The following is a 114,920-nucleotide window of genomic DNA, read 5'->3' as shown; positions in this document are numbered from 1 at the left end:
GGAAGGACCTGACCCGCCGCCTGGAGCCGCGCTTCGTGCCCCCGGTCGCGTCCCTGCTGGCCATGGCCGCTTGGCGCTCAGGCGACAGCGTCCAGGCCACGGTCGCCCTCGAACGCGCCCTGACGACCGACCCCGGCTACTCGATGGCCAACCTTCTCATGCACGCCCTCCAAAACCTGCTCTCCCCGTCCATCCTCCGAGGCCGCCTCCCCACCCCCGAAGAACTGGACGCCACCATGGGCCCCGCCAACCCCGCCTGGCTCCTCCCCTTGATCAACCTCCTCGACGAAGAAGACCTCCACCCCACCCTGGAATAGGTCCACTACCGGCCGGCACCGAACCCTCCTCAGCCTGGCTGCGGGCGCGTGACACGACGAGAACCCCTCAACGCCGACCCACCCTTCAACACACAACCGGCCCATGCCACCAACCTGAAGACGAAGTTGGGGTCGCCGAGACGCGAGTGCGGGTCTCCAAGGTGGAGTTCGCGCCTCAGCGTGGGCCTTGCAGGTCAGTGTGGGGCCTGTGCCGCCGCGGTCGAGTTCGTACCGTCCTTGGCCTCGCGTCCCTGACGTTGGGGTCCAGGGGCCGCCGCTTTGAGGTCGCTGTGCTCGGCTGGGGTCTTGTGTTCCCGTTCGGGCATGGTGGGGGCAGGGGCGGTACCCGAGTGAGAAGGGGTTAGAGGGAGCCTTCTTCTCGCTTGCGGCGTTCGTTGTAGGCGCGCATGCGCGGCGGGTAGCCGGTCAGCTGCACGTCGTACACCGGCAAGGCAAGATCGCGGGCGACCTTGTGGATCACGGCGGGGGAGCCCACCCTGCGCCTGGTCCACTCGCCGTCGTCGGCCACCGCCACGGCGGTCGTGTCGGTGGCGAAAGTCTCAGGTTCGACGTAGAACTCGACGCCTCGCCGCGAACGGGCAAAGGCGATGAGCGCCTCGATGTCGGCGTCGGTCGCCTCTCGGTCGAACTTCGCGATCTTGCGGCCGCGCAGTCGACGAATGCCGTAGCGGTCTCGCCATCTCATGGATCCTTTTTATACCGTCTCGAGCCCGCGCGCGTCGGGGAAGATCTCGGGGACCTATCCGGGATTCTCCCGATGGCACGGTCGGTTCGGGGCGACGCAGTATGTGAGGTGTCAGCTCGATTCTCTGAGGGAGAGGCATGGCGATTATGGCTGGGGTACCGAAAACCCCCGGGCCGGGAGAGGTGCCGCCAGCTCATCTGCGCGTCACCAACCAGGACCGCGAACACGTCGTTGAGCACGTCAAAGCCGCTTACGCGGAGGGACGATTCGACAAGCTCGAGTTCGACGACCGTTTGGAACGTGCGATGACCGCGCGTACGCACGGTGACCTCGTGCCCATCATGAACGAGCTCTACGGTGCGAACGCGGTGCCTCAGCTCGCTTTCGTGCCGCCGGCACCGGTGCGCCAGGAGGCGCCGGCCGAGAGCAACGAACGCCTCGGCGGCGCGATCGCCCATCTGGTGCCGCTCATCGGGTTCCCGATCGTCGGTCCGCTGCTCCTGCTGCTCACCGGCGCGAAAACGTCGCCCTACATGCGCAAACACGCCCTCGAAGCGCTCAATTTCCAGATCACCGTGGTCGGGGCCACCGTATTGCTGCCGCTTACCTTCGTCGGGATCGTGCTCGTGCCGTTCATCTGGGTCGCGGCAGTCGTGCTTTCCGTCGTCGGTGGCATCTCGGCGCTGACGGAGGGGGATTTCCGTTATCCGCTGACGCTTCGTCTGGTGAAGTGATCGGGTCGTACTGGCCGTACGCGTCGTTTTCGAATTGTTACACCCGCCGGGGTTCATGCGCCTCGGCGGGGCGTGAGGTTTTGCGTGGTACGAGATGTGGCGGGCCTGCATCCCCATTTTGAGGGCGGGGGTGCATTGAGCTGAATGCGCTGCTGAGGCGGCTGTGGTGACGTCGGTCGTCCCGGGGGTGGGTTGTGCCGAGCGCTTTCGAGGCCAGGCGGCGGGGGTTCGCGCGGGTCGGGTGGTGGCGTGGCGCGGGTCAGCGGGCGAGGACCTCGTACCTGACGCGCATGACGCCGGCGCTGGTGTTGCCGATGGCGGCGAAGGCGGCTGTGGACAGGTCCAGGCAGCGGCCCCCGATGTACGGGCCCCGGTCGTTGATGCGGACCGTCACCGACTCGCCGGTCCTCGGGTTGGTGACGCGGACCCGGCTGCCCAGGGGGAGGGTCTTGTGAGCGGCCGTCATCGCGTGGGGGTTGAAGCGCTCGCCGCTGGCCGTCATCTGGGGCTCGCCGTAGTAGGAGGCGCCGCAGGTGCCGGAGGAGAGGACGCGGAGCTTCGGCCTGGTGGGCTGCGACTTCGCCGGGCGGCTCTTGGGCTGCTGCTCGGCGGAGGAGGATCGGTCGCCGGTGGAGCTGTCCCGGTCGGCCGAGGAGGGTCGGTCCGTGGAGGGTCGGTCCGTGGAGGATGGTCCTTGCGCCTGGGCCCGCGAGGACGTGGGCTTTGCGGAGGTTGCCGTCCCCGGGTGGTTGGGGGAGTTCCGGTGGGTGGGGGTGCTGCCGGCTGAGGTGGTGGGCTCCGGCTGGGTGGCGGACGCCGGTGGCTTCTCAGCGGTTCGCGCTGAGGCGGGCTCGGGTGAACGCGTGGTCTTCGCGCCGGGCGATGGCGGGGTGAGGGCCGCTGCCGGCTTTGCCGAGTCGTCGTTGCCCATCGTGGCCCACGCGGTGGTCGAGGCTGCTGCCGCTACGGCCACGCTGGCTGCGAGGGCGGCCCATCGGCGCCGGCTTGGGGAGAGCTTGCAGGTCTGCGGGGACGGCTTGCGGGAATGCTGGCCCAAGGTAAACCACGGTCCTGGATAGGGGATAGGGCAGGAAAAGGCCGGGCCGGCAGGGGGTGGGAGCATACGGCGGCCGATCCGTCGGCGGGGCTGGGGATCCGCGCGGACTGGACGAAGATATGCGACAAAGTTCAGGTAAAGGCAACTTAATGGGCCGTTCCGTGACTTATCTCACGAGGGTCAGCTTGTCGCCAAATGCGATCTTTGTGTGATGGGTCTCCCGAGGCGACGGGATCACCGTAAGGGTGACGTGGCATCCCTGGCGTGTGTGACGTGCGCGGGTGAGGGGGTCCCTCGCTCGGGGTGCTCGATGCCGCTGTGGGAGGTGGTGGCGAGGGGCGGATTAGAGCATCAGGGAGCGCACGGTGTCGACGGTGTCGGCGTCCTCGACTCGTTTGTCCGGGCGATAGCGGAGGACACGGGCGAAGCGGAGGGCCATGCCGCCTGGGTAGCGGGGTGAGCGCTGGACGCCGTCGAAGGCGATCTCCACGACCAGCTCGGGGCGCAGGCGGACGGTCCACGTGTCGGTGGGGCCGTCGGCGAGCTCCAGGAAGCGTTCGGTCTGCCAGGCCAGCAGTTCGTCCGTGAGGCCCTTGAACGTCTTACCGAGCATCACGAACCCGCCCTCCGGGTCGCGGGCCCCCAGGTGAAGGTTGGAGAGCTTGCCCTCGCGGCGGCCGTGGCCCCACTCGGCGGCCAGGACCACCAGGTCGAGCGTGTGGCGGGGCTTGACCTTGATCCAGCCCGCCCCGCGCCGGCCGGCCGCATAGGGCGAGGTGAGTGACTTGACCACCAGGCCCTCGTGGCCCGCCTTCACCACGTCCGTGAAGAACTTCTCCGCCTCCGCCACGTCACCCGTCACCAGGCGCGGGGTGAGCAGGGCGGGCGGGACCGTACGGGCCAGGGCCTCCTGGCGTTGCGAATAGGGCAGGTCGAGCAGGTCGGCGCCGTCGACGCGCAGGGCGTCGAAGAAGAACGCGCTCAGCGGCGTCTGCTCGCGCAACCGCTCGACGTTCGTCTTGGTGGAGACGCGGGCGGCGGTCACCTGGAACGGGTGCGGGCGGCCGTCGGGCCGCAGGGCGATGACCTCGCCGTCGAGGACGAGGTCGCCGGACGGCATCTCCAGCACCGCCTCGACCAGCTCGGGCACCTGAGGTGTGATGTCGTCGAGCGTACGGGTGAAGACCCGCACCTCGTCGCCGGAACGGTGGGCCTGGACGCGTATGCCGTCGAGCTTCCACTCCAGCGCGGCCGGGGTGCCCGCCTTGTCGAGCGCGGCGGCGATGTTGGGCGCGCTGCCCGCCAGCATCGGCGCGACCGCCTGCCCCACCTCCAGCCGGAACGCGCGCAGCGCGTCCACCCCGCCGGTCAGCGCCGCCGCCCCGACGGCGGGCAGTGAGCCGCGCAGGGTCAGCGCCCGGCGTACGTCGGCCGACGGCGCACCCGACGCCTTGGCCACCGCCTCGATCATGACGCCGTCGAGTGCCCCCTGGCGCAGCTCGCCGAACAGCAGCCGGCGCATGAACTGCTGCTCCTGGCTCGTCAGGCCCGCGAACAGCTCGGCCACCAGCGCCTTGCGTGCCGCCTGCGAGCCCTGGCCCGAAACGGCCTTGATGCGGCTCAGCAGCTCGTCGACCGAGGTCAGCGTGGCCGTGGCGGCCAGCTTGGGTTGTGGGACGTCCTCCAGCGTGCGCCAGCCCACCCCCACCTGGCGCTGGGGCAGCTCGCCCGACAGGTAGGAGATGGCGATCTCCGCCTCGTCCGGACCCACCCGGCCCAGCAGCTCCGCCAGATGGCCGATCTTGCCCAGCCGGGCGGACGTGCGCGTCACCGCCTCGGAAACCCGGACCACGTCGATCAGAAGCACACGCCTATGGTGCCTCACGGGGACGACATTTCCCCACCTGATATCGGCATATCTGCAGAGTGTGTCGGTAAAGCGGGCGAACGGCGCGGGATGGGCGATTCCCCGTCGAGTATCGGACTGGAGGGGGTCGCCGGAGATGGGACGGCCGCGCGGGGCGGACACCGGAGATGGGGCGGCCGCGCGGGGCGGGCAGTCTGGGCGGGATGAGCGCGCGGGGCGGGTGCCCAGGAGGCATGGGCGCGTCGGGCGAGGGCCCATTGGGGGAGCGGCGGCGCAAGGCGGTGTCCGAGGGCGAGCGGGTGCTCGGGAGGGGCAGGGAGGGGCCAGCGTGAAGGATGAGCGGGAAGGGGCAGGAAGGGGCCAGCGTGAAGGATGAGCGGGAGGGGTCGGCGTGAAGGATGAGCGGGACGGCGGAAAGGGGCGGGTGCTCGGGGCCGCACGCGTGCGTCGGCGGGAGCCCGCACGGGGCAGGTGGGTGTCCGGACGGGGCAGGTGGGTGCTTGGGCGGGGCAGGTGGGTGTCCGGACGGGGCAGGTGGGTGCTTGGGCGGGGCAGGTGGGTGCCCGGGAAAAGCGGGCGGGAGGTCGTAGGGAGCGGGCGTGGCGGATGCGCGGGGCGGGGAGGGGCCGGGGCGTCCTTTTGTCGGCGCCCCGGCTCAAACCGCCGTTAGTTCACGGCCAGCAGGTCGACGACGAAGATGAGCGTTTCGTTCGGCTTGATGCGGGGCGGGGCGCCGCGGGTGCCGTAGCCGAGGTGCGGCGGGATGACGAGCTTGCGCCGGCCGCCCACCTTCATGCCCACGACGCCCTTGTCCCAGCCGCCGATGACGCGACCGGCGCCCAGCGGGAACTCGAACGGCTGGCCGCGGTTCCACGACGCGTCGAACTCCTCCCCGGACGAGAACGACACGCCCACGTAGTGGACCTGTACCTGCTGGCCGGACTTGGCCTCCGGGCCGTCGCCGACGGTGATGTCCTCGATCTCGAGGTCGGCGGGCGGGTTGCCCCCCGGGAAGTCGATCTCGGGCTTCTCGAGTGCCACGAATGAGCTCCTGTTTGGTTGTTAACGGACCCGACGACTCTATGCCGTCGGGATATCGTCGTCGTTCATGGCCGCCCTTTCGCCCGACGCGTTCCTGCTCACCGGCCGCGTCGCCGTCGTCACGGGCGCGGCGCGGGGGATCGGGCGGGCGATCGCGGAGGCGTTCGCGGCTTTCGGGGCTCATGTGGCGGTCTGCGATCGGGACACGCCGCCCGCCTGTGACGGCTGGTCGCCGTCGATGACCCTCGACGTACGCGACCAGCCCGCCGTCGCGGTCTTCACCCAGGCCGTACGCGAACGCTGGGGCCGCGTCGACATCCTGGTCAACAACGCCGGCGGCACCTTCCACGCCGCCTTCGCCGACACCTCACCCCGGGGCGAGCAGACCCTCATCGCCGAGAACTTCACCCAGGTCACCAGCGTCATCAGGCACATGCTGCCGCTGATGCAGGAGGGCGCCTCGATCATCAACGTGACCTCCAGCGAGGCCCATCAGGCGGCGCCGGGGTTCGCGGTGTACGCGGCGATGAAGGCCGCCCTGGAGAGCCTGACGAAGTCGCTGGCGCTCGAACTCGCCCCCAAGGGGGTCAGGGTGAACACCATCGCCCCCGACGCGCTGCGTACCGAGGGGGAGTCGGGTGTGCGTGACCGCATGCTCGCCCGCCCCCTCCCGTACGACCCCGCCCGCATCCCGCCGCTCGGCCACTTAGGCGAGCCGGGTGACGCCGCGGGGGCGGCCGTGTTCCTGGCCGGTGACCTGGCGAGGTTCGTGACGGGGACGACGGTGCACGTGGACGGAGGCATCACCGCCGCCGGTGGCTGGCGTCGCACGTCCTGACGACACCGCTGGTGGCCGCCCCACAGGGAGAACAGGCGAACGCCCAATCCCGAAAAACGGGCCGCGAGGGGTCACCAGCTTTGGTGCAGGGGCATGCCTTCCGCGTAGCCCGACGTGCTCTGGATCCCCACGACGGCCTGCTCGTGGAACTCCTCCAGGTTCGAGGCCCCCGCATAGGTGCAGGCCGACCGCAGCCCGGCCACGATGGCGTCGATCTGGTCCTCGACGCTCGGCCGCTTGGGGTCGAGGTACATGCGCGACGTCGAGATCCCCTCCTCGAACAGCGCCTTCCTGGCCCGCTCGAACGCCGAGTCGTCCGCGGTCCGCAGCCGGACGGCACGGGCGGAGGCCATGCCGAAGTTCTCCTTGTACTTGCGCCCGTTCGCATCGGTGTGGGTGTCGCCGGGCGACTCGTAGGTGCCCGCGAACCAGGACCCGATCATCACGTTCGAGGCCCCGGCGGCCAGGGCCAGCGCCACGTCACGCGGGTGCCGCACACCGCCGTCGGCCCAGACGTGCCGCCCGAGCCGGCGCGCCTCGGCGGAGCATTCGAGCACGGCGGAGAACTGGGGACGTCCGACGCCGGTCATCATCCGGGTGGTGCACATGGCGCCGGGCCCGACGCCGACCTTGAGGATGTCGGCCCCGGCCTCGACCAGGTCCCGCACGCCGCCCGCGGTGACCACGTTGCCCGCCGCGACCGGCACGCCGGGGTCGAGCGCTTTGACGGCGCGCAGGGCGGCGATCATCTTGTCCTGGTGGCCGTGCGCGGTGTCGACGACCAGGCAGTCGATGCCCGCTTCGAGGAGCTCTTTGGCCCTGGCGGCCACGTCGCCGTTGACGCCGACGGCGGCGGCGATGCGCAGCCGGTTCTGGGCGTCGACGGCCGGCTGGTAGAGGGTGGCGCGCAGCGCGCCCGTACGGGTGAGGATGCCGACCAGGCGCCCGTCCTCGTCCACGATGGGCGCGAGGCGGTGACGGCCCTCGTGCAGCCGCTCGAAGGCGGCGCGCGGGTCGAGCCCGGCGGGCAGCGTGAGCAGCTCGCTCGACATGACCTGGGACAGCTGGGTGAACATGTCGACGCCCTGGCAGTCGGCCTCGGTCACGACGCCGACGGGACGGTTCTCCCAGTCGACCACGATGACCGCGTTGTGGGCGCGCTTGGGCAGCAGTTGCAGGGCCTCGCCGACGGTCTCGTGCGGGGTCAGGGTGAGCGGGGTGTCGTGGACGAGGTCGCGTTTCTTGACCCAGTCGACGACGTTGGCGACGACGTCGAGCGGAATGTCCTGCGGGATGACGACGATGCCGCCCCGCCGTGCCACGGTCTCGGCCATGCGCCGGCCGGCGACCGCGGTCATGTTGGCCACGACGACAGGAATGGTGGTGCCCGTGCCGTCGTTCGTCGAGAGGTCGACTGCGAGCCGCGAACCGACCGCAGAACGCGACGGCACCATGAACACGTCGCTATAGGTCAGGTCGTAATGGGGCTCGAGGTCGTTGAGAAATCTCACGTTCATCCATCTTATGTGCTGACAGGTCAACTAGGGATTTCCCCTTTCGGGGGGCCTTATGATCGGCGCGGACACTTTTGGGGGAGGGAGGGTCTGTGAACGTCACGGAAAGGGCCGAGCTGATCGTCGTCGGCTTCGTCGTCCGCACGACCAATGCCGACGAAATGGATCCGGCTCGCGCGAAACTACCGGGGCTGTGGCAGCGGGCGGGCGCGCCGGGCGCTTTCGCCCACGTGCCCGGTCGCGTCGATGAGAACCTCTACGCGGTGCTCACCGACTACGAGAGCGACCACCACGGAGCCTTCACGCAGATCGTCGGCACGGGCGTGCGCACGGTGCCGCGCGTGCCGGAGGGCATGGTGGCGGTGCGGGTGCCGGCCGGGCCGGCGATGAAGCTCGAAGTACGCGGCCAGATGCCGCAGGCGCTGATCGACACCTGGCAGCAGGTGTGGAAGCACACCGAGTCGGGCGGCGCCCCGGCGCGCGCCTTCACCACGGATCTGGAGGTGCATCACCCCGACGGCGTGGATCTGTACCTCGCTGTCTGAGCAGAGACCGTCTGATCAGGGACCGTCTGATAAGCGACCCTCTGATCAGAGACCGAGCACGTCTGACAGAGACCATCTGAGCAGGAACCGAGCAGTCTGATCAGAGACCGAGTACGGCGGCCGCCGCTTCGACGGCCGCCGGCTTGACCTCCTCCAGCGGCAGGTGCGCGTATTCGACCGCGCAGTCCGACAGCCCGCCCAGCGCCACCGTCGCCCTGATGTGCTGGGCCTGCGTGAGGTCCGCCCCCATCAGCATGACGATCAGCTCGCGCCGCCATTCGAACATGCGCGTGCCCAGGTCGAGCTGGCCGAGCGTGGCCAGCTCGCGGACCATCATCACGATGACGTCGCGGTGCCGCCAGACCATCGCGAAGTAGGCGTCGAGCAGCTCGCGCGGCGCGAGCCCGGGTGCCCGGTCGCGTACGAACCGCTCCATGTCCTCGATCATCGGCGCCACGATGCTCCGGACCAGGTCGTCGCGTGAGGAGAAGTGGTAATAGAGCGCGGGCTTGGTGATGCCCAGGCGTTCGGAGATCTGGCGCAGGCTGGTGTTCTGGACGCCCTGCTCGACGAACAGTTCGCGGGCCACCGCCTGGATGCGCGCCTTGGTGTCACTGGGCATGAACCAAGATTACCCTTACCTACCGTTAAGTCAGATGCTAGGCTCCTTACTTAACGATAGGTAAGGAGGCGTCATGAGGGTTCTCATCTCGGGGGCCAGCGTCGCGGGGCCCGTTCTCGCGTACTGGCTGGTCCGTCATGGTTTCGACGTGACGGTCGTCGAGCGCGCGCCCGCGCTGCGCAAGACGGGCGGTCACGCGGTCGACCTGTTCAGGCCCGCCATGGAGATCGTGGAACGGATGGGCGTGCTGGAGCGGGTGGTCGCGGCCAAGACCGGCACGGAACGGCTCACCATGCACGTCGAGGGCGGCCGCCGCCCCGTCGACGTGGAGGTCGGCCGCGTCATGGGCGCCTTCTCCGACCGGCACGTCGAGATCATGCGCGACGACCTCAGCGAGATCTTCTACGACGCCACCCGCCACGACGCCGAGTACGTCTTCGGCGACTCCATCACCGCGATCTCCGACAGCGGAGAGGTGACGTTCGAGCGCGGCGGACCGGCCAGGTACGACCTGGTGATCGGCGCCGACGGCCTGCACTCCAACGTGCGCCGCCTCGTCTTCGGCCCCGAGGAGCGCTACACGAGCTGGATCGGCGCGTACCTGGCCGTCGCCTCGATCCCCAACTACCTGGGGCTCGACGGGCGCATGGAGGGCCTCGCGGGCGTGGGCAGGATGGCCGCCGTGTACGGCGCCGCGCGCATGCCGGACGCGCGGGCGGTGTTCCTGTTCAGGACGCCGGAGCCGCTCGGCTACCACCACCGGGACGTCGCCCGGCAGAAGGAGCTGCTGCGGGCCCGCTTCGCCGGCGCGGGATGGGAGGTGCCGCGGCTGCTGGACGAGGCGGAGCGCGCGCCCGCCTTCTACTTCGACTCGATCACCCAGCTGCGGCTGGACACCTGGTCACGCGGGCGGGTGACGCTCGTGGGCGACGCCGGCTACTGCCCGGGGCCGGCCGTCGGGGGCAGCACCAGCCTGGCCGTCGTGGGGGCGTACGTGCTGGCGGGGGAGCTGGCCGCGTACGGGGGCGACCACACGCGGGCCTACCCCGCGTACGAGACCGAGATCGCCCCTTATGTGCTCCAGAGCCGCACGTTCGCCGTCGGTGCGGCCAAGCGGCTGGTCCCGGCCGGCCGCTTCGACCTGTGGACGCTCACCCGCGCCGCGAGCCTGATCAACCTGCTGCCCACGGCCGTCACCAGGGCCGCGGCCAAGCTGGGCGGCAAGAGCGCGCGGCTGCACGAGTCGGTCGCGCTCAAGGAGTACGCGCGCGCCGAAGGTCAGGCGAGCACCCCCTGATCGCGGAGCTTGGCCGCCTGCTCGGCTGACAGGCCCCAGTCCGACAGGTCCTCCAGCCGGGTGGCGGGGGAGAGGCCGGGAGCGGGGGCGCCGAGCAGGCGCGGGGCGGGCGCGGGCTGGGTGACGCCGCCGACCTCGACGAACGAGCCGCGCGCCACGTTGTGCGGATGCGTGGCGGCCTCGGTCATGGACAGGACCGGTGAGACGCAGGCGTCGGACCCGTCGAAGATCTCCTCCCACTCGGCGCGCGTGCGCGTGCGGAACACCCCGGCCAGCCGGGCCCGGAGCGCGGGCCACTGGGCGGGGTCGTTCCTGTCGGGGAGATCGGGGTCGCCGTCGAGGCCCATGAGGCGCAGCAGCTCGGCCCAGAACTTCGGCTCCAAGGCCCCCACGGCGACATATCGGCCGTCGGCGGTCTCGTACGTGTCGTACTGCGGCGCCCCGGTGTCGAGCAGATTGGTGCCGCGCGGTCCCCAGCCGCCGCTCTGGACGGCCTGGTAGAACATCGCGAACAGGGCGGCGGAGCCGTCCACCATGGCCGCGTCGATCACCCGGCCCTTACCGGTGCGCTCGCGCTCGTACAGGGCCAGCAGCACGCCGTAGGCCAGCATGAGCCCGCCGCCGGCGAAGTCGCCGAGTATGTTGATCGGCGGGGTCGGCTTGTCGCCCGCGCGGCCGAGCATCGACAGCACGCCGGAGATCGCGATGTAGTCGATGTCGTGCCCGGCGGTCGGGGCGAGCGGCCCGTCCTGCCCCCAGCCGGTCATCCGGCCGTAGACGAGCCGCTCGTTGACGGCGTGCAGGTCGTCGGGCCCGATGCCGAGCCGTTCGGCCACTCCGGGCCGGAACACCTCGATCACCACGTCGGCGTTCGCGACCAGCTCCTTGAACGCGGCCACGCCCTCGGGCGACTTGAGGTCGAGCCCGATCGTGTGCTTGCCGCGGTCCATGACGTCCCTGCGGGGGGCGTCGCGCACGGCGCCGACCCGGTCGACGCGCAGCACGTCGGCGCCATGGTCGGCGAGCATCATCCCGGCGAACGGCCCGGGCGCGAGCCCGGCGAGCTCCAGCACGCGCACGCCGGACAGCGGACCTCGGCTAGTCTCGGGCATCGGCCTCTCCTCGGTAGGGATCCCGCCCAAGTAGAACAACATTCGGTGATCTCGTGCAAGCGGCCTTGCCGACCTTCCCGCGAAGTCCGGGCAGGTATGGGAAACTTGCCCACTGTTCGGGTGGTCTACAGGCGGCCGTACGGCGGTCGTCTGCAGCAGGCGCACGCGCGCCGCTACAGGGGTAGGACATGGTTTCGGAGAGCAACCGGCTCATCGCAGGGCGCTACCAGTTGCTGCGCGAACTGGGCCGCGGCGGGATGGGCGTGGTGTGGGAAGGCCGCGACACACTGCTCAACCGGCAGGTCGCCATCAAAGAAGTGCTGCTGCCTGACAACCTGTCGGCGGGCGACAAAGAGCGCCAGCTCCTGCGGACCGCCCGCGAGGCCCGTACGGCGGCCAAGCTCAACCATCCCTCCGTCGTCGCGATCTACGACGTCGTCGAGGAGGGTGGCCGGCCCTGGATCGTGATGGAGCTGGTCAGCCACCCGTCGGTGGAGCAGGTCGTGCTCACCACGGGCGCGCTGCCGGTGCGCGAGGCGGCCGATCTGGGCCGGCAGGTGCTGTCGGCGCTGCGGGCCGCCCACGAGGCCGGCATCCTGCACCGCGACGTCAAGCCCAGCAACATCCTGCTGGCCGACGACGGCCGCGCGGTGCTGATGGACTTCGGCATCGCGACCGTCGAGGGCGACGTCTCGCTGACCAGCACCGGCATGGTGACGGGCTCACCGAGCTTCCTCGCCCCCGAGCGGGTGCGCGCCGAGAACGCGGGCCCCGCCTCCGACCTGTGGTCGCTGGGCGCCACGCTGTACGCCTGCATGGTCGGCCGCTCGCCGTTCGAGCGCGGCGACCCCATGGCCACGCTCAACGCGCTGCTCAGCGAGGAGCCCGACTACCGCCGCATCCCGCCGATCATGCATCCGATCCTGAAGGGCCTGCTGCGGAAGGAGCCCCAGGACCGGGTGGACGCCGAGGAGGCCGACCGGCTGCTCGCCGCCATCATCGCGGCCAAGCCGGCGACCGCGGACCTCGACCCGCCCGAGCGCAAGGGCCAGGGTCCAGGCCGGGCCCTGCTCGCCGCGGCGGCCACGGTGGTGCTGGTGCTGACGGGCGGCGCGGTCGCGTACTTCAGGACGGCCTCGCCCGCCGAGGGCACGCCCCGGGCCACCGCGCAGCCGGCCGCCGCGACCAAGCCCATCACGCCGACAGCCACGCCCACGGCGACGCCGAGCGCGACGCCGACCCCCACGCCCAGCGCGACCAGGCGGGCGCCGCTGGTGCGGGTGTGGAAGTCCCGTGACGGCTGGGCGATCCTGCGGCCGACCGGGTGGCGGGGCGCGCTCGGCGAGGCGTACACGGAGTGGACGCGCCGCGACCGCAACGCCCACCTCGGCGTGGAGGCGGTCTACGGGCAGCTCGACCCCCACCAGCTCATGCGCGACTCGCAGGAGACGTTCCGGCAGAACGCCCGCACGGTGGTCAACCGGGGGCAGCGCACGGTCAATCACAAGGGTGTCAAGGCCGTGGAGTGGGAGTTCACCTGGATCGCGGGGCAGGACAACGACGCCCCCTGGGTGCGACCGGGCGCCCGCTACCACGAGATCCGCCGGGCCGTGGCCACGGACGAGGCCGCGTACGTGCTGTCGTGGACGGTCGCCGAGGAGCAGTGGCTGCGTAACAGAGCACTGATGCGACAGGTGATCGGCAGCTTTACTGTGGGGGCATGACCGCCTGGAACCTGCTGGCCCTGCCGCCCCTTCCCGAAGAGTTCGTCCGCGGCCTGCTGGCGCCGCTCGGCGACCGGGTGACCGTCAGGGTGCCCGGCTCGCGCGACCGCGCGGGGCTGCTCGCGGCGCTGCCCGACGCGGAGATCGTGCTCGGCGACTGGACGGGCACGCTCGTCATGGACGCCGAGGCGGTCAGGGCCGCGCCCCGGCTGGCGTTCGTGCAGCAGCCGTCGGTCGGCGTCGACGGCCATGACCTCGACGCGCTGGCCGCGGCCGGGGTGCCGCTGGCCAACACGCCGGGCGTCAGCGCCGTGGCGGTCGCCGAGTGGTGCCTGGCCGCCACGCTGGCGTTGCTGCGCAGGCTGGCCGCGGCCGACGCCGCCGTACGCGCGGGCGAGTGGCCGCAGCAGAGCCTGCAGCCCCACGAGCTGCGCGGCCGCCGGGTCGGCGTGGTCGGCTACGGCCCGATCGGCGCCGGCTGCGCCGAGATGTTCCGCGCGCTCGGCTGCGAGGTGTCCTACTGGACCCGCACGCCGCGCTCCGACCCCGGCTTCACCGACCTCGACACGCTCGTGTCCACCTCCGACGTCGTGGTCGTCGTCATCGCGCTGTCCGCGCAGACCTGCGGCCTCATCGACCCCGGCCGCATGAAGCAGGGCGCGCTGCTGGTCAACGGCGCGAGGGGCGGCGTGGTCGACCAGAAGGCGCTGGTGGCCGCGCTGAGCGAGGGCCGGCTCGGGGGCGCCGCGCTCGACGTGTTCGACGTGGAGCCGCTGCCGGCCGGAGATCCGCTGCGTGACCTGCCGAACGTGCTGCTCTCGCCGCACGTCGCCGGCGTCACCGCCGAATCGACCGGGCGGCTGCTGACCGTCACCCTCGGCAACCTCGCCGCCGCTGTCGAGGGCCGTGAGGTGGACGGGGTGCTGAACGGCGTCGAACCGGTGATCTTCCGGAAATTTGCCCAATAACCTATCAAATAGGCGATCGACCTGGCACGATGAACAGTTTTCGTGTCTTTAACGACCCCGGTCTGTTCCGTTCGGTCGCATGGAGATAACGTGCTACGGACGATCTCTACCAGCTCAAGGGGGTGCTACGTGAACGAGCGACGCGTGCCCGAGGGGCACCAGGCGGTCACGGCACCGACGGAGGAGGGGCCGTGACGACGACGATGTCGACACACCGACGGGCAGTAGAGCAGATCCGGCAGTCCTACGCCGAGATCCCGGGTGACGCCGCTCCCCGGCTGGCCAAGGCCACGTCCAACCTGTTCAGGTTCCGCGACGGCGCCAAGACGGCCAAGCTCTCGGCCCGCGATCTCGACGAGGTCATCAGCGTCGATCCCGAGACGATGACCGCCGAGGTGCAGGGCATGACGACCTACGAGCACCTCGTGGACGCCACGCTGCCGTACGGGCTCATGCCGTACGTCGTGCCGCAGCTCAAGACCATCACGCTGGGCGGCGCCGTGACCGGGCTCGGCATCGAGTCCACCAGCTTCAGGGACGGCCTGCCGCACGAGTCGGTCGAGGAGCTCGAGATCCTCACCGGCGACGGCCGCGTCATCGTGGCCCGCGACGACAACGAGCACCACGAGCTGTTCCGCGCCTTCCCCAACTCCTACGGCACGCTCGGCTACGCGCTGCGCATCCGCATCAAGCTGCGCAAGGTCCAGCCGTACGTGCACCTGACCCACGTCAAGTTCACCGACGCGGGCAAGTGCATGCTGGCCATGCAGGAGATCTGCGACAGCATGGTGCACGAGGGCGAGAGCGTCGACTTCGTCGACGGCGTCTTCTTCGGCCCCGGCGAGATGTACATCACGCTCGGCCGCTTCGCCGAGCGCGCCCCCTACGTCTCCGACTACACCGGCATGCGGATCTACTACCAGTCGATCCAGCAGCGCAGCCGCGACTGGCTGACCATCCGCGACTACCTGTGGCGCTGGGACACCGACTGGTTCTGGTGCTCGCGGGCGTTCGGGGTGCAGCAGCCGGTGGTGCGCTCGCTCATGCCGCGCCGGTGGATGCGCTCCGACGTCTACCGCCGTCTGGTCGCGCTCGACCGGAAATACGGCCTGACCGCCCGCGTCGACCGGTGGCGCGGCCAACCCGTGAGCGAATCGGTCATCCAGGACGTCGAGACGCCCGTCGAGCGCGGGGCCGAATTCCTGGAGTTCTTCCACGAGAAGGTGGGCATGACTCCGGTGTGGATGTGCCCGCTGCGCGCAGAGACACGGTGGCCGCTCTACCCGCTCGAGCCGGGCAAGCTCTACGTCAACTTCGGATTCTGGGGAATGGTGCCGCTGCCGCGCGGCCAGTTCGACGGTTACTACAACCGGCTCATCGAGCGTTCCGTACACGATCTCGACGGCCACAAGTCGCTCTACTCGACCTCGTTCTACGTGCGTGAGCAGTTCTGGCAGCTCTACAACGGCGATGCCTATTGGCCGGTCAAGCAGGAATACGACCCCAACGGACGCCTGCTCGACCTGTACGAAAAGTGTGTACGGGGAAGGTGAGTTGATGGCTCTGGCATCCATCTTTGAAAAGATCGTCGGCTCCGATGCGAACATCGCGTTCATGGCCTACGACGGCAGCAAGGCGGGGCCCGACGGCGCCGACCTGGCCATCGAGGTCAAGTCCCCGATCGCGGTCGCGCACCTGGCCCACGCACCGGGCGAGCTGGGCCTGGCCCGGGCGTACATCTCGGGACACCTCGATGTCCACGGCGACATGTACACGCTGCTGGACCGGATGTGGAACATCACGACCAACGACCTGACGACGTCCGAGAAGATCGCCGCCGTCAAGTCGCTGGGCGTCAAGCCGCTGCTCATGCGGGTGCCGCCGCCCCCGCAGGAGATGCGCCAGAGCGCGCTGGCCAAGCTCGGCTCGCGGCACGCCAAGCAGCGTGACGCGGAGGCCATCCACCACCACTACGACGTCTCCAACCGCTTCTACGAGTGGGTGCTGGGCCCGTCGATGGCCTACACCTGCGCCTGCTTCCCCAGCGAGGACTCCTCGCTGGAAGAGGCGCAGTTCGCGAAGTTCGACCTGGTGGCGCGCAAGCTCGGGCTCCAGCCCGGCATGCGCCTGCTCGACGTCGGCTGCGGCTGGGGCGGCATGGTCATGCACGCCGCCAAGCACTACGGCGTCAAGGGGCTCGGCGTCACGCTGAGCCGCCAGCAGGCCGAGTGGGCCCAGAAGGCCATCGCCGACGCCGGGCTGCAGGACCTCGCCGAGGTCCGCTTCATGGACTACCGCGACGTCACGGAGTCGGGCTTCGACGCGGTCAGCTCGATCGGCCTGACCGAGCACATCGGCAAGGCCAACGTGCCCGGCTACTTCGAGTTCCTCTACAGCAAGCTCAAGACCGGCGGCCGCCTGCTCAACCACTGCATCACCCGGCCGACCGGCAAGGAGAAGACCTTCAACAAGGGCGGCTTCATCAACCGCTACGTCTTCCCCGACGGCGAGCTCGAGTCGGTGGGCTGGCTCATCAGGCAGATGGAGGACCTCGGCTTCGAGATCCGCCACCAGGAGAACCTGCGCGAGCACTACGCCAAGACGCTGCGCCACTGGTGCGACAACCTCGACGACAACTGGGAGGCCGCGGTCGAGGAGGTCGGCATGGGCACCGCCCGCGTGTGGGCCCTCTACATGGCCGGCTGCATCGTGGGCTTCGAGCGCAACAAGGTGCAGCTGCACCAGGTGCTCGGCGTCAAGCTCGACGAGAACGGCCGCTCCGGCGTGCCGCTGCGTCCGGCCCGCGACTGGCCCTGATAGCCGGCGCTGATCCCGTTCATGACACGGCTCCCGGGCCTGGAAGGCCCGGGAGCCGTGTCATGACCCCCGTGACGTCAGGAGGAGACGGCGGCCTGCTCGCCCGTCGTCGCCGTGCAGCGGTGCCTGTCCTTCGTGTGCTTCGCGTGCCGCCCCCGGCTCGGAGGATGCTCGTTCTGGGCGTCCTCCTGCGTCTCCTGCGGCTGCTCCTTCGACGGATTGTGGGGCTTCGCGTGCCTGCCCACGTGCTCGTTCTCCTTCGTTGTCCCCCAACTGCTTAAAGTGACCGTATGGCTACCCTCGGCGCTGGGGCAAGCGGTTACCCGGTAAAGGAGAAGTCGTTACCGACAAGCGACCGGTTGCTCAGGAGCAGGCGGCGCCGTTCAGGGTGAATGCGGGGGGTTTGCCGGTGTTGCCGTTGTGCGTGCCCTGGAAGCCGAACGACGCCGAGCCGCCCGGCGCGATCGTCCCGTTGTAGGAGACGTTGCGCGCGCTCACCTGGCCGCTGGTCGGCGTGATCGTGGCGTTCCACGCGGAGGTGACCGTCTGGCCGGCGGGCAGTGCGAAGCCGAGCGTCCACGACGACACCGGCGACTGGCTGGTGTTCGCGATCTTCACCTCGGCGGTGAAGCCGGTGTTCCAGGTGTTCATCGTGTACGTCACCTGGCAGGCGCCCGGCGGCGGGGGAGTGGGCGTGACGGTCGGGTCCGGGTCCTGGCCGCCGTCCGACAGGCCGAAGAAGTCGATGACCATGGCCGCCATCCCGCCCTGGGGCAGGCTGTGACCGACGCCCTGCAGGCTGATCGCCTCGACGGGGGCCTGCGTGCCGGTGCCGCCGTAGCGGGTCCTGGTCCAGCCGGAGCGCGGCTGGTCGGTCAGGCTCGGGGTCTGGCTCAGGCCGTGGACGTCGGTCCACTGCTTGATCTGCTCCTGGAAGTTGGGGTAGCGCAGCGTGCCGTCCTCGGTGCCGTGCCAGATCTGCATGCGCGGGCGGGGGCCGCTGTAGCCGGGGTAGGCCGCGCGTACGAGGTCGCCCCACTGCTGCGGAGTCCTGCTGATCTGGCCGTTGGCGCAGGCGCTGTTCCAGCTCGATCCGTCGGTGGTGGCGAAGCAGGCGAACGGCACGCCGCTGAACGCCGCCCCGGCCTTGAACACGTCGGGGTAGTCGCCGAGCAGGACGTTGGTCATCATGGCGCCGGACGAGGCGCCGGTGACGAACGTACGGTCGGGGTCGGTGTCGTAGCGCTGCTGGACGTACCTGACCATGGAGATGATCCCGACCGGGTCACTGCCGCCGTCGTGCCGCAGCGCCTGCGGCGATGAGACGTCGAAGCAGGAGCCGCTCCTGGTCGCCGACGGGTAGATGACGACGAACTTGTGCTGGTCGGCGAGCCGGGCGAACTCCGTGCCCGAGTAGAAGGCGGGGCCTGAGCCGGTGCAGTAGTGCACGGCCACCAGCAGCGCGGGGCGGGCGGGGACGCCGTCGGGGACGTACAGGTGCATGCGGAGGTTGGTGGGGTTCGTCCCGAACCCGGTCACCTCGGTGAGTTGCGCCGAGGAGGCCGGGGGCGCGGTGATGAGACCGGCGACCACGAGCGCCAGGGCGGCTATCACGGCTCCGGCCAGTCGAGCTTTCAGCTTCATCGAGATCCTCTCGCATCGGCAGCCGAAATATTGCGAGTGTCCAAAGAAAATTTCGGCACCGCAATGGGCCTGGTGCGTCCGTCCTGACCAGGAGGCCGTGAGCTGCCGCGAGAGCCCGGCCGAGCGCGGCAGGGCGTGAAACTTTCGACGCTCAGCCGTCGTGGGCGAGCTGCTCCAGCGTGCCGTGGAGCCCGCGCCAGGCCACCTCGGCGTGCGCGCGTGCGGGGCACGGAACCACTGCACGAACTCGGCCACGTCGGCTCGACGGCGGCGAGCACGTCCGCGACGACGTGATCGGCCGCGGCCGGGCGCGCCGCGCCGCCCCCGGGGGCGGCGCGGCGCTCACGCTCGGTCAGCGCAGTTCGCGCTTGAGGATCTTGCCGGTGGCGGTCATCGGCAGCGAGTCGCGGAACTCGATGACGCGGGGGTACTTGTACGCCGCCATGTTCTCCTTGCACCAGGCGATCAGCTCGTCCTCGGTGATCGTGGCGCCCGGGGTGCGGATGACGTACGCCTTGATCTCCTCGCCGTGCGACTCGTGCGGGACGCCGACGACGGCGGCCAGCGAGACGGCCTCATGCGTGACGAGCACCTCTTCGAGCTCGCGCGGATAGACGTTGAAGCCGCCCCGGATGATCATGTCCTTGGCGCGGTCGATGATCGAGTAGTAGCCGTCGGCGTCGCGGGTCGCGATGTCCCCCGTACGGAACCAGCCGTCCCGCATCACCTCGGCCGTCGCCTCGGCCCTGCCGTAGTAGCCCTTCATGATGTTGTGGCCGCGGATCGCGATCTCACCCGGCCCCTCGCCCTCGACCGTCTTCCAGTCACCGTCGACCAGCTTCATCTCCACGCCCCAGATGGGGGTGCCGATGGTGCCGGGCTTGGTGGGCCGGCCCGGCTGGTTGAAGCTCGCGACGGGGGCGGTCTCGGACAGGCCGTACCCCTCGAGGATGCCGACGCCGAACGTGCGCTCGAAGTCGTTGAGCACCTCGACCGGGGAGGCCGCGCCGCCCGCCACCGCGACCCGCAGCGAGCGCGGCACCTCCAGCCCCTCGGCGTGGACCTTCGTCAGCATGCCCCAGTACATCGTGGGCACGCCGGCGAAGAACGTCACGTTCTCCTTTACCATCAGCGCCAGCGCCTCGCCCGGCTCGAACCGCGGCATCAGCACGACGGTCGCGCCGCGCAGGAAGCCGGTGTTCATCACCACCGTCTGGCCGAAGGAGTGGAACAGCGGCAGCACCGCCAGGTAGGTGTCGTGGCCCTCCTCGGGGGCGGGGAACATCTTGTCGCTGACCATGGCGTTCATCAGCATGTTCTGGTGGCTGAGCTCGGCGCCCTTGGGCTGGCCGGTGGTGCCGGAGGTGTAGAGGATCACCGCCGTGTCGTCGGGGGCGGTCTGCACGGTCTCGAACTCGGAGGCCATCCCGCCGAGCGCGGCCCAGATCGACTCGCCGTACGGGGACTCCGTGGCGAGCGGGGTCGCGGGCAGCACGAAGAAGTGCTCGCACCCCTCGGACGCCTCGAACCCCGCCTTGCCGCGCTCGCCGAGCGGCAGCTCCGGCGTGCCCTCGAAGCAGAACAGCGCCTTGGCGTCGCTGTCGTCGAGGTGGTAGGCGATCTCGCGCGACTGCAGCAGCACGTTGAGCGGCACGACGGTCGCGCCGGCCTTCAGGATGCCGAAGTAGACGAACGGGAAGTACGGCAGGTTCGGGCAGGCCAGCGCGACCTTGTCGCCCTTGGTGATACCGCGCGCCACCAGCAGGTTCGCGACCTGGTTGGCCACTGTGTCGATCATGGAGTACGGCAGCCGCATGTCGCCGAAGACGATCGCGGTGCCGTCGGGGGTGTTCCTGGCGCTGTCCTCCAGGACGATCGACAGGTTGAGCATGACGCCTCCCTATAGAACGGCTTCGCGGTCATCTTCGCAGGGCCGCCATACCGGCTGGTAGGTAGAGCAGGTCACAAGTGGATATGGACGCGTTCCCGAGGCGTGGAGTAAGCAGGGAACAAGTTGTCCAGCCCCGTGGAGGAGACCAATGGAGTACGACTACGTCATCGTCGGGGCCGGCTCTGCGGGGTGCGTGCTGGCCAACCGGCTCTCGGAGGATCCGGGGCTGTCCGTGGCGCTGGTCGAGGCGGGGGGCAAGGACGACAAGCTGGAGATCCGCATGCCGGCGGGCTTTCCCAAGCTCTTCAGGACCGGCTACGACTGGAACTTCACCACCGCCAAGCAGAGTGAGATGTCGGGCCGTGAGCTCTATTGGCCGCGCGGCCGGGTGCTGGGCGGTTCGTCCTCGATGAACGCGCAGATGTGGGTGCGCGGCTGCCAGCAGGACTACGACCAGTGGGGCATCCCCGGCTGGGCGTACGACGACGTGCTGCCGTACTTCCACCGGGCCGAGCACCGCGTCGGCAGCAACCGCGGCGGCGTCTACGGCACCTCGGGCCCCCTCTACATCTCCGAGCTGCGCAGCCCCAACGTGACGACGGCGGCGTTCCTCGCGGCCTGCGAGGAGCTGGGCATGACCCGGCTCGCCGAGCTGAACGGCCGCTCCAACGAGGGCTACAGCCCGACCCCCGTCACCCAGAACAGGGGCAGGCGGTGGAGCTCGGCCGACGCCTACCTGCGCCCGGCCGCGAACCGGCCCAACCTGCACGTCGTCACCGACGCCACGGTGACGCGGGTGACGTTCGACGGCAGGCGGGCGACCGGCGTCGAGCACAGCGGCGGCGCCCACATCAAGGCCCGGCTGGAGGTGGTGCTGGCGGCCGGGGCCGTCGGCTCGCCTTACCTGCTGATGCGCTCGGGCATCGGGGCGGCCGGCGAGCTGCGCGACGCCGGGGTGCCGGTCGTGCACGAGCTGCCCGAGGTCGGCAAGAACCTCCAGGACCACCTCTCGACCGGCGTGTTCGTCGAGTGCCTGCAGCCGGTGACGCTGACCAAGGCCGAGTCGGTCCCCAACCTGCTGCGCTACATCGTGCTGCGCTCCGGCATGCTCACCACGAACGTGGGCGAGGCGGTCGCGTTCATCAGGACCTCGGAGGCGGAGCCCGCGCCGGACGTCGAGCTGGTGTTCGCGCCGGTGCCGTTCAAGGACCACGGGCTCACCCCGCCGACCGGGCACGGCCTGACCGTCGGCGTGGTGCTGCTGCAGCCGGAGAGCCGCGGCAGGATCGGGCTGAACGGCCGCGACGTCGTCATCGACCCGGCCTACCTGTCGGCGGAGGCAGACGTCAGGCGGCTGGTCGCGGGGCTGAAGCGGGCCAAGGAGGTGTTCGCGACGGCGGCGATGAAGCCGTACGCGGGCGGGCCGATGGAGCCATACTGGGGTCCGGAGACCGACGAGGAGCTGGCCCAGTGGGTACGCGAGCGCGGCGAGACCCTCTACCACCCGGTCGGCACCTGCCGGATGGGCGCCGACGACGCCTCGGTGGTGGACCCGGCGCTGCGCGTGCGCGGCGTGGAGGGCCTGCGGGTGGCGGACGTGTCGATCATGCCGACGCTCAACAGGGGCCACACCCACGCCCCCGCGATCATGATCGGGGAGAAGGCCGCTGACCTGATCAGGGGGCACAAGGCTTGACGTAAGTGGTCACTTGCGTAGGCTCGTCGGTATGACGCTGCCCGCGGAGCTTGACCTGTCACAGATCCCGTTCTGGGCACGCCCGCAGGCCGAGCGCATGGAGGCGTTCCGGCGGCTGCGCGAGCTCGACCGCCCGGTGTTCGTGCCCGAGCAGGCGGTGCCGTTCGTCGGCGGCGGGCCCGGCTACTACGCCCTGGTCCGCCACGCCGACGTGACCGCGGCCAGCCGCGACGCCGCCGTCTTCAGCAGCGAGCCGTGCTCCAACAGCATCCCCGACATGCCGCGCTGGCTGAGCGTCTACTTCGGCTCCATGATCAACATGGACGACCCGCGGCACGCCAGGCTGCGCCGCATCGTCTCGCGGGCGTTCACGCCGCGCGTGCTGGCCAAGATGGAAGAGGACCTCGCGCGGGCCGCCGCCGAGATCGTGGACCAGGCCGTCGCCGAAGGTCCTGGCGACTTCGTGGCGCAGGTGGCGGCCCGCCTTCCGGTACGCGTCATCTGCGACATGATGGGCATCCCCGCGAGCCATCACGACGCGGTGCTGCGGCGTACGAACGTCATCCTCGGCAACGCCGACCCCGAGTACACCGGCATCGACCCGGGCTTCAGCCGCGTCAAGGTGGCCCGTGGCCTGGCCAAGCTGCTGCGCGCCGGCCACGCGCTCAACAGGCTGGCCGCCCGCCTCGGCGACGAGCGGCGCAGGCGGCCCACGGGCGACCTGGTCAGCCTGCTGGTCAACGGAGACGAGCGGCTCAGCTCGCAGGAGCTGGGCTCGTTCTTCATCCTGCTCGTGGTGGCGGGCAGCGAGACGACCCGCAACGCCATCGCGTACGGGCTGAAGCTCTTCACCGACCACCCGGAGCAGCGCGAGCTGCTGCTGGCCGACTTCGACGGCCGCATCGCGGGTGCGTGCGACGAGATCGTCCGGTACGCGACGCCCGTGATCCAGTTCCGCCGCACGCTGACCCGCGACCATGAGCTGAACGGCGTCCCCTACCGCAAGGGCGACAAGGTGCTGCTCTTCTACACCTCGGCCAACCGCGACGAGAGGGTGTTCGAAGACCCCGACGCCTTCGACATCACCCGCGACCCCAACCCCCACGTCGGTTTCGGCGGCCCCGGCCCGCACTACTGCCTGGGCGCGCACCTCGCGCGCAGGGAGATGACCGTGATGTTCCGCGAGCTGTTCACCCGCCTGCCCGGGATCAAGGCGGTGGGCGAGCCCGACTTCCTGCTGTCCAACTTCATCAACGGGGTCAAGCACCTGCGCTACACGTTCTGAGTGAACCGGGGAACCCCGGTCGGGCGAGCGGCGGCGTGCTAGGTTTCGCAGTCATGGAGATCAGGACGATCCACGCCAACGGTGTGGAGTTCGCGTATCTGACACTGGGGGAGGGGCCGCTGGCGCTGTGCCTGCACGGCTTCCCCGACACCGCGCACACCTGGCGGCACCTGATGCCCGCGCTGGCCGAACGCGGCTACCGCGCGGTCGCCCCCTTCATGCGCGGCTACGCGCCCACCGAGGTCCCCGCCGACGCCGCGTACGAGACCGCCGCGCTGGTCGCCGACGTACGCGCGCTGCACGAGGAGCTCGGCGGCGGTGACGACGCCGTCGTCATCGGCCACGACTGGGGCGCCTTCCCCGCCTACGCCACCGCCGGCCGCTTCCGCCGCGCCGTCACGCTCGCCGTGCCGCCGCCCGGCGCGCTCGGCGCCGCCTTCCTGGAGTACGAGCAGCTCAAGCGCTCGTTCTACATCTTCCTCTTCCAGACGCCGCTGGCCGAGCCGGCCGCCGCCGCGCCCGGTTTCTTCGAGAACCTGTGGCACGACTGGTCGCCCGGCTACGACGCGAGCGAGGACCTCGCCTTCCTGCGGCGCAGCATCGGCGAGCCCGCCAACCTGTCGGCCGCCATCGGCTACTACCGCGCCATGCTCGGCACCGTGCCGCCGTCGGGCCGCTACCCGGAGGCCGACAACGGGGTCACCGGCCCCGTCCTCTACCTGCACGGCGCCCAGGACGGCTGCCTGGCCGCCCACCTCGCCAAGGACGCGATCAGCCGCCTGCCCGAAGGGTCGCGGGCCGAGCAGGTGGCCGGCGCGGGGCACTTCCTGCACCTCGAACGTCCGGCCGAGGTCAACCGCCTCATCCTCGACTGGCTCGGCCCCGCCACCTGACCCGGGCGCGTATCCGGCGGCCCTCGGGCGGGCCGCCGTACGTACGCCGTACGTAAGAACCATTGACGTAAGTGGCCGCTTTTCCCATGATTGCCACATGAGCGTCCTGGACTTCGACCTGTCGGACCGTGACTTCTGGGCCCGGCCCATGAGCGAGCGTGAGGAGGCGTTCGAGCGGCTGCGCCGCATGGAGGGCCCCGCCTTCTTCGAGGAGATGGAGATCTCCTACGCCCCCAAGGGCCCCGGGTACTACGCCCTGGTCAAGCATGCCGACATCCTGGAGGCCAGCCGCAACCCCGAGGTGTTCTGCTCGGGCGACGGAGGCGCGACGAACATCCCCGACATGCCGGCGGAGTTCGCCGAGTACTTCGGCTCGATGATCAACATGGACGACCCCCGTCACGCCCGCCTGCGCCGGATCGTCTCGCGCGCCTTCACCCCCAAGATGATCAAGCAGTTCGAGGCCGACGTGGAGGCCGCCGCCACGGGCATCGTGGACGACCTGCTGGCCAAGGGCCCCGGCTGCGACTTCGTCACCGAGGTGGCCGCCCGCCTGCCACTCAAGATCATCTGCGACATGATGGGCATCCCCGAGCGCGACTACCAGTACGTCTTCGACCGCTCCAACGTCATCCTCGGCGGCTTCGACCCCGAGTACACCGGCGGCGACCTCACCCAGATCGCCGAGCGGCTGCTCACCGCCGGCATGGAGCTGCAGCAGCTCGTCCAGGACCTCGCCGCCCACCGCGCCGAGCACCCGACGGGCGACCTCACCTCGTCACTGGTGAACGCCAACATCGACGGCGAGCGGCTCACCATGCAGGAGCTGGGCTCGTTCTTCATCCTGCTGGTCGTCGCGGGCAACGAGACCACCCGCAACGCCATCTCCCACGGCCTGCACCTGCTCACCACCAATCCCGGCCAGCGCGCCCTGTGGCTGGAGGACGTCGACGGCCGCGCGCCCGGCGCGGTCGAGGAGATCGTCCGGCTCGCCTCCCCGGTGAACTTCATGCGCCGCAAGCTCACCAGGGACTTCGAGATGAACGGCCATCTCTACGAGAAGGGCCGCAAGGTCGTGCTGTTCTACTGGTCGGCCAACCGCGACGCGTCCGTCTTCGACAACCCGCTGCGCTTCGACATCACCCGCCAGCCCAACCCGCACGTCGGCTTCGGCGGCCCTGGCCCGCACTTCTGCCTGGGGGCGCACCTGGCCCGGCGCGAGATCACGGTGATGTTCCGCGAGCTGCTGCGCCGGGTGCCCGGCATCGAGGGCGGCGAGCCCGACCGCCTGCACTCCAGCTTCATCAACGGCATCAAGCACATGGAGTGCCGGTTCTGACGGACGGTGCTAGCCGGCGTTGGTGAGCCTGATCTGGTTCATCACCGTACGCACGTCCGGCAGCAGCTGCTTCTTGTCCGCCGGGATCGACATGAAGACGATGGCCGGCACGTCGGCGCCGGTGTTCACGGCCATCGTCACGATCGTCGCCTTCTCCGTGTCGGAGGTCAGCGAGTACGCGATCAGCCGCCCGGTCTGGTCGCCCACCTTGATGGCCTGCTGGGCGACCTTGCGGACCTTGTTGCCGGTGGGGAAGAAACGCTTGCGCGCGTCCAGCACGACCTGCTTGATCACCGGCTCCAGGTTGTCCTGCTCGTAGTAGGACGCCATCTTCTCCTGCAGCGGGCCCGCCATGAGCACGGCGTACCGCTCGGGCGCGACCTGCACGTACTGGCGGTGCATGAAGTTGTACGTGCCCTTGATGGTGACGGCCGGGCGCTGGTCGAGTTGCCACTCGCCGCCCAGGCGCGGCACGGAGATGCCGGCGTTGGCGACCGGCAGCCGGCCGGTGACGGGGGAGGCCTTGCCCGGGTAGCGCGGCAGCGGGCCGATCGAGGTGGCGGTCTTGGTGGGCGGCGGCTCCTTCGGCTCGCCGGCCGTCGCCGCCGCCTCACCGGTGCTCGCCGCGTCGTCGGGGGCGAGCGGGCCCCACAGGAACGCCCACAGCAGCGCCGCGACCAGCGCCACCGCGACGGAGCCGCCGAGCGCGTAGACCCAGACCGGCTTGCCGGAGCCCTCGTCGAGGTCGTCCTGCTCGCCCATGGCCTGGTAGTTGTCGCCGAAGACGGTGTTCCAGAGCTCCTGCTGGCGCTCGGGCGGGGGCGTGCGCGAGCCGCTGATCTGGCCCGCGGTGACGAACCGGTGCTCCGGGTCGGACGGGTCGCGGCTCAGCTGGGAACCGGGGCGGTTGGACTGGTCTTCGGCGGGGGGTGTGCCGGTATGTGTGGAATCCATGGAGGTGGAGGGGACCGCGCGTTCGTTGAGGAGGTTCTCGGTGTGCTGGGCGTAGGTGACCGTACGCTCGTCGGCCGGGTGATTCTGGCTCTGTGGCTGAATCGGGGGCTGGTCGTGAGGGGGACTTTGCTGCTGCGGAGGTGGCGGCATGTCCTGTCGCGGGGTGCTCTGGTTGTCGTACATGACCGTGCGTTCCGCCGGCGGCGTGCTCGCCTGCGGGTCGGCGGGGGGCCACGGGGCGGGGTTGGACAGGTTGGACCAGGCGCCGGGCGTCGGGGTGGGCGGCAGCGCCCACGCGGGCACGGGGTCGGCGGGCTGGCCGGGCTGCCGGCCGGGCTGCCGGCCGTACGCTTGGTTGGGCGCTTGGTTGGGCGCTTGGTTGGGCGCTTGGTCAGGGGGCGGGGCACCCTTCGAGGAGACCTCGGGCCAGGCGCCGGGGCCCGCGGCGCTCTGCGGGGGCGGCGTCGCGTCGGGCCACGACATCGGCACGTCCTGCGAGTTCGACTCGGGCCAGGAGGAGATGGGCCCGTTCTGCGGGGACGACTCCGGCCATCCGGCGCCGCGCGGCTGCCCGGGCCGCGGCTGCTCCGGCCGGGACTGATCCGGCCGCGACGGCTCGGCGCCGTGCCGGCCGGCGTCGTGCGGGCCGCCGTTATAAGCGCCACTGTTGTGCGGGCCACTGTTGTAGGCGCCCGGGTCGCTGTTGTACGGGCCGGGGTCGCTGTTGTAGGAGCCCGCGTCGCGCGGGCCGCTGTTGTAGGCGGGGGCGTCGGGGCGGGCGGGGGTCTGGCGGGCGGCGCCGGGCGGCTCGGGCCACGAGGGGTCCTTGCGCGGCGGCTCGGGCCAGGACGGCTCGGGCGCCTGGCGTGGCGGCTCGGGCCAGGACGTGGGAGCGTCGGCGGCGGGCGCCTCGGGCCAGGAGTGGGGCGCGGGCGGCGTCTCGCGTCGTGGCGGTTCGGGCCAGGACGAGGGCATATGAGGTCCGGAGTTCTCCGTTGCCATTGCCGCCGGTCCTCCCGAGGTTGTGTCCGGATGTCCCGTTATATCCGGATTTGACGTTCCACGCATGATCTCATGGGATTTTCCAGGAGACCCAGGTGGTTCCGCAGCGAAACGCGCGAAGCCATGTGGATCGGTCGGCGGATCCTGCAGCGGCAGGTCGTCCTCCGGTCGATCTGGCTCAGCTGGGTACACCACGGCGTCAAGGCTATTCTTCTGGGACGAATGAGGTCACAACGGATACATCACCATCAGGTCTCACCGGACCTGAAGGATCCATTGTGCCCGCGGACCCCCTCCGAGTGCCTGCATTCAGCCGAAGAGGTGCGCTAGGCTTGACACATGCGTTCCGCGACCCTGCTTCTTAGCGGGCCGCGACGGCCCTGAAGATCTCGCCGTCGCGGCTCCACCCCTCGTTGTGTGCACGGGGGGTTTTCTTATGGGTCCGAATCAAGCCAGAAGGACAGTAGCCGTGAGTGAGTATGACCCGCAGGCGCTGCAGGCCAAGTGGCAGCAGCGATGGGAGGAGCAGGACACCTATCGGGCGAGCGAGGACCCCGCGGACACCCGCGAGCGCCGCTACATGCTCGACATGTTCCCCTACCCGTCGGGCGACCTCCACATGGGCCACGGTGAGGTGTTCGCCATCGGCGACGTCGTCGCCCGCTACTGGATGCAGAAGGGCTACAACGTCCTGCATCCCATCGGCTGGGACTCCTTCGGGCTGCCCGCCGAGAACGCCGCGATCAAGCGCAACGCCCACCCGGCGGAGTGGACCTACGCCAACATCGAGACGCAGGCCAACTCGTTCCGCCGCTACGGCATCTCCTTCGACTGGTCGCGCCGCCTGCACACGAGCGACCCCGACTACTACCGCTGGAACCAGTGGCTGTTCATCCGCTTCTTCGAGCGCGGCCTGGCCTACCGCAAGGGCGGCCTGGTCAACTGGTGCCCCAACGACCAGACCGTGCTGGCCAACGAGCAGGTCGTGGCCGGCAGGTGCGAGCGCTGCGGCGCCGACGTCATCAGGCGCGAGCTGACGCAGTGGTACTTCAAGATCACTGACTACGCCCAGCGCCTGCTGGACGACATGGAGCAGCTGACCGGCTGGCCCGAGCGGCTGCTGACCATGCAACGCAACTGGATCGGCCGCTCCGAGGGCGCCGACGTCCTGTTCGAGATCGAGGGCCGCGACGAGCCGGTCCAGGTCTACACCACGCGCCCCGACACCCTGTTCGGCGCCACGTTCTTCGTGGTCGCCGCCGACGCCGCGCTGGCCGACGAGATCGTCACCGACGAGCAGCGTCCGGCGTTCGAGGCCTACCGCGCCGAGGTCGCCCGGCTGAGCGACATCGAGCGCCTGGCCACCGACAAGGAGAAGACCGGCGTCTTCCTGGGCCGCCACGCGATCAACCCGGTCAACGGCGAGCGCATCCCGATCTGGGCGGCCGACTACGTGCTGTCCGACTACGGCCACGGCGCCATCATGGCGGTGCCCGCCCACGACCAGCGCGACCTCGACTTCGCCCGCAAGTTCGACCTGCCGGTCAAGGTCGTCGTGCACACCGGCCTGGCCGACCCCGGCGAGACCGGCGAGGCCACGCCGGGCGAGGGCACGCTGGTCAACTCCGGCCCGCTCGACGGCCTGACCAAGGCCGAGGGCATCAGGAAGATCATCGAGGTCCTGGAGTCCGAGGGCAGGGGCACCGGCGCGGTCAACTACCGGCTGCGCGACTGGCTGCTGTCGCGCCAGCGCTTCTGGGGCACGCCGATCCCGATCATCCACTGCCCCGACTGCGGCGAGGTGCCCGTCCCCGACGAGCAGCTGCCGGTCACGCTGCCCGACATGCGCGGCGAGGCGCTGGCGCCCAAGGGCGTCTCCCCGCTGGCCAGCGCCACCGAGTGGGTCAACGTCGAGTGCCCCAAGTGCTCGGGCCCGGCCAAGCGCGACACCGACACGATGGACACGTTCGTCGACTCGTCGTGGTACTTCCTGCGTTACTGCTCGCCCGGCTACACCGAGGGCCCGTTCGACCCCGAGCAGGTGCGCAAGTGGGGGCCGATCGACCAGTACGTCGGCGGCATCGAGCACGCGGTGCTGCACCTGCTGTACTCCCGCTTCTTCACCAAGGTCCTGCACGACATGGGCATGGTCGACTTCACCGAGCCGTTCCTGCGCATGCTCAACCAGGGCCAGGTGATCAACGGCGGCAAGGCCATGTCGAAGTCGCTGGGCAACGGCGTCGACCTGGGCCAGCAGATCGACGAGTTCGGCGTCGACGCCGTACGCCTGACGATGATCTTCGCCGGTCCGCCGGAGGACGACATCGACTGGGCCGACGTCTCCCCGGCGGCCTCCCAGAAGTTCCTGGCCCGCGCGCTGCGCGTGATGTCCGAGGTCACCAGCGAGCCCGGCGTCGCGTTCGACGGCGGTGACGCCGAGCTGCGCAAGGTCACCCACCACACGATCGACGAGGTCACCAAGCTCGTCGAGGGCCAGCGCTTCAACGTCGCGGTGGCGCGCATGATGGAGCTGACCTCGGCGGCCCGCAAGGCCATCGACTCCGGCCCCGGCGCCGCCGACCCGGCGGTGCGCGAGGCGGCCGAGGCGCTGGCGGTCATGCTGTCGCTGGTCGCCCCCTACACCGCGGAAGAGGGCTGGGAGCGGCTGGGCCGCACCGGGTCGGTGGCGTTCGCCGGGTGGCCGGTGGCCGACCCCGCGCTGCTGGTGCAGGAGTCGGTCACGTGCGTCGTGCAGGTGGCGGGCAAGGTGCGCGACCGGCTGGAGGTCTCGCCCGACATCACCGAGGCCGAGCTGCGCGAGCTGGCCCTGGCCTCCGGCAAGATCATCCCCTACCTGCAGGGGGCGCCGCGCAAGGTGATCGTCCGGGCGCCCAAGCTGGTCAACATCGTCCCCTAGGGGTTCACACCTCGCGCAGGGCCGGCAGCAGTTCCTTCTCGGCCCAGTCGAAGAACTGCTGCTGCCGGTCGTGCCCGATCTGCACGAGCGCCACGTGGGTGAACCCCGCGTCGGCGAACTTCCTGACGCTCTCCACCACGGCGTCCACGTCGTCGCCGCAGGGCACGCTCTTCGCCACGTCCTCGGGGCGTACGGTGCCGGCGGCGGCGGCGAAGTTCACCGGCCCTGGCAGCTCGGCCATCACCTTCCAGCCGCTGACACTCCAGCGCCACAGCTCGTGGGCCCGCTGCAGCGCGGCCTCGCGGTCGGTGTCGTAGGAGATGGCGAGCTGGCCGTAGACCGGCTTGCCCTGCCCGCCCGCCGCGTTGAACTGCTGCACGACCTCGGGCATCGGCTCGTTGATGACCAGCACGTCGCCGTACTCGGCGGCGAGCTCGGCCGACTGGCCGCCGGACGCGGCGATGCCGATGGGGACGGGCCGCTCCGGCAGGTCGTACAGCTTGGCCGAGTCCACGTCGTAGAACTCGCCCTGGTGGGTGATGTACTCGCCGCTGAACAGCTTCCTGATGATCTGCACGGCCTCGGCGAACATGCGGTGCCGGGTGTCCACGGGCGGCCAGCCCTCGCCGATGACGTGCTCGTTGAGGTTCTCGCCGGCGCCCAGGCCGAGGGTGAAGCGGCCCTTGCTCAGCACGCCCATCGTGGCCGCCTTCTGCGCGACGACGGCCGGGTGATAGCGCATGATGGGGCAGGTGACGTACGTCATGAGCGGCAGCCGCTCGGTCACCTGGGCGGCGGCGCCGAGCACCGACCAGCAGTAGGGCGAGTGCCCCATCTCCTCAAGCCATGGGAAATAGTGGTCGGAGATGACGGCGTAGTCGAAGCCGGTCCGTTCGGCCGCGGCGGCGTAGTCGACGAGCTCGCGGGCCGGGGTCTGCTCGGACATCAAGGTGTAGCCGATCTGTACCATGCGTCCCGGCTACCCCGCTTTGTGCACCTTAGTGGCCGCAGTACGGAGATCAATGATGGTCGCGGTCGCCCAGCTCCTCGATCACCAGGCTCAACCCGATGCCCAGCAGCCAGAGGTCCTTGGCGACGGCGATGCCGTTCTGGGTCGGGCGCAGGCTGCCCTCCTTGCGCATCCCCGGCGTCCGCAGATAGAGGCCGAGCAGGCCCGCCGCGAAGCCGGTGAGCGCCGCCCCGGCCAGCAGCGACGGCACGAACGGCGCGAGCAGCGCCGCGCCGAGCGCCATCTCCGAGCGGGACAGCAGCCGGACGAACGCCTTCGGCTCCATGCCCGCCAGGAACGGGTAGGTCCCCGACGCCATGCCGTGCAGGCCGGCCGCGGTCTGCTCGTCGGCGCCGGCCTTCTCGACGCCGGAGTTCAGGATGACGGCCGCGGCGGCCAGGCGGGTGGGGAGGTGGTGGGCGCGGGCGAAGATCCTCATCGGTGCCTCACAGACGTCGGGACAGCGGCCATCCCTCTGCCCGTGCGGGCCCGCGGCATCCCGGACTTGGGGTTTTCCATGGCCGGTCGCGTCCGCCGGTGGAAGAATTCTTGGGCTTGGCTTGACGTCGCCGATTAGTGTGCAGGGGTGACAAATGGCGCATACCTGAGATACCCGCACCTACACGGTGACCTGGTCACCTTCGTCGCCGACGACGACGTCTGGCTCGCGCCGCTGGAGGGAGGGCGGGCCTGGCGCTTCACCGCCGACCGCGTCCCGGTGAGCAATCCGCGTTTCTCCCCCGACGGCGGCCGCATCGCGTGGACCAGCACCAAGGAGGGCGCCGCCGAGGTGTTCGCCGCCGAGCTCGACGGGGCGGAGGGCGAGCGGCTGACCCACTGGGGCGGTAACGGCACCACCGTGCGCGGCTGGACGGCCGACGGTGACGTGCTGGCGGTCAGCGAGGCCGGGCAGAGCTCGCGCGTACGGCGCTGGGCGTACGCGGTGCCGCTCGACGGCGGGCAGGCCACGCGGTTGCCGTACGGGTGGATCAGCGAGGTGGCCGTCAACGGGCCGCGGGTCGCCACCGTGTCGTCGATCTGGCGTGAGCCGTCGCAGTGGAAGCGCTACCGGGGCGGCACCGCCGGCAAGATCTGGGTGGACGCCGAGGGGACCGGGGAGTTCGTCCGGCTGTTCGCCGACAGCACGGCGCAGTACTGGTCGGTGAGCTGGGTGGGGGACCGCCTGGTGTTCCTGTCCGACGCCGACGGCACCGGCAACGTCTACTCCGCCCTGCCCGACGGGTCCGACCTGCGCAAGCACACCTCCCACGAGGAGTTCTACGCCCGCCACGCCACCAGTGACGGCCGCCGGGTGATCTACTCCCACGCCGGTGACCTGTGGCTGCTGGAGAGCCTGGACGCCGAGCCGCGCCGGCTGGACGTGCGCCTCGGCGGGCCACGCCCAGGGCGGGCCAGGCGGCCGGCGCCGCTGCGGGTGGGCTCGTACGCGCCGGACGCCACCGGACGGGCGAGCACCGTCGAGATCCGCGGCACCGCCCACTGGGTGACCCACCGCGACGGCCCCGCGGGCGTGCTGCGCGCCGAGCCCGGCGTCCGCGTCCGGCTGCCGCGCGTGCTCGACGCCGACGGCAGAGCCGTGTGGGTCTCCGACGCCACCGGCGAGGACGCCCTGGAGATCGGCACGCCCGGCGGTGAGATCAGCACGCTGGCGGCCGGGCAGCTCGGGCGCGTGCTGGAGCTGGCCGCCGCCCCCGACGGCAAGCACGTGGCCGTCGCCTGCCACGACGGGCGGCTGCTCGTCGTGGACGTGGAGAGCGGGAACGTCAGGGAGCTGGACCGCACCGACCAGGGCGACGTCTCCGGGCTCACGTTCTCGCCCGACTCCGGCTGGCTGGCCTGGGAGTTCCCGCACGACGAGCGGCTGACGCAGATCAAGATGGGCCGCGTGGACGGCAGCGCGGTCATCGAGGTCACCCCTGCCAGGTTCGCCGACTACGACCCCGTCTTCACCAAGGACGGCAAGCACCTGGCGTTCCTGTCCGTGCGTACCTTCGACCCCGTCTACGACACGCACGTCTTCGACCTGTCCTTCCCGTACGGGTGCAAGCCGTACATCGTGCCCCTCCAGGCCACCACGCCATCGCCGTTCGACCCCTCCCTGCAGGGCCGCGGCTTCAACGGCGAGGACGACAAGCCCGCCAAGGGCGACAAGAAGGACGACGAGCCGCCGCGTACGGAGGTGGACACCGACGGCCTCTTCGACCGCGCGGTGCCCGTGCCCGTGCCGGCCGCCCGTTACGGCAACCTGCGCGCCGCCAAGGACGCGCTGCTCTGGCTGCGCCACCCGGTCACCGGCCGGCTCGGCGACGGCTCCGAGCAGAACCACGAGGTCGTGCTCGAACGCTACGACCTCAAGAAGCGCGCCAAGGCTGAGCTGACCAGGGAGGTGCGCTCGTTCGAGGTCAGCGGCGACGGCTCCCGGCTCGTCACCCACGGCAAGAACGGCCTGCAGACCCGTGCCGCGACCGAGGGTGACGACCCCGTCGCCATCGACCTCGACCGGATCAGCGTGCGGATCGACCCGGTCGCCGAGTGGCGGCAGAGCTTCCGCGAGGCCGGCCGGCTCATGCGCGACCACTTCTGGCGCGCCGACATGAACGGCGTGGACTGGCAGGGCGTGCTCGACCGCTACGAGCCGCTCGTCGAGCGCATCGGCTGCCACTCCGAGCTGATCGACCTGCTCTGGGAGACGCAGGGCGAGCTGGGCACCTCTCACGCCTACGCCATCGGCAACGGCGGCGGCGCCGACCCGCGCCGCCGCCAGGGCCTGCTCGGCGCCGACCTGGCCAGGGACGACGACGGCGTGTGGCGCGTCACCCGCATCCTGCCGGGCGAGTCGTCCGACCACGCCGCCCGCTCGCCGCTGCTCGCCCCCGGCGTCGCGGTCCGTCCGGGCGACGCGATCCTCGCCGTCGGCGGCCGTCCCGTCGATCCGGTACGCGGCCCGCTCGCGCTGCTGGCCGGCACCGCGAACCAGCCCGTCGAGCTGACCGTGCGGCCCGCGTCGGGCGGCGACGTCCGCCGGGTCGTGGTCAGCCCGATCGCCGACGAGACCGCGCTGCGCTACCACGACTGGGTCGCCGACCGGCGCGCCCACGTCAAGGAGGCGTCCGGTGGCCGGCTCGGCTACCTGCACGTGCCCGACATGGGAGCGCCGGGGTGGGCTCAGTTCCACCGCGACCTGCGCACCGAGATCGCCTGCGACGGGCTCATCGTGGACGTGCGGGAGAACGGCGGCGGACACCTGTCGGAGCTGGTCCTGGAGAAGCTGTCGCGCAGGGTCACCGGATGGTCGGTCTCCCGCGGCTACCGGCCGATGCGCTACCCCGACGACTCGCCGCGCGGGCCGGTCGTGGCCGTCGCCGACGAGTTCGCCGGGTCCGATGGCGACATCGTCAGCCAGGGCATCAAGAACCGCGGCATCGGGCCGCTCGTCGGCGTGCGGACCTGGGGCGGCGTCATCGGCATCGACCAGCGGTACTCGCTCGTGGACGGCACCGTGGTGACCCAGCCGCGGTACTCGTTCTGGCTGGAGGGGCCCGGCTGGGGCGTCGAGAACTACGGCGTCGACCCCGACGTCGAGGTCGTGATCACGCCGCAGGACCGGGTCGCCGGGCGGGATCCGCAGCTCGACAAGGCGATCGAACTGGCGCTCGCCGCGCTCGACGAGCACCCGCCGGCGACGCCGCCCGAGTTGCCGCCGCTGCCCGCCTGATGGTGGGCCCTGCTGATCGGCCGGGCCGCTCGCGGCGGCCCGGCCGTTCTCAGAGGACGGTCAGCCGGGTGAGGATCTCGGCCAGGATGGCCCGGTGGTGGCGAAGGTGAGCCGTACGTGGTGCTCGCCGCCGGGGCCGAAGCCGGCGCCGTCGTTCAGCCTGATCCTGGCCTCGTGCTCGATCACCTCCACCATGCCCGGCCGCCCCGCCTCCAGCCAGGCCAGGCACGTCGCCTCCGGCAGCCGGTGGCCGGACGTCTCCGGCAGCCGGGCGGCGATCGTGCGGCGGTTGCGGTCGAGCAGGGCCAGGGTCTCGGCCGGCCAGGCGTCCCCGTGCCGCCAGGCCGCGACCGTGGCCTCGGCGCCGAAGACGCTGGGGGAGCCGTACACGAAGGGGGTTGTGCCTCTAAGGCCGCGCGGACGCCCACTTAAGCCCATCGTGTGCTGATTTAAGGTCTATTGGGGGATATGCGTCCTCCACGTGGCCATTCTAGGATTTCTGAATGTGATGAGGCGGTGGCGCGGGTTATGGCAGGCTGGGCGGCCATGACGCCCCACCCGAAGATCGACGCGATCGTCGAGACGTACCTCTCCGTGGCGGACGCGGAGGCCCCAGGGCTGGTGGAGGGGCTCTACCTCGAGGGCTCGGCGGCGCTCGGCGACTACCGGCCCGACACCAGCGACATCGACTTCGTGGCCGTCACCACCGGGCCGCCGGCGCCCGGCGTGCTCGAACGCATCCACACCAGGCTCGGCGCCCACCCCTTCGAAGGCATCTACCTCACCTGGGACGACCTCGGCCACGACCCCGCCGAGCTGGGCGAGCGCCCCCAGGCGCAGGGCGCCAGGCTCAACCGGCGCGGCGAGCCGAACCCCGTCACCTGGCACACCCTCGCCCGCCACGGCCTGACCTGCCGGGGACCGAAGCCGGAAGAGCTGAAGATCTGGAACGATCCCGCCACGCTGGCCACGTGGACCGACGGCAACCTCGACCGTTACTGGCGCCGGCTGGTCCACCGCGCCTCCCGCCTTCTGTCCCCGTGGGGCGTGACCTCGCTCGGCGCGTACGGCACGGTGTGGGTGGTCACCGGGGTCTCCCGGCTCCACTACACGCTGGCCACCGGCGAGATCGCGTCCAAGACGGACGCCGCGCTGCACGCGCTGGAGACGTTCCCCGAGCGCTGGCACCGGGTGGTGAACGAGGCCCTGCGCCTGCGCCAGGACGACTCCGCGCAGCCGTCCTTCGCCGGGCTGGTGTCGTGCTTCGGCGATCACTTCGGCACGCCTCGCCGCTCGCTCTACGGCTCGCCGTTCGAGCGGCGGAGGGACGTCCTGGAGTTCGCCGGTCACGTGATCGTGGCCGGGCATCGGCTGTATCAGGCGCGGGGGGATTGACTGGGCGGCCGGTCCGGGGTACGAATGCGATCCCGTCGGCGCGGAGCCGGGTGGCGTGATGTTAGCGCTAACACTGGCTCCCCTCCGGAAAGGACGTTCATGATCGCCCTCCGCCGGACTGTGGCCTTCGTCCTCATGGCCACAATGCTGCTCGTGATCCTTCCACCGGGCGCCGCCCACGCCTCTCCGGCCGTGCAGTACACCAACCCGATCGCCGCCCGCCGTGCCGACCCGCACGTCTTCCGGCACACCGACGGCTACTACTACTTCACCGCCACCGTCCCCGAGTACGACCGCATCGTGCTGCGCCGCGCCACCACCATCCAGGGCCTCGCCAGCGCCCCCGAGACCGTCATCTGGCGCCGGCACACCAGCGGCGAGATGGGCGCCCACATCTGGGCCCCCGAGATCCACTTCATCAACGGCAAGTGGTATGTCTACTTCGCCGCCGGCCGGGCCGACGACGTGTGGCGCATCCGCATGTACGTCCTGGAGAACGCCGCCGCCAACCCGCTGACCGGCACCTGGACCGAGCGCGGCCGCATCACCACGCCCTGGGACACCTTCTCGCTCGACGCCACCACGTTCGTCGCGGGCGGCGTGCGCTATCTCCTCTGGGCGCAGCAGGAGCCCGGCATCGCGACCAACTCCAACCTTTACATCGCGCGGATGGGCGCCAACCCCTGGACGATCACCGGGACCGTCACCCGGCTGACCGTGCCCACGCTGACGTGGGAGACGCGCGGCTACAAGGTGGCCGAGGGGCCCGCCGTGCTGCAGCGTAACGGGCGGCTCTTCCTGACGTATTCGGCCAGTGCCACCGACGCCAACTATTGCGTCGGCCTGCTCACCGCCTCGGCCTCCGCCGACCCGCTGCAGGCCGCCTCGTGGACCAAGAGCCCGAACCCCGTCTTCGCGAGCAACGCCGCCACCAGTCAGTACGGCCCCGGGCACAACTCGTTCACGGTCTCCGAGGACGGGCAGAGCGACCTCATCGTCTACCACGATCGCAACTACCGGGACATCTCCGGCGACCCGCTGAACGACCCCAATCGGCGGACTCGCGTACAGAAGGTGTATTGGCGCACCGACGGCACCCCCGACTTCGGCATCCCGGTGGCCGACGGGGTCACGCCGGTGCGGCTCATGTCGTACGACGTGGCCGGCTCGGCCGTGCGGCACTGGGACTTCCGCGCCCGCCTGGAGAGCAACGTCACCCCGCTGGCCGACTCCCAGTTCAGGCTCGTGACCGGGCTGTCCGGCGCCGGCACCGTCTCCCTGGAATCAGCCAACTTCCCCGGCTATTACCTGCGCCACCGCAACCATGAGGGATGGGTCCACCAGCGGGACGGCTCGGCCCTCTTCGACGCCGACGCCTCCTTCACCCGGCGCACCGGCCTCGCCGGCAGCGGCACCGTGTCCTTCGAGTCGATCAACTTCCCCGGCTACTACCTGCGGCACCGCGCGGGAACGGTGTGGGTGGAGCGGGACGACGGAACGACCGCGTTCCGCGACAGCGCCAGCTTCATCCTGGAGTGATCAGGGGGCCGCTGGCCGGGGCAGGGGCCGGCGTCGCCACAGCACGCATCGTGAGCGACACCGAGAGCCGCCAGGAGCCGCCGGCCCTGCCACCCTCACCAAGACATTCAGGAACCTAGAGAGCACATCAACCCGCGGGACCAGGGACGGACGGGACGCGCGCGTCGTGCGCCCCGCATGGCGCTCGGACGTGTGCCCGAGCGCCACCCCGCGAGGAGTCGGAGGAAGATCAGGGGTCAGAGGCGGCGCAGGACCGCGACGACCTTGCCCAGCACACTGGCCTCATCGCCGGGGATAGGCTCGTAGTTGGGGTTGTGCGGGACGAGCCAGACGTGGCCGTCCTTGCGCTTGAAGGTCTTGACCGTGGCCTCGCCGTCGATCATCGCCGCCACGATGTCACCGCTCTCGGCGACGGGCTGCTGGCGTACGACCACCCAGTCGCCGTCGGCGATCGCGGCCTCGATCATCGAGTCACCGGTGACCTGCAGGAGGAACAGCGTGCCCTCACCGACGAGCTGCTTCGGCAGCGCGAAGACGTCTTCCACGCTCTCCTCGGCGAGGATCGGGCCACCGGCGGCGATGCGGCCCACGAGCGGGACGTAGGCGGCCGTCGGCCGGTTGACCGTGGGCTCCTCGGCGCCGGCGTCGGGGTCGACCCACAGCACCGGCTCGCCCGGCAGGCGCACCTCGAGCGCGCGCGGCCGATGCGGGTCACGCCGCAGGTAGCCCTTCCGCTGCAGGGCGGTGAGCTGGTGGGACACGCTGGACGTGCTGGTCAGCTGCACCGCCTCGCCGATCTCACGCATGGAGGGCGGATATCCGCGCTGCTGCACCGAGTCGCGGATCACTTCGAGGATCTTGCGCTGCCTGGGCGTCAGGCCCAGGGAGTCTCGTCGGCGCACCGCGAGGTCGCTGACCCCGTTCGCGTCGTCCCGCTCGGTCATGCTCTTCCTCCTCGCCTGGCGGCCCGCCTCACCGGCGGACCTCCCGGTCTGTGGTCCCGATGTCGCACACAGCGACCGTATCGCTGTTGAAGATCATCTTCAAACAATTGTTCGAGTCTTCCTCGAAATTGTCGCCAGTGTGGTGTACAACATCGTACGGGAGTTCGATCGACACCGTGTTCGATTTGCTGATCTTATTTGGCCTTTTCCTCAGGCCGCGCGGCAGGAGGTCATCCATGCGAACGCCCACAAACACGGACACGACCAGCGAAGACGTCAACCGGCTCACCTTGATCGCCGAAGCCACGCGGAGTAACGATCGACGGGGAGACAATACGCGGGCGGGGGGTGGCGTTCGCATGAATTCCGGCAAGAGGTTGGGGCCCCGCGCCCGCCACGGCGGAAGACCCCATTTGCACCTCGTCCCACCTCCACGCCCCGCCAACCCACCCGGCGCAGACACCCTCGGGAACACAGCCGCCACCGGGCCGACGGACCCTGGCCCGGCACCGGGCGGCCAGGGCATGGCGTCGCGCGCAGGTGTGGCGTCGGGCACGGGCGCGACGCCGGACGGTGCCGCGCCGGGCGATGAAGGGGCGCCGGGGAGGGACGGAGTCTGGCGCGGGGGCGCGTCGCTGGGCAAGGGCACGGCTCCGGGCGCCGACATGGCACCGGGCGCCGGCGCGGCACTGAGCAGGAGGCAGGCCGACGCCGGCGACGCTGGCGTGCTCAGCCGAGGCCCGTTGACGCTGATACGGGGCGAGGCGAATGCGCCCGCGCCGGGCGGGAGCGCCGGAGCCGGGCGACGTCCTGTGGGGATCGCCCCGGAACGCGGCGGCGCGTTCTCGCAGGGCCGGACCGGAGGTCCCGCACGGCGAGGGGAGCGCACGGCTACCGGGGAAAATACCACCGGGCGAAAGAAGACCGCCGGCCGGGAGACAGGAAGCGGGCGGGAGAAGGGAAGCGGGCGGGAGAAGGGAAGCGGGCGGGAGAAGGGAAGCGGGCGGGAGAAGGCGGCCAAGCGTAAGAAGGCGCCAGGGCGCGGGATCACCGCAGGACGGGCGGGCATGGCCGGACGGGACGGCGCGCCCGGGCGGCCACGCTTGGCGGGGCGGTCGAATCCAGGCGGGCGGCGAGGTGCGGTCGGGCGCGGAAGCGGAACTGGGCGGTGGGGAAGCGGAGCTGGGCGGGGAAGTGTGGTTCGGGCGGGGAGCGTTGGGTGGCGGGAGCGGGTCGGTGTGCCTGGGCTGGGGAGGGCCGGGGCGCGGCGGCAGGCGGCTCCTGTGCGGTTGACGCGACGGGGGCGGATCGTGGTGGTCGTCGCGATGGCGCTGCTGTCGCTGGGCGGCTTCTGGCTCGGCACTCGGGCGGCCGGTCATGCGGAGGTGCGGGTGGTGGTGGCCGGTCAGGCCGGGCTGCCATGGGTCGAGGTGCAGCAGGGGGACACGTTGTGGAAGATCGCTGATGCTCTTGCGGAGGGCGGGGACCCTGCCGCCCTGGTAGAGGAGATCAAGCGGCTCAACGGTCTGCCCGACTCTCTCATCCGGCCCGGCAGCCGCCTGTACGTACCGGGGGACACCGCCGCCTTACGGTGACGACCGGCCCGGCACCACTGGTCATGGTGCCGCTGCCCACGTCGGCCGCTCGGAGATGGTTTCGGGCTGCGATGGTCCTGTCCTGGCGCGGCTCGGGTCCGGGCTGTCGGTCCGCGGTTGCGGTGCCGCTGCCCGTGGCGGCCGGTGGAGGGCTGGTCTCGGGCTGCGAGGGTTTCGTCCTAACGTGGCTCAGTGATCGTGCGCTGTCGGTGAGTGGACCGAAACGGCGACGTCGTCCCCTGGTGACCTCAGGCGGGTGGGTGGGCATGGGGTGCGTGGGTTCTCTCGGGAGGGATGGAAGTGCAGGTGGGTGGGGTTGTACGAGGTGCCGCGCCGGGTGGGCGGTGAAGTGGGGGTGGGTCTCGCGTTGGAGGCCGGTTGCGGGAGGCGCTTTCGCTGAGAGGGGTTACAGGGGGTCGCGGCGGTGGGTGCGAGTGCAGGGATTGTCCGGTGGTAGGGGTGTGAGAGTTGTTCACGTGCGACCGCTTGAGTAACCGATGTGACGTCTCTACCTGCGTAAAGATCACCACCGATGGGCCGACACGCCCGGGGCGGATGAGGCGAGGGGGCTGATCAGCGACTTCGGCGGGAAGGGGTGGCTCAACTTGCGTTCATGGTCGCGCGCTTCTACGGTTGGACCACAACATCTAGTAGTTACACCGATGTAGTTCACCACACCTTGTGTTTCCGTGACCGCTCCATGGGTTCCCGTGGAGCGTGCGTCAGCGTCCCGTCAGGGCGGTTTCTGCGGTGTGTGGTGGCCGCAGGTCTTGGAGGCGAAAAGCGTGCACTGTCCGTTCTGTCGCCACCCTGACACCAGGGTCATCGACAGTCGCTCGACGGACGACGGTGCGGCCATCCGGCGTCGCAGGACCTGTCCCGAGTGCGGGCGCAGGTTCACCACGCAGGAGACCGTACTGCTCATGGTGAGCAAGCGCAGCGGAGTGACCGAGCCGTTCTCACGTGACAAGGTCGTCGCGGGCGTGCGGCGGGCCTGTCAGGGCAGGCCGGTCAGCGAGGATTCGCTGGCGCAGCTGGGGCAGCGGGTGGAAGAGGCCATCAGGGCGAAGGGCGCGGCCGAGATCCCGTCCAACGAAGTGGGCCTGGCCATCCTGGGGCCGCTGCGGGAGCTGGACGAGGTGGCGTACCTGCGGTTCGCATCGGTATATCGCGGTTTCGAGAGCCTGGCGGACTTCGAGGCCGAGATCAAACAGTTGAAGGCGGAGAAGGGGGAGTCATGACGGAGACGGCCAGCGGTTCAGTGGCGCGCGGGGGCAAGCGTCCGCGTAAGGGCCTGAAGATGAAGCGGATCTTCACCACGCCCGGTGTGCACCCGTATGACGAGATTCAGTGGGAGCGCCGCGACGTCGTCATGACGAACTGGCGCGACGGGTCGATCAACTTTGAGCAGCGGGGCGTCGAGTTCCCCGACTTCTGGTCGGTCAACGCGGCGAACATCGTGACGACCAAATACTTCCGCGGCGCCGTGGGCACGCCGCAGCGTGAGTGGAGCCTGAAGCAGCTCATCGACCGGGTCGTCGGCGTCTACACGAAGACGGGCATCGAGCACGGCTATTTCGCCAGCGACGAGGACGCCGAGATCTTCGACCACGAGTTGAAGCACGCGCTGGCGCACCAGGTGTTCGCGTTCAACTCGCCGGTGTGGTTCAACGTGGGCACGCAGTCGCCGCAGCAGGTGAGCGCCTGTTTCATCCTCTCCGTGGACGACACGATGGAGTCGATCCTGGAGTGGTACAAGGAAGAGGGCGTGATCTTCAAGGGCGGCTCGGGGTCGGGGGTCAACCTGTCCCGCATCCGTTCCTCCAAGGAGCTGCTGTCGAGCGGCGGCACGGCCAGCGGGCCGGTCTCGTTCATGCGCGGCGCCGACGCCTCGGCGGGGACGATCAAGTCCGGCGGCGCCACCCGCCGGGCCGCCAAGATGGTCGTGCTCGACGTCGACCACCCCGACATCGAGGAGTTCATCGAGACGAAGGCGCGCGAGGAGGACAAGATCCGCGCGCTGCGTGACGCCGGGTTCGACATGGACCTGGGCGGCAAGGACATCGTCTCCGTCCAGTACCAGAACGCCAACAACTCCGTCCGCGTCTCCGACGAGTTCATGCGCGCGGTGGAGAAGGGCGGCGACTTCGGGCTGCGGGCCCGCCTGACCGGCGAGGTCATCGAGAAGGTCGACGCCAAGGACCTCTTCCGCAAGATGGCCAAGGCCGCCTGGGAGTGCGCCGACCCCGGCCTGCAGTACGACGACACGATCAACGACTGGCACACCACCCCCGAGACGGGCCGCATCACCGCCAGCAACCCCTGCAGCGAGTACGTCCACCTCGACAACTCCTCCTGCAACCTGGCCAGCATCAACCTGCTGAAGTTCCTGAAGGACGACAACTCCTTCAACGTCGCCGACTTCGTCAAGCTGACCGAGCTGATCATCACCGCGATGGACATCTCGATCGTCTTCGCCGACTTCCCGACGGAGAAGATCGGCGAGACGACGCGGGCCTACCGGCAGCTCGGCATCGGCTACGCCAACCTCGGCGCGCTGCTGATGGCGACCGGCCACGCGTACGACTCTGACGGCGGCCGGGCCGTGGCGGGGGCGATCACGTCCCTGATGACCGGTGTGTCCTACCGCCGCAGCGCGGAGCTGGCGGGCGTCGTCGGCCCGTACGACGGGTATGCCCGTAACGCCGAGCCGCACAAGCGGGTCATGCGCAAGCACGCGGCGGCCAACGACGACCTGCGCACGGTCGGCACGATGGACGCCAAGATCCACGCCGAGGCGTCCCGCCAGTGGTCGGAGTGCCTGAAGCTGGGCGAGAAGAACGGCTACCGCAACGCCCAGGCCAGCCTGCTCGCGCCCACCGGCACGATCGGCCTCATGATGGACTGCGACACCACCGGCATCGAGCCCGACCTGGCACTGGTCAAGTTCAAGAAGCTCGTCGGCGGCGGCTCCATGCAGATCGTCAACCAGACGATCCCGCGGGCGCTCAAGCAGCTCGGCTACCAGCAGGAGCAGATCGAGGCCATCGTCGAGTACATCGCCGAGCACGGCCACGTCGTCGACGCCCCCGGCCTGCGCCAGGAGCACTACGAGGTGTTCGACTGCGCGATGGGCGAGCGGGCGATCGCGCCCATGGGCCACGTCCGCATGATGGCGGCCGCGCAGCCGTTCCTGTCCGGCGCCATCTCCAAGACGGTCAACCTGCCCGAGTCGGCCACGATCGACGACATCGAGCAGGTCTACCTCGAGGGCTGGCGGCTCGGGCTCAAGGCTCTGGCCGTCTACCGCGACAACTGCAAGGTCGGCCAGCCGCTGTCGGCCGGCGACGGCGCGAAGAAGCAGGAGCAGAAGGCTGAGCAGGCGGCGGAGCCCGAGGTCAAGGTCGTCGAGGTCAACCGGCCGACCCGGCGCCGCATGCCCAACCAGCGGCCCAGCATGACCACCCGGTTCACGGTGGGCGGCGCGAAGGGCTACATGACCGCCTCGTCCTACCCGGACGACGGGCTCGGCGAGGTCTTCCTCAAGATGTCCAAGCAGGGCTCGACGCTGGCGGGCGTCATGGACGCCTTCTCGGTGGCGATCTCCATCGGGCTCCAGTACGGCGTGCCGCTGGAGACGTACATGAGCAAGTTCGTCAACATGCGGTTCGAGCCGGCCGGGATGACCGACGACCCCGACATCCGCATGGCCACCTCGGTGATGGACTACATCTTCCGCCGGCTGGCCCTCGACCACCTGCCCTACGAGGAGCGGGCGGCGCTCGGCATCTTCTCGGCGGCCGAGCGGGCGGCGCAGCAGCGCGGCGAGGACCCGGCGGCGCTGCAGGAGACGGTCGATCGTGAGGCGCTGGCCCAGTCGGCGCCGATCGAGTCGGCCGCCGCCGCTCAGCCGAAGGCGGAGGAGGAGCTGCCGGTCGTCAAGCAGGAGCTGACGCTGGAGAGCCACCAGCGCTTCACGGCCGACGCGCCGCTCTGCATGACCTGCGGCACGAAGATGCGCCCCGCGGGCAGCTGCTACGTCTGCGAGGGCTGCGGCTCGACCAGCGGCTGCAGCTGAAAACAGGCCAAGGTGGAGCGAATGCAACGTTCGGCGTTGCCCGTCTAACGAGGTAGCTGCTGGTCAAGAGGGGCGGCGAGGTATGTTGCCTTGCCGCCCCTGGACCTCCCGGCCCCCCGGGCCGGGGAGTGCACGCCCCAGGTGGAACGGGCACCCACCACGTCACCTATGAGCTCGATCTTCCTGATGGCAGGATATTGAGGACTCGGATCTCTCATCCGGTCGATCGCAGCACCTATGGTCCAGGTATCTGGAGCCACATTCTCCGTGATCAGCTTCAGGTGGATGAGGCGACGTTCTGGGGATGCGTTCAGAATGGCGTGAAACCCGATCGAGGAGTGCCCGAACTGCCCTCGGAGGCGTTGCCCGCCGATCTCGTTTTCGTGTTGATCTCGAGGGTGGGTCTGGACGAGATGACCGTCGCGGCGATGAGCAAGGACGAGGCCATCGCCAGACTGCAGAAATACTGGATGGACGGCACCTGATTCGAGGGAATACCGCACTCTCCAGATCAGTGCACTGCCCTAGGATCACAGCGCTGCACCAGCGGTCGGAGCGGGGAGCCGGGAAGATTCCGGTTCCCCGCTCCTGTTTGTCGCCGTGCGGCTCTCAGGAGTCGAGTACGTCGCGCAGGACGTCAGGTTTGTTGCTGATGATGCCGTCCACCTGGTACGTCAGCATGCGCCGCATCGTGTCGGGGTCGTCCACCGTCCAGGTGAGGACGTCCATGCCGAGCTGGTGGACACGGCGCACGTACGCGGCCGTGAGCTCCCCGTACGGCGGGTTGATCTGGTCGGCGAACGAGGCCAGCCCCCGCAGCTCGCTCGTCGAAGGCGTGCCCAGCAGCCCGATCGGCACCTGCGGCAGCAGCCGCTCGAACCGGCGCATCGAGTCCCAGTCGAACGACTGCACGACCAGCCGCCCGGGAGCCAGCCACCACGAGTGGCGGCGCAGCTCGGCGGCGATGCGGGCCTCGATGCCGGGATAGAGGTGCGGCGACTTGACCTCGAGCAGCAGCCCGATGCCCGCGCCGCGCATCTCCTCCAGCGCCTCGGCCAGTGTGGGCACGGGCTCGCCGGTGTAGTCGCCGGACAGCCAGGAGCCGGCGTCGAGCTCGCGGATCTGGGCGAGGGTGAGGTCGCCGACGTTCCAGGGGGACAGGCCGGGGAAGCGGCGTTCGGCGTCGGTGGTGCGGGTCAGGGTGGTGTCGTGCATCAGGACCAGGTGGTGGTCCTTGGTCTCCTGGACGTCCACCTCGAACATGTCGGCGCCCAGGTCGGCGGCGAGGTGGAGGGCGGAGACGGTGTTCTCCGGCGCGTACGCCGACGCGCCCCGGTGGGCGACGGCGGTGACCGTCGCGGTGAAGGCGGCGCTCGCGGGAGCGGCGGGCGCGAGGAGGGCGAGGGACAGGGAGGTGATGGTCAGGACGGCGAGCCGCTGGAACATGAGTCTCCTCTGGTGGGAAGAGATGACGACTCGACGGTGACAAGGCCTTGTGACGGCGAGTTGAGGGCAGGGTAACCCGGCGGTGCCGCGCAGATGAGCAGAACGCGCGACACCGGTTCGCTTGATGGAAAGATCGGCGAGCCTTAAATGCACACGTCAGGTGATATGTCCGCACAAGGCAGCCGACCTGCGGGAAGAGGCGCCGGCGGGGTCAGCCGGTGGGAAGCGTCGTTCCGTAGAGGCGGTTCACCCGCAGCCTGATCACCAGGCGCTGGTCGGTCACCATCTGCTTCAGGAACGCCTCCTCGTCCCCGGGCTCCTGCGGCGCCATGGCCAGCAGTTCCCTGCCCACCTCGTCCCCGGGCTCGCTGCTCACCGGCGACAGCTCCGCCTGCCCCTCGGCGACCACGAAGGCCATGAAGTCGTCGCTGGCGACGTAGAGGGCGCAGCGCGGGTCGTTGCTGAGCTGGCGTACCTTGAGCCGGCCGGCGACGGTGGAGATGCGCGCGACGCGCTGCTCCGGGTCCCAGTGGTAGAGGACAGTGGACACGTGGGGGTGGCCGCTGCTCTTGGTGGTGGCCAGCGCGCCGAAGCGCTGTGAGGCCAGCAGGTCGGAGAGCTGCTCGTCCTGCAGGGAGCGAGGCGCGGGCCCGGCACCGGGACCGTAGGTTTCCGACATGCACCAACCCAATGGCTAGATAATGGGAAATATCACCCTATACCGAGCTGTCGGCCGAACGTCTGGACGTCGGAGATCACCCAGTACTCGGCGAACCTCCCGGAATGCGCCCGCAGAATGTCGTGCCCGCTGAAAGCGATCCTGGCGCCCGAAGGAGCCGTCGCCCCGGGCAGCCCGCCCCGGTAAGTCCCGGCGAACGTCCACCGTGCCGACACCAGATCACCGTCCACGATCGGCCCCACGTCGAGCGTGACGTCCACGTCCGCGAACGGCTCGTGCGCCTGCCGCAGCGCCTCGGCCAGCCCGGCGGGCCCTGAGACGTCCATCCCCGGCCAGTGTCCGGTGAAGTCGGAGGTGACCAGCTCGTCGGCCAGCCCGAAGTCGCCCTTCCACAGCTCCAGCAGCCATCGTCGGTAAAGGTCAGCCAGCATTGAGGCCACCTACCCGGCGAGCTGTAAGTTACAACGCATGAATCTCGCCATCACCAGTGGATACGTTGTGCCCGTCGACGGCGACCCCATCGACGGAGGAACCGTCCTCATCCAGGACGGCAAGATCACCGCGGTCGGCCGTGACGTCAGCATTCCGGAAGGCACCGAGGTCGTGGACGCCGCGGGCCGCTGGGTGCTGCCCGGCTTCGTGGAGGCCCACGGCCACCTCGGCGTGTACGAGGAGGCCGAGGGCTGGGCCGGCCAGGACACCAACGAGATGACCGACCCCAACGGCGCCCGCCTGCGCGCACTCGACGCCATCAACCCGGCCGACCTGGCCTTCGGCGACGCGCTGTCCGGCGGCGTGACCACCGCCGTGATCAAGCCCGGCTCCGGCAACCCGATCGGCGGCCAGACCGTCGCGATCAAGTGCTGGGGCAGGTCGGTGGACGAGATGCTGATCAAGGAGCCGGTGAGCGTCAAGAGCGCGCTCGGCGAGAACCCCAAGCGCGTCTACGGCGACCAGAAGAAGCTGCCCTCCACCCGCCAGGGCGTGGCCGCGGTCATCCGCGACGCGTTCATGAAGGCCCAGGACTACAAGGCGAGGAAGGCCGCGGCGGCGGACGAGGGTAAGCCGTTCGACCGCGACGGCACGCTGGAGACCCTCGTACGCGTGCTCGACGGCGAGCTGCCCTGGTGCCAGCACACCCACCGCGCCGACGACATCGCCACCGCGCTCCGGCTGGCCGACGAGTTCGGCTACCGCCTGGTGATCAACCACGGCACCGAGGGCCACCTGCTGGCCGACACCCTGGCCGAGCGCAACGTGCCGGTCATCATCGGTCCGCTGTTCACCTCCAGGTCGAAGGTGGAGCTGCGGGAGCGCTCACTGCGCAACCCCGGCATCCTCGACCGGGCCGGCGTGGAGGTGGCGATCACCACCGACCACCCCGTCGTGCCGATCCACTTCCTCGTCCACCAGGCCACGCTGGCGGTCAAGGAGGGCCTCGACAGGACCGCCGCGCTGCGCTCGATCACCGTCAACCCGGCCCGCATCATGGGCCTCGACGACCGGGTGGGCGCCCTGCGGCCGGGGCTCGACGGCGACGTCGTGATCTGGTCCGGTGACCCGCTCGACGTGATGAGCCGCGCACTGAGGGTTTTCATCTCGGGCCGGGACGTGTATTCGTACACAGACGGTGAGGCCGTGGTGGCGGATCCTTATTACCGGGAAACGAGCGACCGTTAGGCGTGCGTGACGGCCGGGGCGCATAGCCGGTCGTGGAGACGGGAAGAGAGGGCACCACCATGACTGCACCGCTGCTCGCCCAACGCCCGAGCAAGGCCCTGCTGATCGGGCTCGTCGCCTCCGGCCTCATCGCGCTGATCGTCCTCGCCCTGATGCTGTACGCGGGCGGCCCCGTCGGGTTCGGCCTGTCCGCGCTGCTGGGCCTCGCCCCCCTTCCCGTGCTGCTGGCCGCCGTGCTCTCGCTGGACAGGCTCGAGCCCGAGCCGAAGCTCAACCTCGCCTTCGCCTTCGTCTGGGGCGCGGGGGTGGCGATCGTGGCGGGCATCGCGCTGACCCTCGCCGGTCAGGCGCTGTTCAGCAGGGCCGGCTATGCCGCCGCGACCGTCAAGGACGTCGGCTCCGTCGTGCTGGCGCCGGTGATCGAGGAGGCGCTCAAGGGCTCGGCCCTGCTGCTGCTCCTGCGCAGGCGGGCCGAGATCGACGGGCTGACCGACGGCATCGTGTACGCCTCCATGACCGGCCTGGGTTTCGCCACCGTCGAGAACGTCGGCTACTACCTGCTGGCCTTCGGCGAGGACGGCCCCGGCGCCGCGGTCCAGCTCTTCGTGATGCGCGGCCTGATCGACCCGCTCGGCCACCCGATCTACACCTCGATGATCGGGCTCGGCATCGCGTACGCGCTCACCCGCGGCACTCCGGGCAGGTACACCGCCATCCCGCTCGGCTACCTGGGCGCGGTCGTCCTGCACGGCCTGTGGAACGGCGCCGCCACGACGGGCTCGCTGAACGTGCTCGGCGGCGCCTACCTGGTGATCATGGTGGCGCTGATCGCGCTGATCGTGGTGACCGTGAACGAGCGCCGCCACCTCATCGCCAGGATGGCCCACTACCTGCCCGCGTACCGGCAGACGGGGCTGATCAGCGACGCCGACCTGCGCATGCTCACCACGCTGTCCACGCGCAAGACGGCGCGCAGGTGGGCAAGGGGAGTGGGTCTCGGCCAGGCCATGAGCGACTACCAGCACGCGGCGACCGAGCTGACCATGCTGCACGTGCGGGCCGAGCGCAAGCCCATGGATCCGGCGCGGTTCGCGGCCGAGCGTGACGCGTACCTGGCGGCGATGGCGAGGTCGCGCCGCTGGTGAGGGTCAGGCCCTGACGAGCAGCGCGGCCGCCGCGGTGAGCCCGGTCAGCACGATGGCGGCGGCCACCGAGATCAGCGTCCCCTGCGACAACCCGGCGGCGCCGATCGTGGCCGCGATCCCGGCCGCGCCCAGGGACGAGCCGATGTACCTGGCGGTGTTGTTGGCCCCCGAGCCCATGCTGACCCGGTGGGCGGGCACGCTCTCGATCGCCAGGTGGGTGATGGAGGAGTTGATCAGGCCCGAGCCGGTGCCGCTCACCGCCAGCCCGGCGATGATCAGCGACAACGACAGCGTGGCGGCCAGGCTCAGCAGCCCGGTGTAGCCGGCCGCGCTGAGCCCGAGGCCGAGTGCCAGGCGGGCGGCGGCGCTCAGGCGTACGTGCCGTGACAGCAGCGACGTCACGAACGACAGCCCCGACCAGACCGCGAACAGCAGCGCCGTGTCCAGCGCGGTCAGCCCGTGCGCCTCCTGCAGCACGGTCGGCAGGTAGCTGAGCAGCCCGACCACCGCCGCCCCCACGACGGTCGCCCCGCCGGTCGCGACCAGGAACAGCGGACGCCTGAACAGCTCCGGGTCCAGCAGCGGCTCAGGCCGGCGCCGCTCGACCGCGACGAAGGCCGCGATCAGCACCACGGCCGCGGCGAACGCCCACACCACCACCGGCCGCGACCAGCCCGCCCGGCCCTCGGTGACGCCCGCGACCAGCGCCGCCACGCCGAGGGTGAGCAGCACCACCCCGGGCACGTCGAACCGGCGCGGCACCGCCGCCCGCGACTCGTCCAGCGTCCTCGCCGACACCACGGTCAGGGCCAGCGCGCCGGCTGCCATCAGCCAGTAGGCCGCCCGCCAGCTCGCCGCCGTCGCGACCAGGCCGGACAGCAGCGGGCCCGCCGTCGTCCCGAGGCCGATCATGGCGCCGTAGCGGCCGGTCGCGCGCACCCGCTCCGACCCCGCCGGGTACGCGTGCCCCACGATGCCCAGGCTGGCGGCCAGCACGGCCGCGCTCGCCCCGCCCTGCACGAGCCTGGCCAGGACGAACACCGCCACGTTGGGGCTCACGGCGGCCAGCACGCTCGCGGCGGCGAGCACCCCGCCGCCCGTCACGAGCACCCGCCTGCGCCCGTGGTCGTCGGCGAGCCCGCCCGCGACCAGCAGCAGCGACGACAGCCCGAGCGCGATCGAGCCGAGGATCCACACCGGGCCCGTCGGCCCGGCGCCCAGCGACCGCGCGGTCTGCGGCAGCGTCGCCATCGGCAGCGAGAAGTTCGTCATGATGAGGAACGGCGCCGACGACGCCACGGGCAGCGTCCATCGCCGCAGGAGGACTGTCGGTTCGGTCACTGAACTCATGTCGGGCACGCTAGCACGGTTCGGTGAATGAACTAACATGGGGGTCATGGCGCTCGGGAAGAACTACGAAGGCCAGAACTGCTCGCTGGCCAGTGCCCTTGAGGTGATCGGCGAGCGGTGGACGCTGCTCATCGTCCGCGACGCCCTCTACGGCGTGCGCCGCTTCGGCGACTTCCAGGCCCACCTCGACATCCCCAAGGCGGTGCTGTCGCAGCGGCTGGCCGCGCTGGTCGCCGCGGGCATCCTCGAACGCCGCCGCTACCAGGACTCGCCGCCGCGCGACGAGTACGTCCTGACCCTCAGGGGTCGCGAGCTGTGGGTGCCCGTGCTGGCTCTGGCCGCCTGGGGCGAGCGGCACCTGTCCGAGCGCGGCCCGCGCCGGCTGTTCCACCACGTGACCTGCGGCACCCGCCTCGACCAGGTCTCCTTCTGCGCGTCCTGCGGCAGGAACGTCGCGCCTGAGGAGGTGGAGCTCCGCCCGGGCCCCGGCCTGCGCGACGGAGTCGTACGGGACGATCCGGTCAGTCTCGCCCTCCGGGCACCACACCGGATGCTCGCCCCCATCTCTGACAAGATGGTGGAAACCCCCGAAGGGAGATCGCATGACGTGGACGGAGATCGAGTCAGAGGCTGAGCTGCGCGAGCTGCTGGGGGAGGTCATGCCGCGGGCCGCCACCAAGGACCGGCCCCGCCTGCACCCCCGCGACCGCGAATGGCTGGCGGCCTCGCCCTTCTGCCTGATCGCGACGTCCGACGACACGGGCGCCTGCGACGTCTCGCCCAAGGGCGACCCGGCCGGGTTCGTGCACGTCATCGACGACACGACGATCGCGATCCCGGAGCGTCCCGGCAACCGCAGAGCGGACGGATTTCGAAATGTCCTGAAGAATCCGCATGTAGGGTTGATCTTTCTGATCCCCGGGCGGAACGAGACCCTGCGCATCAACGGGCGCGCCCGGCTCGTCCGCGAGGCTCCGTTCTTCGACGAGATGATCGTCAAGGGCCACCGCCCGCGCCTCGCGCTCGTGGTCGAGATCGAGCAGATCTTCCACCACTGCGCCAAGGCGTTCCTGCGCTCGGAGCTGTGGAAGCCGGAGACCTGGAACCCCGACGTCCTGCCGTCCAACGCGAAGATCATCAAAGAGGTGCAGACGGTGACCGAGTCGCTCGAAGAGCTCGAGCGCTATTACGGGGAGTCGTACAAGCAGCGGCTGTACGGCTGAGCGTGATCAGGTCCGGGCTGAAGGAGCGGCCCGGACCTCCAGGCTCAGGCGGCGGGAGTGGGCCCGCCGGGAAACCGGATGACGTTTCTGCCGGTGTAGGCGCGCAGGTCGACGACCTTGGCGTCGGTGGGCGGCTTGCGGCGGCGGTCGGCCGCCCGGATGTCGCGGATCTTGTGCCTGGCAACGGCTGGCGGCACCACCACAAGCCTCTTCATCGTGAGCCCCCCGTGATATTCCTGTTACCTATGTTATCTACAGATACCCCCGTAAGTTCGGTGTAAGGAGCAAGTCAGTAGGGAAGCCGGCGACCTGCCGGTGACCGCAGGTCGAGCTCCAGCGCCGGCCGGGGGCGCCGTTTGGCCGACTTCGTGACTCTGACGCGTTTCATGGTGTTTCCCCCTTCGGAAGCGCGTCCTTTCTCCTTTCACGACGATGCGCCGCGTGTCGCCGGCGACGTCATGACGGTCGGTTGGCCTCCGCCATGCGCGCCAACCTAATCGGGGCCGCCCGCCCGCTCAACGCATTTGTACGAAGACGGCAGGGCGATGGTCTCGGCGAGTGATGATTCGTCTCAGGGCCGGGGCGGATGTGTCTCCTGGCCTCCTCTTCCGGACCCTACCCCGCACCGGCCACCTCATCAGCCCTTGCAGTTGCCCCACGACTTGCGGCCGCCCCACGCCGTGACGCGGTTGTCCGGGTCGCGCGTCCAGCCCGCGTACCGCACGCACTTCCAGGCCCCCTGGATGTGGCCGGTCTCGGCGTAGTAGCGGTAGCGCTGCTGGTCCTCGCTGCGGCCGCCGCCCTTCACCTCGATGTAGGCGCCCGTGGTCGTACGGGTGCCGGTGAAGGCGGTCTTGATGGCGGCCACGCAGTTCTTGCCGCTGCGCTTGCTGTACATCAGGTAGACGTGGCCGAAGACGGCGCCGCGCTCGGTCTTCATCGCCCGGTGGCCGTCCTTGACGCGGTGGAAGCCCTTACCGCAGACGCGCTCCGGGGTGTACGCGGCAGTGGCGGCGTACGCGGTGGAAGGTACGGCGGCGATCCCGGCGGCGGCCAGCGCGGCCGCGATGATCGTTCGGGTGAGCACGTGGAGCCCTTCTGCGAGGTGTGCATGAGCAAGGACGATCTTTACTGCGCTCTGACCGAAATATCAAGCGAAACCCGTCATGTCGGGGCGCGTGACGATAAGGCGGAATATGGCGGTCCCTTGGGGCAAGAGGACCATAGAACGGGGTATCCCACGAGGCGGATCGACTGACGAGGGGATCACCATGGCCGTCTGCGAGACCTGCGGAAACGACTACGACATGGCCTTCGAGGTGCGCGCGCAGGGAGTGACGCACACCTTCGACTGCTTCCAGTGCGCGATCGAGGCCATGGCGCCCATCTGCGAACACTGCGGCACCAAGGTCATCGGGCACGGCGTGCAGTCCGGCGAGCACTGGTACTGCTGCGCGCACTGCGCCCGCCAGGAGGGCAGCCAGGGCATCGTCGACCGGGTGATGGCCGGCAGCGCCACCTGACCGCGCGTGAAGAAGCCGCCGCGCCAGGAGCGGCGCGGCGGCTGGGTGAGCTGCGGGCTCAGCCGGTGAAACCGATGTCCTCGTACTGGAGGTCGAAGAAGCCGCGCGCCCCCACGTTGGCCAGCGACGCGCGCACGGCCACCAGCTGCGGGCGCTGGTAGAGCGGCAGCACGTTCACCAGCGGCCAGAGCAGCTTGTCGGCCTCGTTCGTCGCCGCACGCGCCTGAGCCGGGTCGAGCGTCTGCGCGGCCCTGCTCATGGCCTGGTCGATCTCGGGCGACCCGGTGCGGCCGAAGTTGGCGTTCCAGTTCTGGCCGTTCGTCGCGTCGGCGTAGATGCCGTAGCTGCTGGAGACCGGGAACGGCGTGCCGATGTACGCGAACGGGGTGATGTCGAAGTTGCCGGGGATGACGTACTTGGTGAAGAAGTCGTCGCTCGGCACCGCCTTGATGGAGAGCTTCACCCCGATCTGCGCGAGCATGCTCTGCGCCAGCTCACCCTCGGCCTTGCTGATCTGCACCCCCGAGGGCACCACGAACCGCAGGTCGAGCGTCCTGCCCTGCTTCTGCCTGACCTGGCCGTCGAGCTTCCAGCCGGCGTCGTCGAGCAGCTTCTTGGCCTTGTCGGGGTTGTAGGCGCCGAGCGCGCCCGCGTTGTCCTGGTAGCCCTCCTGGGTGTTCATGAAGAAGTGGTTGTTCAGCGGGGTGACCGGCCAGTCGAGGCCCTGCAGGTCGGACTGCGCGATGGCCTCCCTGTTGATGCCGAGCTGGAGGGCCTGGCGAACCCTGACGTCGGTGAGCAGCTGGCTGGAGCCGTTGAAGGTGAAGTGCCGGAAGTCGGGACCGGCGGCCTGGCGCACCTGGGCGCCGGTGGTGGACTTGGCGCGCGCGTAGTCGGGCGCGGACGGGCCGATGTCGATGATGTCGAGCTCGCCGTTGCCGAACGCGCTGATCAGGGAGTCCTGCTCGGAGGCGCGGAAGATGATGCGGTCGAGCTTGGCCCGCTCGCCCCACCACGCGTCGTCGCGTACCAGCGTGATCGTCTTGGCCGTCTGGTCGAACCCGCCGAACTTGAACGGCCCCGCCGTCACCGGGATCTTGTTGAGCCAGGCGGTGTTGAACGACTCCGCGTCGCGATTGGTCGCGGCCGGCAGCAGCGGCCCGAACAGCGCCTGCCAGTCGCCGAACGGCCGCGCGAACGTCACCACCACCTCATGGTCGTCCTTGCCCCGCGCGACCTTCTCGATGTCCTGGTAGCCGGTGGAGGAGACGATGCGGTAGTCGGGGTCACGGCCGTTCAGCGCCTGCCACTGCGCCCGGTAGTCGGCCCACGTGATCGGCTTGCCGTCGGACCACTTCGCCTTCGGGTTCAGCCGGTACGTCACCACCTGCTTGGGCTTCGTGCTCGTCACCTGAGCGTCGAGCACGTAGTCGGTCTCGGGCGAGATCTCCGCCTTCTCGTTGGACCGGAACGGCGAGGGCAGCAGCGCGTTGCTGATCACCGCGGCCATCGCCAGGTTGCCGTCGACGTGGTTCCTGTTCCACTGGGTCGGGAACTCGTTGATGCCCCAGCGCAGCGTCCCGCCGTCCTTGACCTTCTCGCGCGGCTGCGGGTTGATGTCGAACGCCTTGATCGTCCGCTCGTCACCGGCGATGTCTGTGGCCCCGGTGCCGCTGCCCTGCTCCTTGCCGCAACCGGCCGGCAGCAGCAGCGTGCCCGCCAGCAGTGCCGACACGACACGACGTGATCGTTTCATCGAGCGATTCCTCCCGGATCGAGCGAGGTCTAGACGACTTCGCGCCTGTCTGCGTAGTGGCAGGCCGCGCCCTGGTCCTCGTCGCCCAGCATGCGCACCTCGGGCTCGGCGTCGACGCAGAGCCGGCGCTCCGCGTCGGTCAGCTCGGCGCGGAACTTGGGGCATCGGGTGCGGAAGCGGCAGCCGGAGGGGGGACGGGCGGGGCTCGGCAGGTCGCCTTCGAGCAGGATGCGCTGGCGGGAGCGCTCGCGTACGGGGTCGGGCAGCGGGATCGCCGACAGCAGGGCCTGCGTGTACGGATGCATCGGCGTGCCGTAGACCGCCTCCACCCGCCCGATCTCGGCGATCCTGCCGAGGTACATCACCGCCACCCGGTCGGCGATGTGCCGCACGACGGCGAGGTCGTGCGCCACGAACAGGTAGGACAAGCCGAGCCTGGTGCGCAGCGAGTCGAGCAGATTGATCACCCCGGCCTGGATCGACACGTCGAGCGCCGAGACCGGCTCGTCCAGCACCAGCAGCCGGGGCTCCAGCGCGAGCGCCCTGGCGATGCCGATGCGCTGGCGCTGGCCCCCGGAGAAGTCCTGCGGGTAGCGGGCGGCGTGGGAAGGGTCGAGGCCGACGAGTGTAAGGAGCTCGCCGACCCGGCGGGCCGGCTCCGGCCTGCCGTGCGTGCGCAGCGGCTCGGCCAGGATGTCGTGCACGGTCATGCGGGGGTCGAGCGAGGCCAGCGGGTCCTGGAAGACGACCTGCATGTCGCGGCGGATCTCGGTGCGCTCGGCCCTGGTGAGGTGCGCGGTGTCGTGGCCGAGCACGACGACGGAGCCCTCCTGGGGCGCGGCCAGCTCAAGGATCTGCGTCAGCGTGGTGGTCTTGCCGCTGCCCGACTCGCCGACCAGGCCGAACGTCTCGCCCTGCCGGATGTCGAAGCTGACGCCGGCCACCGCGTGCACGGTGCCCACCCGGCGCTTGAAGACCGCGCCCTTGAGCAGCGGGTAGTCCTTGACGAGGTGGCGCACCTCCAGCACCGGCCGTTCGCCGCGCGCCCGCAGCCGTACGCCCTCCTCCGGAGCGGCGTGCTTGCCGGGCGGCCTGGGATGCACCTCCTGCCAGCGGATGCAGGCCGCCCGATGGCCCTCGCCGACGTCGTACAGCGGCGGCTCGGCGGCGTCGCACTCGTCGATGCGCATCGGGCAGCGCGGCGCGAACGGGCAGCCGGGCGGCAGCTCGGCGGGCGAGGGCGGGCTGCCCTCGATGGGCGTCAGCGGCTGCCTGGCGCCGGTGTCGACGCGCGGGATCGAGCCGAGCAGACCCACCGTGTACGGCATCCGCGTCCGGTAGAAGACGTCGTCCACGCCGCCCACCTCGACGGGCCGGCCGGCGTACATGACGAGCACCCGGTCGGCGAACCCGGCCACCACCCCCAGGTCGTGGGTGATCATGATGATCGCGGCGCCGGTCTTGGCCTGCGCCCGCTTGAGCACCTCCAGCACCTGCGCCTGCACGGTGACGTCGAGCGCCGTGGTCGGCTCGTCGCAGATGATCACGTCGGGGTCGTTGGCGATGGCCATCGCGATCACCACGCGCTGCCGCATGCCGCCGGAGAACTCGTGCGGGAAGGCCAGCGCCCGCTCCGACGGGTGCGGGATGCCGACGAGGTCGAGCAGCTCGACGGCCTTGACCAGCGCGGTCTCCTTGCTGACCCGCTGGTGCACGCGGACGGCCTCGGCGATCTGGTCGCCCACCCGGTAGACCGGGGTGAGCGCGGACAGCGGGTCCTGGAAGACCATCGACATGCTCTTGCCGCGGAAGGCGTTGAGCGCGCGGTCGGGGGCGCCGATCAGCTCGCGGCCGTGCAGGCGTACGGAGCCGGTGACCCGGGCGCGGGGTGGCAGCAGGCCCATCACCGCGGCGCAGGTCAGCGACTTGCCGGAGCCCGACTCGCCGACGATGCCGAGCACCTCGCCAGGACGTACGGCGTAGCTGACCCCGCGTACGGCGGGCACACCGCCGAACGACACGGTGAGGTCGCCGACCTCCAGCACCGGTTTCATCGCGCCCCCCGGGACGAGGACGGGTCGAAGGCGTCGCGCAGCGCGTCGCCGACGAGGTTGACCGCCAGCACCGTGACCACCAGCAGCCCGGCCACGAACCAGAACGTCCACGGCGCGTAGACCGCGGTCTTGGAGCCGTCGGCGATGAGCGTGCCGAACGACACGTCGGGCGGCTGGATGCCGAACCCGAAGTACGACAGCGAGGTCTCGGTGAGGATGGCGCTGCTGACGTTGAGCGTGGCGTCCACGATGAGCAGCGAGGACAGGTTGGGGATGATGTGGCGGAAGATGATCCGCACCGGCGGCACGCCCATGTAGCGGGCGGCCTGCACGAACTCGCGCTCCTTGAGCGAGATCGACATCCCGCGCACGACCTTCGAGGTCACCATCCACAGGAACAGCGCCAGCATGATCACGAACAGGGGCCACTGGCCTGAGCCGAACAAAGGCGACAGGATCGCCAGGATGAGGAACGCCGGCAGCACGAGCAGCAGGTCGGTCAGCCAGCTCAGCGCCCGGTCGGTCCAGCCGAGGAAATAGCCGGCGAACGCGCCCACGACCGCCGCCAGCGCCGTGGAGACCAGCGCCGCCAGCAACCCCACGACCAGCGACTTCTGCATGCCGCGCAGGGTGACGGCGAAGACGTCCGAGCCCGTTTGGAGCGTTCCGAACCAGTGGCGCGCCGACGGCGGCTGCAGGAACGCGGTGAAGTCCTTGTCGGTGTAGGTCCACGGACTGAACAGCGGCCCCACGAACGCCAGCAGGAACATCAGCGCCAGCACCGCGAACCCGACGCGCCCCTGCGTGGAGCTGAAGAACCGGCCGGCGACGACCCGCGTCCTGGACGGCGCCCTGGCCAGCGTGCCGTCGGACAGCTCTTCCGCCAGCTCCTCCTCCGACAGCGTCATCCGGCCCGCACCCTCGGGTCGAGCGCGGCGTGCAGCAGATCGGCGGCCAGCGAGGCGCACAGCACGGCGATGGCGGCCAGCAGCGAGATGGCGGCCACGGTGTTGACGTCGTTGCTGAAGATGGAGTTGATCAGCTGCTCGCCCAGACCGTGCCAGCCGAAGATCTTCTCGGTGAACGTGGCCCCGGTCAGCAGCGCGCCGAAGGTGAACGCGAAATAGGTCGCCACCGGGATCATCGCCGTGCGCAGCGCGTGGCGGGTCAGCGCCTTGCGCCTGCTCAGCCCCTTGGCCCTGGCGGTGCGGACGAAGTCGGCGTCGAGCACGTCGAGCATCATGTTGCGCTGGTAACGGCTGAACACCGCGATCAGCCCGACCGACAGCGAGATCGTCGGCAGGATCAGGTGTTGCAGCCGGTCGACCACGTGCCCCCAGAAGCCGGTGGTCAGGCCGTCGCTGTATTCGCCGCTGACCAGCAGCACCGGCCGGCCGAACAGGTCTTCGTTGGCCCAGGACGCCACCAGGATCAGCATGTTGGCCAGCACGACCACGGGGATCGCCAGCACCAGGAACGACACGCCGGTGGACAGCCGGTCGAACCAGCCGTACTGGCGGACCGCGGCCAGCGCGCCGGTGAGCACGCCGAGCAGGCTGCCGCACACCAGGCCCAGGATGACCAGCCGGAACGTCACGCCCATGCGGCGCTTGAGATCCTCGTTGACCGGCGAGCCCGCGACCGTCTTGCCGAAGTCGCCGCGCAGCACCCCACCCGCCCACGTCGCGTAGCGCTGCAGCAGCGGCGTCTTGTCGTTGAGGTTGAGCGCCGTGAGCTGGGCGTCCACGACGCCGGGCGGCGGCTTGGGCGTGCGGTCGGCGTAGTTGGAGCGCGGGTCGAGCGCCATGGCCGCCAGCAGGTAGGCGAGACTGGCGGCCACGACGACGAGCACGGCGTAGTTGAGCAGCCTGCGGGCCAGGAACCCCGCCATCGCTCCCCCTCCTACGCGGCCACAGATACGACACGCCACCGAATGTGGCCCATCGTAGTCATATAGCTACACGATGTGAGGGGCGCGGCGCACCTCATGCGTCAAAGAAAGTCAGCGCCCGGCTCTCAGCGTCCGGCCAGCTCATCCACCGCCGTGCGGACGTCCTCGCTGGTGATCGTGGTGAGGTCGGCCGCGCTGGCCGAGCCGCCGCGCGCCGCGTGGGCGGCCAGCCGCACGTCGCGGCGCATGGCCGCGCGCTCGAACAGCGAACGCGCGAAGCGGCCGTTGCCCAGCCCGTCGATCAGCCGCTCCTCGCACACCCAGGCGAACACCTCGTCGAGCCTGCTCAGCGCCTCGTCGTCGAAGGTGTCGCCGGACTTCTCGGCCAGCAGCACCGCGATCTGCGAAAGCTCGGCGGGCGAGTAGCTGGGGAAGGCGACGCGCTGGTTGAAGCGGCTGGCCAGGCCGGGGTTGGTGGCGAGGAAGGCGTCCATCTCGCGCTCGTAGCCGGCCAGCACGATGACGAGCCGGTCGCGGTCGTCCTCGGCCCGCTTGAGCAGGGTCTGCACGGCCTCGGCGCCGAACGCGTCGCCGCCCTGGTAGCCGGGGTTGACCAGGCTGTAGGCCTCGTCGATGAACAGCACGCCGCCGAGCGCCCGGTCGACGAGCTCGTTGGTCTTGATCGCGGTCGCGCCGAGGTGCTGGCCGACCAGGTCGGCGCGGTGCGCCTCGACGACGTCGGGCCTGGCCAGCAGGCCGAGCGCGGCGAAGACGCGGCCGAGCACGCGGGCGACCGTGGTCTTGCCGGTGCCGGGCGGGCCGGTGAAGACGAAGTGGCGCATCTGCTGCGGCGTGGGCAGGCCGCGCTCCTGGCGCATCCTGGCCACCTGGAGCTGGGCGGCGATGGCGTGCACCTGCCGCTTGACCGGGGCGAGCCCGGCCATCCTGTCGAGGTCGGCGAGCGCCTCCTCCAGCGTGGGCGTGGCGACGTAGCCGCGGAAGCGGGCGGTCAGCTCGTCGAACGCCTTGGTGACGTCGGGCGTGGTGGTGGTGACGAGGTCGTGCGTGGTCGGGGTGCCGCCGGCGCCCACCACGCGCACGTCGCGGGCCTGCGCGGCGGCCTCGACCAGGCTGCGCGCGAAGCGGGCGTTGCCCAGCTCGTCGACCAGGCCGCGGCGGTGGACGTCCTCGTAGAGCCCGAGCAGCGCGCGCCGGGTCTCGGGCGCCATCGTGTCGCCCCTGCGGCGCTGCAGCAGCTCGGTGACCTCGACCAGCTCGGCGGGGGAGTAGCCGGGGAAGCGGACCCGGGTGGCGAACCTGCTGGCCAGCCCGGGGTTGCTGGACAGGAACGCGCTCATCTCCTGCTCGTAGCCGGCCAGGATGATGATCAGCCGGTCGCGGTCGTCCTCGGCCCGCTTGAGCAGGGTCTGCACGGCCTCGGCGCCGAACCGGTCGGGCTGGCCGTCGGAGGAGTTGACCAGCCCGTACGCCTCGTCGATGAACAGCACGCCGCCGAGCGCCCGGTCGACCAGCTCGTTGGTCTTGATCGCGGTCGCGCCCAGGAACTCGCCCACCAGGTCGGCCCGCTGCGCCTCGACGACGTAGGGGGTCTCCAGCAGGCCGAACGCGTAGAAAATCTTGGCGAGCGCGCGGGCGACGCTGGTCTTGCCGGTGCCGGGCGGACCGACGAAGACGAAGTGCCTGGTGGGGCGGCCGGTGGTGTAGCCGGCCTCCGCGCGCAGGCGGCCGGCCTCGATGGAGGCGGCGATCGAGCGCACCTGCTCTTTGACCGGCTGCAGGCCGATCATGCTCTCCAGCTCGCCGAGCGCCTCCTCGACGGAGATCTGCGGCGGGGCGCCCTGCTTGTCCTGGGGCGACTCGGGGCGGCCCTCGCGCACCCTGACGCGTACCTGCTGCTCTTCCGCGGCGGCGGCCTCGGCCTTGACCCGGCGGGCCACCAGGAACCGCTGCACGAGCACGGCCGCGGCGGCGGCGTACGCGACCCAGACCGCGACGGCATCGGACACGGGGGAGATCGCGGCGGCGAGCACCCCCGCGGGGGCGAGCGCCGTCAGCGTGGTCAGCCACGGCGTCACCCAGCGGATCAGGTGGGCGGCGCCGGCGACCGGCAGCGACAGCGCGACCATGAGGTGCACGGTCATGGCGCCGGGAGGGAACAGCGTCGCGAAGAGCGGCAGCGCCAGCACCACCCAGCCCGCGACGACCAGCGCGGTCGCGGCGGCCCTGGGGAAGCGCATGGTCAGCGCCACGAAGGCGAGCAGCAGCAGCACCAGGGGGAAGGTCTGGAGAAGGTCCCAGCCGAGTGCCGCGCCCACGCCCATGGCGGCCACGAGCACGACCGCGTAGAGGACCCGGCGCACGGCCGGGGGAATCTGGAAATAACGCAGCCGAACCTTTTCGAACAGATCCCGCGCCGCGGCCCTCCCCGCGGTCTGGGTCCTGCCGGACTCACGCATCACGCCTCCCCGGTCCGCCCCCGGTTATACCGCACCAGGCCGACAGTTGGGCGGTCCTGACACGCTAGGTGGAGGTCACGAAAAGGGCTATCCGGCGGCCGAGCTCCGCGCCCGCGTCCTCTTGCAGGAAGTGCCCCGCGCCTTTGATCTCGGGATGCCGCAGGCCCGCGGCGCCGCGCAGCGACTTCTTGAGCACGGGCGCCATGCCGCCGGTGATCGGGTCGCCGTCGGAGAAGGCCACCAGCACCGGCCGGTCGAGCGTGGTGAGGATCTCCCAGGCAGCGCGGTTGGCGGGCGCCGCGGGGTCGTCGGGCGTGTTGGGCACGAGACCGGGCATGGCGCGCGGCCCCGCCTTGTAGGACTCGTCAGGAAACGGCGCGTCGTAGGCCGCCCGCACCTCGGGCGCCAGCGTGGTCGTGCAGCCCGCCTGTATCAGCCGGGCGATGTCCAGCACCGGCGCCTTGCGCACCGCGTCCCTGAACCGGTGCCACACCTCGGGCATGGGAATGTCACCCGTCGGCAAGCCCGTGTTGGCCGCGACGATCCGCGCCACCCGGCCGGGGTGCTCGGCGGCGATGCGCAGCCCGATGAGGCCGCCCCAGTCCTGGCCGGCGATCGTCACGCCGGTCAGGCCGAGCGCGTCGAACAGCAGGGCCCTGGTCCACTCGACGTGCCTGGCGTAGCTGTGGCCGGTCTGCTCGGCTGGCTTGTCGGAGCGGCCGAACCCGATCAGGTCGGGCGCGATGACGCGCAGCCCCGCCGCGGTCAGCTCGGGAATGACGTGCCGGTAGAGGAAGGACCAGCTCGGCTCGCCGTGCAGCAGGACGACGGGCTCGCCGTCGGCCGGGCCCGCCTCGACGTACGCCATCCGCAGCCCGTCGCCGACCTCGGCGTAGTGCGGCTCGTAGGGGAAGCCGGGCAGTCCGGCGAAGCGCTCTTCGGGGGTGCGCAGAATCCGCATAGAACAACATTCTACTCAGCGGCGCTGGTGCCGCCCGGGGAACTCGCCGACGAGCACCTGCTTGGGCGTCACCCACAGCACGTCGGAGTCGGCCTGCGCCACACCGCGCACCTCCACCCAGAACCGCCGCTGCAACGGGTCCGCGGCGAACACCGCCACGCGCGGGTCGTCCTCGATGGCCTGCCACGCCTCGGTCTCGGCGATCAGCCGCAGCTCGCCGGCCGAGGTGACGGTCGCCACCGCGCCGGCGACGCGGGGCCCGAGCGCGTCGCCGTACGACAGGACGATGCTGCGGGCGTAGGAGAAGGTCTGGCGGACGTCGGAGTCGAGCGGGACCGACGGCTCCGCGCCCATCGGCAGGTCGCACATGAGCATCGAGGAGCGCCACGGGCCGGGGCCGCCGCGCCACCAGGCGAGCAGCGCGCGTCCCGCGAACACCGCCGCCGCCGCGAGCAGCGCGCCCAGCCCGGCGCGCCACGCCTGCCCCAGCAGCCCGCCCGCCGCGCACGCCACCGCGCCCAGCACCACCAGCGCCGACGCGACGGCCAGCGCCCTGTCGCCGTGCCCACGCGCCCGCAGATACGCCCGCACCAGCGGGTACGGCACCGCGACGGCGGCCACCACCGCCCGCGGCTCCACCACCAGCGCCCCGGCCACCAGCGTCACCAGCACCGACCACGTCCTGCCGAGCACGATCCACAGCAGCACGCCGGCGTTCCGCCTGGCCGAGCGCTCGGCCGCCCGCGCGGGCAGCGTCTCGGCCAGCGCGGGCAGCGGACGCCCCCGCCACGTCTCCGCCAGCGCCCGTACGCCCGCCAGCGCCGGCCAGCTCAGCACCACATAACCGGCCAGCCCCGCCCACACCGGGTCGAAGGCCCGCGGCAAAGCCGGCACGGCGCCCAGCAGCAGCCAGGCCGCGAACGCCGGCACCGCCAGGGCCGCCGACACCACCGACCCCCCGAGCCAGGGGTCCCGGCGCAGCATCGCCTTCGCGTACGACCAGACCGCCACCCGCCGCGCCTGCCTGACGGTGAGCGGTACCAGCAGCGCCAGCACCGCGAACCCGCCGAGCCGCGCCTGCGCCCCCCAGCCCAGCAGCAGCGCGCACGCCGCGACGGCCGCCGTGGCCACCGCGAGCAGCAGCCTGACCTGGCGCGACCAGACCTCCAGCGCCCGCCTGGCCCGCCCTGTCTCGCGCGGTCCGACCGGCCAGGCCGGGTCGTGGTGCGCGCGCGGCGGATCCCACCGCAGCAGGGCCAGGCCCAGGTTGACGCGGGCCTGCGGGTCATCGGGGTCGAGCGCGAGCGCCGCCCGGTACGAGCGCGCCGCGCGTAGGTGCTCGCCGCGCAGCAGCGCGAGGTCGCCCAGCATGACCGCGGGCCCCGGCTGCTCGGGCGCGAACTTCCCGGCCAGGACCGCGTGCTCCACGGCCTCCTGCCAGCGGCCGGGAACCCGGCGCAGCACCGCGGCCAGGCGCAGCCGGGCGGGCCACGAGCCGCGCGAGAGTTCCACGGCCCGCTCGGCGGCGGGCAGGGCGTCGGCGTCGCGGCCGAGCCGCTCGTGGGCGAGGCTGATGAGCCGGTACGGCCACTCGGCGCCTGGCTCGCGGTCGGCGGCGTTCTTGGCGGCTTCGAGTGCTGACTCGGGGCGGCCGGCGTTCAGCCTGGTCACGGCCTCTTCGCACCATTCGCGGGAGGACCGGTCGGAGGGATGGGTGGTGGTGTCACGTCCGTCGGTCCCCACACGTACCATGATCGGCTCCGATCCGATCGATGGATAGATGCCGACATATGGCTGTATCTCTCTAGAGAGGTCGGGGCCGGCCGTGGATCGTCCGATACCGCTATGACAAGTGCCTGACATGGCCTAAGCTGCCACGCAAGCCGGAGCGCCGGAGCCAGGACACCCCACCGCGCTTCCGCCCCCGGTCGATCACCAGCACGTGCGGGCCCTGTGATTTCGGATCGGCCTGCAAGGAGGCCCATGACCGTCACACAGGCCGCACCCCTCGTCCGCGTCGCCGACCGGGATCCTCGTGACCGCCGCTGGTCCATCCTGGTGCTGCTCTGTCTGAGCCTGCTGCTCATCACGGTCGACGCGACCGTTCTGCACATCGCGGTGCCCGCGCTCACGGCCGCGCTCGAACCCTCCGCGGTGCAGCTCCTGTGGATCATCGACATCTACTCGCTGGTCGTCGCGCCCCTGCTGATCATGTTCGGCACGCTGGGCGACAAATACGGTCGCAAGCGGCTGGTGCTGTGCGGTTTCGTACTGTTCGGGGTGGCCTCGGCCGGGGCCGCGTTCGCCCCCACGCCGCTGACGCTCATCCTCGCCAGGGCGCTGCTCGGCGTGGGCGGCGCGATGATCATGCCGGCCACGCTGTCGCTGATCCGCCAGGTCTTCACCGACCGGCGCGAACGGGCCATCGCGCTCGGCGTCTGGAGCGCGGTCGCCGCCGCCGGCGCCGCCGTCGGGCCGCTCATCGGCGGCGTGCTCGTCGGCCTCTGGTGGGGCGCGGTCTTCCTCATCAACGTGCCGATCCTGCTGGTGCTGCTGCCCGCTGCCGTACGCCTGCTGCCCGAGTCGCGCGAGCGCCCCGACCGGCCATGGGACGTCGCCAGCGCGATCCTGTCGGTGCTCGGCATCCTGGCGCTGGCCTTCGGCCTGAAGGAGGCCGGCTCCGGCAGCCTCATGCCGCTGTGGGCCTCGGTGCTGGTGTTCTTCTCCGGGGTGGGGTTGCTGGTGGCGTTCGTCCGCCGCCAGACGCGGCTGCGCGAGCCGTTCCTGGAGGTCGGCCTGTTCCGGCGGCGGTCGTTCACGACCGGCGTCACCGGCGTGCTGCTCGGCGTGTTCGCGCTGGTCGGGCTGCAGCTCATGCTCGCCCAATACCTGCAGCTCGTGCTCGGCGACAGCCCGGTGCGCGCGGCGCTGCGCATGCTGCCCCTGGTCGCCTCGGCCATCGCGGGCGGTCTCGCCGCCGCCCACATCCTGCCCAGGATCGGCATGCGGGCCACGATGAGCGGCGGGCTCGGCCTCGTCGCGTTCTCCCTGACCCCCACGCTGACCTGGGGCGTCGAGGGGCATCCCGTGATGCTCGCGTGCTGCTTCGTGGGCATCGGCTTCGGCGTGCAGGTGGCGCTGCTCGCCGCGTCCGACACGATCATGGCCGCCGCCCCCGAGTCGCAGGCGGGTGGCGCGGCGGCGATCGAGGAGACCGCGTACGAGCTGGGCGCCGGACTCGGCGTGGCGGTGCTCGGCACGATCACCGCCATCGTCTACGCCCCCGGGCTCCCGTCCGTCCCCGGCGTGCCCGCGGGCGGCATGGACGAGGCCCGCCAGTCGCTCGCCTCGGCCGCCCACGTCGCGAACCAGCTCGGCGGCCAGACCGGCGGCGCGCTGCTCGACGCCGCCCGGTGGGCCTTCGTCAACGCCCTGCACACGACCGTGGTCGTGAGCGTCGTCCTGCTCAGCCTGACCGCCGTCGTGGTGGCCATGCTGCTCAGCCGTGATTGAGGTGTGCCATGTCCCGATCAGGGCAGACAACTACCGTGAAACAGTCCCTACGTGATCTTGCCGCCCTCGTCGCCCGGTTAGGCGTGGGCGGGATCTTCTTCGCCAACGGCTGGGCCAAGCTCGAAGACGGCCTGAAGATCACCGGGGCGAAGTTCCTGGAACAGGGCGCCCCCGCTCCCGGCGCCTGGGCCACGGTCACCATGCTCGCCGAGCTCATCGGCGGCGCGCTGCTCATCGCCGGGCTCGCGGTCTCCATCACGGGGCTGATCCTCTTCGCCGAGGCGCTGGCCGTCTTCCTGGTCGCGCCCCCGCTCAACCCCATCAGCCTGAACGAGCTCATCCTCCTCGGCGCGGCCAGCCTGCTGCTCGCCGTCGTCGGCGCGGGCCGCGTGTCGGTCGATCACATGGTCGTCATCAGGCGCAGGGAGTCGCAGGCGGCCGACGAGTTCGCCGCCGACACCGAGGCCGATCAGGTGATCGCCGCGCTCAAGGAGCCAGAGGAGAAACCCGAGAAACCCGCCGAACCGGCCCCGAAGACGGAGCAGGCTCCCTCTTCGTCCGAGGACACCGCGCCCCACCCGAAGCCGCGTACCACGGCCAAGGAGCCGGGCAACGGCGAGGAGGTCACGACCGCGCCGGGAGACACGCTGGTGGCGGGCCGCAAGAAGCCCGCACCGCGCAACCGCCGCCCCTCCACCGACTGACAGGGCTCAAAGGTCCGCGGTGAGCCGGGCGACGGTGCGCATCTTGTTCATCGCGTCCAGCGCCGCCACCTTGTACGACTCCGCCAGCGTCGGATAGTTGAACACCGCGTTGACCAGGTAGTCGACCGTGCCGCCGCATCCCATGACGGTCTGCCCGATGTGCACCAGCTCGGTGGCGCCCGTGCCGAACACGTGCACCCCGAGCAGCCGCCGGTCCTCGGAGGACACCAGCAGCTTGAGCATGCCGTACGAGTCGCCGATGATCTGCCCCCTGGCCAGCTCCCGGTAGCGCGAGATGCCCACCTCGAACGGCACCTTGTCGCGGGTCAGCTCGTCCTCCGAGCGGCCGACGAAGCTGATCTCGGGAATGGTGTAGATGCCGATGGGCGGCAGCTCGGCCAGGTCGCCCGACGGCTCGCCGCAGGCGTGCTGCGCGGCCAGCCTGCCCTGCTCCATCGAGGTGGCGGCCAGCGCGGGGAAGCCGATCACGTCGCCGACGGCGTAGATGTGGGGCACCTCGGTGGCGAAGTTCTCGTCCACCTTGATCCGCCCGCGGTCGTCGGCGGACAGGCCGGCGGCCTCCAGGCACAGCTCGGCGGTCTTGCCCTGGCGGCCGGCCGAGTACATGACGCAGTCGGCCGGAATGATCTTGCCGCTCTCCAGCAGGGTCAGCGCGCCGCGCGGGCGGCGCTCGACGGCCGCCACGCTCTCGCCGAACCGGAAGGTGACCGCCAGGTCGCGCAGGTGGTACTTCAGCGCCTCGACGATCTCCAGGTCGCAGAACTCCAGCATGCGCTCGCGCCGCTCGATCACGGTCACCTTGGTGCCGAGCGCGGCGAACATGGAGGCGTACTCGATGCCGATCACCCCGGCGCCCACGACGACCAGCGTCTCGGGCACCCGGTCGAGCCGCAGGATCGCGTCGGAGTCGATCACGGTCTTGTCGTCGAACTCGACGCTCGCCGGGCGGGCCGGCGAGGTGCCCGTCGCGATCACGATCTTGTCGGCGGTGACCTTCTTCTCGTCCTGGTCCTCGCCGGTGATGCCGATCGTGTACGGGTCGAGGAAGCGGCCGGTGCCCTGCAGCACCGTCACGTGGTTGCGGGCCAGCTGCGCGCGGATCACCTGGATCTCGCGGCCGATCACGTGCTGGGTGCGCATGCCGAGGTCGGTGACCGTGATCTCGTCCTTGACGCGGTAGCTGGCGCCGTACAGCTCCCGCTGGTTGAGCCCCGTCAGATAGAGGACGGCCTCGCGCAGCGTCTTCGACGGGATCGTGCCCGTGTTGATGCACACGCCGCCGATCATGTTCCGCTTCTCGATCACCGCCACACGCTTGCCGAGTTTCGCGGCCGCGATCGCCGCCTTCTGCCCGCCCGGTCCCGAGCCCAGGACCACCACATCGAAGTCCGCCACGCCGTCCAGTCTGCGGGGTCGCCCGTGCGGCGGAAAAGACCCCTCTGGGAGACTCCGGGGTATGTCTCGCAGATTCACGCAGGTCGACGTCTTCGCCGCCACTCCGTACCTCGGCAACGCGCTCGCGGTCGTCATCGACGCCGACGGGCTGAGCACGGAGGAGATGCAGCGCTTCGCCCGATGGACGAACCTGTCGGAGACCACCTTCCTGCTGCCGCCCACCAGCGGGGAGGCCGACTACCGGGTGCGCATCTTCACCCCCGACCGGGAGCTGCCCTTCGCCGGGCATCCCACGCTGGGCTCCTGCCACGCCTGGCTGGAGTCGGGCGGCGTGCCGCGCACGGAGGGCGAGGTGGTGCAGGAGTGCGGGGCCGGGCTCGTGCCGCTGCGCGTCACCGGTGACGGCCTGGCCTTCGAGGCGCCGCCGCTGATCCGCTCGGGACCGGTGGACGAGGAACTGCTCGGGCGGGTGGCCGCCGCGCTCGGCATCGAGCGCGCCGACATCGTGGCCGCCGAGTGGGCCGCCAACGGCCCCCACTGGATCGGGGTGCTGCTGGCGGACGCCGAGCAGGTGCTGGCGCTGCGCCCCGGCACGGTGCCGGAGGACATCGGCGTGGTGGGTCCCTACCCCGAGGGGTCGGAGTGCGCGTTCGAGGTGCGGGCGTTCTTCCCGCAGAACGGCGCCACCGTCGAGGACCCCGTGACCGGCAGCCTGAACGCCGCGCTCGCCCAGTGGCTGCTGCGCACCGGCCGGGCGAGCGCCCCCTACGTCGCCTCGCAGGGCACCGTGATCGGCAGGCGGGGCCGCGTGCACGTCTCCACCGACGCCGAGGGCCGGATCTGGGTCGGCGGCGCGGTCACGACCTGCGTCACGGGCACGCTCAACCGCTGAGCGCCGTGTGCGTCACGGGCCGGCCGGGCGGCCGAGCTTCTGCGCGGGCCCCGGCGTGGTGACGATCGGTGTCTTGGGCCGGCTCGGCCTCATGTGCCGGCGCGGCCGCTGCGGCCCTGGGCGAGCGTGAAGCGGACCTGGTCGCCTGGCCGCAGCTGGGCGGCCACCGGCAGGTCGGCGTCCAGCACGACCGCGATCACCGGGTAGCCGCCGGTGGGCGGGTGGTCGGCGAGGAAGACGATCGGCTGCCCGCTCGGCGGCACCTGCACGGCCCCGGTCACCATGCCCTCACTGGGCAGCTCGCCCTCCCTGGCCCGCGCCAGCTCGGGTCCGCGCAGTCGCACGCCGACGCGGTTGCTGTCCTGGCTCACCTCGTACGGCCGCCCGCACAGCACCTCCAGCGCGCCGCCCGCGAACCAGTCGTCGCGCGGCCCCGGCACCACCCGCAGCGCGGCGGGCCGCGGCCCCGGCAGCGGCGCCTGGTCCACGGTGATCAGCCCGTCGGCCAGGCCGACCGGCAGCGTGTCGCCGGCCCGCAGCGGCGGGGGCCCGAGCCCGGACAGCGAGTCGGTCGACCTGCTGCCGAGCACCGGCTCGACCGCGATGCCGCCGCGCACCGCCACGTACGTACGCAGCCCTGTCTCGGGCGTCCCGAAGCTCAGCTCGGCTCCGGCGGGCACCCAGAACGGCGCCCCCATGCCGGGCCGCACCCCGGAGGCGCCCGCCACCCGCACCTCCAGCGGCGCCCCCGTCACCGCCACCCAGGCCGCGTCCGTGAACCGCAGCCGCGCCCCGCCGAACGTCAGCTCGATCCCGGCCTGCCACTCGGTGTTGCCGACCAGCCGGTTGGCCAGCTTCAACGCGGAAGCGTCGGCCGCGCCCGAGCACGGCACGCCCAGATGCGCGAACCCCGGCCGCCCGAGATCCTGGACGGTCGCGTAGGGACCCGGCGCCACGACCTCGATCATGCGGCCTCGAACCGCACCCGCGTGCCCGGCCTGAACAGCGACGGCGGATCGGCAGAAACGTCCCACACCCGCACCGACGTTCGCCCGAGCAGCCGCCACCCGCCGGGCGACGCCGTCGGATAGACCGCCGAGTAGGGCCCCGCGACGGCCACGGACCCGGCGGGCACCGACGTGCGCGGCGTGTCGAGCCTGGGCATCTCCAGCACCGGGTCGAGCCCGGTCAGGTAGGCGAAGCCGGGGGCGAACCCCAGCCACCCCACCACCAGCTCGCGCCCGGTGTGCCGGTCGATCACCTCCGCCACGGAGATCCCGGCCAGCTCGGCCACGGACTCCAGGTCGGCCCCGTCGTAGACGACGGGAATGGTCACGACAGGCCGTTCGCGGCCTTCGCCCGCCGCCGTCTTGCCGCTCTCCTCGCGTACGACCGACTCGAGCCGCGCCCGCAACCGCCCCTGATCCGCGCCCGGCGCCACCACCAGCACCGTCGCGGGCCCCGGCACGATCTCCACGACGCCCGCCGGCCGCGCCGCGCGCAACGCCGCGTCGACGCGGTGCGACAGCTCCAGCGAGCCCGTCTCCACGAGCAGCCCGTGCTCCCCGGCCGTGCGGATCACGCGAACGCCTGCAGGACCACTCCGGCGGCCAGCAGCGCGTCGCGCACTCCCTGCGCCAGCCTGACCGCGTCAGGCGTGTCTCCGTGGACGCAGATGGAACGCGCGGAAAGAGGCACGGAACTGCCGTCAGCGGCCGTCACAGAGCCTTCCACGGCCATCTGGCGGGCGCGGGCGGCCACCGCCCCGGGGTCGTGGATGACCGAGCCGGGCTCGCGGCGCGGCACCAGCATGCCCGCCGGCGTGTACGCCCGGTCGGCGAACGCCTCGCTCACCGTCGGCACCCCCTCGGCCGCCGCCACCCGGTGCACCACCGAGCCGGGCAGGGTCAGCACCGGCAGCGCGGGGTCGTAGTCGGCGACCGCCTCGATCACCGCCGTGGCCTGCTCCTCGTCGCGGCAGATCCGGTTGTAGAGCGCGCCGTGCGGCTTGACGTAGGAGACCCGCCCGCCCATCGCCCTGGCGATGCCGTCGACGGCGGCGAGCTGGTAGAGCACCTCGGCGCACAGCTCCTCCGGCTCGACCTCCATCTCCCTGCGCCCGAAGTGGGCCAGGTCGCGATAGGACACCTGCGCCCCGATCGACACCCCGCGGTCCACGGCCGCCGCGCACGTGCGCCTGATCGTCACCGGGTCGCCCGCGTGGAAGCCGCAGGCCACGTTGGCGCTCGTGACGATGTCGAGCAGCGCGAGGTCGTCGCCGAGCCGCCAGATGCCGAAACCCTCGCCCAGGTCAGCGTTCAGGTCGATCACCATGGCATCCATCATGGCGGGTAGGGCTACCTCGGCGCGACGAACAACGTCTGCGTGGCCGCGCCGATCTCGCCGCTCTCGTCGTACAGGGTGCTCCGTGTCAGGCCGCGGCCGGACGGGCCGACGACGGTCTGCGCGTCCATGCAGACCCATTCGCCCGCCGGCGCGCGGAACAGCGAGATCGTCAGATCGACGTTCACGAACACGTGCGTGTCGAAGCCGAGGGCGGCGCTGATGCCGTTGCCGCTGTCGGCGAGCACCGCCACCCGCTCGAACGGCGCCGGCTCCTCGCCCTCGACCAGCGGCACGCGCAGCCTGCCCCACGCGGTCGCGGGGCCCGTCTCACCGGGACCGCCCGCGACGAACCGCCACTCCATCGCCCGCCCGTAGCCGAAGTCGGTGGCGAGCCAGGAGCCGTCGGGCTCGACGGGGTGCGGGGGAGCGGGCGGGGCGGCCCCGCCCACCGGGGCCATCTCCTCCGTACGGATGCGCCAGGCCGTGGCCCTGACGTATTCGCGGCCGCCCGACGACACGCTGGCCGACAGGCACTGCACCCGCTTGCCGTCGCGTACGACGTCGGTCGTGACCTCAAGCTCGGCCACCGGCACCGGCGCGAACACGTCGGCCACCAGCCGGGACGGCTCCAGCCCCGGGCGCGGCGCGGTCTGGGCCAGCTCGTGCGCGATCAGCGCGGCGACCGGCCCCATGTGCTGCGTGCGCGGATCCCAAGGACCTTGGGTGTGCTCCGACGCCAGGTAACGGCCCGCATGATCAGCACGGGTGAGTCGCCGGTACATCGCCATGGAAGAAGACTCTAGAACTCGTCGGGGATGTCCGCGATGTCGTCGAGCGCCGCCGCCAGCTCGTCGGGATGGCCGCCGATCCGCTCGACGATCTCGATCAGCACGTGGAGCACGTCGTGGCGGTCGTGGCCGAGGTCGAGCAGCCGCTGCGCGGCCTCCCACAGCTGCGGCGGGTCGCCGTCCCACAGCCGGCTCGCGATCTCCTCGTGCCAGGCCAGGTGCTCCTGGTCGATCACGGTGCCGTGGTCGATCTCGAGTAACGTACGGCGGTCGGCGGCGTCGGCAGGGTCGAGCCGGTCGAGGTCGATGCCGTTGTGGGTGCCCTGCAGATAAGGGAAGGCGAAGGCCCGCCTGGCCAGCGCCGACAGGTCACCGTCCGGCAGCAGCCGCTCCAGCAGCGGCCGGTCGAGCCCGAACGTCGTCGGGTCGCGGTAGGCCTCGGGGAACTTGCCGATCGCCTCCCACACCGCGTCGAGCGTGGCCTTGAGCCCCTGTTCGGGCAGCCCCGTGCGGCGCGCCGCGAAGCGCACCCACGCCGCCAGCACGTGCGGCATCGCCTCCTGCTCCGCCTCGCTCAGCATCACCTTGCGCGGCAGCCAGTCGAGCAGGAACGTCTCGCACTTGGTCGGGCTCACCCGCAGCGGCCGGTTGAAGTCCTGGTCGCAGCCGTAGTCGATGATGTGGTCGGCGCAGCGCGAGGCCGCCGAGGGGTCGGACAGGTGCTCAGCGGCGTCGGAGGCGAGGAACTCCGCCGCCAGCATCGCCCGCCGCTCCCTGCTGTAGGGGGCCTCGGTGTGCAGCGGCGCGGGCCGCTTGCGTCCCGGCGGCAGCGCCTTGAGCCTGGCCCTGGCGAAGGCGTGGTAGGCGCTGTAGCTGTCGCTCACCGGCGGCGGCGTCTTCGGCTCTCTGGTGGCCTTCATCGCCGACTCCAGCAGCGCCCTGGCCTGGTCGGGCTCGATCTCCTCGAACAGCAGCAGCGGATTGCCCGCCGCCTCGGCCCTGGCCTGCTCAAGCAGCTTGTCGACCTGCGAGGAGACCCAGGCGTCGCGGGCCATGCCGCTCATGTTGTAGTCGACCACCAGGACCAGCGCGTGGCGGTCCATCGGCTGCTCGCTGTCGTTCCAGCGGTAGGCGAAGGTGCAGATCACCGTGTCCTGGTCGCCGTAGGCGTCGCGGGAGACGTAGCAGCCGGCCGGTTTGACCGCGCCGACCCGGTCGGCCCAGCCGGGGCGCGCCACCCCCGACTCCATCATCGCCAGCGCCGCGCCCTCCGCCTTGGCGCCCTGGCGGGCGGTGCCGAGGTAGGCCAGGCAGATGAGCAGCGTGAGCGAGGCCGGGGTGCCGGCCTTGGCGGCGTAGTCGACCAGCCCTTCGCCGAGCACCTGCTCGACGTCGCCGCCCCTGACCCGCCTGCCCCACCAGGCGCCGATCATGTCGGAGACCATCAGCTCCGCGTCGAGGGGAGTGCGTACGGCCAGCAACTCACGAGCCGCCTGCACCATCTCCTTGAACACGTCGTCAGGAGGGGTGCTCTCCCGGGGATCTCGTCGGTGTCGGCGCACACCCTCACTCTCTCGTATTCCGGGCGCGGACGGTGCGGAGAACACGGCCCGGTGACCTCGATGTTATCGGCGGCGGCCATCGAGAAGGACACGAGACGGACACGCCGATCAGGACACTTCACGCTCGTCACGCCGTCTCGGGACGCCGTGCGCCGGCGCCCCGGGGTCAGCGGATGCCGCGCGGCGGCGGCGCGGAGTTGACGATCGCGAGCAGGTGCTCCCGGGCGATGCGTTCCACGATCTCGGGTGTCGCCGAGATGCCCAGGTGCTGCGCGCACGCGCACACGTCGGCCACGCATCGGTCGATCGTGTCCACGGGCACGGTAAGGAACTCTTCGGCCAGCCTGAGACTGACCGGCTCCCGCAGGAACCGTGTGGCCAGAGCGAGCATAGGAGTGAGATTCCTCTGGAACCGTAGGGGCAAACCCCCAGGAATGTCTGCAGGGCGACTTGCGCTCCCATTCCACCTTTTCTCGGGCGCGTGTCAAGGCTCCGCGCGGCCTGTGTTCACTTCACCGGGTGAGCTTTCATGCAAAGCTGTCTCCATGCGCATCCAGCTCGCCCAGCGGAGCGAGGCGAACGAGCTCCTCGGCCGCAGCCCGTTCGCCCTGCTCGTCGGCATGCTGCTCGACCAGCAGATCCCCATGGAATGGGCGTTCACGGGGCCGTACACGATCTCCGAGCGGCTCGGGCGCGACCTGACCGCGCAGGAGGTCGCCTCCTGCGACCCCGAGGCGTTCACCGCCCTGCTCGCGGACAAGCCGGCCGTGCATCGCTACCCCAAATCCATGGCGGCCCGCATCCAGCAGCTGGCTGCCTATATCGTCGAGCACTACGACGGACGGCCCGAGAACATCTGGGCCGACGCCGCCGACGGTCAAGAATTGGTGAAACGACTCATGGCCCTGCCGGGATACGGCAAGCAGAAGGCCCAGATCTTTTTGGCATTGCTGGGCAAGCAGTTGGGGGTCCAGCCATCAGGCTGGCGTGAAGCAGCCGGACTCTACGGCGAGGAGGGGTCGTACCGGTCGGTGGCCGACGTGGTCGACGCCGACAGCCTGGCCCGCGTGCGGGCGGCCAAACAGGAGGCCAAGCGCGCGGCCAAGGGCCAGTAGGGGCCCAGAGGTCGTGGCGGGATCCGCCCCGGCGATCTGGCGCTGTAACCTGATCTTGCTGCGCAATGTGGAGCGACTTTGACAGGATGCGTAGACCCTAAAGGCGACAGGGCCGCGGCGGGGGCTTCCGTCCGTACATGCCCATCGTCGATGATGTACTGCAGAATCCGGTCGCCCGGAGCTGCGCTACGCCGATACACAGTTATGGAGATGTGCCGCGTGGGAGACCCTGGCACGCGACGGAGGTGCGGACCATGAGCGCCGAGACCTCCGTTCCCCGTCCCCGGGAGTCGGATGTGGACATCTCAGACTCCGCCCTCTTCAAGGGCATGTTGTCGGAGGCCGAGTTCGCCTTCGCGTTCTTCGACGCCGACAGCCGCATCCAGCGGGTCAACGACGTCTTCAGCGACGTCGTCAACGTGCCCGCCGACCGCATGATCGGCAGGCAGCCGGTCGAGGTGCTGTCCGCCGACCTCAGCCAGATCATCACGCACGCCGTGCAGGCGGTCATCGAGGGTGACGCGCCGGTCACCGAGGGCCGCGTCCGCGTGCGCTCCGCCGAGGGCGACACGCGCCACTGGTCGCTGTCGTTCTCGCCGGTCCACGACGACGCCGGCGAGCTGCGCGCGATCGCCCTGGTCGGGCTCGACGTCACCGAGAGCCGCCAGACAGAGGAGGCGCTGCGCCGCAGCGAGGAGCGCTACCGCTCGCTGGTCGAGGCGCAGTCCCAGCTCGTCTGGATCACCTCGCCCACCGGCGCCGTGGTCGAGGACGCCCCGCAGTGGCGCGCCATCACCGGCCAGGGCCTGGAGGAATACCTCGCCAACGGCTGGCTGGAGGTCGTCCACCCCGAGGAGCGGCAGCAGACCGAGGAGGCGTGGCGCGAGGCGCTGCGCGGCCGCACCATGTTCGAGTGGAACTACCGGGTGCGCACCCGGGCGAGCGGCTACCGCCACTTCGAGGTGCGGGCCGTGCCGATCATCCGCCACGGCAGGGTGGTGGAGTGGGTCGGCGCCAACACCGACGTCACGCCGCAGCGCGAGGCCGAGGAGATGCGCGGCAGGCTGACCGACCAGCTCGGCGCCGCCGCCCTGCGCACCGCGCGGCTCCAGGGCGCCACGGCCATGCTGGCGGAGGCGCTGACGGTCGAGCAGGTCGTCCAGGTCATCATCGACGTGGGCCGCACCGCGCTGGCCGCCGACCGCTCGGCCGTCGCGCTGCTCGACACCGACCGCGCCGCGCTCAAGCTGATCAACGGCGAGGGCATCCTCGAGGCGTCAGGGGCCACCGGCGACGAGATCCCGCTGTCCCACTCCAACGTGATGACCATGGCGGTCAACAGCCGCCGCCCGGTCTTCGCCGAGTCGCCCGAGTCGCTGAAGGCGCAGCTCCTCGAGGCCGGTGGCGACGAGGAGGTGCTGGCCCAGTTCCTCGCCCACGGCGACGAGCGGGCCTGGGTGGGCCTGCCGCTGCTGGCCGCCGGGCGCGCGCTCGGCGCCCTGCGCTTCTCCTTCACCAGGCCACAGAAGATCTCCCAGGAGGACGGCGTCTTCCTGGAGGCACTGGCCGGTCAGTGCGCGCTCGCCGTCGAGCGGGCCACCCTGTTCGAGCGCGAGCACCGCACCGCCGAGACGCTGCAGCGCAGCCTGCTCCCTGACCGCCTGCCGGTGATCAAGGGCTTGGTGCTGGCCCAGCGCTTCCGCTCGGGCAGCCGCCACGTCCAGGTCGGCGGCGACTGGTACGACGCGTTCGAGCTGCAGGACGGGCGGGTCGCGGCGGTCGTCGGCGACGTCATGGGCAAGGGCGTCAAGGCCGCGGCCGGCATGGGCCGCATCCGCAACGCCATGCGGGCGCTGGCGCTGACCAACCCGCCGCCCGCGGCCGTGCTCACCGGTCTCGACCGCGTCTTCGACGCGACCGAGGAAGAAGAGCAGGTCACGACGCTGGCGTACATGGTGGTCGAGCCCGTCACCGGCGAGGGCACGCTGGCCATGGCGGGACACCCGCCACCCGTCCTGGTCTCTCCGCAGGGCACGGCGATCCTGTGCGACGCAGAGCCCGGCACTCCGCTAGGCTGGCCGACCAGCCGGAGGCAGTTCAGGTTCGTGGTGCCGCCCGGCCATACCGCCGTGCTCTACTCCGACGGTCTCGTCGAGAACAGGAAGCGCGGACTGGATGCCGGGCTCGCAGAGCTTTGCAGTGTTGTGACCGAAGCGCCGCCTGAGGTGGTGAGCAGTCCGCACATGCTGCTGGACTTCCTGGTTGACCGGATGTTGTCTGGATATGAACAGGATGATGACGTTACCGCGCTCGCAATCCACGTCCCACCAGCCACGAAGAGTGACTGAATGAAACAGTCATAACGGTTGCTTTCGGGTATCAGTGCCCCGCTTACGTACGCACTACTGTCTTGGTCGGCCTAGGGTGGAGGTCAACCGCCGGGAGGTGGCCGTATGGATCGCGGGGTCGTGCCACAATGCTGTGCAGGTCCGTCGCGGTCCGCACGGCCTCACCGATCTCCGAGAGAGGCAACAGCCCCCCAGCGGGCATCTGGGTCCATTGTCGCCACGCGTTCGTTCGAGAGGTGTTCGTGTCGCCTGCAAGTTCGACTCGCTCGAAGCCACAAGAGCTGAACGAGCCCGTCATTCAGCGACTGCTCGAGCGTGGGCGCTCGCAGGGTTTCCTCGAGTCTGAGGATGTCCGTCAGGCCTTCGAGGAGGCGGACATCCCCATGTCGCACGCCGCCGCGTTCTTGCGGAACCTCAGCAAAGAGGGCGTGACCGTGGTGGTGACCGCCGCGGATTCGGCTGCGCCGAAGAAGTCTCGTCCAGCAAAGCGCCGCACCGCCGCCCCCGTCAAGACCAAGACGGCGGCGGCCGCCAAAGAGCAGCAGCCCGAGACCGTGACCGCGGTCGTGGGCACCGCTGAAGCCGAGCCGGCCGCCAAGAAGGCGGCCCCTGCCAAGAAGGCCGCTCCGGCGGCGAAGAAGGCCGCGGCATCCGCCGCCGCCAAGAAGGCCGAGCCGAAGAACGCTGGGCCTGCCGAGACCAAGCCCAAGGGGCCCGACGCCGCGCGCGACGCCGACGACGACGAGGACCTCGAGCTCGACGGCGACGTAGTGCTCGACGAGCTCGAGGACATCGACGTCGACGACGACGAGATCGTGGCCGAAGGCGACTCCGAGGGCGACTCCGACGACGACACCGAGTCCGACGACGAACCGAAGGCCGCCGAGGTCGCCGTGGAGAAGAGCGAGGAAGAAGTCCTCATCCTCTCCGACGACGACGATGACGCCCCGGTCGCGCAGGTCGCGGCCGCCGGCGCCACCGCCGACCCGGTCAAGGACTACCTCAAGCAGATCGGCAAGGTCCCCCTGCTCAACGCCGAGCAGGAGGTCGAGCTGGCCAAGCGCATCGAGGCCGGCCTGTTCGCCGAGGAGCAGCTGGGCGGTGGCGAGGCCGAGGGGCTCCCCGTCGACGTCAAGGCCGAGCTTGAGTGGATCGCCGAAGACGGCCGCCGCGCCAAGAACCACCTGCTGGAGGCCAACCTCCGGCTCGTGGTCTCGCTGGCCAAGCGCTACACCGGGCGCGGCATGCTGTTCCTCGACCTGATCCAGGAAGGCAACCTGGGCCTCATCAGGGCCGTCGAGAAGTTCGACTACACCAAGGGCTACAAGTTCTCCACCTACGCCACGTGGTGGATCCGGCAGGCGATCACGCGTGCCATGGCCGACCAGGCGCGGACGATCCGCATCCCGGTCCACATGGTCGAAGTGATCAACAAGCTGGCCCGGGTCCAGCGGCAGATGCTGCAGGACCTCGGCCGCGAGCCCACGCCGGAAGAGCTGGCCCGCGAGCTGGACATGACGCCCGAGAAGGTCGTCGAGGTCCAGAAGTACGGCCGCGAGCCCATCTCCCTCCACACCCCGCTGGGCGAGGAGGGCGACAGCGAGTTCGGTGACCTCATCGAGGACTCCGAGGCCATCGTGCCGGCCGACGCCGTCAGCTTCACGCTGCTGCAGGAGCAGCTGCACTCCGTTCTCGACACGTTGTCGGAGCGGGAGGCGGGCGTCGTGTCCATGCGCTTCGGTCTCACGGACGGCCAGCCCAAGACGCTGGACGAGATCGGCAAGGTTTACGGGGTCACCCGTGAGCGCATCCGCCAGATCGAGTCCAAGACCATGTCGAAGCTGCGCCACCCGTCCAGGTCCCAGGTCCTGCGCGACTACCTGGACTGACCCGCATCAGGGCCCTGGTTCGCTGGGGCTCACCTCGTTGTGCGAAACGCCCCGCCGGAGTTCCGGCGGGGCGTTTCGGCTTCTCCGGTGAGCTCAGGTGTTCCTGGGGTTCCAACTTTCTACAGGTGAATGTCCAGCACCCAGGGGCGCTTGGAGTTCGTGGGAGCCGTGAGGTGTGTGGTGTAGCCGAGGGAGTCGAGGGTCTTGACCAGCTCCTCAGGCGTGGACGGCTGCGTCGGCTGGTGAAGCAGGGCGCGGGCGATCTCGCCGCGGGTGGCCTTGGCCATGTGGCTGACGACCTTGCCGTCGCGGAACACGCGTACCGTCACCGAGCGTGACCCCGGCTGCCAGGCACCCGCGTACGTGGCCGAGCGGAGATCCACCACCAGCCCCGGCAGCCGGTCGAGCTCCTTGGAGATCACCGGACGCCAGAAGGCCGCCAGACCGCCGACCGGCGGCAGGTTGACGCCCATGGACAGGCGGTAGGGCGGGATGCGGTCGGTGATCCGCACCGCACCCCAGAGCCCGGAGAAGATCAGCACGGACTCCTCGGCCCGCGCGAGCGCCTCCGCGTCCAGGGTCGCCAGGCCGAGGTTGTCGTACAGGACGCCGGTGTAGAGGGCGGCGGCGGGCAGGGTGGGCGCGGCCGCCAGCGCGATGTTCTTGGCCAGCTCGCCCGCGAGGCCCGGCGTCAGGCCCAGCACGTCGAGGGCGTCGCGGCGTTTGGAGGCCCGGACGAGCGCGGTCATCACCCGCTTGCGGGACTTGCCGAGGGAGGGGAAGGACAGCTCGCCCACGGGCGGGCCGTCGCCCTCCGACGCCTTGCCTTCGGACGGCGGCAACAGAATCAGCACAGTCCTCTACCCTATTGGCCCTGGCCAGTGGCCCTTTCCCAGGCTCGGGTCGCTAGGCTGCGCGGGTGGATGTCGACCTGCTCGTTCATGAGGCATGGCCCGCTTTCGAGGTGCGGGCGTACGACGGATGGCTGCTGCGACACGCCGGCGGGGTCACCAAGAGAGCCAATTCCGTGCTGGCGCTCGAGCGGCCGTCCGACCTGGACCGGGCGATCTCGGCGGCTGAGGACTTCTACCGGGAGCGGGGGCAGCGGTGCTTCTTCTCCATGGGCCCTGGCACCATGCCGGGGCTGGACGAGGAGCTCGGACGCCGGGGATACGAGGTGGTCGACCCCACGGTCGTCATGTCGGGGACGCCCAAGGGCGAGCCCGCCCCCGAGGTCAGGGTCGAGGAGCGGCCCTGGCCGGGCTGGCTGGAGACCTGGTGGGCCGTGGACGGCCGCTACGCCGACGGGCTCGCCGTGGCCGAGCGGATCTGCACCGGCGTGCCGGCCCTGTACGCGGCGTACGAGGAGGGCGGCCGGGCGCTGGCCGTCGGCCGGGCCGTCCCGCAGGGCGACATGCTCGGCGTCTACTGCATGGCCACGCTGCCCGAGGCCCGGCGCAGGGGACTGGCCAGGACGGTGCTGCGGGCACTGGTCGCCCGTGCGGGCGGCGGCGAGGCGTACCTGGTGGTGACGGCTCAGAACGCGGCCGCCCAGTCCCTCTACCGAGGCGAGGGCTTCACGGCGACGGACCGCTACCACTACCGCGCCGCCCCCCTCTGACCCGCACCCCCTACCCCGGTATCACCGCGATCGGGCTCCCCGGTATGTCGCCACGGCGGCATGAGCCTGCCCCGAGCGGCCGGCGTGCGCTCAAGTCACCACGTGGCGGGCTTCGTCGCGTACGAGCGCGACGCCCGTGGTTTCGTCACCGCGAACCAGGACCTGGTGGGCACGGGCCGCGCCACCCGTGCCGACCACCGCCGAGGAGCGAGCCCGGAGCGGCCGCCCGAGGACGGAGAATCACGGGCGGATGAAAGCACGACGGCGACTCCGGGTGGACCCGGAGTCGCCGTCGTGCGTTTCGCAATATGTGGTTATCTCACACGGTGAACGCTGTGATCAGCGCTCACCGCTGGGGGCGGTTGCAGGGGTTTCGCTGAGCCGAGCCGACTCGTCCAGGATGTCGGCGCCCTTTTCACGCAGCGCTGCGATGTGCTGACGCCCGTGGTGGGCGCAGAACAGCAGCTCCCCACCCACAGGCAGGGTCGCGCGAATGTAGGCCTGGGCGCCGCAGCGGTCGCAGCGGTCGAGGGCCGTCAGCGGCTTAACGGGGGCGAGAGCTCCAGTCACGTATCGCCTTTCGGGTCACCCCCGCCGAAGCGAGGATCTGGCGTCAGTCACTTGGAACAACATCTAACCGGACGTGGACGTTCCCAACCGCCCCCTCTCTACGCCCAGAGCGGAATGTGCCCGAAAGTAATGACGATCAGCCGGTTGGTAACGGCAAACGAGCGACCATGGCAAGCTTGTACGCGCGCGTAGGGGAAGAACGGTAGGCTACGCACACGTGTTCGATGACGAGAACAGGGGAGCTGGAGTGACGCTAGTGGAGGCGGGTTACACGGCTCGTCACCTGTCGGTGCTTGAGGGTCTCGAGGCCGTCCGCAAGCGCCCGGGCATGTACATCGGGTCCACCGACAGTCGCGGGCTCATGCACTGCCTCTGGGAGATCGTGGACAACGGCGTCGACGAGGCGCTGGCGGGCCACTGTGACCGCATCGAGGTCGAGCTCTACGCCGACGGCTCCATCGAGGTGCGCGACAACGGCCGCGGCATCCCCGTCGACATCGAGCCCAAGAGCGGCCTGGCCGGCGTCGAGCTCGTCTACACCAAGCTCCACGCGGGCGGCAAGTTCGGCGGCGGCTCCTACGGCGCCTCCGGCGGCCTGCACGGCGTGGGCGCCTCCGTGGTCAACGCCCTGTCGGCGCGCGTCGACGTCGAGGTCGACCGTGACGGGGTGATCCACGAGATCAGCTTCAGGCGCGGGGTCCCCGGCGTCTTCGACGGCGATGGACCCACCGCCAAGTTCAAGAAGAAGTCCGGCCTGCGCATCGGCGACAAGATCCCGAAGAACGTCTCGGGCACCCGCGTGCGCTTCTGGGCCGACAAGCAGATCTTCCTCCCCGACGCCGAGGTCTCGCTCGACGAGATCCACGTACGCCTGCGGCAGACCGCGTTCCTGGTCCCCGGCCTGACCCTGGCCGTCTACGACAGCCGGCACGAGGAGCGCCTGGAGGAGGAGTTCCGCTTCGACGGCGGCATCTCCGAGTTCACCGAGTTCCTGGCCCGCGACGAGGCGATCTGCGACGTGCTGCGCCTGCAGGGCGTCGGCCACTTCCACGAGACCGTGCCGGTCCTCGACGACCAGGGCCACATGACGCCCACCGAGGTCCAGCGCGAGCTGACGGTCGACGTGGCGGTCCGCTGGGGCAAGGGCTACGAGTCCACCGTGCGCTCGTTCGTCAACGTCATCGCCACGCCCAAGGGCGGCACCCACCTCACCGGTTTCGAGCGCGGCCTCGTCCGTACGATCAACGAGCTGCTGCGCGAGACCCGCCTGCTGAAGAACGGCGACGACCCCGTCACCAAGGACGACATCTCCGAGGGCCTGACCGGCGTGGTCACGGTCCGGGTGCCCGAGCCGCAGTTCGAGGGACAGACCAAGGAGGTGCTCGGCACCTCCGCCGCCACCCGCATCGTCTCCCACGTGGTCTCGCGCGAGCTCAAAGAGCTGTTCACCAACCCGCCGCGCGGCTACAAGCAGCCGCTCAGGGCCGTGCTGGAGAAGATCGTCGCCGCCGCCAAGGCCCGCATCGCGGCCCGCGAGCACCGCGACAACCAGCGCCGCAAGAGCGCGCTGGAAAACTCCGCGCTGCCGGCCAAGCTGGTCGACTGCCGCAGCGACGCCGTCGACCGCAGCGAGCTGTTCATCGTCGAGGGCGACTCGGCGCTCGGCACCGCCAAGCTGGCCCGCGACTCCGAGTTCCAGGCGCTGCTGCCGATCCGGGGCAAGATCCTCAACGTCCAGAAGGCGTCCGTGAGCGACATGCTCAAAAACGCCGAGTGCGCCGCCATCATCCAGGTGGTCGGGGCCGGGTCGGGCCGCACGTTCGACATCGACTCCGCCCGCTACGGCAAGGTCATCCTCATGGCCGACGCCGACGTCGACGGCGCCCACATCCGCTGCCTGCTGCTGACCCTCTTCCACCGCTACATGCGGCCGATGGTCGAGGCCGGGCGGGTGTTCGCCGCGGTGCCGCCACTGCACCGCATCGAGCTGACCAACCCGGGGCGCGGCAAGGACAAATACATCTACTGCTACTCCGACGCCGAGCTGCAGAAGGTGCTGCGCGACCTGGAGCGGCGCGGCAAGCGGTGGAAGGACCCGGTGCAGCGCTACAAGGGTCTCGGCGAGATGGACGCCGACCAGCTGGCCGAGACCACCATGGACCCGCGCCACCGCATCCTGCGCCGGGTCCGCATCGAGGACGCCGAGGCGGCCGAGCACATCTTCAACCTGCTGATGGGCAGCGAGGTCGCGCCGCGCCGCGAGTTCATCGTCAACAGCGCCGCCGAAGTCGACCGCGACCACATCGACGCCTGACCACCCACGCTTTCGGCCCGGCCCCGACCGCCCACGCGCGATACGGCGGCCGGGCCGCTTGAGTGACCGCGGTGTGTGAGCGGGGGCGGACCGGCCCGAGACGGACAAGCGGCGGTCATGGCGGCGCGGCACCCGCGGATGGTCATCGCGAACGTGTGCGAGGGGCCCCTTGGCGCTCGCCCTCCTTTGCGTCTGAGGGGTGTTCGCCTCGGCTCGTCATGGTGGGTGGGCGGGTGGGCGGCATCGCTGTCCCGATGAGGCGCCTGCGCGCCCGATGACGCGTCGCGCGGCTCGAACGGGAGGGCCTGAAGGGACTGGCGGGGTCTCAGCGGCCCTGTGCGGCTTTCCAGGCCCACAAAATCCCTTCATGCCCCCTTGATCGTCTCGGCGCGTCATCCAGGCGCTGAGGCCGTCTGAGGGCCCTTCAGCGCGTCCGACGGCGAGGCGGGTGTTGCGTCGGACGCGCGGAGGCTCGCTGCGGCGGGTCCGGTGCCGCAGCGAGCGGTGGGCGGCCGTGAGTAAGGGGGCGTCGGCGTGCTCGTCAGTCCGGGAAGGGGGACAGCAGGCCGGTGTGGACGTCGTAGAGGGCGCCGGCCACCGGCATGCCCGGGGGCAGGAACGGGGTGCTGCGGATCCGGGTGAGGTCGTGGCGCATGGCCCCGGCCTGGTCGGAGACGGTGTGGAAGTCCAGCATGCGGGTGTCCACCCCGTGGGTCTGAGTGAGGTCGTGCACGTCGTCGTCCGTCACCTTCGACATGCCGCAGTCCGTGTGCGCCATGACGAGCACCCGCTCCACGCCGAGCAGGTAAACGGCCAGCACCAAAGTACGCAGGACGTCATCCGTTACGCGGGCGCCCGCGTTTCGCAGAATCTTGGCGTCGCCGGGTTTGAGCCCCAGCAGGCCGAGGGGGTCGATGCGGGAGTCCATGCAGGTCACCACCGCCAGACCACGGGCCGCGCGGCCGGTCAGTTCGGAGGTGCCGAACTCCTTGGCGAACGTCGCGTTGGCGGCATACAGATCGTCGAACGCACTCATGCCTCAAATAATCCCCCACCCCGCAAAAGTCATGTTCGCGGGGGCCCGACTGGCCGTAGTTGGCAAACGTCCCACGAGAGAGCCTCACCTTGAGTGATGATGTCGTAGCCGTACGTACGTGATCGAAGAAGGTTTGTCGTGAGTAGGTCAGAATCGCTCGCTGAGTACCTCCGTGCTCAAGCCCGGCGTCGCCTCGACCGCGTGGAGTCCAGGGACGAGGGGCGAAACGCCAGGTGCGCGCTCGCGCTCCTCGACGCCGCCGCGTACGCGGCCGCCCTGCCCGACGACGATCCCCTCATCCTCATGCTCGACCAGGCCGGCTGCTTCGGCCCGCTGGGGTGCGAGGAGTTCGATCCGGGGGAGGCGGGCACCACGCTGATCCGGCACTGGCAGGGCGGGGAGCCCCACGACCTGCTCCTCGCCCTTCCCGCCGCGATCGCCGCCGCCACCTCCTGACCGGGACGGACTCGTCGGGATCGGGCTCGTGCCCTGGTCCGGGCCCTGAGCAGGCAGCTGCCCAGGCGTGGGTCAGGCCGGCCGCTCGGCTCAGGCGGGCTGCTCGGGGTCCGGCAGGCCGCGTCGGGCGAGGGCCCGCCGTCCCGCGTACGGTCAGGCGGGCTCGTTGCCCGGCCGCCACTTGATGCCGCAGCCGATCGACGGCCGCTGGTCCTGCGGCACCGGCAAGCCCTCCAGCACCGCGTCGATGGCCGCACGCAGCGACGCGCCTGTCACGGGCCCGTGGTTCCCCGGCCGCGCCCCGTCGAACTCGCCCCGGTACGCCAGCCGGAGCCGCCCGTCGTACAGGAAGAAGTCGGGCGTGCAGGCCGCGCGGAAGGCCTTGGCCACCTCCTGGGTGTCGTCCAGCAGGTACGGGAACGTGAACCCGGCCCGCGCCGCCTGCTCCGCGAGGTGTGTCGGGTCGTCGTCGGGGTAGGTCACGCTGTCGTTGCTGCAGATGGCGACGATCGACAACCTCGCGCCGTAGTCCTTGGCCAGGGCGGCGAGGCCGTCCTCGATCCGCCGTACGTACGGGCAGTGGTTCGACAGGAAGATCACGAGGGTGGCGGGCGACCCCTCGAGGTCACCCAGCGACACGCTGCCGCCGTCGATGGCGGTCAGGTCGAAGGCGGGTGCGGGAGTGCCGAGCGGAACCATGAACGAGTTGGCAGCCATGACACCCATTGTCGTCACGGAGAGGCTGGACAGGATGGGCGGCATAGCCGTTTTCCGAACCATCGTCATCGATTGCCGGGACCCGAAGGGACTGGCGGAGTTCTACTCGCAGCTGCTGGGCTGGCCGATCACCTCGGTCGAGGACGACTGGGTGGTGGTCACGAACGGCGGCTCGCCCGAGCGGCTGGCCTTCCAGCTCGCCGCCGACCACCAGCCGCCCGAATGGCCGAGCGCCGAGCGCCCGCAGCAGATGCACATCGACGTGACGGTGTCCGACATGGACGAGGCCGAGCGCCAGGTGCTCAAGCTCGGCGCCCGCAAGCACGAGCACCAGCCGAGCGAGAACGACTCCTTCCGCGTCTTCCTCGATCCGGCCGGCCACCCGTTCTGCCTCTGCCACGACTGACCACGCCGCCCAGAGCCGCGACCGACCACGCGGCATCGAAGCCCGGGCCGGGCGAAGGGGACTGCTCCCGGCCCGGATGAGGGGCTGACCCCGCACTCCGCGAGGTCAGCCCCGGGTCCTGTCAGGACGCCGTGAAGGAGAAGAAGGATCGGTGAGCGAGGCCGTCCAGGCCCGCGACCTCGTGGTGACCATGCTGGACGTCTCCGCGCTCGACGCCGGCTTCGACGTGGTCGTGGCTGATGACGACGTCTCCACGCAGCCAAGAGGCGTCGCGCCTCGATGAGCTTCAGGCCCCCGGCCAGGGGCCTGAAGGGTCAGCGGGTGGTTCGGGTCAGGAGGTCCACTGCCTTGCGGACGTTGCCGGACGCCAGTTCGTGGTCGGCCAGTGCCTGGAGGTCCGGGCGTTTTCCGGACTTCTGGGCCAGGTCGCGGGCCACCGAGACCACGGCGTCGGCCACCTCGTGCGGCTCGTTCTTCGAGCGGTCGAGCAGGGTGGCGGCGGCCGCCAGCCCGTCCAGCACCCTGCGCTGGTCGCGGACCGAGCCGTCGGCGTTCCAGTTCCGGCCGGACAGGGTGGCCGAGAGCGTCAGCGCGGCCGCCCCGGACGCGACGTCTCCGCGCGCGAGCCGGTCGCGGGCGTCCTTGAGCCGGTCGCGGGCCCGGTCGGTACGCAGCCCCCACCCGTACGGGAACAGCGGATCGTACGACGTGTCACCCACGTTGATCGGCAGCTGCGCGACGCTCCTGAACCAGGTGAACGGCAGCCGCCCCGTGTACGGGACCGCGCCGAACAGCGGGTCGGCGACCCCGTCGCCCTCGGTGCCGGGCAGCCACGACGCGACGACCGCCTCGACGCCCGACAGGTCGCCGAGCAGCAGCGGCCGGCCGGACACGACGAGGACGACGCACTTCATGGCCCCGCACACCGTGTCCACGGCGGCCCGGTCGGCGGCCGACAGGTCGAGTGTGCGGCCGGCGCGGCCGACGTCGCCCTGACCCTCGGCGTACGGCGTCTCGCCCACGACGACCACGCCCACGTCGTGCCCGGCGAGGTCCGCGGAGGCGTCGCGGGAGTAGGTGACGGAGGAGGCACGCGAGCGGACGGCCTCAAGAATGGTCGTGCCGGGCGTGATGGGCCCTGAGGAGCCCTGCCAGGTGATGGTCCAGCCGCCGCTCTGGTTGCCGATGTCGTCGGCGTTGGAGCCGGCCACGTACACCTTGGCGTCGCGGCGCAGCGGCAGCAGCCCGCCGTCGTTCTTCAGCAACACCTGCGACTTCGCGGCGGCCTCGCGAGCGACCGCGCGGTGCGCGGGCGAGCCGACGTCGCGCAGGTGGGAGCGGTCGGCGTAGGGGCGTTCGAACAGGCCGAGCCGGAACTTCTGGTTGAGGATCCTGGCGACGGCGTCGTCGATCCGCGACATGGGCACCCGCCCGGCCTCGACCTCGGCCTTCAGCGTGCCGGTGAACTCGGGATAGGCGTACGGCACCATGATCATGTCGAGTCCGGCGTTGACCGAGGTGCGCACGTCGGACGGATAGTCGCCGGGGATCTGGTCGATGGCCTGCCAGTCGCTGATCACGAACCCCTTGAACCCGAGCTTGCCCTTGAGCGTCCCGTTGATCAGCTCGTCGTGGGCGTGCATCTTCAGCGGCCCGCCGCCGAAGTCCACGCTGGAGAACGACGGCATCACGGTGGCGACGCCGCGCTGCACCGCCTCCTTGAACGGCGCCAGGTGGATCGCGGCCAGCTCCTTGCGGGTGGTCGTGGTGACGCCCTGGTCGATGGTGTAGTCGCCGGTCGTGGACGAGCCGAACGCGGTGCCGCCGTCGCCGACGTAGTGCTTGGCGGTGGCCAGCACGCCGTGGTCCTGCAGCCCGTCAACGACGGTGGCCATGCGGGTGACCAGCGCGGGGTCCTCGCCGAACGACTCGTACGCGCGGCCCCACCGGTCGTCGCGGGCGACGCACAGGCAGGGGGCGAAGTTCCAGGGGATGCCGGTGGCCTTGACCTCCTTGGCGGTGATCGCGGCGGCCTGCTCGACCAGGCGCGGGTCGCGGGCGGCGCCGAGCCCGGCGTTGTGCGGGAAGATCGTGGCGCCGACCACGTTGTTGTGGCCGTGCACGGCGTCCACGCCGTAGATGAGCGGCACCTGCAGGCGGGTCTGCCGGGTCTGCAGCTGGAAGGCGTCGATCATGTCGGCCCACGCCTGCGGGGTGTTCTGCGGGGGCGTCGAGCCGCCACCGGACAGCAGGGAGCCGAGCCGGTAGGCCGCGATGTCGCTCTGCTTGGCGAGGGCGCCGCGCTCGGCCTGCGTCATCTGCCCGACCTTCTCCTCCAGCGTCATCCTGGCGAGCAGATCGGCGACGCGCTGCTTGACCGGCTTGCGGGCGTCGAGGTAGGGCAGGCCGTGGGCGTTGATGACGACGACGGGCGGCTCGGCGGGCGGGCGGGCGCCCTCGCCGGACAGCTCGATCGGGATGGTCTCGGCCACCTCGTTCTGGTGGTCGCGCAGCGTCCTGACGGTGATCGTCCTGGCCGAGCCCGAGGCAGTGCCGGCCGGGAATCTCAGCGTGCCCTGGACGGGGGTGTAGTCGGCGCCGGGGGTGGCGGTGCCCGTACCGGTGCGGTAGTCCACGGCCAGGTCGGCGGGCAGGGGTGCGCCGTCGGCGGTGGTGACGGTGACGCGCAGCTCGGCGCTGCCCTTCTCGTCCACCGGCAGGACGGGCCGGTCGGCGCTCAGCCGGACCGGGCGCGGGGGAGCGGTGCCGTAGAGGCGCACCTCGTCCCAGGTGAAGGTGCCCGTCCCGATGGGCAGGCGCATCGCGTAGCCCCAGATCTCCACGAGGTCCAGCTCGCCGTCGGTGGGTGCGCCGCCCGGCTGATAGTCGGTGCGCCGGGTGAAGTCGGCGAACGGCACCCGCACCTCGCGCCAGCCGGCGACGTCGTCGGTGAAGGAGGACTCGAACAGCTCGGCGGTGCCGGGACCGCCGCCGCCGTCCTTGAGCTCGAAGAAGACCCGCTGTCCCGAGCCGGTGCCCTTGACGTAGAAGGAGAAGCCCTCGTACGCCGACCAGTCCGCGGTGGCGGGCAGGTCGTGGGACCAGCCGCCCCACTGGCTGATGGTGAAGGCGGAGGTGAGCACCCGGTTCGTCGCGGGCGCGTCGGGACGGTCGGCGCCTGGTTCGACGGTCAGGGCCGGGGTCGAGGCGGTGTCGTTGCCCCAGGCGTACACGCCGGCGGGCACGCCGTCAGACTCGAAGTCGGTGACGGTCAGCGGCTCGGCGGCCTGCGCGGGAGCGGGGGCGACGATGAGCGAGGCGGCGAGGACGAGGGCCGCCCATAACGGGGGTTTGAGTCGGGACACGTTTCCTCCAGATCAGGACACTGAGAGCGCTCTCTCAGAGGATCGGTGGCGGGACGTGTTTCATAACAGGATCGCGGTGACCGAAGTAAGACAGGCGTGGGGGACGCGGGAGCGCCCCCCGTTCGCCCGCTACTCGTCCTCGGCGGGCGCCTGGCCTCCGCCGCCGCTCGGCAGGGCGTCGGGCGTGGAGGCGAGCGCGCCGCCGATGGCGCCGATCGTGTTGGTCAGGCGTACGCCGGAGCCGTCGCGGCGGCCCAGCTCCTCGGGCAGCGGCACCGGCTTGCCCACCGCCGAGACCGCCTTGGCCGGCGCCGGGCCCGCCCAGGCCAGCAGCAGCTCGTCCTCGCCCTTGAGGAAGCGCTGGGCGCGTACGCCGCCGGTGGCCCGGCCCTTGGCGGGGAACTCGGCGTAGTCGGACATCTTGCCGCCGCCCACCTGGGTGCCGGGCAGCGCCGTGGAGGAGCCCGCGATGGTGACCACCCGGGCGGGAACCTGCGGATCGACCACGCCGAACCAGATCACCCTGGCGCCGTCGTCGAGCCTGATGCCGGCCATGCCGCCCGCGGGCCGGCCCTGGGGGCGTACGAGCGAGGCGGGGTAGCGCAGCAGCTGGGCGTCGGAGGAGATGAACACCAGGTCGTGGGACTCCGACACCAGCTCGACCGCGCCCACCACGCGGTCGCCGTCCTTCAGCGTGATCACTTCGAAGTCGTCGCGGTTGGCGGGATAGTCGGGCACCACCCGTTTCACCACGCCTTGAGCGGTGCCGAGCGCCAGGCCCGGGCTCTCGGGATCGAGCGAGCCGAGGCCGACCACCTTCTCGTCGGGCTCCAGCGAGACGTATTCGGACACCGGGTGCCCGCCCGACAGCGACGGCGGGTTGGCCGTGGACGGCAGCGTGGGCAGGTCGACGACCTGGACGCGGATCAGCCGGCCCAGCGAGGTGACGACGCCGACCTCGCCGCGTACGGACGTGCGTACGACGCTGACCAGCACGTCGTGGGCCGCCCGCTCGCCCTCCCCGGGCAGCGGCGAGGCGTCGGAGGTGCGGGCCAGCAGGCCCGTCGAGGACAGCAGCGCGAGACACGGGTCGTCGGCCACCTGCAGCTCCACCACGGGGGTGCGGGTGACGCCCGGCGACTCCAGCAGGACCGTGCGGCGCGGCGTGCCGTATTTCTTGGCGACGTCGGCCAGCTCGCCCGAGACCACCTGGCGCAGCTTGGTGTCGGAGGAGAGGATCTCGGTCAGCTTCGCGATCTCGTCGGTCAGCGTCTCCTTCTCCCGGTCGAGCTCCAGCTTGTCGTAGCGGGTCAGGCGGCGCAGCGGCGTGTCGAGGATGTAGGCGGCCTGGGTGTCGGTCAGGTCGAAGACCTCCATCAGGCGGGTGCGCGCCTGGGCGGAGTCGTCGCTGGACCGGATGACCTGGATGACCTCGTCGATGTTGAGCAGCGCGATGATGAGGCCGTCGACCAGGTGCAGGCGCTCCTCGCGCTTGCGGCGGCGGAACTCCGAGCGGCGGCGCACGACCTCGAGCCGATGGCCGACGTAGACCTGCAGCAGCTCGCGCAGCCCGAGCGTGCGGGGCTCGTCGTCGACCAGGGCGACGTTGTTGATGCCGAACGTCTCCTCCATCGGCGTGAGCCGGTAGAGCTCCTCGAGGACCGCCTCGGGGATGAAGCCGTTCTTGATCTCGATGACCAGGCGCAGGCCCTTGTGGCGGTCGGTGAGGTCTTTGAGGTCGGCGATGCCCTGCAGCTTCTTGCTCGTCACGAGCTCTTTGATCTTGGCGACCACGCGCTCGGGACCCACGTTGTACGGCAGTTCGGTGACGACGATGCCCTTGCGCCGCGGCGTGATCTGCTCGATCGTGCACTTGGCCCGCATGCGGAACGTGCCGCGCCCGGTCTCGTAGGCGTCGCGCACGCCCTGCAGCCCGATGATCTGCCCGCCCGTCGGCAGGTCGGGCCCCGGCACGAACCTCATCAGCTCGTCGAGCGTCGCGTCGGGCTTCTTGATCAGGTGGCGGGCGGCGGCCACGACCTCGACGAGGTTGTGCGGCGCCATGTTGGTGGCCATGCCGACCGCGATGCCGCTCGTGCCGTTGACCAGCAGGTTGGGGAAGGCCGACGGCATGACGACCGGCTCGGTCTCCTGGCCGTCGTAGTTGGGCTTGAAGTCGACGGTGTCCTCGTCGATCGACTCGACCATGAGCATCGCCGCCGGGGCCAGCCTGGCCTCGGTGTAACGCATGGCGGCGGGCAGGTCGTCGGGGGAGCCGAAGTTGCCGTGGCCGTCGACGAGCGGCAGGCGCATGGAGAACGGCTGCGCCAGGCGGACGAGGGCGTCGTAGATCGCGCCGTCGCCGTGGGGGTGCAGCTTGCCCATGACGTCGCCGACGACGCGGGAGGACTTGACGTGGCCGCGGTCGGGCCGCAGGCCCATCTCGCTCATCGAGTAGAGGATGCGCCGCTGGACCGGCTTGAGCCCGTCGCGTGCGTCGGGCAGCGCGCGCTGGTAGATCACCGAGTAGGCGTACTCGAGATAGCTCCTGCGCATTTCGGAGGAGACGTCGATGTCGACGATCCGCTCCTCGAAGTCCTCGGGCGGGGGTGCTGTCGTGCGTCGGGCCATCGTATGCTGCGCGGCTGCCTCGGCCGTCGCGCCGAGGGGAAGCGCATCCTCCTTCTGTTCTTGTGCTCTAACGGTAGCCGTCAGCCCGCTGGAGAAGCGTCAGATCGGCGTGCGAGACGGCGATGCGACCCGTCTCCCGAGCCGGCGCGGCCACGCGACCGGAAGGGGTGGGGACGTCTTCGCCTATGGCAGATGATCGCACGAGCCAGGTCTTCTGTGGCGTATCCATGGTGTCGCTCACGCTTCCGGTGCCCTGGGAGGGATCCTGCCGAGGCTCAGATCCTACTCGATCCGTACGAGTTATCGCTGACTTGTTCGAGCGGGACGAGTGGCTTGACCAAGCAATTGCTTGGGTCGTACGTTCGATCCGAGGGATCCGCATCTGTCTCCGGAGGGCGTCATGATCGAGTTCCATCCCGTGACCAAGCACATCGGCGCCGAGGTCACCGGGGTCGATCTGCGCAAGCCCCTGTCACAGGAAGAGGTCGCGACCCTGCGGGCGGGCTGGCTCAAGCACCTCGTGCTGTTCTTCCGCGACCAGCCCATCGACGACGAGCAGCACCTGCAGTTCGCCCTGAACTTCGGCACGCTCAACCACCCCGCGTTCAAGAAGGACGCCACCAGCCCCATCCACGTCCTCGACCAGACCTCGCCCAAGGGGGAGGGCGGCGACGAGTGGCACAGCGACAACACCTTCGAGCCGACGCCGCCCATGGGCTCGCTGCTGCGCTGCGTGCAACTGCCCGGTGTGGGCGGCGACACGTGCTGGGCGAACACGTATCTGGCCTACGAGACGCTCTCGCCCTCCATCCAGCGGCTGTGCGACGAGCTGACCGCCGTGCACGACATCACCATGTCCATGAAGAAGGCCATCGCCAAGGGGCATCCGTTCGACCTGGCCGAGATCCAGGCCAAGTGGCCGCCCAGGGAGCGCCCGGTCGTCCGCGTGCACGCCGAGACCGGCCGCAAGGCGCTGTTCGTCAACCGCGCCTCCACCACCCGCCTGGTCGGGCTGACCGACAGGGAGAACGAGGCGCTGCTGCCGCTCCTCATCGACCACATCCGCTCGCCCGAATTCCAGGTCAGGCTGCGCTGGCGGCCCGGCACGCTGGCCTTCTGGGACAACCGGCCCACCCAGCACTACGCCGTCGCCGACTACACCGAGCGCCGCCGCATGCACCGCGTCACCATCAACGCCTTCCCCGAGCACGCCGACCCGGCCTGAAAGGCGTTTCCGTCGCGGTAGCGGCGAATTTCGTCGCCCGGAGCTGGTAACAAGGGAGGCATGATTGATGCCCCCGATGCCGCGATGCTGCGGGAAGAGGCCGAAGAGCGGCTGCAGGCGCTGGCCGGCGAGCACGCCAGGCTCCGCGACGACCAGTGGTCCGCCATCGAGGCCCTGGTGCTCGACCGCCGCAGGGTGCTCGTCGTGCAGCGCACCGGCTGGGGCAAGTCGGCCGTCTACTTCGTGGCCACCGCGCTGCTGCGGGAGATGGGCGAGGGCCCCACGGTCATCGTCTCGCCGCTGCTCGCCCTCATGCGCAACCAGATCGCCGCCGCCGAGCGCGCGGGCATCAGAGCCGTCACGATCAACTCCGCCAACCCCGAGGCGTGGGAGGAGATCTACGGCCAGGTCGCCGAGGGCATGGTCGACGTGCTGCTGGTCAGCCCCGAGCGGCTCAACAACCCCGACTTCCGCGACAACGTCCTGCCCGAGCTGGCCGAGAGCGCCGGCCTGGTCGTGGTCGACGAGGCCCACTGCATCTCCGACTGGGGCCACGACTTCCGGCCCGACTACCGCCGGCTGTCCACGCTGTTCGCGCAGCTGCCGCCCGGCATCCCGGTCCTGGCCACCACCGCCACGGCCAACGCCCGCGTCACCCGAGACGTCGCCGAGCAGCTGAGCCTGCCGCCCGAGCTGCGTCCCGAGGGCGACGACACGCTCGTCCTGCGCGGCCCGCTCGAACGCGACAGCCTCCACCTCGGCGTCGTCCGCCTGCCCACCGCCGAGCAGCGCCTCGCCTGGCTCGCCCAGACGCTGCGCGAGCTGCCCGGCTCCGGCATCGTCTACACCCTCACCGTGGCCGCCGCCCACGAGATCGCCGGCTACCTGCGCGAGCAGGGCCTCGAGGTGGCCGCCTACTCCGGGCAGACCGAGCCGGCCGAGCGGCTGGCCGCCGAGGACGCGCTGCTGGGCAACAAGATCAAGGCGCTCATCGCCACGAGCGCGCTCGGCATGGGCTTCGACAAGCCCGACCTGGGGTTCGTGATCCACGTCGGGGCGCCGCAGTCGCCTGTCGCCTACTACCAGCAGGTCGGCAGGGCGGGGCGCGGGGTCGAGCGGGCCGAGGTCATCCTGCTGCCCGGCGTCGAAGACCGCGACATCTGGGCCTACTTCGCCTCACTGGCCTTCCCGCCCGAGCCCGTCGTGCGCACCACGCTCCAGACGCTGGAGGAGCGCGGCGTCATGTCCACCCCGGCGCTGGAGACGGCGGTCGACCTGAGCCGCGGCCGGCTGGAGATGATGCTCAAGGTGCTCGACGTCGAAGGCGCCGTACGCCGGGTCAAGGGCGGCTGGGAGGCCACCGGCGAGCCCTGGGCATACGACACCGAGCGCTACGCCCGCATCGCCGCCGAGCGCCGCGCCGAGCAGGAGGCCATGCTGGCCTACCTCACCACCACCGAGTGCCGCGAGCAGTTCCTGCGCCGCCACCTCGACGACGACACCGCCACGCCCTGCGGCCGCTGCGACAACTGCACCGGCAGGCACCGCTCGCCCGAGATCGCCGCGCAGGCCGTCGAGACCGCCCGCGAGCGCCTGAGCAGGCCAGGCGTCGAGATCGACGCCCGCAGGCAGTGGCCCACCGGCCTGCCCGACCTGTCCGGGCGCATCAAGCCCGAGCTGGGCGCCGAGCCGGGCAGGGCGCTCGGGCGGCTGACCGACATCGGCTGGGGCAACCGGCTGCGCGAGCTGTTCGCCGGCGACGACGGGCCGATGCCCGACGACATGTTCGCCGCCGTGATCAAGGTGCTGACGGCGTGGGAGTGGCGGGAGCGGCCCGTCGCGGTGGTCAACGTGCCGTCGGCGAGCCGGCCCAAGCTGGTGCGCGGGTTCGCCGAGCGGCTGGCGCAGGTGGGACGGCTGCAATATCTGGGGGAGCTGGGCTACCGTGCGGGCTCGCCGGGCAGGCAGTTCAACAGCGCCAAGCGGGTGCAGGCCATCAGAGGCACCCTCGCGATGCCGAAGGATCTCAGTGCCGCGATCGCGCAGTGCGGCGGGCCGGTGCTGCTGGTCGACGACCGCGTCGACACCGGCTGGACGATGACGCTGGCGGCGGCGCAGGTGCGCCACGCGGGCGCACCGGCCGTGCTGCCGCTCGCGCTCGCAGTGACCAGCTGAGTGACCGGCTGAGTGACCGGCTGGAGGAAGGTCTAGAACGGCGGGCGGGCGCCGAGGTGCATGATCGCCTTCGACGCCAGCCGGCAGCCGGAGGCCAGCGCCTCGGCCGGGGGCTTGCCCTCCAGCCACGGCGGCAGGAACCCGGCACAGAACGCGTCACCGGCCCCCGTGCCATCGACGATCTTGTCGACCGGCTCGGCGGCCACCCGCACGGGGTCGGGGCGCCCGTTGCTGAACCACAGCGCGCCCTCGGCGCCCATCTTGATCACGACCTGCGGGAACCACGCCGTGAGCACCTTGGCCGCGGCCTCGGGGTCGTCGCGGCCGGTCAGCACCTTGGCCTGGTCGATGTTGGCGAACAGCAGCTTCGCGCCGTTGGTCCACTCGAGGAACGGCTCGGCGCCCGTACGCTCAAGGGGCGCAGACGACGCGCAGTCGACGGAGATCGACATGCCGGTGTGCCTGGCCATGTCGAGCGCCGCGAGCCCGGCGTCGCGCGAGCCCTCGTTGATCAGCGTGTAACCCGACAGATGCAGGTGGGAGCCCTGGACGAAGAGGTCGCGCGGGAGGTCCTCCGGTGACAACGCGGCGTTGGCGCCGGGGTCGGAGAGCATCGTGCGCTCGCCCTTGTGCGTGACCAGCACCACGCACGTGCCGGTGGGCCGCTCGGGGTCCATGACGAGCCGGGCGTCGACGCCGTAGCCCATCAGCTCCATGTCGCGGTTACGCCCCGTGATGTCGGCGCCCCTGCGGCCGATGAAGGCCACCTCGCCGCCCTCGACGGCCAGCCAGGACGAGATGTTCGCACCCGAGCCGCCGCCGTGCATCGTCACGATCGCCGGGGTGTCGCTCGCCCTGGCGAGCGCATAACGGGCGCGCGCCACCGCGTCGGTCATGAGATCGCCCACCACGACGACCCGCGTCATGATGTCACCACCTTGCTGCCTTCAGATCGAGCCTGGCCACGGCAAAACGCCACGGCAAAACTAACAGCTTCCGAGCTGCTCGTGGGGCGTACCCCGACACCGGGCAGGAGTCGATGCACAAGCGTTGCCCAACAGGGCCCCAGCGTCTTGGCATGTGGGATGCGGGTTTACGCTCATTTGTGTGGAGGCACAATATCCGGCCCATTGGGAGGCCGATGTCGTCCTTGCCGACGGCGGCACCGCGCACGTGCGCCCCATCAGGCCCGCCGACGCCGACCGTCTCCGTTCGTTCTACTCCCGTCTGTCCGACGAGTCGATCTATTTTCGGTTCTTCGGGCCGCGTCCCCGGCTGTCCGACCGCGAGGTCGAACGCTTCACCAACGTCGACTACGACAACCGCGTCGCGCTGATCGCCACCATCGGCACCGAGATGGTGGCCGTCATCCGCTACGACCGCACCGGCCCTGGCGAGGCCGAGGTCGCCTTCCTCGTCGAGGACGCCCACCAGGGCAGGGGCGTGGCCTCCGTGCTCCTCGAACACCTGGCGGCCACCGCGCGCGAGCGCGGCATCGAGCGTTTCATCGCCGACGTGCTGCCCGCCAACATGCGCATGACCGGGCTGCTGCGCCAGGCCGGCTACACCGCGCAGAGCCAGTTCGAGGACGGCGTCGTCCGCATGACGCTCGACCTCACGCCCACCGACACCTCCGCCGAGGTCACCGCCGCCCGCGAGCACCGCGCCGAGTCCCGCTCGATCGCCCGGCTGCTCACCCCCGGATCCGTCGCGGTGATCGGCGCATCGCGCGAGCCGGGCGGCGTCGGCCAGACCGTGCTGCGCAACCTGCTGGCCGCCGACTTCACCGGCCCCGTCTACCCCGTCCACCGCGAGGTGCGCGCGGTGGCGGGCGTGCGCGCCTACCCGAGCGTCACGGCCATCGACGGCGAGGTCGACCTCGCCGTGGTCGCCGTGCCCGCCGAGGGCGTCATCGACGTGGTCAAGGAGTGCGCGGAGAAGGGCGTGCACGGCCTGGTCGTGGTGTCGTCGGGGTTCGGCGAGACCGGCGCCGAGGGCCGGGCCAGGCAGGACGAGCTGGCCCGCATCGCCCGCTCCTACGGCCTGCGCGTCGTCGGCCCCAACTGCCTCGGCATCGCCAACACCGACCCCGCCGTCAAGCTCAACGCCACCCTCGCCGCCACCGTGCCGGGCCGCGGCAACGTGGGCTTCTTCAGCCAGTCGGGCGCGCTCGGCACCGCGCTGCTCCAGCGCGTCGCCCAGCGCGGCATGGGCATCTCGACGTTCGTCTCCGCCGGCAACCGCGCCGACGTCTCGGGCAACGACCTGCTGCAGTATTGGGAGGAGGACGACTCCACCGAGGTCATCCTGCTCTACCTCGAGTCGCTCGGTAACCCGCGCAAGTTCACCCGGCTGGCCAGGCGCATCTCCCGCCGCAAGCCCGTCGTGGTGGTCAAGAGCGGCGGCACCCCGTCCGGCCACTCGGCCGCCGAGCTGGGGCTGCCCGACTCGGCGATCAGCTCGCTGTTCGAGCAGGCGGGGCTGATCAGGGTCGACGACCTCATCCAGCTCTTCGACGTGGGGCAGCTGCTGGCCTACCAGCCGCTGCCCGGCGGGCCGCGCACCGCGCTCGTCACCAACTCCGACGCGCTCGGCCTGCTCGCCGCCGACGCCTGCCTGGCCGCCGGGCTCGAACCCCGCAAGCCGGTCAACCTCGGCCCCGCCGCCGGGCCAGCCGAGTACGGCGCCGCGCTCGCGGGCGAACTGGCCTCCCCCGAGGTGGACGCCGCCGTCGTCATCTACATGCCGCCGATCCCGGGCGAGACCGACGAGGTGGCCGCCGAGCTGCTGCGCGCCTCCCAGGACTCCGGCAAGCCGGTGCTGGCCACGTTCATGGGGCATCTCGGCATGCATCCCGCGCTGCGCGTCCCCGGCGACGGGCCCGCGCGGGGGTCCATCCCGTCGTACGCCGCCCCCGAGGAGGCCGTACGCGCCCTCGCCCACGTCGTCCGCTACGCCCGCTGGCGCGCCCAGCCGGTGCAGCCGCCGCCCGAGCTGAGCGGCATCGACACCCACCGGGCCCAGACGCTGGCCCGCGAGACGCTGGCGGGCACCGCGCCCGACATCCCGCCCGGCGGGTTCGCGCAGCAGGGGCCGCCCGTCGAGGTCGACGCGGCCGAGCTGCTGTCCTGCTACGGGCTGACCGTCTGGCCCGCCGAGATCGTCCGCTCGCCGGACGAGGCCGTGGCCGCCGCCGAGCGGCTGGGCTGGCCGGTGGTGGTCAAGGTGGCCGATCCCGCGGCCTCGCGGCGGGCCGGCACCGTACGCCTCGGGCTGACCGGCCCCGACATGGTCCGCCACGCCTACGCCGAGCTGCTGGGCGAGCACGCGGACCTGGCCGTGCAGCGGATGGCGCCGCAGCCCGCGGTGCCGACCGTCGTGGGGGTGGTCGAGGATCCGGCGTTCGGGCCCGTGGTGTCGTTCGGGCTGGGCGAGGTGACCGCGCGGCTCCTGCTCGACCAGAGCTTCCGCCTCGCGCCGCTCACCCCTGAGGACGCCTCCGACCTGATCAGATCCGTACGCGCCGCGCCCCTGCTCTTCGGCCAGTACGGCTACCCGCCGGTCGCGGTCGACGCCCTGGAGGACCTGCTCGTACGCGTCGGCCGCCTGGCTCACGATCTGCCCGAGGTGGCCAGGCTCGACCTCGACCAGGTGCTCGTGGGGGAGTCGGCGGTGATGATCCTCGGGGCCCGTGCCACCCTGCGCACCCCGGCGGGCCCGCGGCTCGACGGGGGCCCGCGACGGCTGTCCTGACCGGCCCGCCCGGCTGGTCGGGGGCCCTCGCTCAGCCCTGAGCGAAGGGAGGGGATCGAGTGCCCCCTGATGACCCGGCATAAGACGTTATAGAGCGTTATATCCGGCGGGTGAGTGTACTGCCCGTCCCTGGCAGGATGGACCCATGAGGGAAACCCGAGTCTCAGCCGCGGGCCTGCGCGAAGCGATCGAGCGCAGCGGCTACTACCCCGACCTCGTCACCGATGCGGTCGAATCCGCGCTGGGCAAGGAGGCCGTGACCGCGTTCGTGGTCCACCACGAGGCGACGTTCGATCCCGCGATGGAGGTGCGCCGCCACGTCACCGTGCTGGTGCTGACGGGCACGCGGCTGCTGGTCTGCCACACCGACGAGCACCCCGCGGTGGAGGGGGTCTCGGCGTCCCATGCCTCCACCACCACCGAGGCGGTGCGGCTGAGCCGCGTCCAGTCGGTCGCCGTCACCCGCGTCGTGCCTGACCCCGCCTCCTACGTCCCCGGCATCCCTCCCACGGAGGTGACGCTCACCATCGGCTGGGGCGCCATCTCCCACGTCGACCTCGAGCCGGCCACGTGCGGCGACGAAAACTGCGAGGCCGACCACGGCTACACCGGCGCCATCACCGCCGACGACCTGTCGCTGCGGGTCAGCGAGGCCGCCGACGGCCCCGAGGCGGTCACCCACGTCCTCGCCTTCGCCAAGGCCCTCTCCGAAGCCACCGCCCGCGCCACCACCTGACCCCTTCACCAGGCACGCCCGCCTGAGCCGGCCCATGTCACGCGGTCCGCGCGCCCGCCCCTGCCGATGCGTTCGCCGGCGCCGGGTCGGTGATCGGGGGCGGGGCTAGACTGAGGGGCATGCTGGTGCCCGGATATGGTGGCGCGTCCCTGGCCGACCTTCCGGGTTCGCTGCTGGCCGCGCTCGGCATGCGCGAGCCCAACCCGCTGGCCCTCGACCCGGCCGACCGCGTCTGCCTGTTCCTGGTCGACGGCCTCGGCGCCGAGCTGCTCGACGCCCACCCCGAGAGGGCCCCGTTCCTGGCGGCACACCGCACCTCCAAGCGGCTCACCGCCGGCTTCCCCGCCACCACCGTCACCAGCCTGACCTCACTCGGCACCGGCCTGACCCCGGGCGAGCACGGCATGGTCGGCCTGCTGCTCGCCGTGCCGGGCACCGGCGCCATGCTCAACTGCCTGCGCTGGACCTTCCCCGGCGGCGAGCCGATCGACCCCGAGACCTGGCAGCCGGCGGCCACCGTCTACGAACGCGCCGCCGCCGCGGGCGTCGAGCCCGTCTACGTCGCTCCTGCAGAGTTCGAGGGCACCGGCCTGACCAGGGCCGTCTACCGCGGCGTCCGCTACGTCCCGGCCGCCACCGTGGACGACCGGGTGGCCCGCGTCCACGAGGCGCTGCGGGCCCGCCGCCGGTCCCACGTCACCGTCTACTACGGCGACCTCGACGCCGCGGGCCACCTGCAGGGCTGGGGCGGCGAGGAGTGGCTGCGCCAGCTGGAGATCGTCGACGACATGGCCCGCCGCCTGGCCGAGGGCCTGCCGCCCGGCTCCGCCCTCTACGTCACGGCCGACCACGGCATGATCAACGCCACCGAGAAGATCGACGCGGAGAGCGTCCCCGAGCTGACCGAAGGGGTGGCGATGCTGGGCGGCGAGGCCAGGGCGCGCCACGTCTACGCGCAGCCGGGGGCCGCCGCGCAGGTGCTCGACGCCTGGCGGGAGACGCTGGGCGAGCGGGCCTGGGTGGTGTCGCGGCAGGAGGCCGTCGAGTCGGGCTGGTTCGGCCCCCGCGTACGCGAGCCGTGGCTGGCCCGCATCGGCGACGTCGTGGCCGTCCCCCGCACCGACCTCGCCATCACCGCTCCCAGCAGACATCCCGTCGAGGCGGCGTTCACCGGTTACCACGGCTCGCTGACGTCGGCGGAGCAGCACGTCCCGCTCCTGGAGGTACGCCCGTGACCAGCCCGCTCATCACCCCGGCCGCGCTCGCGGAGCTCCTCAGGCAGGCCGAGGTCACCGTGCTCGACGTGCGCTGGCGGCTCGGCGGGCCGCCCGGGCTCGAGTCCTACCGCGAGGGCCACATCGAGGGCGCCGTCTACTGCGACCTCGACACCGACCTCGCCGCACCGCCCGGCGCCGGCGGGCGCCACCCGCTGCCCGACGCGGCGGCGTTCCAGAGCGCGATGCGCCGGCTAGGCGTCTCCGCAGGCCGCCCGGTGGTCGTGTACGACGACACCGCCGCCACGGTCGCCGCCCGCGCCTGGTGGACGCTGCGCTACTTCGGCCACCAGGACGTACGCGTCCTCGACGGCGGCCTGCCCGCCTGGCTCGCGGCCGGCTTCCCCGTCACCAAGGAGGCGCCGGCCCCGGCCGAGGGCGACTTCACGGCGAGGCCCGGCGGCATGCCGGTGCTGTCGGCCGACGAGGCGGGCGAGCTGGCCGGGCGCGGCGTGCTGCTGGACGCCCGCGCGGGCGAGCGTTACCGCGGCGAGGTGGAGCCGGTCGACCCGGTGGCCGGCCACGTCCCCGGCGCGGTGAGCGCCCCCACCACCGGCAACGTCGCCCCCGACGGCCGCTTCCTCGCCCCCGATGACCTGCGCTCCCGTTTCGCCGCGCTGGGCGTGGGCGACGGCGTCGAGACGGGCGCATACTGCGGCTCGGGCGTGACGGCCGCACACGAGGTGCTGGCCCTGGAGGTGGCGGGCCTGCCCGCCGCCCTCTACGTCGGCTCCTGGTCCGACTGGGTCACCGACCCCGCCCGCCCGATCGCCACCGGCTGACCACCGAGCGTCCCGGCTGTGCGGGCTCAGTAGACGGGCAGGTCGCCGGCGCCGAAGCAGGTGAAGCCCAGCTCGCCCGTCTTGGCCGCCGCGCAGGCCAGCGCCGCGTCGGGCGCCTGTCCGGCGGTGAGCAGCTCGTGGAAGGCGCTCATCAGGGCCCGCGCCGACTCGTCGCCTATCGGCAGCATGCCGGCGATCACGCACGACGTGCCCTTGGACAGGAACGTCCCGGACAGCCCGAGCGGCGCCCCTTCCATGGGCGTGCGCGACATCCCCGAGTTGCACGCCGACAGCACCACCAGCCCCGCCGTACGCGGCAGGTCCAGCAGGTCGTACGCCATCAGCGCCCCGTCCTCCAGCGTGATGCCGGACACCAGCGGGCTGCGCGAGTGGAACACCCCGTGCGCCGCCAGGTGCACGACGTCGGCCGTGGCCAGCGCCTCCATCACGGGCCCCACCCGCCCGGGGGCCGAGCGCCCGCCGGGATGGCAGCGTACGACGTGCTCCACCTCGGCGTGCGCGTGCGAAAGCGCGGGCCCGGCCGCGGCGACCAGGGTGGGCGGGACGCCGGCACGACGGGCGGACGCGCGGGCCCGCAGCCAGGCCGCCGCCCCGGCGGCCACGCTCACCGGCCGCTCGCGCAGGCCGGGCAGCGCACCCCAGGGCAGCGTGTGCAGACTGGCCACCGGCACCGCCACCAGCGGCCGGTCACCGATCGCCGGAGCCAGGGGCCGCAGGACCAGCTCTTCGAGCGCGACGGCGGCCGCCTCGGCGTCGTGCCGCTGCGCGGGCCGGCGCAGCGCGTACCGCAGTCGCAGGATCGCCTCGCTGACCTGCCGCAGGTCGCCGATGCGCCGCAGCAGCAGGCGCTCAGCGGTGATGAGGACGGCGAGCAGCGTGTCGCGGTCGGCCACGTATTCGACCAGCGCGCCCCGCCCCAGCTCGGCCCGCACCCGGTCGGGGTCCGCGAGCGCGCACGCGTGGGCGGGCGCGGCGACGGCCCGCCACCGCTCGGCCCACTCGAACACGGCCCGGGCGCTCCCGTCGCGTACGGCCAGCTCAAGCCCGAACGCCGCCAGCCGCTCACCCGCCCGCGCCGCGTGGGCCCGCAGCGACGGGTCCTCCAGCCCCTCGACGCACCCGCTGACCTCGGCCAGCCCGTCGCGTACGGCGGCGAAGGCCCCCGCGACGTCCTTCTGCAGCGCCGACCTGAGGGCGAGCGCGTGCTGGCGCACCGGCACCGGGATCGGCGACGTACGGGCGAGCTGCCTGGCCTGCGGCTCGGAGGCGAGGCGGGTGAGCCGGGTGCCCGCGGGCGGCCGCCGCTCCTGAGGCCCGGCGTTGCGGGTGAGCCGGGCGAGCTGCGCCATGGCCGTGCCGCGGTCGTCCACGGCGAGCGCCGCCTCGGCCGCGACCAGCCGCAGCGCCGCCGCACCCGCGTCGTGCTCGTCGCACTCCTCCAGCTCGCGGGCGCACTCGACCAGCTCGCCCACCAGCTCGCACGTGACGGGCCCGAGCGCCAGCCGCGAGCGCAGCACGACTTCTCTGGCCAGCGGCAGCCACGACATGCGCTGCTGCTCCGACAGCTCGGCCGCCGCCTGCTCGGCCACCTGCCAGGCCCTGGTGGGGTCGCCGGTGAGCAGCTCGACCTGGGCCAGCTTCAGCCGCGCCTCGGCCAGCGCGACCCTCGCCCCCGACGCCTCCAGGTCGGGCACCGCCAGGCTCAGCATCGCCCTGGCCTCGCCCGGCTGGTGGGCGGCCAGCAGCGCGCCGGCGAAGTCGGCCCGCATCGTGGCCAGCCGCTCGGGATAGCCGAACAGGGTGTCCTCGGCCTCGTGGTAGTGCTTGAACGCGGCGGCGAGGTCGCCCCTGCGTACGGAGAGAAACGGCAGGTTGGCGGCCGACAGCCGCTCCAGGTGCCGCAGCCCGGCGTGCTTGGCGATCTCCAGGCAGGCCGTGAGGTCGCGCAGGGCGGCGTCCCAGTCGCCCCGGCAGGAGTGGATGAGCCCCCGGTTGAGCAGCCCGCCGGCCAGGAACCTGCGGTCGTCGAGCGTGCCGGGCGCCTTCACCAGCGCCCGCAGCGCGCGGTCGCAGGAGGCGATGGCCTCCTGGTGCCGGCCGAGCCGCGCCAGCGCCACCGCGCGCTGCGTGTCGAGCTTGGCCTGGTCGAGCGGCGACAGGTAGGCCCAGGCGAGGGCCGCCACGCGCAGCGCCTGCAGCGGGTGGCCGCGCTCGGTGCGCACGGTGACCAGCGACAGCCTGGCCTGCGCGACGCGCTCCGGCGGGATGTCGGTCATGGCGATCGCCGCCCGCAGGTGGTGTTCGGCGCCTTCGAGGTCGCCCAGCTCGCGCGCGGCCAGCGCCATCGAGCGCAGCGCGACGGCCTCGGCCTCGCGGCACCCGTCGCGCCGCGCGGCCTCCCGGACGGTACGGGAGGCCCGCAGCGCGTGCTCGGGGTCGATCAGGGAACGCGTCATGGCGGCCTCGGCCGCCCTGACGAGCGGATGGAGGTCGTGGGGGTCCGATGATGCGCTCATGGCCGGGCCTCGGAGGAGAAGACGGCCGGGAGAAATGCGCGGCTCTCCCGGCCGGGTCATTGGCGGGTCAGGGGCGGATGCGCACCCACGTGGTCTGTACGGGTGCGTGGCCCGGCCGGTGGCACACCACGCTCAGCCAGCCGGGCGGCAGCCCCGTGGCGACGAAGTGGCCGGTGGGGGCGATGCGCCTGGTCAGCGTCAGGTGCGGGGACCGCACGTCGACGAGGGCGCCCTCGCCAGGGTAGGGGGAGATGTGGCCGGCGACGTCGATGAGCCCGTCGCCCTCCGTCACCTCCAGGTCGAACGTGAGGCCGGCGGCGACGAACCTGACCAGATGCGAGCTGTCGTCGTCGCGCACGCTGCGGATCGTGGCGGACTCGGCGTGGGCGGCGGCGGTCACCGCCATCGGCACCCGAAGCCGGTAGGCGTCACGTGCGGCGGCGGACACGTGACCCGGGATCGGGTCGTTCCCGGCACCCAGCCGGAGGGCCGCCAGGAAGTATTCGTCGTTGATCATTGCGCTGTCTCCTGTAGTGAGAGCAGGGTGCGCAGTTTCTCCAGGCAGCGTGCCTTCGTCGGGCCGACGCTGCCGGCGGGCAGCCCGAGCCGCGATGCCACCTGCTGGTTGCCGGCCTCGTTCGCGACGAGTTCGAGGATCGAGCGGCAGGGTTCGTCGAGCGTGGAGACCGTCTGCCAGAGCCGGCGCCGCCCGTCGGCCTCCAGGACGGCGGCGGCCGGGTCGGGCTCGCCGACCGGCTCGGTGGCGGAGACGAGGGGCGGGTCCTTGCGCTGCATGAGCAGGGCCTCGCGACGCACCGTCGTCACGAGCCAGCCGCCCACGCTCGCCGGGTCTCTGATGTCGGTGAGGTGTTGCAGCAGGCGGAGCCAGGCGCCCTGGACCGCGTCGGCCGCGTCGACGGTGCTCAGGCCGCAGGCCCTGGCCACCGCCCACATGCGCGGCCCGAACCTCGCTTCGAGCTCCTCCCATGCCGCCCGGTCGCCCTTGGCAGCGGCCGTGAGCAGCTCCGCTGGATCACGCAGATCACGCATACGGCCTCCTTCCGCCCGGCCAGGGGAGGCGATCATGCCTCCCCGTGATGGTCCGGGGACTGAGCGTAAACTCTACAGACTCGCCGGGAAGAGGACCCCCAGATCCTGAATTTGCGGCGTCTCCTCGGAGTCGAGCAGCCGGTCGATCCACTGCCTGGCGGGCTCGTCCCTGGCCGCGTCGGCGATGGCGCCGCTCACCAGCGCGGTGGCGAACGACGTGCCGCTCCACGCCGCGTACCCGCCGAACTCGCCCACGTCGAGATAGCTGCTGGTGAGCCAGTCGCCTCGGGCGCAGGCGTCGACCCAGGTGCCGTAGCCCGAATAGGGGGCGCGGCACTGCTGGGAGGCGTCCACGGCCGCCACGCCGACCACGAAGGGCAGCGCCGCGGGCCAGAACGGCCGGTCTGATGCGGTGTTGCCGGCGCACGCCACGGTCACCGTCCCCGTGGACGTGGCGCCCAGCGCGCTGATGGCGTCGGACAGCAGGGGCGGCGGCCGGTCGTCGAAGGTGTGGCCGCCGAAGGAGAGGTTCAGCACGTGCGGGGGACGTTCGCGCATGCGGTGCAGGGCGCGGACGACGGTCGCCTCGTCGGTCACGCCGTCGGCGTCGAGCACCCGCTCCACGCGCAGCGACACGCCCGGGGCGCGGCGGGTCAGCAGACCCGCGATGAACGTGCCGTGCCCCGCCTGCTCGCCCTCCATGGCGTCGGCCTCCTGGGGGCCGAGGCGGGCGTACCATTCGCTGCCCGACCACCAGGGGTGCTTGGACACGCCGGTGTCGAGCAGGCCCACGACCACGTCGGAGCGGGATCTGTGGGTCCTGCCGCCGATCGGCGGCGTGGGAAAGGGCCGTGAGGCCGGGCCGCCGAAGAACAGCGGCTGGCCGCGGAAGACGTGGTTGGGAGAGGCCCGCAGGCCCTGCTCGCGCAACTCGGCGGTCAGCTCGCACGGATCGGCGCCGCCGGCCAGATGGAGCACGCAGACGCCGTCCGCCTCCGAGACCGCCTGCGTCCAGCGCCGCGCGGCCGACAGCGCCGTCCGATCGGTCAGCACCTGGCGCGGGCGGACGAACGCCTCCCCGACTGATTGGATTTCCATGAGCGGGTATGTTTCCTGCGGAGACGACCTGTCACCCGCCACTTGCGCACCAACTTGGTATGGCCCCCCTCTGGTGCCGGATAGCGACCGACGGTAGTCTCTCCCTAGTCACTTGTGATCATCCCGGGACGAGGCCGTTGGGGAAGGCGCACCTCGTACCGAACGGGAGGTCCGGTGTCTGCTCGTGGCGTCCTTTACGTCCACTCGGCTCAGCCCGCGCTGTGCCCTCACATCGAATGGGCAGTCGCGGGTGTCCTCGGCGTGCCCGTAGACCTGACGTGGACTCCGCAACCCGCCGCGCCCAACGTCGTGCGGGCCCAGGCGGAGTGGGAGGGTCGGCCGGGCATCGCGGCGGCCATCGCCTCCTCCCTCATGGGCTGGCAGCGCCTCAGGTTCGAGATCACCGAGGACGCCTCACCCGGCGTCGACGGCTCCCGCCATGCCTACACGCCGACGCTCGGACCCTTCACGGCCGTGATCGGCGTCAACGGCGACATCATGATCCCTGAGGACCGGCTGCGCTCGGCGATGATGATGGCCGCGCAGGGCCGGTGCGTGCTTGAGGACGAGCTGGACAAGATGCTGGGCCGGCCGTGGGACGAGGAGCTGGAGCCGTTCCGGTACGCCGGCGACGGCGCCCCGGTCAGGTGGCTGCACGCGGCCGTCTGACCCCGGAAGCGAGCACCCGGCCGCGAGCACCGGGTCGCGAGGGAGGCGCCCCGAGCACCCGACCGGCCACGTGAGCCCGTAAACGCCTGACCTGCCGGTGACGAGCGCCCGAGACCCGTGAAGGGCGCCCGAAGACATGGCAGAGGCCCCGCACCGATTCCGGTGCGGGGCCTCTGCCATGTGGTCGCGTGTTAAAGCGGGATGTTGCCGTGGGCGCCCCTGGCCGGCGTGGCCTGGGACAGCACCTTGGCGATCGCGCCGCGCGTCTCGTCCGGCTTGATCACCTCGTCGACGACGCCCAGCTCCTGAGCCCTGACCAGCCCCCCGGACTCCTGCTTGTGCTCCTCGGCCAGGCGCAGCTCCAGCTCGGCCCGCTCCTCCTCGGGGACGGCGGCCAGCTGGCGGCGCTTGAGCACGCGCACCGCTGCCACCTCGCCCATGACCCCGATCTCGGTGGTCGGCCAGGCGAAGACCTTGGTGGCGCCGAGCGCGCGGGAGTTCATCGCGATGTACGCCCCGCCGTACGCCTTCCTGGTGATCAGCGTGACCCGCGGCACCGACGCCTCGGCGAAGGCGTGCAGCAGCTTGGCCCCGCGCCGGACCACGCCGTCGTGCTCCTGCCCGACGCCCGGGAGGTAACCGGGTACGTCCACCAGGACAACCAGCGGCACCCCGAAGGCGTCACACATACGGACGAACCGGGCGGCCTTCTCGGCGGACGTGGCGTCGAGGCAGCCGCCCAAGCGCATCGGGTTGTTGGCGATGACACCGACCGTGCGGCCGCCCATGCGGCCGAGCGAGGTGACGATGTTGGGCGCCCACTTGGGGTGCAGCTCCAGGCCCGGCTCGTCGAGCAGCCCGTTGACCAGCGGCTTGACGTCGTAGGCGCGGCGGGCGGAGTCGGGCAGCAGGGACGAGAAGTCGACCTCGCCGATCTCGCCGGTGCGCATGCGGCCCTGGTGGCCGAGCAGCGTGGCGAGCTGGCGCGCCTTGACGAGGGCGTCGGTCTCGGACTTGGTGACGATGTGGGCCACGCCGCTGCGCTTGCTGTGCGGGTCGGGCCCGCCGAGCGCGGCGGCGTCGACGTCTTCGCCGGTGACGCTGCGCACGACGTCGGGACCGGTGACGAAGATGCGGCCGGTGTCGGCGAGGATGACCAGGTCGGTGAGCGCGGGCCCGTAGGCGGCGCCGCCGGCGGCGGGGCCGACCACCACGGAGATCTGCGGCACGATGCCGGACGCCTTGGTCATGGCGGCGAAGACCCGGCCGACCGCGTGCAGCGACTCGGCGCCCTCGGCGAGCCGCGCGCCGCCGGAGTGCCAGATGCCGATGACCGGCACCCGCTCACGGACGGCGACGTCGTAGGCGTGGACGATGTGCTCGCATCCCTCGCCGCCCATGGCGCCGCCCTGGACGCGGGCGTCGCTGCAGAACGCGACGACGGGGACGCCTTCGACGCGGCCCATCGCGGCCAGCGCGCCGCTCTTGTCCTCGGGCGTGATCAGCCGCAGCGAGCCCTCGTCGAGCAGCGCGGTCAGGCGGACGACGGGATCGCGGGGATCAGCGGGCTCCTGATCGGAGCCCTCGCTCACCACCCGGTTGTCGAGCACGGTCATTTAAGCCCCCTTAAACACGACGGTCACGTTGTGGCCGCCGAACCCGAACGAGTTGTTGACCGCGGCGATGTCGCCGTCAGGCAGCGCGCGGTTCGCGTCGTGGACGAGGTCGACCTCGATGCCGTCGTCGAGGTCGTCGATGTTGATCGTGCGCGGGACGGTCCGCTCCTGCAGAGCCTTGATGGTGAAGACGGACTCGATGCCGCCGGCTCCGCCGAGCAGGTGCCCGGTCATGGACTTGGTGGAGGTGACGAGCGGGTGGGTGCCGATGGCCTTGGCCACGGCCTGCACCTCGCCGATGTCGCCCGCGGGGGTCGAGGTGGCGTGGGCGTTGACGTGCTTGACGTCGAGGCCCGTGATGTCGGCGTCGTTGAGCGCCATCGTCATCGCCATGATCTGGCCGCGGCCCTCGGGCTCAGGCTGGGTGATGTGGTGCGCGTCGGCGGAGTAGCCGACGCCCGCGCAGTACGCGTAGATGCGCGCGCCGCGCGCCTTGGCGTATTCCTCCGACTCCAGCACGACGACGCCCGCGCCCTCACCCAGCACGAAGCCGTCGCGGTCGCGGTCCCACGGGCGGGAGGCGCCCTCGGGGTCGTCGTTGCGGGTGGACATGGCCCGCGCGGCGGCGAAGGCGGCCATGTTGAGGCCGTGGATCGCGGCCTCGGTGCCGCCGGCCACGACCACGTCGGCGCGGCCCGCCCTGATCATGTCCATCGCGTAGCCGATGGCCTCGGCGCCGGACGCGCAGGCCGACACCGTGGCGTGCACGCCCGCCATGGCGCCCAGGTCGAGCCCGATCCAGGCGGCCGGGCCGTTGGGCATGAGCATGGGCACGGTGAACGGCGACAGCCGGTTCCAGCCGCGCTCGCGATAGGTGTCGTACGCCGACAGCGTGGTGTTGATGCCGCCGATGCCGCTGGAGACCACGACGCCGAGCCGCTCGGGCGCCACCTCGGGGGCGCCGGCGTCCTGCCAGGCCTCCCGGGCGGCGACCAGCGCGAACTGCTCGCTGCGGTCGAGGCGGCGGGCCTCGGGCCGCGGCAGCACCTCGGCGGGATCGACCGCCGCCGTCCCCGCGAACTTCACGGGGACGGTGTCGATCCAGTCCGTGGTCAGGGTCTTGACGCCCGACTGACCGGCGAGGAGCGCCGACCAGGTCGAGGTGACGTCTCCACCGACGGGCGTCGTCGCGCCAAGCCCGGTGACGACGACACGTACCCGGTTCGCACTCACGTTTCGCGCTCCTTGCTGGAATCAGTCATGGATGGATCGGATCGGTGATCGATCGCTCAGTTCTGGATGAAGGTGAGGACGTCCTTGACCGTCTTCAGGTTCTTGAGCTGGTCGTCGGGGATCTCGACGCCGAACTCGTCCTGGGCGGCCACGGCGATCTCGACCATGGACAGGGAGTCGATGTCGAGGTCGTCCACGAAGCTCTTCTCGGGGGTCACCTCGGACGCCGGGATGCCGGTGATCTCGTTGATGATCTTGCCGAGGCCCTCGAGGATGTCCTGCTCGGTGGCAGCCATGTCGCTAGTTCTCCTTTGGTTTTCTGGGTTCTGTGCGGGCGATGCCGCACAAGTACGGAAGGGTGGGCGAGCTCCCTACGGGATCTCGATCACCTGTCCTGCGTACGTCAGGCCCGCGCCGAAGCCGAGCACCAGCGCCAGGCCACCCGACTGCACCTCGCCACGCTCCAGCATGCGCGAGAGCGCGAGCGGGATGGAGGCGGCCGAGGTGTTGCCGGCGAGGACGATGTCGCGGGCGATGACGGCGTTGTCGGCGCCCAGCTTACGGGCGATCGACTCGACTATGCGCAGGTTGGCCTGGTGAGGCACGAACGCGGCGAGCTCAGACGGCTCGACGCCGGCGCGCCTGCAGGCCTCGATGGCCACCGGGTGCAGGGCGGTGGTCGCCCACCGGAAGACCGTCTGGCCCTCCTGGTGGAGGCTGTCGTTGCGGTCTTTGATGATGATGGCGTCGGACTTGTCGCCGGCGCTGCCCCACACGACGGGGCCGATGCCGGGAGTGTCGGACGGGCCGACGACCGCCGCGCCGGCGCCGTCGGCGAAGATCACGGCCGTGGACCGGTCGGTCCAGTCGACCCACTGCGACAGCTTCTCGGAGCCGATGACCAGGACGTTCTTGGCCGAGCCCGCACGGACGGCGGCGCTGGCGGTGCCGAGCGCGTAGCAGAACCCGGCGCAGGCGGCGTTGACGTCGAACGCGCCGGGGGCGTTGATGCCCAGGCGGTGGGCCACGACCGCGGAGGCGTTGGGGATCTGGGTCTCCAGCGTGCAGCTGGCCACGATGACGAGGTCGATGTCGTCGGGCGACATGCCGCAGGCCGCCATGGCCTTGCCGCCGGCGATGGTCGCCATGTCCTCGACGGACTCGCCGGCCGGGGCGACCCTGCGCTCCTTGATGCCGACCCGCGACTGGATCCACTCGTCGTTGGTCTCCATGGTCTTGGCGAGGTCGTCGTTGGTGACGACGTTGGCGGGCTGGTAGTGGCCGAGCGCCAGCACCTTCGCGCCGGGAACGATGTCGGGAATCTTCACTGGATCAGCTCCCTGGCCGCGTCGAGGTCGTCGGGGGTCTTGAGCGCCGCGGTGCGCACGCCCCGCAGGCCGCGCTTGGCCAGCCCGGTCAGCGTGCCGCCGGGCAGCAGCTCGATCATGTCGGTCACGCCGAGCGCGGCCATGGTCTCCATGCAGGAGTCCCACCTGACGGGGTTGCTCACCTGCTTGATCAGCCGCTGCAGGAACTCGGCCCCGGACGCGACCGCCTGGCCGTCGGCGTTGGACAGCAGCGTGACCGACGGGTCGGCGGGCTCGACGGCCGCGGCCGCCGCGCGCAGGCTCTCGACCGCGGAGGCCATGTGGTCGGTGTGGAAGGCGCCCGCGACCTTGAGCGGGATGAGCCTGGCGCGGGCGGGAGCGTCGTCCTTGAACGCGGCGAGCTGCCCGAGCGTGCCGCCCGCGACGATCTGGCCGGCGCCGTTGATGTTGGCCGGGGTCAGGCCGTGCTTCTCGATGGCGGCGAGCACGTCCTCCTCGACGCCGCCGAGCACCGCGGTCATGCCGGTCTCGGTGGTGGCGGCCGCCCTGGCCATGGCCTGGGCGCGCTCGCGGACGAGGCCGAGCGCCTGCTCGGGGGTGAGCACCCCGGCGAGCGCGGCGGCGGCGAACTCGCCGACGCTGTGGCCGGCCAGCACGTCGGGGGCCGCCCCGAGCGCCTCGGCGGCGGCCAGCGCGGCGGCCACGAGCAGCGGCTGCGCCACGGCGGTGTCGCGGATCTCGTCGGCGCCGGCGGTGGTGCCGTAGGCGATCAGGTCGAGCTCGACGGCGTCGGACCAGGCGCCGAGTCTGTCGGCCAGGCCGGGCAGCTCGAGCCAGGGAGTCAGGAAGCCCGGTGATTGGGCACCTTGGCCCGGGGCGACGAGTACAAGCACAAAAACCACTTTGCCCTGTAGAACTTCGACACGCGGATGGAGATCCGTACGAACTTTGTCCGGGGTGATTTGTAGGTTCCCCACAGTGGGGATTTCGGCGGCGTTACGTTAGCGCTCGCCACGTTTCGGCGCTCTCCGAGAGCCTGCCGAGGATGAGACCCACCTGGAGGGTGAAGGCGGACCTGCCCTCCGTCGGCTGGTAGCCGGTCAGCTCGGTGATCTTCTTCAGGCGGTAGCGCACGGTGTTGGGGTGCACGAACAGCAGCCGCGCCGTCGCCTCCAGGGAGGTGCCCTGCTCCAGGTACGTCGCCAGCGTGTCGAGCAGCGGCGTGCCCGCGAGCGGCAGGTAGACGTTCTCGATGAGCTGCTCCCTGGCGTCGGCGTCGCCGTCGAGCGCCCGTTCGGCCAGCAGGTCCTCGGCGTGCACCGGGCGGGGCGCGTCGGGCCAGCCGCAGGACGCCTTGAGCCCGGCCAGCGCCGCCCGCGCGGACCTGGCGGCGGCGTGCAGGTCGGGCACCTCGGGCCCGATGACGATGGGACCGACGCCGAACCTGGCCACGACCTGCTTGGCCGCGTGGTTGGCGTCGCTCGCGCCGCCCACGATCACGATCAGCCGGTCGGCCTGGACCCCGGCCAGCAGGTCCATGCCGATGCGGCGGCCCTTCTCGCGCAGCCCGTCGATGACCGCGCGCGGGTCGTCGTCGGGCGCGTTGCCGGCGATGACGACCACGGGGGAGGAGGTCCAGCCGAGCGCGGCGGCCCAGGAGTGCAGGCCGTCGTCCACCTCGCCGCGCACCAGCGCGTCGACGATCAGCGCCTCGAGCCTGGCGTCCCACGAGCCCCTTGCCTCGGCCTCGCGGGCGTAGACCTGGGCGGCGGCGAACGCGACGTCGCGGGTGTAGCGCAGCATGGCCTGCTGGAGCTGGTCCTCGCCGCCGGGGGCGGCAAGCTCGTGGGTCTGCGCCTCGACCACCTCGACCACGACCCTGACGACGTCGACGGTCTGCTGGAGTGAGATGGAGCGCTTGAGCTCGCGCGGCGCGGTGCCGAAGAACTCGATGCTGGGCGTGAGCCGGCCCTCGCCGGCGTGCTGGAACCACTCGACGAACGCGGCGATGCCGGCCTGGGCCACCAGTCCCACCCACGAGCGGTCCTCCGCGCTGAGCGCGCGGAACCACGGCAGCTGCTCGTCCATGCGGGCCATCGCCGCGGTGCCGAGCGCGCCCATGGCGCGCTCAAGGCGGCGGGTGGTGTCCTCCCGGGTCCGGTCTGTCACGCCTCCTAGAGTGCCAGGTCCCTCCGGATGTCCGGAACGGCGGTTAGGAGCGCGGCACGTTCGCGGCTCAGATGACCGCGACCGCGGTGATCAGGCCGATCGCCACATGCGTGACCGCGAGCAGGCGGGCGCCGGGCTGCAGCTCCTGCTCCTTGACGAGGTCGCGGACGGAGATGCCGGCCACCTTGTCGAAGAGCAGCATGGCGAGCGTCTGGACCACGATGCCGACCAGGCCGAACACCGCCGTGCCCGCGAGCCCCTCCCCCAGGCGGCCGCCTGCCGACCAGATGGAGGCGGCCACGATGAGGCCGATCGCGGCCAGGGC

General features: G+C 71.1%; 98 protein-coding genes (2 of these 98 only partly in view). 44 read left to right on the top strand and 54 right to left on the bottom strand.

Annotation, left to right across the window (positions count from 1 at the left end):
* On the top strand, positions 1–317 hold the 3' end of the coding sequence (locus tag AB0K12_RS09690; RefSeq protein ID WP_364557484.1) for a DUF4192 domain-containing protein. It extends 856 nt beyond the left edge of the window; only the last 317 of its 1,173 coding nucleotides appear in the window; the start codon falls outside the window, past its left edge; the stop codon is at positions 315–317.
* Positions 318–678: 361 nt separating this feature from the next.
* Here the strand turns inward: AB0K12_RS09690 and AB0K12_RS09685 are convergent, their stop codons facing one another.
* The gene (locus tag AB0K12_RS09685) at positions 679–1,023 is read right to left on the bottom strand and encodes a hypothetical protein (RefSeq protein WP_345387812.1); all 345 of its coding nucleotides are present in this window, start codon (positions 1,021–1,023) and stop codon (positions 679–681) included.
* 137 nt (positions 1,024–1,160) lie between these two features.
* Between AB0K12_RS09685 and AB0K12_RS09680 the strand changes: the two genes are divergently transcribed.
* Positions 1,161–1,757 (top strand): DUF1707 and DUF4870 domain-containing protein, encoded by a 597-nt coding sequence (locus AB0K12_RS09680; RefSeq protein ID WP_364557481.1) that lies wholly within the window; start codon positions 1,161–1,163, stop codon positions 1,755–1,757.
* A gap of 259 nt (positions 1,758–2,016) precedes the next feature.
* On the opposite strand, the gene AB0K12_RS09675 is transcribed toward AB0K12_RS09680, so the two are convergent.
* From AB0K12_RS09675 to AB0K12_RS09665, 3 genes are all read right to left on the bottom strand, one after another.
* Positions 2,017–2,688: a septal ring lytic transglycosylase RlpA family protein gene (locus tag AB0K12_RS09675; RefSeq protein ID WP_364557773.1), complete on the bottom strand. Its 672-nt coding sequence runs from the start codon at positions 2,686–2,688 to the stop codon at positions 2,017–2,019.
* 469 nt (positions 2,689–3,157) lie between these two features.
* Positions 3,158–4,681, bottom strand: coding sequence for an ATP-dependent DNA ligase (locus tag AB0K12_RS09670; RefSeq protein ID WP_364557478.1), 1,524 nt, complete (start codon positions 4,679–4,681; stop codon positions 3,158–3,160).
* Positions 4,682–5,347: 666 nt separating this feature from the next.
* A complete protein-coding gene (locus tag AB0K12_RS09665; protein ID WP_345387806.1) occupies positions 5,348–5,722 on the bottom strand; it encodes an FKBP-type peptidyl-prolyl cis-trans isomerase in 375 nt (124 codons plus the stop codon).
* Positions 5,723–5,789: 67 nt separating this feature from the next.
* On the opposite strand from AB0K12_RS09665, the gene AB0K12_RS09660 reads away from it, so the two are divergent.
* Positions 5,790–6,560 (top strand): SDR family oxidoreductase, encoded by a 771-nt coding sequence (locus AB0K12_RS09660; RefSeq protein ID WP_364557474.1) that lies wholly within the window; start codon positions 5,790–5,792, stop codon positions 6,558–6,560.
* Between the two features lie 71 nt (positions 6,561–6,631).
* Here the strand turns inward: AB0K12_RS09660 and AB0K12_RS09655 are convergent, their stop codons facing one another.
* A complete protein-coding gene (locus tag AB0K12_RS09655) occupies positions 6,632–8,071 on the bottom strand; it encodes a GuaB1 family IMP dehydrogenase-related protein (RefSeq protein WP_364557471.1) in 1,440 nt (479 codons plus the stop codon).
* Between the two features lie 95 nt (positions 8,072–8,166).
* On the opposite strand from AB0K12_RS09655, the gene AB0K12_RS09650 reads away from it, so the two are divergent.
* Positions 8,167–8,619: a GyrI-like domain-containing protein gene (locus AB0K12_RS09650; protein ID WP_364557469.1), complete on the top strand. Its 453-nt coding sequence runs from the start codon at positions 8,167–8,169 to the stop codon at positions 8,617–8,619.
* Between the two features lie 100 nt (positions 8,620–8,719).
* On the opposite strand, the gene AB0K12_RS09645 is transcribed toward AB0K12_RS09650, so the two are convergent.
* Positions 8,720–9,241, bottom strand: a complete 522-nt coding sequence (locus AB0K12_RS09645; RefSeq protein ID WP_355413010.1) for a helix-turn-helix domain-containing protein — start codon at positions 9,239–9,241, stop codon at positions 8,720–8,722.
* Between the two features lie 73 nt (positions 9,242–9,314).
* Between AB0K12_RS09645 and AB0K12_RS09640 the strand changes: the two genes are divergently transcribed.
* Positions 9,315–10,538 (top strand): FAD-dependent monooxygenase, encoded by a 1,224-nt coding sequence (locus AB0K12_RS09640; RefSeq protein ID WP_364557465.1) that lies wholly within the window; start codon positions 9,315–9,317, stop codon positions 10,536–10,538.
* On the opposite strand, the gene AB0K12_RS09635 is transcribed toward AB0K12_RS09640, so the two are convergent.
* Positions 10,520–11,650 (bottom strand): CaiB/BaiF CoA-transferase family protein, encoded by a 1,131-nt coding sequence (locus AB0K12_RS09635; RefSeq protein WP_364557462.1) that lies wholly within the window; start codon positions 11,648–11,650, stop codon positions 10,520–10,522. The genes AB0K12_RS09640 and AB0K12_RS09635 overlap by 19 nt on opposite strands.
* Before the next feature lie 188 nt (positions 11,651–11,838).
* Here AB0K12_RS09635 and AB0K12_RS09630 point away from each other — a divergent pair, with 188 nt between their 5' ends.
* The 4 genes from AB0K12_RS09630 to AB0K12_RS09615 all read left to right on the top strand — a co-directional run bounded on the left by AB0K12_RS09630 (position 11,839) and on the right by AB0K12_RS09615 (position 17,159).
* Positions 11,839–13,374, top strand: a complete 1,536-nt coding sequence (locus AB0K12_RS09630) for a serine/threonine-protein kinase (RefSeq protein WP_364557459.1) — start codon at positions 11,839–11,841, stop codon at positions 13,372–13,374.
* Positions 13,371–14,342: an NAD(P)-dependent oxidoreductase gene (locus AB0K12_RS09625; RefSeq protein WP_364557456.1), complete on the top strand. Its 972-nt coding sequence runs from the start codon at positions 13,371–13,373 to the stop codon at positions 14,340–14,342. Before AB0K12_RS09630 ends, AB0K12_RS09625 begins: the two co-directional genes overlap by 4 nt.
* A gap of 203 nt (positions 14,343–14,545) precedes the next feature.
* Positions 14,546–15,895, top strand: coding sequence for an FAD-binding oxidoreductase (locus tag AB0K12_RS09620; protein ID WP_364557770.1), 1,350 nt, complete (start codon positions 14,546–14,548; stop codon positions 15,893–15,895).
* 4 nt (positions 15,896–15,899) lie between these two features.
* The gene (locus AB0K12_RS09615; protein WP_364557453.1) at positions 15,900–17,159 is read left to right on the top strand and encodes a cyclopropane-fatty-acyl-phospholipid synthase family protein; all 1,260 of its coding nucleotides are present in this window, start codon (positions 15,900–15,902) and stop codon (positions 17,157–17,159) included.
* A 77-nt stretch (positions 17,160–17,236) separates the two neighbouring features.
* Here AB0K12_RS09615 and AB0K12_RS09610 read toward each other — a convergent pair whose 3' ends face one another.
* From AB0K12_RS09610 to AB0K12_RS09600, 3 genes are all read right to left on the bottom strand, one after another.
* Positions 17,237–17,404: a hypothetical protein gene (locus tag AB0K12_RS09610; RefSeq protein ID WP_364557450.1), complete on the bottom strand. Its 168-nt coding sequence runs from the start codon at positions 17,402–17,404 to the stop codon at positions 17,237–17,239.
* Positions 17,405–17,522: 118 nt separating this feature from the next.
* On the bottom strand, positions 17,523–18,803 hold the full coding sequence (locus tag AB0K12_RS09605; protein WP_364557448.1) for a PHB depolymerase family esterase: 1,281 nt from the start codon (positions 18,801–18,803) through the stop codon (positions 17,523–17,525).
* 352 nt (positions 18,804–19,155) lie between these two features.
* Positions 19,156–20,694 carry a long-chain fatty acid--CoA ligase gene (locus AB0K12_RS09600; RefSeq protein ID WP_364557445.1) on the bottom strand — a complete coding sequence of 513 codons (1,539 nt, stop codon included), beginning with the start codon at positions 20,692–20,694 and terminating at the stop codon, positions 19,156–19,158.
* Positions 20,695–20,842: 148 nt separating this feature from the next.
* On the opposite strand from AB0K12_RS09600, the gene AB0K12_RS09595 reads away from it, so the two are divergent.
* The 4 genes from AB0K12_RS09595 to AB0K12_RS09580 all read left to right on the top strand — a co-directional run bounded on the left by AB0K12_RS09595 (position 20,843) and on the right by AB0K12_RS09580 (position 25,907).
* Complete coding sequence (locus tag AB0K12_RS09595; protein WP_364557442.1) at positions 20,843–22,390, top strand: GMC family oxidoreductase N-terminal domain-containing protein; 1,548 nt, start codon at positions 20,843–20,845, stop codon at positions 22,388–22,390.
* Positions 22,391–22,421: 31 nt separating this feature from the next.
* Positions 22,422–23,675, top strand: a complete 1,254-nt coding sequence (locus AB0K12_RS09590; RefSeq protein ID WP_364557439.1) for a cytochrome P450 — start codon at positions 22,422–22,424, stop codon at positions 23,673–23,675.
* A gap of 53 nt (positions 23,676–23,728) precedes the next feature.
* Positions 23,729–24,568, top strand: coding sequence for an alpha/beta hydrolase (locus tag AB0K12_RS09585; RefSeq protein WP_364557436.1), 840 nt, complete (start codon positions 23,729–23,731; stop codon positions 24,566–24,568).
* Between the two features lie 97 nt (positions 24,569–24,665).
* Positions 24,666–25,907 (top strand): cytochrome P450, encoded by a 1,242-nt coding sequence (locus AB0K12_RS09580; RefSeq protein ID WP_364557433.1) that lies wholly within the window; start codon positions 24,666–24,668, stop codon positions 25,905–25,907.
* Positions 25,908–25,916: 9 nt separating this feature from the next.
* Here the strand turns inward: AB0K12_RS09580 and AB0K12_RS09575 are convergent, their stop codons facing one another.
* Entirely contained in the window at positions 25,917–27,836 is a 1,920-nt protein-coding gene (locus AB0K12_RS09575) for a hypothetical protein (protein WP_364557430.1), read from the bottom strand.
* 463 nt (positions 27,837–28,299) lie between these two features.
* Between AB0K12_RS09575 and leuS the strand changes: the two genes are divergently transcribed.
* Entirely contained in the window at positions 28,300–30,780 is a 2,481-nt protein-coding gene (gene leuS, locus AB0K12_RS09570; RefSeq protein WP_364557427.1) for a leucine--tRNA ligase, read from the top strand.
* Positions 30,781–30,784: 4 nt separating this feature from the next.
* On the opposite strand, the gene AB0K12_RS09565 is transcribed toward leuS, so the two are convergent.
* Positions 30,785–31,750: an LLM class F420-dependent oxidoreductase gene (locus tag AB0K12_RS09565; protein WP_364557424.1), complete on the bottom strand. Its 966-nt coding sequence runs from the start codon at positions 31,748–31,750 to the stop codon at positions 30,785–30,787.
* Positions 31,751–31,799: 49 nt separating this feature from the next.
* Positions 31,800–32,228, bottom strand: a complete 429-nt coding sequence (locus tag AB0K12_RS09560) for a hypothetical protein (RefSeq protein ID WP_364557421.1) — start codon at positions 32,226–32,228, stop codon at positions 31,800–31,802.
* Positions 32,229–32,375: 147 nt separating this feature from the next.
* Here AB0K12_RS09560 and AB0K12_RS09555 point away from each other — a divergent pair, with 147 nt between their 5' ends.
* The gene (locus tag AB0K12_RS09555; RefSeq protein ID WP_364557418.1) at positions 32,376–35,525 is read left to right on the top strand and encodes a PDZ domain-containing protein; all 3,150 of its coding nucleotides are present in this window, start codon (positions 32,376–32,378) and stop codon (positions 35,523–35,525) included.
* Between the two features lie 60 nt (positions 35,526–35,585).
* On the opposite strand, the gene AB0K12_RS09550 is transcribed toward AB0K12_RS09555, so the two are convergent.
* On the bottom strand, positions 35,586–35,915 hold the full coding sequence (locus AB0K12_RS09550; RefSeq protein ID WP_364557415.1) for a hypothetical protein: 330 nt from the start codon (positions 35,913–35,915) through the stop codon (positions 35,586–35,588).
* Between the two features lie 156 nt (positions 35,916–36,071).
* Between AB0K12_RS09550 and AB0K12_RS09545 the strand changes: the two genes are divergently transcribed.
* Together AB0K12_RS09545 and AB0K12_RS09540 are read left to right on the top strand one after the other, a co-directional pair.
* Positions 36,072–36,920, top strand: coding sequence for an aminoglycoside adenylyltransferase domain-containing protein (locus tag AB0K12_RS09545; RefSeq protein ID WP_364557412.1), 849 nt, complete (start codon positions 36,072–36,074; stop codon positions 36,918–36,920).
* A 153-nt stretch (positions 36,921–37,073) separates the two neighbouring features.
* Complete coding sequence (locus AB0K12_RS09540) at positions 37,074–38,459, top strand: family 43 glycosylhydrolase (protein WP_364557409.1); 1,386 nt, start codon at positions 37,074–37,076, stop codon at positions 38,457–38,459.
* Positions 38,460–38,695: 236 nt separating this feature from the next.
* Here the strand turns inward: AB0K12_RS09540 and lexA are convergent, their stop codons facing one another.
* Both lexA and AB0K12_RS09530 read right to left on the bottom strand, forming a co-directional pair.
* Positions 38,696–39,403 (bottom strand): transcriptional repressor LexA, encoded by a 708-nt coding sequence (gene lexA / locus AB0K12_RS09535; RefSeq protein ID WP_345387768.1) that lies wholly within the window; start codon positions 39,401–39,403, stop codon positions 38,696–38,698.
* 28 nt (positions 39,404–39,431) lie between these two features.
* A complete protein-coding gene (locus tag AB0K12_RS09530; RefSeq protein ID WP_364557405.1) occupies positions 39,432–39,710 on the bottom strand; it encodes a hypothetical protein in 279 nt (92 codons plus the stop codon).
* A 982-nt stretch (positions 39,711–40,692) separates the two neighbouring features.
* On the opposite strand from AB0K12_RS09530, the gene AB0K12_RS09525 reads away from it, so the two are divergent.
* The 4 genes from AB0K12_RS09525 (at position 40,693) to AB0K12_RS09510 (ending at position 45,561) form a co-directional block, all read left to right on the top strand.
* Entirely contained in the window at positions 40,693–40,998 is a 306-nt protein-coding gene (locus AB0K12_RS09525) for a LysM peptidoglycan-binding domain-containing protein (RefSeq protein WP_364557402.1), read from the top strand.
* A gap of 785 nt (positions 40,999–41,783) precedes the next feature.
* On the top strand, positions 41,784–42,239 hold the full coding sequence (gene nrdR / locus AB0K12_RS09520) for a transcriptional regulator NrdR (protein WP_043614619.1): 456 nt from the start codon (positions 41,784–41,786) through the stop codon (positions 42,237–42,239).
* Positions 42,236–45,076, top strand: a complete 2,841-nt coding sequence (locus AB0K12_RS09515; RefSeq protein ID WP_364557398.1) for a vitamin B12-dependent ribonucleotide reductase — start codon at positions 42,236–42,238, stop codon at positions 45,074–45,076. Before nrdR ends, AB0K12_RS09515 begins: the two co-directional genes overlap by 4 nt.
* 281 nt (positions 45,077–45,357) lie before the next feature.
* A complete protein-coding gene (locus AB0K12_RS09510) occupies positions 45,358–45,561 on the top strand; it encodes a hypothetical protein (protein WP_364557395.1) in 204 nt (67 codons plus the stop codon).
* 124 nt (positions 45,562–45,685) lie between these two features.
* On the opposite strand, the gene AB0K12_RS09505 is transcribed toward AB0K12_RS09510, so the two are convergent.
* The 3 genes from AB0K12_RS09505 to AB0K12_RS09495 all read right to left on the bottom strand — a co-directional run bounded on the left by AB0K12_RS09505 (position 45,686) and on the right by AB0K12_RS09495 (position 47,632).
* Entirely contained in the window at positions 45,686–46,522 is an 837-nt protein-coding gene (locus AB0K12_RS09505; protein ID WP_364557392.1) for a glycerophosphodiester phosphodiesterase family protein, read from the bottom strand.
* Between the two features lie 211 nt (positions 46,523–46,733).
* Positions 46,734–47,201 carry a TIGR03618 family F420-dependent PPOX class oxidoreductase gene (locus AB0K12_RS09500; RefSeq protein WP_364557389.1) on the bottom strand — a complete coding sequence of 156 codons (468 nt, stop codon included), beginning with the start codon at positions 47,199–47,201 and terminating at the stop codon, positions 46,734–46,736.
* Positions 47,202–47,233: 32 nt separating this feature from the next.
* Positions 47,234–47,632 (bottom strand): ester cyclase, encoded by a 399-nt coding sequence (locus tag AB0K12_RS09495; protein WP_364557386.1) that lies wholly within the window; start codon positions 47,630–47,632, stop codon positions 47,234–47,236.
* Positions 47,633–47,669: 37 nt separating this feature from the next.
* Here AB0K12_RS09495 and AB0K12_RS09490 point away from each other — a divergent pair, with 37 nt between their 5' ends.
* Positions 47,670–48,881, top strand: coding sequence for an amidohydrolase (locus tag AB0K12_RS09490; protein ID WP_364557383.1), 1,212 nt, complete (start codon positions 47,670–47,672; stop codon positions 48,879–48,881).
* A gap of 59 nt (positions 48,882–48,940) precedes the next feature.
* The gene (locus tag AB0K12_RS09485; RefSeq protein ID WP_364557380.1) at positions 48,941–50,026 is read left to right on the top strand and encodes a PrsW family intramembrane metalloprotease; all 1,086 of its coding nucleotides are present in this window, start codon (positions 48,941–48,943) and stop codon (positions 50,024–50,026) included.
* A gap of 3 nt (positions 50,027–50,029) precedes the next feature.
* Here the strand turns inward: AB0K12_RS09485 and AB0K12_RS09480 are convergent, their stop codons facing one another.
* On the bottom strand, positions 50,030–51,376 hold the full coding sequence (locus AB0K12_RS09480; RefSeq protein ID WP_364557378.1) for an MFS transporter: 1,347 nt from the start codon (positions 51,374–51,376) through the stop codon (positions 50,030–50,032).
* Positions 51,377–51,422: 46 nt separating this feature from the next.
* On the opposite strand from AB0K12_RS09480, the gene AB0K12_RS09475 reads away from it, so the two are divergent.
* Both AB0K12_RS09475 and AB0K12_RS09470 read left to right on the top strand, forming a co-directional pair.
* Complete coding sequence (locus AB0K12_RS09475; RefSeq protein WP_364557375.1) at positions 51,423–52,010, top strand: helix-turn-helix domain-containing protein; 588 nt, start codon at positions 51,423–51,425, stop codon at positions 52,008–52,010.
* Entirely contained in the window at positions 51,979–52,599 is a 621-nt protein-coding gene (locus tag AB0K12_RS09470) for a pyridoxamine 5'-phosphate oxidase family protein (RefSeq protein ID WP_364363247.1), read from the top strand. Before AB0K12_RS09475 ends, AB0K12_RS09470 begins: the two co-directional genes overlap by 32 nt.
* Positions 52,600–52,643: 44 nt before the next feature.
* Here AB0K12_RS09470 and AB0K12_RS09465 read toward each other — a convergent pair whose 3' ends face one another.
* Together AB0K12_RS09465 and AB0K12_RS09460 are read right to left on the bottom strand one after the other, a co-directional pair.
* Positions 52,644–52,814: a hypothetical protein gene (locus tag AB0K12_RS09465; RefSeq protein ID WP_364557371.1), complete on the bottom strand. Its 171-nt coding sequence runs from the start codon at positions 52,812–52,814 to the stop codon at positions 52,644–52,646.
* 422 nt (positions 52,815–53,236) lie between these two features.
* Positions 53,237–53,686, bottom strand: a complete 450-nt coding sequence (locus tag AB0K12_RS09460; protein ID WP_364557368.1) for a hypothetical protein — start codon at positions 53,684–53,686, stop codon at positions 53,237–53,239.
* A 184-nt stretch (positions 53,687–53,870) separates the two neighbouring features.
* Here AB0K12_RS09460 and AB0K12_RS09455 point away from each other — a divergent pair, with 184 nt between their 5' ends.
* Positions 53,871–54,122 carry a hypothetical protein gene (locus AB0K12_RS09455; RefSeq protein ID WP_355413081.1) on the top strand — a complete coding sequence of 84 codons (252 nt, stop codon included), beginning with the start codon at positions 53,871–53,873 and terminating at the stop codon, positions 54,120–54,122.
* Positions 54,123–54,180: 58 nt separating this feature from the next.
* On the opposite strand, the gene AB0K12_RS09450 is transcribed toward AB0K12_RS09455, so the two are convergent.
* The 7 genes from AB0K12_RS09450 to AB0K12_RS09420 form a co-directional block, all read right to left on the bottom strand.
* Complete coding sequence (locus AB0K12_RS09450) at positions 54,181–55,878, bottom strand: ABC transporter family substrate-binding protein (RefSeq protein ID WP_364557364.1); 1,698 nt, start codon at positions 55,876–55,878, stop codon at positions 54,181–54,183.
* 29 nt (positions 55,879–55,907) lie between these two features.
* Positions 55,908–57,932, bottom strand: a complete 2,025-nt coding sequence (locus AB0K12_RS09445) for an ABC transporter ATP-binding protein (protein WP_364557362.1) — start codon at positions 57,930–57,932, stop codon at positions 55,908–55,910.
* The gene (locus AB0K12_RS09440; protein ID WP_364557359.1) at positions 57,929–58,840 is read right to left on the bottom strand and encodes an ABC transporter permease; all 912 of its coding nucleotides are present in this window, start codon (positions 58,838–58,840) and stop codon (positions 57,929–57,931) included. Before AB0K12_RS09440 ends, AB0K12_RS09445 begins: the two co-directional genes overlap by 4 nt.
* Positions 58,837–59,823: an ABC transporter permease gene (locus AB0K12_RS09435; RefSeq protein WP_364557356.1), complete on the bottom strand. Its 987-nt coding sequence runs from the start codon at positions 59,821–59,823 to the stop codon at positions 58,837–58,839. The genes AB0K12_RS09440 and AB0K12_RS09435 overlap by 4 nt, the downstream gene beginning before the upstream one ends.
* 125 nt (positions 59,824–59,948) lie before the next feature.
* Complete coding sequence (locus AB0K12_RS09430) at positions 59,949–62,300, bottom strand: AAA family ATPase (protein ID WP_364557353.1); 2,352 nt, start codon at positions 62,298–62,300, stop codon at positions 59,949–59,951.
* 64 nt (positions 62,301–62,364) lie between these two features.
* Complete coding sequence (locus AB0K12_RS09425; RefSeq protein ID WP_364557350.1) at positions 62,365–63,261, bottom strand: haloalkane dehalogenase; 897 nt, start codon at positions 63,259–63,261, stop codon at positions 62,365–62,367.
* Positions 63,262–63,276: 15 nt separating this feature from the next.
* A complete protein-coding gene (locus tag AB0K12_RS09420; protein WP_364557348.1) occupies positions 63,277–65,013 on the bottom strand; it encodes a tetratricopeptide repeat protein in 1,737 nt (578 codons plus the stop codon).
* Positions 65,014–65,244: 231 nt separating this feature from the next.
* On the opposite strand from AB0K12_RS09420, the gene AB0K12_RS09415 reads away from it, so the two are divergent.
* Together AB0K12_RS09415 and AB0K12_RS09410 are read left to right on the top strand one after the other, a co-directional pair.
* Positions 65,245–66,774 carry an MFS transporter gene (locus tag AB0K12_RS09415; protein ID WP_364557345.1) on the top strand — a complete coding sequence of 510 codons (1,530 nt, stop codon included), beginning with the start codon at positions 65,245–65,247 and terminating at the stop codon, positions 66,772–66,774.
* A gap of 35 nt (positions 66,775–66,809) precedes the next feature.
* Positions 66,810–67,478, top strand: coding sequence for a DoxX family protein (locus AB0K12_RS09410; protein WP_364557342.1), 669 nt, complete (start codon positions 66,810–66,812; stop codon positions 67,476–67,478).
* Positions 67,479–67,484: 6 nt separating this feature from the next.
* Here AB0K12_RS09410 and sthA read toward each other — a convergent pair whose 3' ends face one another.
* Entirely contained in the window at positions 67,485–68,894 is a 1,410-nt protein-coding gene (sthA, locus tag AB0K12_RS09405; protein WP_364557339.1) for a Si-specific NAD(P)(+) transhydrogenase, read from the bottom strand.
* Positions 68,895–68,955: 61 nt separating this feature from the next.
* Between sthA and AB0K12_RS09400 the strand changes: the two genes are divergently transcribed.
* Positions 68,956–69,786 carry a PhzF family phenazine biosynthesis protein gene (locus AB0K12_RS09400; RefSeq protein ID WP_364557336.1) on the top strand — a complete coding sequence of 277 codons (831 nt, stop codon included), beginning with the start codon at positions 68,956–68,958 and terminating at the stop codon, positions 69,784–69,786.
* Positions 69,787–69,875: 89 nt separating this feature from the next.
* Here AB0K12_RS09400 and AB0K12_RS09395 read toward each other — a convergent pair whose 3' ends face one another.
* From AB0K12_RS09395 to AB0K12_RS09370, 6 genes are all read right to left on the bottom strand, one after another.
* Positions 69,876–70,754, bottom strand: coding sequence for a biotin-dependent carboxyltransferase family protein (locus AB0K12_RS09395; protein ID WP_364557333.1), 879 nt, complete (start codon positions 70,752–70,754; stop codon positions 69,876–69,878).
* Positions 70,751–71,368 carry an allophanate hydrolase subunit 1 gene (locus AB0K12_RS09390; RefSeq protein ID WP_364557330.1) on the bottom strand — a complete coding sequence of 206 codons (618 nt, stop codon included), beginning with the start codon at positions 71,366–71,368 and terminating at the stop codon, positions 70,751–70,753. Before AB0K12_RS09390 ends, AB0K12_RS09395 begins: the two co-directional genes overlap by 4 nt.
* Entirely contained in the window at positions 71,365–72,120 is a 756-nt protein-coding gene (locus AB0K12_RS09385) for a 5-oxoprolinase subunit PxpA (RefSeq protein ID WP_364557327.1), read from the bottom strand. The genes AB0K12_RS09390 and AB0K12_RS09385 overlap by 4 nt, the downstream gene beginning before the upstream one ends.
* Positions 72,121–72,143: 23 nt before the next feature.
* Entirely contained in the window at positions 72,144–72,920 is a 777-nt protein-coding gene (locus tag AB0K12_RS09380; RefSeq protein WP_364557324.1) for a thioesterase family protein, read from the bottom strand.
* Between the two features lie 11 nt (positions 72,921–72,931).
* The gene (locus AB0K12_RS09375; protein ID WP_364364486.1) at positions 72,932–74,422 is read right to left on the bottom strand and encodes a hypothetical protein; all 1,491 of its coding nucleotides are present in this window, start codon (positions 74,420–74,422) and stop codon (positions 72,932–72,934) included.
* Positions 74,423–74,648: 226 nt separating this feature from the next.
* Positions 74,649–74,873 (bottom strand): hypothetical protein, encoded by a 225-nt coding sequence (locus tag AB0K12_RS09370; RefSeq protein ID WP_106250249.1) that lies wholly within the window; start codon positions 74,871–74,873, stop codon positions 74,649–74,651.
* A 154-nt stretch (positions 74,874–75,027) separates the two neighbouring features.
* Between AB0K12_RS09370 and AB0K12_RS09365 the strand changes: the two genes are divergently transcribed.
* The 3 genes from AB0K12_RS09365 to AB0K12_RS09355 all read left to right on the top strand — a co-directional run bounded on the left by AB0K12_RS09365 (position 75,028) and on the right by AB0K12_RS09355 (position 79,834).
* Complete coding sequence (locus tag AB0K12_RS09365) at positions 75,028–75,597, top strand: HhH-GPD-type base excision DNA repair protein (protein ID WP_364557321.1); 570 nt, start codon at positions 75,028–75,030, stop codon at positions 75,595–75,597.
* 254 nt (positions 75,598–75,851) lie between these two features.
* Positions 75,852–77,945, top strand: a complete 2,094-nt coding sequence (locus AB0K12_RS09360; protein ID WP_355413117.1) for a SpoIIE family protein phosphatase — start codon at positions 75,852–75,854, stop codon at positions 77,943–77,945.
* A gap of 242 nt (positions 77,946–78,187) precedes the next feature.
* The gene (locus AB0K12_RS09355) at positions 78,188–79,834 is read left to right on the top strand and encodes an RNA polymerase sigma factor (protein ID WP_364557317.1); all 1,647 of its coding nucleotides are present in this window, start codon (positions 78,188–78,190) and stop codon (positions 79,832–79,834) included.
* Positions 79,835–79,953: 119 nt separating this feature from the next.
* Here the strand turns inward: AB0K12_RS09355 and AB0K12_RS09350 are convergent, their stop codons facing one another.
* Positions 79,954–80,688: a peroxide stress protein YaaA gene (locus AB0K12_RS09350; protein WP_364557315.1), complete on the bottom strand. Its 735-nt coding sequence runs from the start codon at positions 80,686–80,688 to the stop codon at positions 79,954–79,956.
* Positions 80,689–80,753: 65 nt separating this feature from the next.
* Between AB0K12_RS09350 and AB0K12_RS09345 the strand changes: the two genes are divergently transcribed.
* Positions 80,754–81,455: a GNAT family N-acetyltransferase gene (locus AB0K12_RS09345; RefSeq protein WP_364557312.1), complete on the top strand. Its 702-nt coding sequence runs from the start codon at positions 80,754–80,756 to the stop codon at positions 81,453–81,455.
* Between the two features lie 339 nt (positions 81,456–81,794).
* On the opposite strand, the gene AB0K12_RS09340 is transcribed toward AB0K12_RS09345, so the two are convergent.
* Entirely contained in the window at positions 81,795–82,025 is a 231-nt protein-coding gene (locus tag AB0K12_RS09340; RefSeq protein WP_364557309.1) for a hypothetical protein, read from the bottom strand.
* Positions 82,026–82,272: 247 nt separating this feature from the next.
* Between AB0K12_RS09340 and AB0K12_RS09335 the strand changes: the two genes are divergently transcribed.
* Positions 82,273–84,339: a DNA topoisomerase IV subunit B gene (locus tag AB0K12_RS09335; RefSeq protein WP_364557306.1), complete on the top strand. Its 2,067-nt coding sequence runs from the start codon at positions 82,273–82,275 to the stop codon at positions 84,337–84,339.
* 541 nt (positions 84,340–84,880) lie between these two features.
* Here AB0K12_RS09335 and AB0K12_RS09330 read toward each other — a convergent pair.
* Entirely contained in the window at positions 84,881–85,375 is a 495-nt protein-coding gene (locus tag AB0K12_RS09330) for a carbonic anhydrase (protein ID WP_364557304.1), read from the bottom strand.
* Between the two features lie 138 nt (positions 85,376–85,513).
* Between AB0K12_RS09330 and AB0K12_RS09325 the strand changes: the two genes are divergently transcribed.
* Positions 85,514–85,831, top strand: a complete 318-nt coding sequence (locus AB0K12_RS09325) for a hypothetical protein (RefSeq protein ID WP_364557301.1) — start codon at positions 85,514–85,516, stop codon at positions 85,829–85,831.
* Positions 85,832–85,984: 153 nt separating this feature from the next.
* Here AB0K12_RS09325 and AB0K12_RS09320 read toward each other — a convergent pair whose 3' ends face one another.
* A complete protein-coding gene (locus AB0K12_RS09320) occupies positions 85,985–86,548 on the bottom strand; it encodes a thioredoxin family protein (protein WP_364557298.1) in 564 nt (187 codons plus the stop codon).
* Here AB0K12_RS09320 and AB0K12_RS09315 point away from each other — a divergent pair.
* Positions 86,547–86,954 (top strand): VOC family protein, encoded by a 408-nt coding sequence (locus AB0K12_RS09315; RefSeq protein WP_364557295.1) that lies wholly within the window; start codon positions 86,547–86,549, stop codon positions 86,952–86,954. The two genes, AB0K12_RS09320 and AB0K12_RS09315, sit on opposite strands and share 2 nt — an antisense overlap.
* A gap of 151 nt (positions 86,955–87,105) precedes the next feature.
* Positions 87,106–87,237: a hypothetical protein gene (locus tag AB0K12_RS09310; protein WP_364557292.1), complete on the top strand. Its 132-nt coding sequence runs from the start codon at positions 87,106–87,108 to the stop codon at positions 87,235–87,237.
* A gap of 31 nt (positions 87,238–87,268) precedes the next feature.
* On the opposite strand, the gene AB0K12_RS09305 is transcribed toward AB0K12_RS09310, so the two are convergent.
* Together AB0K12_RS09305 and AB0K12_RS09300 are read right to left on the bottom strand one after the other, a co-directional pair.
* Complete coding sequence (locus tag AB0K12_RS09305) at positions 87,269–90,319, bottom strand: glycoside hydrolase family 3 N-terminal domain-containing protein (protein ID WP_364557289.1); 3,051 nt, start codon at positions 90,317–90,319, stop codon at positions 87,269–87,271.
* A gap of 129 nt (positions 90,320–90,448) precedes the next feature.
* The gene (locus tag AB0K12_RS09300) at positions 90,449–92,950 is read right to left on the bottom strand and encodes a DNA topoisomerase IV subunit A (protein ID WP_364557286.1); all 2,502 of its coding nucleotides are present in this window, start codon (positions 92,948–92,950) and stop codon (positions 90,449–90,451) included.
* 400 nt (positions 92,951–93,350) lie between these two features.
* Between AB0K12_RS09300 and AB0K12_RS09295 the strand changes: the two genes are divergently transcribed.
* Positions 93,351–94,175, top strand: a complete 825-nt coding sequence (locus AB0K12_RS09295; protein WP_364557283.1) for a TauD/TfdA family dioxygenase — start codon at positions 93,351–93,353, stop codon at positions 94,173–94,175.
* A 60-nt stretch (positions 94,176–94,235) separates the two neighbouring features.
* Positions 94,236–96,350: a RecQ family ATP-dependent DNA helicase gene (locus AB0K12_RS09290; RefSeq protein ID WP_364557280.1), complete on the top strand. Its 2,115-nt coding sequence runs from the start codon at positions 94,236–94,238 to the stop codon at positions 96,348–96,350.
* A 32-nt stretch (positions 96,351–96,382) separates the two neighbouring features.
* On the opposite strand, the gene AB0K12_RS09285 is transcribed toward AB0K12_RS09290, so the two are convergent.
* Complete coding sequence (locus AB0K12_RS09285; RefSeq protein ID WP_364557277.1) at positions 96,383–97,276, bottom strand: sugar kinase; 894 nt, start codon at positions 97,274–97,276, stop codon at positions 96,383–96,385.
* A gap of 181 nt (positions 97,277–97,457) precedes the next feature.
* Between AB0K12_RS09285 and AB0K12_RS09280 the strand changes: the two genes are divergently transcribed.
* From AB0K12_RS09280 to AB0K12_RS09265, 4 genes are all read left to right on the top strand, one after another.
* Positions 97,458–100,103 carry a GNAT family N-acetyltransferase gene (locus AB0K12_RS09280; protein WP_364557274.1) on the top strand — a complete coding sequence of 882 codons (2,646 nt, stop codon included), beginning with the start codon at positions 97,458–97,460 and terminating at the stop codon, positions 100,101–100,103.
* 145 nt (positions 100,104–100,248) lie between these two features.
* Positions 100,249–100,839, top strand: a complete 591-nt coding sequence (locus AB0K12_RS09275) for a DUF5998 family protein (protein ID WP_345387681.1) — start codon at positions 100,249–100,251, stop codon at positions 100,837–100,839.
* A 119-nt stretch (positions 100,840–100,958) separates the two neighbouring features.
* Positions 100,959–102,074: a nucleotide pyrophosphatase/phosphodiesterase family protein gene (locus AB0K12_RS09270; RefSeq protein ID WP_364557271.1), complete on the top strand. Its 1,116-nt coding sequence runs from the start codon at positions 100,959–100,961 to the stop codon at positions 102,072–102,074.
* Positions 102,071–102,895 carry a sulfurtransferase gene (locus tag AB0K12_RS09265; protein ID WP_364557268.1) on the top strand — a complete coding sequence of 275 codons (825 nt, stop codon included), beginning with the start codon at positions 102,071–102,073 and terminating at the stop codon, positions 102,893–102,895. Before AB0K12_RS09270 ends, AB0K12_RS09265 begins: the two co-directional genes overlap by 4 nt.
* Positions 102,896–102,921: 26 nt before the next feature.
* On the opposite strand, the gene AB0K12_RS09260 is transcribed toward AB0K12_RS09265, so the two are convergent.
* The 4 genes from AB0K12_RS09260 to AB0K12_RS09245 form a co-directional block, all read right to left on the bottom strand.
* On the bottom strand, positions 102,922–105,432 hold the full coding sequence (locus tag AB0K12_RS09260) for a CHAT domain-containing tetratricopeptide repeat protein (RefSeq protein WP_364557265.1): 2,511 nt from the start codon (positions 105,430–105,432) through the stop codon (positions 102,922–102,924).
* 67 nt (positions 105,433–105,499) lie between these two features.
* Positions 105,500–105,949 carry a hypothetical protein gene (locus tag AB0K12_RS09255; RefSeq protein WP_364557262.1) on the bottom strand — a complete coding sequence of 150 codons (450 nt, stop codon included), beginning with the start codon at positions 105,947–105,949 and terminating at the stop codon, positions 105,500–105,502.
* Positions 105,946–106,482, bottom strand: a complete 537-nt coding sequence (locus AB0K12_RS09250; RefSeq protein WP_364557259.1) for a sigma-70 family RNA polymerase sigma factor — start codon at positions 106,480–106,482, stop codon at positions 105,946–105,948. Before AB0K12_RS09250 ends, AB0K12_RS09255 begins: the two co-directional genes overlap by 4 nt.
* A gap of 72 nt (positions 106,483–106,554) precedes the next feature.
* A complete protein-coding gene (locus AB0K12_RS09245; protein WP_364557256.1) occupies positions 106,555–107,580 on the bottom strand; it encodes a S8/S53 family peptidase in 1,026 nt (341 codons plus the stop codon).
* A gap of 174 nt (positions 107,581–107,754) precedes the next feature.
* Here AB0K12_RS09245 and AB0K12_RS09240 point away from each other — a divergent pair, with 174 nt between their 5' ends.
* Complete coding sequence (locus AB0K12_RS09240) at positions 107,755–108,249, top strand: DUF3145 domain-containing protein (protein ID WP_355413168.1); 495 nt, start codon at positions 107,755–107,757, stop codon at positions 108,247–108,249.
* Positions 108,250–108,440: 191 nt separating this feature from the next.
* Here the strand turns inward: AB0K12_RS09240 and AB0K12_RS09235 are convergent, their stop codons facing one another.
* From AB0K12_RS09235 to AB0K12_RS09205, 7 genes are all read right to left on the bottom strand, one after another.
* Complete coding sequence (locus AB0K12_RS09235; protein ID WP_355413170.1) at positions 108,441–109,865, bottom strand: carboxyl transferase domain-containing protein; 1,425 nt, start codon at positions 109,863–109,865, stop codon at positions 108,441–108,443.
* Positions 109,866–111,098: a beta-ketoacyl-ACP synthase II gene (gene fabF / locus AB0K12_RS09230; protein WP_364557252.1), complete on the bottom strand. Its 1,233-nt coding sequence runs from the start codon at positions 111,096–111,098 to the stop codon at positions 109,866–109,868.
* A gap of 56 nt (positions 111,099–111,154) precedes the next feature.
* Complete coding sequence (locus tag AB0K12_RS09225; protein ID WP_043614464.1) at positions 111,155–111,394, bottom strand: acyl carrier protein; 240 nt, start codon at positions 111,392–111,394, stop codon at positions 111,155–111,157.
* A gap of 75 nt (positions 111,395–111,469) precedes the next feature.
* On the bottom strand, positions 111,470–112,426 hold the full coding sequence (locus AB0K12_RS09220) for a beta-ketoacyl-ACP synthase III (RefSeq protein ID WP_364557249.1): 957 nt from the start codon (positions 112,424–112,426) through the stop codon (positions 111,470–111,472).
* Positions 112,423–113,319: an ACP S-malonyltransferase gene (locus AB0K12_RS09215; RefSeq protein WP_364557246.1), complete on the bottom strand. Its 897-nt coding sequence runs from the start codon at positions 113,317–113,319 to the stop codon at positions 112,423–112,425. Before AB0K12_RS09215 ends, AB0K12_RS09220 begins: the two co-directional genes overlap by 4 nt.
* A gap of 103 nt (positions 113,320–113,422) precedes the next feature.
* Positions 113,423–114,547, bottom strand: coding sequence for a helix-turn-helix domain-containing protein (locus AB0K12_RS09210; protein WP_364557767.1), 1,125 nt, complete (start codon positions 114,545–114,547; stop codon positions 113,423–113,425).
* Positions 114,548–114,662: 115 nt separating this feature from the next.
* Positions 114,663–114,920: the 3' portion of a DUF350 domain-containing protein gene (locus AB0K12_RS09205; protein WP_364557243.1), read on the bottom strand. 174 nt of this gene lie beyond the right edge of the window; 258 of the gene's 432 nt are visible here — the last part of the coding sequence; its start codon lies beyond the right edge, outside the window; the stop codon is at positions 114,663–114,665.

The organism is Nonomuraea sp. NPDC049419, from assembly GCF_040676995.1.
Lineage (GTDB): Bacteria > Actinomycetota > Actinomycetes > Streptosporangiales > Streptosporangiaceae > Nonomuraea > Nonomuraea salmonea.
This window is presented reverse-complemented; position numbering and strand designations above follow the sequence as displayed.

Coding starts and splice junctions, on each gene's coding strand:
- AB0K12_RS09605 (WP_364557448.1), bottom strand. CDS start 18,803: ATGAAGCTGAAAGCTCGACTGGCCGGAGCCGTGATAGCCGCCCTGGCG.
- leuS (WP_364557427.1), top strand. CDS start 28,300: ATGGGTCCGAATCAAGCCAGAAGGACAGTAGCCGTGAGTGAGTATGAC.
- AB0K12_RS09515 (WP_364557398.1), top strand. CDS start 42,236: ATGACGGAGACGGCCAGCGGTTCAGTGGCGCGCGGGGGCAAGCGTCCG.
- AB0K12_RS09395 (WP_364557333.1), bottom strand. CDS start 70,754: ATGATCGAGGTCGTGGCGCCGGGTCCCTACGCGACCGTCCAGGATCTC.
- AB0K12_RS09250 (WP_364557259.1), bottom strand. CDS start 106,482: ATGCGTGATCTGCGTGATCCAGCGGAGCTGCTCACGGCCGCTGCCAAG.
- AB0K12_RS09635 (WP_364557462.1), bottom strand. CDS start 11,650: ATGCCCGAGACTAGCCGAGGTCCGCTGTCCGGCGTGCGCGTGCTGGAG.
- AB0K12_RS09500 (WP_364557389.1), bottom strand. CDS start 47,201: ATGTCGGAAACCTACGGTCCCGGTGCCGGGCCCGCGCCTCGCTCCCTG.
- AB0K12_RS09645 (WP_355413010.1), bottom strand. CDS start 9,241: ATGCCCAGTGACACCAAGGCGCGCATCCAGGCGGTGGCCCGCGAACTG.
- AB0K12_RS09330 (WP_364557304.1), bottom strand. CDS start 85,375: ATGAGTGCGTTCGACGATCTGTATGCCGCCAACGCGACGTTCGCCAAG.
- AB0K12_RS09545 (WP_364557412.1), top strand. CDS start 36,072: ATGACGCCCCACCCGAAGATCGACGCGATCGTCGAGACGTACCTCTCC.
- lexA (WP_345387768.1), bottom strand. CDS start 39,403: ATGACCGAGCGGGACGACGCGAACGGGGTCAGCGACCTCGCGGTGCGC.
- AB0K12_RS09560 (WP_364557421.1), bottom strand. CDS start 32,228: ATGAGGATCTTCGCCCGCGCCCACCACCTCCCCACCCGCCTGGCCGCC.
- AB0K12_RS09580 (WP_364557433.1), top strand. CDS start 24,666: ATGAGCGTCCTGGACTTCGACCTGTCGGACCGTGACTTCTGGGCCCGG.
- AB0K12_RS09400 (WP_364557336.1), top strand. CDS start 68,956: ATGTCTCGCAGATTCACGCAGGTCGACGTCTTCGCCGCCACTCCGTAC.
- AB0K12_RS09290 (WP_364557280.1), top strand. CDS start 94,236: ATGATTGATGCCCCCGATGCCGCGATGCTGCGGGAAGAGGCCGAAGAG.
- AB0K12_RS09475 (WP_364557375.1), top strand. CDS start 51,423: ATGGCGCTCGGGAAGAACTACGAAGGCCAGAACTGCTCGCTGGCCAGT.
- AB0K12_RS09600 (WP_364557445.1), bottom strand. CDS start 20,694: ATGCTCAACCTGTCGATCGTCCTGGAGGACAGCGCCAGGAACACCCCC.
- AB0K12_RS09430 (WP_364557353.1), bottom strand. CDS start 62,300: ATGCGTGAGTCCGGCAGGACCCAGACCGCGGGGAGGGCCGCGGCGCGG.
- AB0K12_RS09295 (WP_364557283.1), top strand. CDS start 93,351: ATGATCGAGTTCCATCCCGTGACCAAGCACATCGGCGCCGAGGTCACC.
- AB0K12_RS09385 (WP_364557327.1), bottom strand. CDS start 72,120: ATGGTGATCGACCTGAACGCTGACCTGGGCGAGGGTTTCGGCATCTGG.
- AB0K12_RS09375 (WP_364364486.1), bottom strand. CDS start 74,422: ATGGTGCAGGCGGCTCGTGAGTTGCTGGCCGTACGCACTCCCCTCGAC.
- AB0K12_RS09480 (WP_364557378.1), bottom strand. CDS start 51,376: ATGAGTTCAGTGACCGAACCGACAGTCCTCCTGCGGCGATGGACGCTG.
- AB0K12_RS09285 (WP_364557277.1), bottom strand. CDS start 97,276: ATGACGCGGGTCGTCGTGGTGGGCGATCTCATGACCGACGCGGTGGCG.
- AB0K12_RS09235 (WP_355413170.1), bottom strand. CDS start 109,865: ATGACCGTGCTCGACAACCGGGTGGTGAGCGAGGGCTCCGATCAGGAG.
- AB0K12_RS09270 (WP_364557271.1), top strand. CDS start 100,959: ATGCTGGTGCCCGGATATGGTGGCGCGTCCCTGGCCGACCTTCCGGGT.
- AB0K12_RS09380 (WP_364557324.1), bottom strand. CDS start 72,920: ATGGCGATGTACCGGCGACTCACCCGTGCTGATCATGCGGGCCGTTAC.
- AB0K12_RS09440 (WP_364557359.1), bottom strand. CDS start 58,840: ATGACGCTGTCGGAGGAGGAGCTGGCGGAAGAGCTGTCCGACGGCACG.
- AB0K12_RS09260 (WP_364557265.1), bottom strand. CDS start 105,432: ATGAGCGCATCATCGGACCCCCACGACCTCCATCCGCTCGTCAGGGCG.
- AB0K12_RS09680 (WP_364557481.1), top strand. CDS start 1,161: ATGGCGATTATGGCTGGGGTACCGAAAACCCCCGGGCCGGGAGAGGTG.
- AB0K12_RS09585 (WP_364557436.1), top strand. CDS start 23,729: ATGGAGATCAGGACGATCCACGCCAACGGTGTGGAGTTCGCGTATCTG.
- AB0K12_RS09275 (WP_345387681.1), top strand. CDS start 100,249: ATGAGGGAAACCCGAGTCTCAGCCGCGGGCCTGCGCGAAGCGATCGAG.
- AB0K12_RS09365 (WP_364557321.1), top strand. CDS start 75,028: ATGCGCATCCAGCTCGCCCAGCGGAGCGAGGCGAACGAGCTCCTCGGC.
- AB0K12_RS09595 (WP_364557442.1), top strand. CDS start 20,843: ATGGAGTACGACTACGTCATCGTCGGGGCCGGCTCTGCGGGGTGCGTG.
- AB0K12_RS09255 (WP_364557262.1), bottom strand. CDS start 105,949: ATGATCAACGACGAATACTTCCTGGCGGCCCTCCGGCTGGGTGCCGGG.
- AB0K12_RS09685 (WP_345387812.1), bottom strand. CDS start 1,023: ATGAGATGGCGAGACCGCTACGGCATTCGTCGACTGCGCGGCCGCAAG.
- AB0K12_RS09470 (WP_364363247.1), top strand. CDS start 51,979: ATGACGTGGACGGAGATCGAGTCAGAGGCTGAGCTGCGCGAGCTGCTG.
- AB0K12_RS09320 (WP_364557298.1), bottom strand. CDS start 86,548: ATGGCTGCCAACTCGTTCATGGTTCCGCTCGGCACTCCCGCACCCGCC.
- AB0K12_RS09575 (WP_364557430.1), bottom strand. CDS start 27,836: ATGCCCTCGTCCTGGCCCGAACCGCCACGACGCGAGACGCCGCCCGCG.
- AB0K12_RS09675 (WP_364557773.1), bottom strand. CDS start 2,688: ATGGGCAACGACGACTCGGCAAAGCCGGCAGCGGCCCTCACCCCGCCA.
- AB0K12_RS09465 (WP_364557371.1), bottom strand. CDS start 52,814: ATGAAGAGGCTTGTGGTGGTGCCGCCAGCCGTTGCCAGGCACAAGATC.
- AB0K12_RS09625 (WP_364557456.1), top strand. CDS start 13,371: ATGACCGCCTGGAACCTGCTGGCCCTGCCGCCCCTTCCCGAAGAGTTC.
- AB0K12_RS09425 (WP_364557350.1), bottom strand. CDS start 63,261: ATGCGGATTCTGCGCACCCCCGAAGAGCGCTTCGCCGGACTGCCCGGC.
- AB0K12_RS09300 (WP_364557286.1), bottom strand. CDS start 92,950: ATGGCCCGACGCACGACAGCACCCCCGCCCGAGGACTTCGAGGAGCGG.
- AB0K12_RS09615 (WP_364557453.1), top strand. CDS start 15,900: ATGGCTCTGGCATCCATCTTTGAAAAGATCGTCGGCTCCGATGCGAAC.
- AB0K12_RS09590 (WP_364557439.1), top strand. CDS start 22,422: ATGACGCTGCCCGCGGAGCTTGACCTGTCACAGATCCCGTTCTGGGCA.
- AB0K12_RS09565 (WP_364557424.1), bottom strand. CDS start 31,750: ATGGTACAGATCGGCTACACCTTGATGTCCGAGCAGACCCCGGCCCGC.
- AB0K12_RS09620 (WP_364557770.1), top strand. CDS start 14,546: ATGTCGACACACCGACGGGCAGTAGAGCAGATCCGGCAGTCCTACGCC.
- AB0K12_RS09360 (WP_355413117.1), top strand. CDS start 75,852: ATGAGCGCCGAGACCTCCGTTCCCCGTCCCCGGGAGTCGGATGTGGAC.
- AB0K12_RS09245 (WP_364557256.1), bottom strand. CDS start 107,580: ATGGAAATCCAATCAGTCGGGGAGGCGTTCGTCCGCCCGCGCCAGGTG.
- AB0K12_RS09225 (WP_043614464.1), bottom strand. CDS start 111,394: ATGGCTGCCACCGAGCAGGACATCCTCGAGGGCCTCGGCAAGATCATC.
- AB0K12_RS09415 (WP_364557345.1), top strand. CDS start 65,245: ATGACCGTCACACAGGCCGCACCCCTCGTCCGCGTCGCCGACCGGGAT.
- AB0K12_RS09485 (WP_364557380.1), top strand. CDS start 48,941: ATGACTGCACCGCTGCTCGCCCAACGCCCGAGCAAGGCCCTGCTGATC.
- AB0K12_RS09315 (WP_364557295.1), top strand. CDS start 86,547: ATGACACCCATTGTCGTCACGGAGAGGCTGGACAGGATGGGCGGCATA.
- AB0K12_RS09490 (WP_364557383.1), top strand. CDS start 47,670: ATGAATCTCGCCATCACCAGTGGATACGTTGTGCCCGTCGACGGCGAC.
- AB0K12_RS09435 (WP_364557356.1), bottom strand. CDS start 59,823: ATGGCGGGGTTCCTGGCCCGCAGGCTGCTCAACTACGCCGTGCTCGTC.
- AB0K12_RS09660 (WP_364557474.1), top strand. CDS start 5,790: ATGGCCGCCCTTTCGCCCGACGCGTTCCTGCTCACCGGCCGCGTCGCC.
- AB0K12_RS09210 (WP_364557767.1), bottom strand. CDS start 114,547: ATGGGCGCGCTCGGCACCGCGGCGATGGCCCGCATGGACGAGCAGCTG.
- AB0K12_RS09420 (WP_364557348.1), bottom strand. CDS start 65,013: ATGGTACGTGTGGGGACCGACGGACGTGACACCACCACCCATCCCTCC.
- AB0K12_RS09370 (WP_106250249.1), bottom strand. CDS start 74,873: ATGCTCGCTCTGGCCACACGGTTCCTGCGGGAGCCGGTCAGTCTCAGG.
- AB0K12_RS09455 (WP_355413081.1), top strand. CDS start 53,871: ATGGCCGTCTGCGAGACCTGCGGAAACGACTACGACATGGCCTTCGAG.
- AB0K12_RS09445 (WP_364557362.1), bottom strand. CDS start 57,932: ATGAAACCGGTGCTGGAGGTCGGCGACCTCACCGTGTCGTTCGGCGGT.
- AB0K12_RS09630 (WP_364557459.1), top strand. CDS start 11,839: ATGGTTTCGGAGAGCAACCGGCTCATCGCAGGGCGCTACCAGTTGCTG.
- AB0K12_RS09495 (WP_364557386.1), bottom strand. CDS start 47,632: ATGCTGGCTGACCTTTACCGACGATGGCTGCTGGAGCTGTGGAAGGGC.
- AB0K12_RS09450 (WP_364557364.1), bottom strand. CDS start 55,878: ATGAAACGATCACGTCGTGTCGTGTCGGCACTGCTGGCGGGCACGCTG.
- AB0K12_RS09505 (WP_364557392.1), bottom strand. CDS start 46,522: ATGTTCCAGCGGCTCGCCGTCCTGACCATCACCTCCCTGTCCCTCGCC.
- AB0K12_RS09640 (WP_364557465.1), top strand. CDS start 9,315: ATGAGGGTTCTCATCTCGGGGGCCAGCGTCGCGGGGCCCGTTCTCGCG.